The organism is Brevundimonas sp. TWP2-1 (genome assembly GCF_049897645.1).
Taxonomy (GTDB): domain Bacteria; phylum Pseudomonadota; class Alphaproteobacteria; order Caulobacterales; family Caulobacteraceae; genus Brevundimonas.
Map to the genome: position 1 here is coordinate 163401 of NZ_JAFCWR010000001.1, position 109799 is coordinate 273199.

The following is a 109799-nucleotide window of genomic DNA, read 5'->3' on the forward strand; positions in this document are numbered from 1 at the left end:
GAGCCCCATCACCGGCGGCGACGGCAATGTCGAGTTTCTGTTGTGGGCGAAGAAGCCGGGCTAAACGTCAAATCGCGCGAAGGCCGCTAGCCCCTCAACAGCGCGCTCAATTCGCGCGGAGCGCGATAGCCCTCAAACACGGGCTCAAGTAGCGCGAAGCGCGATAGCCCCTCAAAAAATGAGAAACCGCCGAAGGATTGATCCTCCGGCGGCTCCCGTCACGTCGTCGATCGACAGGGGGGCTGAAAATTAATCGACGACGCGATATCGGCCGTACTGGTCGGGGCAGGTGCGGACATAGCGGGTGTCCGTGCGACCATCGGGCAGACGGACCTGGCTTTCGGCCAGACGGCATCCGTCTGAATTCTGATAGGATTCGACCGGACGCGAGCGGTCGTCATAATAGCCGCCACGGTCGTAGGCGTAATCGCCGCGACGGTCTTCGTAACTATAGCCCTGATCGCCGGTGTAGCGATCGTCGTAGTAGCTGGGCTGGCTGTAGCCCTGGGCGTAGTAGCCGTTGGAGCCATAGCTGCTCTGGTAGCTGCGGCAGGCGTCCGAGCTGGATCGGCCGACCTGCGACCCGACCACGGCGCCGAGGACGCCGCCCAGGATGCTGCCTTCGGTGCGCCGACCACGCGCGGCCAGCTGCGATCCGATGACGGCGCCCGCGCCGCCGCCGATCACTGCGCCGGCGCCGGTGCGACCCTGGCGTTCACGCGCGCAGGGGTCGTAGGACTGCTGATAGCCGCGCCCGTAGTTGTAGGACGGGGCATACGAGCCGGTGCCGTAGTTCTGGCTGTAGCCGTTGCCGTAATAGATTTGCGCCGACGCCGTGAGCGGGGCGGCGGTGACGCCGAGCGCCAGGGCGGCGACGGCGGCGAGCGATGTTTTGGTGAGACGCATTTTCCAAACCTCTGAGGACCGAGCGGTTTCCGTCAATCGTTAACGGCAAAGCCTCGTGTCTCGTTGCAGAGAGATTTACGACCGCGAAGCTGAACGGCAATTGATCGGTTCGTTCATCTTCGTTCATGTTCGACTCGCCCGCGATTACGTCCGCAAAACGCCGCGTGGGTTGAGCGGCGGGGTACGCACGGCTAGAAGCCCGCCGATGGACATCTTCACGATCGACCGCGTCGGCGGCCAGGGCGACGGCGTCGCCCAGACGCCGTTGGGGCCGGTCTTCGCCGGCCTGACTCTGCCCGGCGAAACGGTGCGCGGCGTGGTCGTGGACGGCCGGTTGGAGCAGGTCGATATCGTCACCCCTAGCCCCGACCGGATCGCACCGGTGTCGCCGCAGTATGGCGACTGCGGCGGGTGTTCGCTTCAGCACTGGTCAGAGGGACCGTATCTGGACTGGAAGCGCGAGCAGGTTCGGCTGACGCTGGCGCGCGAGGGGATCGAGACCGAGATCGAGGCGACGGTGGCGACGCCGCCTGGAAGCCGTCGTCGTGTCGCCCTGCACGCCCGCCGGACCCAGGATGGGCGGGTGGTCCTGGGGTTCAAGGCGCGGCGGTCATGGCGGCTCGTCGAGGTGCGGGCCTGTCCCGTCGCCGATCCCCGGATCGTGGCGGCCATTCCGGCGCTTGCCGAGTTGGCCGCGGCCTTCTTCGAACATCCGAAATCCGCGCCGACCCTGCATGTCACCTGGACCCTGTCGGGGCTGGACGTCGATGTGACGGGGGTCGAGCGGCGCTCGGGCGGCGGGCTGTCGGCCGACGCCCAGTGGAAGGCCATCCAAGCGGCGCATCGGGCCGATCTGGCGCGGCTCAGCCTGGCGGGCGACACCCTGGTCATGGCGCGCCAGCCCAAGGTGGCGTTCGGCCCGGCGACGGTCTCCCTGCCGGCCGGCGGTTTTCTACAAGCCGTGCCCCAGGCGGAAGACGCAATGACCGCCCGCGCGGTAGCGGCGGTGAAGGGGGCCAGGAAGATCGCCGACCTGTTTTGCGGCGCGGGCGCCTTCACCTTCCCATTGGCGACGGTAGCGCCGGTGATCGCGGCGGACGCGTCCAAGCCAGGCATCGCCGCGCTGAAGGCCGCCGTCGGTTCGGCCAAGGGCCTGAAGGCTATCACCGCCGAGGCGCGCGACCTGTTCCGCCGGCCGCTCAATCCGTATGATCTCAAAGGGTGCGACGCCATCGTGTTCGATCCGCCGCGCGCCGGGGCCATCGACCAGACGACCCAGATCGCGGATACGAAGGCCTCGGTCGTCGTCGGGGTGTCGTGCAATCCCCAGACCTTCGCCCGCGACGCCCGCGTGTTGATCGACGCCGGGTTTCGGCTGGAGACGGTGACGCCGATCGACCAGTTCCTGTGGTCGTCGCATGTCGAACTGGTGGGGGTGTTCAGGCGATGACCATGGACGATCAGCATGACGAAGACGGCGGCGGTTTCGACGCCGAGGACTGGACACGGCTGAAGCCGTTCGTCGGCGCCGTGGCGACCCTGGACGACGTCCAGGCGCGCCGGGCCGTTTTCGCCTTGGCCGAGACGGACGACCCGCGCCCGATCGTCATGGACCTGCCCCAGCCCGTGATCTGGTGGGAGGAGGACGGCGAGCAGGCGGCGGTGGCCGTGCAGGCCGAAAGCCACCTCGGCCCTGACGGCGAGGAGATGGAAATCCTTGGCCTTATCCTGCCGGACGGCGAGGGGGCGGTGGCCCTGATGGAGGATGTCGATCTGGTCGATGATACCGATCCGACCTGGCGCGACCTGGTCACCCGCGCCATCGACCCGTCGGCGGCGGACAATTAACTCAGCGCTGCGGCGACGCGGGCGACGAAGTCCGGCTGAGCCGGGATGTCGCCATGGTCCGCGCGGGGGAACACCAGACGCTCGACATCGACGCCGCGCGTCTCAAGGTCCTGAGCCAGTTTTCGGCTGAGCGCGGGCGGCAGGGTCTCGTCGCGACCGGCTTCCAGCACCACGACCTTGCCCGGATAGCCGTCCAACGTCGCCGGCACGTCCACGGTCGCCAGGGCATCGGCCAACTGGACGCGGACCAGAGGCCGCCACAGGCCGATCATCTCGTTCACGGCGTCGCGGGCGGTGGGCGTCGTCGCCTCAAGCACAAGGGAGTCGGCGCGTATGACGCGCGCGGCCTCAGCGCAGATCGGGCCGCCCAGGGAATGCCCCCACGCGATCAGTTTGCGGCTCTCGGCGTCGGCCTGTGCGCGAGCGGTCGCCGCGATGATCTCGCCTGCGGACCTGTAGGTCGCGAAGTTCGCCTGTCCAGGCGTGTCGCCCGAGCCGGGATAGTCGAACATCAACACATCGCCGAATGGCGCGAGTTCGGTCGCCACCTGCGCGCCGCTGATGCCGCGCCGGAAGAGATTGCCGCCGCAGTAGAGGATCAGCGGTGCGTCTGTGCGACCTGTCCGCACCCGCGTGGCGGCGACCGCGCCTCCGGGATATTGCAGGGACAGGGTTTCGGCCCCGGGAATGGCGCGACCGGGCGTTAGGTCGATCTTCTCGGCCTTCACGCGCGCGTCAGGATAGAAGAACTGTCCCTCAGGCACGCTGACGGTCATGCAGCCGGGCAAGACGCTGGACAGGCACAGGGCGGCGACGGCCGCCGACAGACGCTTGATCATGAAATCCCCCAAGGATGCGGGACGCTAACCTGAAGGTGTAGGTTCAGGCAATCTTGTCGAGGGGCAGGTCGAAAAGATCCATCTGCGGCCGAGCGTCGGCGGGCACGCGGAACTGGGTTTCATCCAGCAGGCGGTGCGGCGTGTCGAGGCCGTAGCGTTTGACGGCGGCCTTGAACCGCGCGCCGATCAGTTCGGCCACCGGGCCGGTGCCCTTCATGCGCTGCGACCAGTCGGCGTCGTAGTCCTTGCCGCCGCGCGTCTGGCGGATCAGGGACATGACGCGAGCCGCACGATCCGGCCGGGCGTCGGCCAGCCATTCGCGGAACAGGTCCTTGATCTCCAGCGGCAGACGCAGGGTGACATACATGGCCCGCGTCGCCCCAGCCTTGGCGGCGGCTTCGAGGATGGATTCCAGTTCGTGGTCGTTGAGGCCGGGGATGACGGGCGCGAACCCGACGCCGACGGGACAGCCCGCATCCGCCAGGCGGCTTATGGCCTCCAGCCGTTTCGCCGGGGTCGAGGCGCGGGGCTCCATCGCGCGGGCCAGACCCCGATCCAGCGTGGTGATGGAGACGAAGGCCGACGCCAGCCCCGCCTTTCCCATAGGGCCCAGGATGTCGGCGTCGCGCCCGATCAGAACCGACTTGGTGATGATGCTGAAGGGGTGGTTGAAGCGTTGCATGACCTCCAAGATTGAGCGCGTCGATTTCAGATCGCGCTCGACCGGCTGATAGGGGTCGGTGTTGCCGCCTATGTGGATGCGTTTGCACCGGTATCGTGGTGCGAGGAACGCCTGTTCCAGCAGACTTGCGGCCTGGGGCTTGAAGAAGATCCGGCTCTCGAAATCCAGGCCCGGGGATAGGCCCATCCAGGCATGGGACGGACGGGCGTAACAGTAGATGCAGCCATGTTCGCAACCTTTGTAAGGGTTGATGGAGCGGTCGAATCCGATGTCCGGGCTGTCGTTCCGGGCGATGATGGTGCGGGCGTGCTCCGGGGTGAGGGTGGTGCGCAGCGGCGCGGCCTCGGCGTCGTCGCGCGTCCAGCCGTCGTCGAACGACTGATGCTGTTCAGGCTCGTAGCGGCCGGTCGCATTCGAACGCGCCCCTCTTCCCTTGGCGGTTTCCATGGGAAGGACGATGCGACATCATGGGGAACAAAGCAAGAACATTTGTTCTCGCTTGTGATCACTTCAGTCGGGGCCGATGACCATGCAGGTGACCCGACGTTCGGCCAGGGCCTCGCAGGCGGTCTTGGCGCCGGCTTCTGTCAGGCCGACGAAGCGCGAACGATACCAGTCGCCGGCCGTCTGGACATTGCGTTCGGCCGTGGCGAACTGGGTGCGGAAACGGCGGTTCAATTCGGTCAGCCAGTCGCTGGCCACCTTCTCGTCGCGGAAGGCGCCGACTTGAACGGCCCAGCGTCCGGCGGGCGTGCGGGCGGCGGCGCGGGCCGGCTCTCGCGCCGGGGGCGGGGTCGTGCGACGCGGTGTGGTCGAGGGCGCAACGGCCGCGCTGGACGGCGCGCCGTTCAGTGAGGCTGTGACATTGTGGGGCGCGCGGGCGTTCGGAGAAGAGGCTGCGGCCTGGCCGATGGCCTGTGCGGTTGCGGCGGTGCGCTGGCTGGCGGCGCGTTCCGACGGGGCAGGCGCGACGCGGGTCGGCAGGGCGGCGGGCGGCGGGGCTGCCGTATAGGCGACGGCAGTGGATTCGGCGCCGATCCCGTCCTCGTCGTCATTGACCGAGGCGTAGGCGATCGGAGCGTCGGCCGAAACGCTGCCGACGCCGAAGCCGCGCTGTTCGAAGAAGGTCTGGGCGATCTGTATCCGCTCGCCCTGGGCGCGACGGCGCTCGACCTCGAAGCCGGTGTCCATCAGTTCGGCGACGTGGGCGTTGCGGCTGGCGGTCGAACGGCCGCCCAGCACGATGGTGATCAGTCGGCGTCCGTCGCGCACGGCCGAGGCCGCGAGGTTGTAGCCCGAGGCGTTGGTATAGCCGGTCTTCATGCCGTCATAGCCGCGCCCGGTGGGAAGCAGGCCGTTGGTGTTGCGATAGTTGCGACCATTATAGGCCCAGTCATGCAGGCCGAAGTAGCTGTAATACTGTGGGAAATCACGCATGATTGCGCGCGCCAGGATGGCCTGGTCGCGCGCCGAAGTGATCTGGCGCGCATCGGGCAGGCCGTTGGCGGTGAAATAGCGGGTTTGGGTCATGCCCAGCTGTTCCGCCTTCAGGGTCATCATATTGGTAAAACGGGCTTCCGACCCGCCGATGTGCTCGCCGATGGCCAGGGCCATGTCGTTGGCGGACCGCACGGCCGTAGCGCGCATGGCGTCGTCCAGGGTGATGGTCTGGCCGGCGGCGAGGCCCAACTTGGACGGGGGTTGCGAGGCGGCGCGCGGCGAGATCGTCAGCACGTCGTTCACGTTCGCCTTGCCCTGAGAGAGGGCCTCGAACGCCAGATACAGGGTCATCATCTTGGTCAGGGACGCGGGATAGCGGCGGCTGTCGGCGTTGCGCGCGAACAGGACCTCGCCGGTGGCGGCGTCGATGACGATGGCGGCGTAGCGGCTGTTCTCCTGAGACTGGGCCTCGATCGGCCGGACATTCGCGCCCAGGACCAGCGAAAGCGCGAGAACGGCGAACAGGCCACGGCGGAGAAAAGCGATCATGGGCGGGACAACCCTCGGTGAACAGGGTGTGACAGGCCCCCCGGCCGTCACGAAGAAAGAGCTAGCATAGGAGGCGCGGGTTTCATGGTGGTTAACCGCTCGTCAACGGGAATTTGACCCGACGACCAAGGTTATCGCCGATAATATGCTGCATTGCACAATAAGCTTGAAAAACCTTCGCACTTGCAGCATAAGCAGGGCCTGCGAGGACCAGCCTCGCCTGAAATTTTCCGCCCAGCGCCCGTCACCTCGGGCCACATCACCGGAGAGACGACCATGGCCGACGCCACCGAAAATGTGAAGAAGACCGCCGATCAAGTCACCGCCGCCGCGGCTTCGGCCGGCGCCAAGGTCAAGGCTCAGGCCGAGACCATGCAGGCTGCCGGCACCCAGGCCTTCCGTGAAGGCATCGAGAAATCGACCGCCTCGCTGGCCGAGCTGAACGCTCATAGCAAGAAGAACCTGGACGCCATGGTCGAGTCGGCTGCCGTCGCCCAGAAGGGCGCCGAGGCCCTGTCGCAACAGGCGCTGGGCTTCGCCAAGTCGTCCTGGGAAGACGGCGTCGCCGCCTCCAAGGAATTGTCGACGGCCCGCTCGGTGCAGGAGTTCTTCGAGCTGCAGACCGCCTGGGCCAAGAAGTCGATGGAGCGCTATGTCGCCGAATTGACCAAGACGAACGAGATCATGACCGCCACGGTCAAGGACAGCATCAAGCCGATCAACGAGCGCGTCACCGCCTCGGTCGAAACCTTCCAGGCCGCCCGCTAAACACGGCGTCCTCTACGGATCGAGAAGGCCCCGGAGTTCGCTCCGGGGCTTTTTTACGTTTTGGATCCGTCGTTTGCTCTTCACGCAATCCGTGACTGGACGCCGCTTCAATTCAGGCCATCATTCCCTATCTGTTGAAGACAAGACGACTCCCCGATTACGGAATACGAATGCCCATACAAAGGCCCGGTGATACCGGGGGCGGTCAAGGCACCGCCACCGTCACCGAAACAAAGCCGAAGCTTCAGAAGCCCTCGCTCTATCGGGTGCTGATCCTGAACGACGATTATTCGCCGATGGAATTCGTCGTCTATGTGCTGGAGCGGTTCTTCCAGAAGAGCCGCGAAGAGGCCACCCGCATCATGCTGCATGTGCATCAGCATGGCGTGGGCGTCTGCGGCGTCTTCACCTACGAGGTCGCCGAGACCAAGGTCGCGCAGGTCATCGAGACCGCGCGCCGCCACCAGCACCCTCTGCAATGCACGATGGAAAAGGACTGAGAGGAACCTCCCGATGCCTTCATTTTCCCGTCCTCTCGAAGAAACCCTGCACCGCGCGGTGGGATACGCCAATGCGCGCAGGCACGAATATGCGACGCTTGAGCACTTGCTGCTTGCGCTGATCGACGATCCCGACGCGACCGGCGTGATGCAGGCCTGCAACGTCGATCTGACGGCGTTGAAAGCGGCGCTGACCCTGTATGTGGACAACGATCTCGCCGCCCTGGCCACGGCCGACGGCGAGGACGCCAAGCCGACCGCCGGCTTCCAGCGCGTCATCCAGCGCGCCGTGATCCACGTCCAGTCGTCCGGCCGCGAAGAAGTGTCCGGCGCCAATGTGCTGGTCGCCATCTTCTCCGAACGCGAAAGCCACGCCGCCTACTTCCTGCAAGAGCAGGACATGACGCGCTACGACGCTGTCAACTTCATCGCTCATGGGATCGCCAAGAAGGCGGGCGCCACCGAGGCCCGTCCCGCCAAGGGTTCTTCGCCCGAGGAGGCCGAGGACGCCTCGGCCGTCAAGTCGGGCGGCGAGGCGCTGGAAGCCTATTGCGTGGACCTCAACGAGAAGTCGCGCCAGGGCAAGGTCGATCCGCTGATCGGTCGCCAGGCCGAGGTGGATCGTTCGATCCAGATCCTGTGCCGGCGGACCAAGAACAATCCGCTGCTGGTCGGCGACCCCGGCGTCGGCAAGACCGCCATCGCCGAAGGTCTGGCCCGCAAGATCGTCAACGGCGAAGTGCCCGACGTCCTCAAGGACGCCACCATCTATTCGCTCGACATGGGCGCGCTGCTGGCCGGCACCCGCTATCGCGGCGACTTCGAGGAACGCCTGAAGCAGGTGGTCAAGGAGCTGGAGAACCACGAGAACGCGGTCCTCTTCATCGACGAGATCCATACGGTTATCGGCGCCGGCGCGACCTCGGGCGGGGCCATGGACGCCTCCAACCTGCTGAAGCCGGCCCTGGCGTCGGGCTCGCTGCGTTGCATGGGGTCGACGACCTATAAGGAATATCGCCAGCACTTCGAGAAGGACCGCGCCCTGGTGCGTCGCTTCCAGAAGATCGACGTCAACGAGCCGACGGTCGAGGACACGGTGAAGATCCTGAAGGGTCTGAAGACCTACTACGAGCAGCACCATAAGGTCCGCTACACCGACAGCGCCATCCGCACCGCGGTCGAGCTGTCGGCTCGCTACATGACCGACCGGAAACTGCCGGATAAGGCGATCGACGTGATCGATGAGGCGGGCGCCGGCCAGATGCTGTTGGTGGAATCCAAGCGCAAGAAGGTCATCGGCCAGAAGGAGGTCGAGGCCGTCATCGCCAAGATGGCCCGCATCCCGGCCAAGTCGGTGTCCAAGTCCGACACCGAGAGCCTGCGCGAACTGGAAGTCGATCTGAAGCGTGCGGTGTTCGGTCAGGAACAGGCCATCGAACAGGTCTCGGCGGCGATGAAGCTGGCGCGGGCGGGTCTGCGCGATCCGAACAAGCCCATCGGCAGCTTCCTGTTCAGCGGTCCGACCGGCGTCGGCAAGACCGAGGTCGCCAAGCAACTCGCCGCCACCTTGGGCATCGAGATGCAGCGGTTCGACATGTCGGAATATATGGAGCGTCACACCGTCAGCCGGCTGATCGGGGCCCCTCCGGGCTATGTCGGCCATGACCAGGGCGGGCTTCTGACCGACGCCGTCGATCAGCACCCGCACTCGGTGGTGCTGCTGGACGAGATCGAGAAGGCGCACCCGGATGTCTACAACATCCTGCTGCAGGTGATGGACAACGGCATGCTGACGGATGCGGTCGGCAAGAAGGTGGATTTCAGGAACGTCATCCTGATCATGACCACCAACGCTGGGGCCGCCGACAACGCCCGCGCCTCCATCGGCTTCGGCCGGGGCAAGGTCGAGGGCGAGGACGACAAGGCCATCCAACGCCTGTTCGCGCCGGAGTTCAGGAACCGTCTGGACGCCATCGTGGCCTTCAAGCCGCTGCAGGCCGACACGATCCGCTCGGTGGTGACCAAGTTCATCCTTCAGCTGGAAGCCCAACTGGCGGACCGCAACATCACCATCGAACTGACCGACGAAGCCGCCGACTGGCTGGCCAAGAACGGCTTCGACGAACTGTATGGCGCGCGTCCTCTGGCGCGGGTCATCCAGGACTCGATCAAGAAGCCGCTGGCCGACGACATCCTGTTCGGACGTCTGACGCGCGGCGGACACGTCAAGGTCCAGCTGAAGGACGGCAAGATCGACTTCGACATCGCAAGCGCCAACGCGCCCGCGAAGGCCGAGGAAGAAGAGACGGCCTGATCCTCAAAGGGTCGAAGGCGGAAGGCCCGGCTGGAAACAGCCGGGCCTTTTTCTATGTGGCCTTGTAGGGCGACATGTCCTCGGTCATCGCCGCCATCTCGGCCTGCATCGCCGGGCGTTCGCCGTCCAGATAGCGGGCGACGGGATCGCGCAGGGCCGGGTCGGCGATGAAGTGGGCGGAATAGACGGGGGAGGGCAGGTAGCCGCGCGCGATCTTGTGGTCGCCCTGGGCGCCGGCCTCGACGCGAGACAGGCCGCGCGAGATCGCGAACTGGATCGCCTGATAATAGCAGAGCTCGAAATGCAGGAAGGGCACGTCTTCCAGCGTGCCCCATTGGCGGCCGTACAGGGCGTCGCGGCCGATGAAGTTCAGGGCGCCGGCGATGGGCGTCTGGTCCCTAAACGCCATGACCAGGGCGATCCGGTCGGCCATGGTTGCGCCGACGCGGCTGAAGAAGTCGCGCGTCAGATAGGGCTGTCCCCATTTGCGCGAGCCAGTGTCCATATAGAAGGCGAAGAAGGCGTCCCAGTGCGCCTCGGTGATCTCGGCGCCGGTCAGGACGCGGATGTCCAGATCGGCCTGGGCGTCGCGGCGCTCGCGCTTGATCGTCTTGCGGCGGTTGGCCGACAGGGCGGCGAGGAAATCGTCGAAGGTCTGATAGCCGCTGTTGCGCCAGATGAACTGGATGTCCTGCCGCGGCAGCAGGCCCGCCTCGGCCATGGCCGACCATTCCGGCTCGGTCGGAAAGTTGACGTGCAGGGACGAGACGCCTAGCCGCTCGACCAAGGTCACCGCCCCCTGGATCAGGGCCTGGCGCACCGTAGCGGCGTCGGTTTCGGGATGGTTCAGGAAGCGCGGCCCGGTCGCGGGCGTGAAGGGCACGGCGCCCAGCAGCTTGGGATAATAGCGACCGCCCGCCCGTTCATAGGCGTCGGCCCAACTGTGGTCGAAGACATATTCGCCCTGGCTGTTGCCCTTCAGATAGAGGGGCATGACGCCCAGGACGGCGTTGTCGTCACCCCGCAGGGCCAGATGACGCGGGGCCCAGCCTTGCCGCGGCGCGGCGCTGCCCGAGGCCTCGCAGGCGTGCAGGAAGTCATAGGAGACGAAGGGATCGCCGGTGGACCGCGCGCACGCGTCCCAGGCCTCGCGGCCGATGTCGGCGATCCCTTCGTGAACCGAGATCTGAAAGATCAGCGGATCTCCACGATCGCATCGATCTCGACGGCGAAGCCGAGCGGCAGCTTATAGACGCCGACGGCCGAACGGGCGTGCTTGCCCGCGTCGCCGAAGACCTCGACCATCAGGTCCGAGCAGCCGTTGATCACGGCGGGAATGGCGATGAAGTCGGGACCGGCCTGAACGAAGCCGCCCAGTTTGACGATGCGGACCACCCGGTCCAAATCGCCGTCGCAGGCGGCCTTGATCTGGGCGATCAGGTTCAGACCGCACAAGCGGGCGGCCTCCGTGGCCTGTTCCGGCGTCACGTCCACGCCGACCGTGCCCTTGATCCCGCCCGAGGCGTCGTTCGACAGCTGTCCCGAGATGGTGACCTGATTGACCGAGCGGACATAGGAGACATAGCTTGCCACCGGCTTGGCGGGTTCCGGCAGGGTGAGGCCGAGTTCGGCGATGCGGGCTTCGATGCTCATGGGGGCTCCTTTTATCTGGGCGCGGTTTAGCGCGCGGCAAGGGCGGCGTCACGTCCGTCGCGCGGCTTTAAAGGTTCGCCAACCGCGCCGTGTCATTGTGCCGATCATGGATATGCACCTGACCCCCGACGTCGCCGTCTTCCATGCCGTGCTGGCGCGGCTGTCTCCCGGCGACCGGGCGCGCGTGGACGCCACCGCAGCACCGGCCGCGCTGAAGGCCGCCGAGGCCGCGCCGCACTGGGATTTCGAAATGCCGGCCAAGGCGGTGGACGCCCTGCTGGGCGCTGAGGCTTCGGACGACGTGCGGCGGGGTCTGGTCGCGGCCTGGGCGCTGCAACTGCCCGATCGCGCGGCGGCGATGCGTCTGCCGGCCGAGGTGATGGCCCTCTATCCCTACTGGATCGAACAGTTGGCGGCGTTTCTGGACAAGGCCGAGGGCGATTATGTCTTCGACCACTGGTCCAAGGATGTGCGCTTCACCCTGGCGCTCAGCGTGCCGGGCGCCAAGAGCCAGGTGATCGACCTCAGCTCGCCCGTCGGGCCGGGCCAGATCGTCAAACACGTCCGCGACGGCTGGGGCATCAACCCCCTGTTCCGGTATCTGGCGACGGGCGCCAAGCGCGAGCCGTGGCTGGAGGTGCACACCGAAAGCCGTTGGCTGCGGGGCTTCAACGAGGACGGCTGGAACGAGGCCTGGGCCACGGCGGCGGAGCTGTGCCGCGCACGGCCGGAACTGGCGGGCATGATCGGCTCCAGCTGGTTCTATGACCCGCCTCTGACCGAGATCAGCCCGCGCCTGGCCCACCTGCGGCTCAACCCGCTGAACGGCGGCGCCTTCATGGTCCATCAGGGACCGGCGCCGATCCACACCGAACGGGCGGCGACGGCCTCGGCGTCGAGGAAGGCACTGATCGACAGCGGGGAATACACCGCGCGGTCGTGGCTGATGATCTGGCCGCGCAAGGAACTGATCGCCTGGGCGGATCGGCGCAAGGCTGCCGCTTGACCCATCTCCGTCATCCTCGGGCTTGACCCGAGGATCGGATGCGGATCGGGTTGTGCATCACCCTTGACGCAATGCTGCAGAACGCTCGGCCCTCGGGTCAAGCCCGAGGGTGACGAGGTCTATTGGGTCGCCACCCGCCAGGCCGCCGCGACCGGCTGGATGTCGAGATCGGCCGCCTTGGCCAGGCGGATCAGGCGGTCGATGTCCTCGGTACGACAGCCGTAGGGCGTCGGCGCATCGCTGACGTCATGGCCATAGGCGATCAGCCAGCCCTTGGACGCTGCCGTTTCAGCCACCAGCTGTTCCAGATCGTAACCGGGCAGACGACGGCTCTCCAGCCCGATGGCCTGCAGCAGGTTGCGATCGGCGCGGCCGACGTTGATCCCGTCGCGCACCCCGCGCCCGCACAGGAAGCGTTTGTCGATGATCGCCTTGGACCCCAAGGCGCAGTCGCCGAAGGGATAGGCGAAGGTCTGCATCTGATACCCATCCAGCCGCTCGGCCACCCAGGCGGCGTTGCGGGCCAGGCTGGCGTCCAGCTCTGCCGGCGACAGGGTCAGGGTCGAGACATGTTCATAGGTGTGGCAGCCGACCTCGTGTCCGGCCTCATGCAGCGCCTGCAGGTGCTCCACCTCGAACTGCGGCAGGTCCAGATTGCGACCGCCCGCCAGGCCGCCGCAGACATAATAGGTCGCCTTGACCCCGTGCTCGGCCAGGATCGGCCCGGCCTCGGTCCAGGCCGATGCCGGGATGTCGTCGAACGACAGGCTGAGAATGCCGCGCGCGGGCTGGATCGTCTCGGCGCGGACGTCGAGATAGCGGCCGGCGCGGCGGCGCATCTTGTCGATGAAGGCGTTCATTCTGCCCTTATGAGGGATCAGGCTTAAGGGCGGGTTTCAGACCGTGACGGGCTGGGCGGTCAGGCCGCGCACGCCGAAGACGCGACGATAGCGTTCGATCTCGGCCGGATCGCCGACCGCCTTGGCCGGATTGTCCGACAATTTGACGGCGGGCCGGCCCCCGGCCTCGACCACCTTGCAGACCAGGGAGATGGGCTCCAGTTCCGGCGCGAAGGCCGGCGAGCAGTCGCGGAAATCGTTAGTCAGATTGGTACCCCAGCCGAAGCTGAGGCGGGCGCGGCCGTGGAAATGGGCGTGGGCGGCTTCGATGCCGTCGATGTCCATGCCGTCCGAGAAGATCAGCAGCTTCTCCTTCGGGTCGCGGCCGTGGGCGCGCCACCAGTCGATCAGCCGTTCGCCCGCCACGATCGGCGGGGCTGAATCGGGCCGGAAGCCGGTCCAGTCCGCGACCCAGTCGGGCGCCTGATCCAGAAAGGCCTCGGTGCCGAAGGCGTCGGGCAGGACGATCAGCAGATTGCCCGCATAATGCCTGCGCCACTCGTCCAGCACGGCATAGGGAACCTGGGCCAGCGCCGCATCGTCGGACGCCAGCGCCGCCATGACCATAGGCAGTTCGTGCCCATTGGTGCCGATGGCTTTCAGGTCGTTCTCCATCGCATGCAGCACATTGGACGTGCCGATGAAGGACGACCCCAGCCCTTCCTTCAGCGCCTGAATGCACCAGCGCTGCCACAGGAAGCCGTGCCGCCGCCGCGTGCCGAAGTCCGACAGGGCCAGATCGGGCAAGGCGCGCAACCGCTCGACCTTGGACCACAGCCGGGTCTTGGCGCGCGAATAGAGGATGTCGAGCTCGAAACGGCCCAACCGCCTCATGCCGACGCGGCAACGCAACTCGTTCAGGATCGCCAGCGCCGGGATTTCCCACAGCGTCACCTCGGCCCAGCCGCCCGAGAAGGTCAGCACATACTGCCCGTCCTGAACCGACAGGTCGTAGTCGGGCAGGCGATAGTCGGTCAGCCAGGCGATGAAGTCGGGCCGGAAGATCTGCTTCACGCCATAGAAGCTGTTGCCCGCCAGCCAGACGAGTTCCTTGTTGGTGAAACGCAGGGTGCGGGCGTGATCCAGTTGCTCACGCAGGGCGTTGATGTCGATCTCGTCCGCCAGGCGCACGCGGGTCGTGCGGTTGATGACCTGAAAGACGACCGGCACGTCGCGATGCTCGCGCCAGATCATCTGAAGCATCAGCAGCTTGTAGAAGTCGGTATCCAGCAGGCTGCGGACGATTGGGTCCAGGCGAAAGCCGTGGTCGTAGGCGCGTTTGGCGAGATCCATGGCGCTTCCTACGGCTTCAGCGCGCGCCCCGCCACCACGGCGTCCTTGCCGAACTTTTCGCGCAGCTTGTCGATGGCGCGTTCGGTCTTCAGCGTGCGGGTCTCGGAAGTCTGGAACAGGCCGATGGGCGCATCCTCGGCGTCCTGCACGTCGGCCATGCCGATGCCGATCAGCCGATAGGACGGGCCCAGTTCGGGCTTCAGCAGGTCGCGGCCGGCGGCGAACAGGGCGCGCGCCGTCTGGACCGGGTCGGGCAGGGTGATGCGGCGGGTGATGATCTTGAAGTCCGAACGACGCAGTTTCAGCACAAGAACCCGGCTGGCGACGCCGTCGCGGCGCGCCTTTGACGCCAGCTTCTCGCACAGGGGCCACAGCTCGGCCTCCAGCGCCTCGGGCGAGGTCAGGTCTTCGTTGAAGGTGGTCTCGGCGCTCATCCCCTTGCGGTCGCGTTCGGGGTTCACGGCGCGGGCGTCGCGGGCGTGGGCCAGCTCGTGCAGGCGCAGGCCCGATTCGCCGTAACGTTTGACCAGATCGCGTACGTCCGCCCGGGCCAGATCGCCGATGGTCGAATAGCCGTCGCTGCGCAAAGCCTTGCCGAACACCGGGCCGACGCCGGGCAGGGTGGTGACGAGACGCGGCGCCAACAGAGCCTGGGCGTTTGCGGCCCCTACGACGGAGAATCCGCGCGGCTTGTCCATCTCCGACGCCATCTTGGCCAGGAAGCGGTTCGGGGCCAGGCCGATGGAGACGGTCAGGCCGGTCTCCTCCTCGATCTGCTTCTGGAACCGGATCAGCTGAAACGCCGGCGGCCCGCCGTTCAGCCGCTCGGTGCCCGACAGATCGACCCAGGCCTCGTCCAAGGACAGCGGCTGGATCAAGGGCGTCAGCTTGCCCAACGCTCCCAGAATGCGCTGTGATTCAAAGACGTATTTGGTGAAATCGGGCCTAATGACTACCGCCTCGGGGCAGGCCTCCAGCGCCTTGAACATCGGCATTGCCGAGCCGACGCCGTACTGGCGCGCGACATAGCAGGCGGTGGAGACCACGCCGCGCTTGCCGCCGCCGACGATGACCGGCTTGTCGCGCAGCTCCGGCCGGTCGCGCTTCTCCACCGAGGCGTAGAAGGCGTCGCAGTCCATGTGGGCGATGGACAGCTGGTCCAGTTCGGCGTCTGCGACCACGCGTCGCGACCCGCACGCCGGACAGCGGCGCTCGGGCGGCCCGGCGGGATCGGCGCCGGTCCACAGGCAGTCGCGACAGATGGCCTTGATGGCCACGCTTAAGGTCTCCGTAAGGTTGGCTTCACCCCAACTTAAGACTGGGCGCCTACGAATGCGACCAACGAGGCGTCCCGCGTTCAGGGTCGCGCAGGTCAGGTGATGATGTCCAAGAAAGTCCTCATCGTCGAGGATAACGAGCTGAACATGAAGCTTTTTCATGATCTGCTCGATTCCCAGGGCTACGAGACGCTGCAAACCCGTGAAGGGTTGCAGGCGTTGGCCCTGGCGCGCGCCCATCATCCCGATCTGATTTTGATGGATATTCAGCTGCCTGAAATCTCGGGCCTGGAAGTCACGAAGTGGCTGAAGGACGATGAGGAACTAAGCCACATCCCCGTCATCGCCGTGACCGCCTTCGCCATGAAGGGCGACGAGGAGCGGATCCGCCAAGGCGGGTGCGAGGCCTATATCTCCAAGCCGATCTCGGTGATGCATTTCCTCGAAACCATCCGGCAGCACCTCGGATGAGCGCCCGGATCCTCGTCGTCGATGACGTGGACGTGAACGTCCGCCTGCTCGAAGCCAAGCTGACCATCGAATATTACGACGTCCTCAGCTGCAATGACGGCGCGACGGCCCTGGCCATCGCCGCCGAACATCAGCCGGACCTGATCCTGCTGGACGTCATGATGCCGGGCATGGACGGGTTCGAGACCTGTCGCCGGCTGAAGGCCCAAGCCGAGACGCGTCATATCCCTGTCGTACTGGTCACCGCGCTGGACGGCCGCCAGGACCGCATTCGGGGGCTGGAAGCCGGCGCTGACGACTTCCTGACCAAGCCCATCGACGACGTGATCCTGTTCGCGCGGGTCAAGTCGCTGACCCGGCTGAAGCACGTCATGGACGAACTGCGCGAGCGCGAGGAAAGCGGTCGGCGCCTGGGCGTCGATTCGGACAAAGCCGCGCGGCTTCGCAGCGAGGGCGGGCGGGTTCTGATCGTCGATGACGATATGCGCCAGGCCGAGAAGATGGCGGCCGAGCTGAGCGGCGAACACCGCGTCACCATCGAATCCGATCCCGAGGCGGCTCTGGTCGCGGCCAAGGGCGCGCTGGACCTGATCATCGTCAATGTCGCCGCCGCCGGTTTCGACGGCCTGCGGATCGTAGCCCAGGCCAAGTCGGGTGACGCACGCCGCGCGCCGATCCTGGCGGTGGTGGAGCCGGCCGAACGGCCGCGCATGGTCAAGGCGCTGGAACTAGGCGCCGCCGACATCCTGCCGCGTCCCATCGACACCGAGGAGCTGTCGGCGCGAGTCCGCACCCAGATCCGACGCAAACGCTATACCGACTTCCTGCGCCAGAAGCTGGACAGCAGCATGGAGATGGCCGTCACCGACGCCCTGACCGGCCTGCACAATCGTCGCTACATGACCAGCCAGCTACAGGCGTTGGTCGGACGCGCAGCCCAGGGCGGAGCCCAGGTCGCGGCGCTGGTGCTGGACATCGACCACTTCAAGTCGGTCAACGACAGCTTCGGCCATGACGCCGGGGACGAGGTCCTGGTCGAGTTCGCCGTGCGCCTGGCCACCAACGTCCGCGCCGTCGATCTGCCGTGCCGGATGGGCGGGGAGGAGTTCGTGGTCGTCATGCCGGGCGCCAGCCTGGAAGACGCCGGCCGCGTCGCCGAACGGATTCGCCGTGATGTCGCCTCCGCCCCATTCCGGGTCATGGGCGGCAAGGAACAGATCACCATCACCATCTCGATCGGCGTGTCCGCCACGACCGGCGACGGCGACACGCCGGAGGGCCTGCTGAAACGTGCCGACGAAGGCGTCTATGAGGCCAAGGCCGCCGGCCGCAACAAGGTCATCGCCAAGGCGGCCTGACCGACCCCTAGACAACGAAAAACGCCCGGCTGGAGACCAGCCGGGCGTCTTCAGTTTCTCAGCCGATCAAGTAGTTACTTGATCTTGCCTTCCTTGAACTCGACGTGCTTGCGCACGACGGGGTCGTATTTCTTGACGACCATTTTCTCGGTCATGGTGCGGGCGTTCTTCTTGGTGACATAGAAGAAGCCGGTGTCGGCCGTGGAGTTCAGGCGGATCTTGATGGAAGCCGGTTTGGCCATCGGAATTACCTCTGCGACGGCGAAAGCCGCTTAAAATAAGAGGCGCGGAACATACTCAGGATCGCTCCAAAGTCAACGGGCGCGATGCCACGTTGATGCGGTCGGATGCACATATAGTGTGACCGTATGAAAATCGCATCCTTGCTGGCCGCTGCGGCCCTGGTTTCCCTGTCGTCCGCCGGCGTCGCGGCGGCGTCTCCCGCTTCGGCCCCCGTTCTGAGCCAGAACGATTTCCTGGCGCGGCTGAACGCCCTGTGCGGCCAGCGATTCGAAGGCCGGGTCGTCACGACCGACGCCGCCGACGCCACGTTCGCCAGCGAGCGGCTGATCATGCACGTCCGCGACTGTTCGGCGGACGAGGTGCGCATTCCGTTCGCGGTGGGCGAGGATCGGTCGCGCACCTGGGTCGTGACGAAGACGGACACAGGGCTGCGGCTGAAACACGATCACCGGCATGAGGACGGCACGACCGACGTCCTGCACTGGTATGGCGGCGACACGGCCAACGCGGGCACGGCCGAGCGGCAGGAGTTTCCAGTCGACGCCGAATCGATCGCCCTGTTCAACGCCAACGACGCGGCGGTCTCGACCACCAATGTCTGGGCGATGGAGGTTCATCCCGACCGGATGTTCGCCTATGAACTGCGCCGCCCCAACCGCCATTTCCGCGTCGAGTTCGATCTGACGAAGCCGGTCGCCGACTAAGAATCAGACGACGCGCCAGGTTTGAAGCGGCCGCACGGTGGCGCAGGCGGGGCCGCCGTCCTTGGCGCGGCCGGGCAGGGCGACCTCCAGCAAGCGCCCCTCGCACGCCTGAACCAGCAGATCGGCGGGGATGTCATGGATGTCGATCTTGGCGCGTCGGCTCCATTCGCTGGCGTGCTGGCCCGCAGACGCGCCGATGGCGATATAGACGAACCGCCGCGCCGGCCCCTCGCGCCGCACGAATGTCCCGGTCAGTCTCCCGTCGTCGGACAGGGTGACGGGCACGTCGAAGCTGATCGGGCCGTCGCCGGCGATGCGCGGCTCGACCGGCATATTGGCCTTGTCCTGCAGGCTGTAGGCGACGCCCGCGACGGGGGCGGCGATGGTCAGGCGCAGGGTGATCGTCGATCCGGCCATGTTAGTCCCTGTGTTCGACCGTGTGACGGCCCCGCACCATCCGCACGAAAGGCAGGGGACGGTTCGGGTGTTCCAATCGCTCCGCCAACTCTCCCAGCACGAAACGGGTGATGGCGGGCAGGTCCAGGCTGCGCGCCTCGTCCAGCGGCAGCCAGGCGATCTCGTCCAGTTCGCCAGAGCCTGCGGTCGGGTCCGGGCTCAGCAGAGCCTCGGCCGGCGCCATGAAGAAGCGGGCATCGAAGCGCCGCGTGCGACCCGGAGGCGTGATGGCGCGGGCGATGTAGGACAGGACCGACAGATCGGGCAGGGCGCCCGCCTGACGATACTCGCGCCACGGTCCGGCGACTGAGGCGCTCGGCGCGGACCGCCCCAGGATCAGCCCGGTCTCCTCGAAAGTCTCGCGCACCGCTGTCAGCGCCAGGGCGCGCGCCCGGCGGGCCGTCAGTTCGCCTTCCAACCGCCGCACGACATCGGGCGGCAGGTCGCCTGTCGCAGCGGCGGTAAAGTCGCTCCGGTCGATCCGCCCGCCTGGAAACACCCATTTCGACGCCATGAACACATGCCCTGGCGCCCGTCTTCCCATCAGCACCTGGGGCTGCGACCCGCCTCGCGTCAGGATCAGGGTCGCCGCATCCTTGGGTCGCTGCGCGCCGCCGACGCGCGGGGCGTCGGCCAAGTCCTGTGTGGCGTCGAAGGGCTGATCTTTCATTCCGCTCATCCCGGCGAAAGCTTGGACCCAGTGCTTTCGTTCGCACAGGCGGTCGGGGTTGGCGTCCGAGCCTCGCGACAAGCGCTCTTCGCCCAAAGAACTGGGTCCCGGCTTTCGCCGGGATGAGCGGATGTTTTTGTCACTTCCGCTTGCCCTTGCGCACACCCTTCAGCCCGCCTGAGGGCCTGCCGCCCTTTGCTGGCTTGGGACCGCCTGGGCGACCCTTGCCGCGCATCGGCGGGCCGTCGCCGCCGCGTCCTCGGACGCCGTAGCGCGGGGCGGGGGCGTTGGGATCGCGCGGCTCCGGCTCGCTGAGCATTTCGAACACCAGGCCGCCTGTGACGGGGGTGGCCTCCATCAGCTTGACCTCGACCTTGCGGCCCAGGGTGAACCGCTTGCCTGTGCGTTCGCCGACCAGGGCGTGGGCGCGGTCGTCGTGGGCGAAATATTCGCTGCCCAAGGTCGAGACTGGGACCAGGCCGTCCGCGCCCGTCTCGTCCAGCCGGATGAACAGGCCGAAGCGGGTCACGCCGGTGATGCGGCCGGTGAAGGTCGCCCCGACGTGCTCCTCCAGATAGGCGGCGATATAGCGGTCCATGGCGTCGCGTTCGGCGGCCATCGACCGGCGCTCGGTCATGGTCACGCCCTCGGCGATGGCGGGCAGTTCGGCGATTTCGCGATCCGTCAGCCCGTCCTTGCCGAGGTTCAGCGCCCGGATCAGGCCGCGGTGGACGATCAGGTCGGAATAGCGCCGGATCGGCGAGGTGAAGTGGGCGTAGCGGTCTAGGTTCAGGCCGAAGTGGCCGATGTTCTCGGGGCTGTAGATCGCCTGCATCTGGCTGCGCAGCACGACCTCGTTGACCACGTCGGCGTGTTCGGTGTCGCGGGTTTCGTCCAGCAGCTTGTTGAACCGCTTCGTCGTGCCCGGCTCGCCCTTGTTCCACGGCTTGCCGATGGTGGAGAGGAAGTCGGCCAGGTTGAAGATCTTCTCCTGGCTGGGCGTGTCGTGGATGCGGTAGATCAGCGGGGTCTTCTTCTGCTCCAGCGTTTCGGCGGCGCAGACGTTGGCCTGGATCATCATCTCCTCGATCAGGCGGTGCGCCTCCAGCGAGGCGCGCTTCTCGATGGAGGCGATGCCACCGTCGGGGGCCATGCGGATGCGGCGCTCGGCGGATTCGATCTGCAGCGGGCTGCGCTTCAGCCGGCCCTTCAGCATGGCGTGGTAAGCGTTCCACAGCGGATAGAGGATGGCCTCCATGATCGGGCCGGTGGCGTCGTCCGTTTGCCCGTCGATGGCGGCCTGGGCCTGTTCGTAGCTGAGCTTGGCGTGCGACCGCATCAGGCCGCGTACGAACTTGTGGCCGGTCTTTCGGCCGTCCTTGTCGAAGACCATCCGCACAGCCAGGCAGGCGCGGTTCTCGCCCTCCTTCAGGCTGCACAGACCGTTCGACAGCACCTCCGGCAGCATCGGTTCGACGCGGTCGGGGAAGTAGGTCGAGTTGCCCTTGTCGCGCGCCTCGCGGTCCAGATGGGTTCCGGGGCGGACATAGGCGGCGACGTCGGCGATGGCGACCCAGACGATCCAGCCGTTCGGGTTCTTCGGATCGTCGTCGCGCGCCGCATAGACGGCGTCGTCGTGGTCGCGCGCGTCGGCGGGGTCGATGGTGATGAAGGGGACCTCGCGCAGGTCCTCGCGCCCCTTCAGCGTCGGCAGGGCCTGATCCTTGGCCTCGCGCTCGACCGCCTCGGAGAAGCCGGTCGGGACGCCGTGGGCGTGGATGGCGATCAGGGAGGCGGCGCGGGGGTCATCCTCCTTGCCGATATGTTCCAGGATCTTGCCGCGCTTGGGACCGAACCGCTGCTCGCCCTTTTCTATGGCGGCCAGGACCAGATCGCCGTCACGCAGGTCGCCGGACTGGGCCTGGGGCACCAGCAGCACGTCCTTGGAACGACGATCGACGGGCTCGACGCGGGTCTCGCGCGCCGACTTGCGGATCACGCCCAGGACGCGGTTCGTACCCACATCCAGCTTCTTGATCAGCCGGGCTTCCCAGCCGTCCGCGCCGCGCTGGAACTTGACCAGCACCCGGTCGCCCAGGCCCGGCGCAGGCCCCGGTTTGGACTTGTCGGGCATCAGGATGGCGCGGGGCGCATCGGCGCTGGCCTCGACCAGACGGACATACAGTTCGCCGTCGCCGTCGCGTTCGATCACGTCGGCGACGCCGACGGGGGGCAGGGCGCCGGCCTCGGAGAAGCCCTTGCGACCGCGCTTGCCCAGCCGGCCTTCTTCTTCAAGTTCGCGGATCATTTCGCGCAGGGCCCGGCGGTCGCCGCCCTTCAGTCCGAAATGGCGTGCGATATCGGTCTTCTCGGCCGATCCGGCCTCGCGCAGGAAGGCGAGGAGGGTGTCTTTGTCGGGCAGGCCGGCGGGCGGCCTCTTGGATGAATTGGTCATTATGTCTTTCGTAGCGCGGAACCACGCCTTTGGGTAAATCTTGGGGGGTCAAATCTTGCGTGAGTTGACCGAGTGAATGCGGGGCTTCAGCTTCCGCCGTCCCCGAATGGAGTCTTCGATGTCCCTGCATGCCCCCGCCCTGAGCGCGACCGTGAAGTCGCCGCTGGATCTGATCGGCAAGACGCCGATGGTGGAGGTGACGAAGATCGACACCGGCAAGTGCCGCCTGCTGCTCAAGCTGGAGTCCCAGAATCCCGGCGGCTCGATCAAGGATCGGATCGCGGTCGAGATGCTGGATGCGGCCGAGAAGGAAGGCTGGCTGAAGGAAGGCGGCACCATCGTTGAGGCGACGGCGGGCAATACGGGCCTGGCGCTGACCCTGGTCGGCCGGGCGCGGGGCTATAAGGTGCTGCTGGTCATTCCGGACAAGATGTCGAAGGAAAAGATCCAGCATCTCAGGGCCATGGGCGCCGATGTTCGCCTGACCCGTTCGGACGTGCCGCACGGACACCCCGAATATTACACCGACATGGCCGAGCGTCTGTCCCAGGCGATCCCCGGCGCCTATTACGTCAACCAGTTCGCCAACCAGTCGAACGCCGACGCCCACGTGAAGACGACGGGGCCGGAGATCTGGGAGCAGACGGGGGGGGATATCGACGCCTTCGTCGCCGGCATCGGCTCGGGCGGCACGATCACCGGCGTGGCGCGCTACCTCAAGAGCGTGGGTTCGAAGGCCCAGATCGTCCTGGCCGATCCAGTCGGATCGACCCTGGCCGGCATCGTCAACGACGGCGTGCCGGGGCCGGACGGCAGCTACACAGTCGAGGGGATCGGCCAGAACTTCGTGCCCGACACGGCGGACATGACCCTGATCGACAAGGCCTATTCGATCCCGGACGCAGAGGCGATCGCCACCGCGCGCGAACTGCTGCTGAAGGAAGGCATCCTCGCCGGCTCATCGTCGGGCACGCTTATCGCCTCGGCCCTGCGCTGGTGCCGGGAACAGACGGAAGCCAAGACCTGCGTCACCTTCGTCTGCGATACGGGGGCCAAGTATCTGTCCAAGGTCTACAACGACGCCTGGCTGGCGGACCAGGGCCTGGGCGAGCGCGAGCTGCACGGCGACCTGTCGGACCTGATCAACCGCAAATACGAGAAAGGCGACGTGGTCGTGGCCGGACCGGGCGACACCCTGGACACCGCCTTCAAGCGGATGAAGGGCGCCGACGTGTCCCAGTTGCCGATCATCGAGGACGGCCGCTTGGTCGGCATCCTGGATGAGAGCGACCTGATCCAGGTGATGAACACCGACGAGATCACCCGCAAGGAACGGTTCGCCAAGCCGGTGGCCTCGGCCATGACGCGCGATCTGGACACGCTTCAGGTCAAGGAGCCGCTGGACGCCCTGATCCCTGTCTTCGACCGTGACCGTGTGGCCATCGTGCTGGACGGCGAAAAGTTCGTCGGCCTGATCACCCGCACCGACCTGATCAACCACCTCAGCCTGAACCGGTAAGAACGATGGCCGACAAGAAGAACAGCCAAGGGTTTTCCACCCGCGCCATCCATGCCGGCCAGCATCCCGACCCGACCACGGGCGCGGTGATGACGCCGATCTACGCGACCTCGACCTACGCCCAGGAAAGCCCGGGCGTGAACAAGGGCTATGAGTATGCGCGGGGCAAGAACCCGACGCGCGAGGCGTTCGAGGCCTGTATCGCCGACCTGGAGGGCGGGACGCACGGGTTCGGCTTCGGCTCGGGCATGGCGGCGACTTCGACGGCGCTGGAGCTGCTGGACGCGGGTGATCATGTCGTTACGGGCGACGACCTGTACGGCGGCTCGTGGCGGCTGTTCGAGCGGGTGCGCCGGCGCACCATGGGGCTGGACTTCGCCTATGTGGACCTGAGCGACATTGCAGCGGTCGAGGCGGCGATCACGCCCAAGACCAAGATGCTGTGGGTCGAGACCCCGACCAACCCGCTGATGAAGCTGGCGGACATCGCCGCCCTGTCCAAGGTGGCCAAGGCGCATGGCCTGCTGCTGATCGTGGACAACACCTTCGCCACCCCCTTCTGCCAGCAGCCGCTGAGTCTGGGGGCGGATGTGGTGATGCACTCGGCGACCAAATACCTGAACGGCCATTCGGACATCATCGGCGGGGTGCTGGTGACGGCCGATCCCGATCTGGCGACGCGGATCAAGTTCCTGCAGAACTCGGTCGGCGGGATCATGGGGCCGTTCGACGCCTTCCTGGCCAACCGGGGGCTGAAGACCCTGGCGTTGCGGATGAAGGCGCACTGCGAGAACGCCCTGACCGTCGCGCGCTGGCTGGAGACCCGCAAGGGTGTGGCCAAGGTCATCTATCCCGGCCTGATCGCCCACCCGCAGCACGAGCTGGCCGCGCGCCAGATGAGCGGCGGCTACGGCGGGATGGTGACGGTGGTGCTGGAGGGCGACCTGGAGCGCACGAAGCGCGTGCTGGAGCGGGTCGAGGTCTTCACCCTGGCGGAGTCGCTGGGCGGGGTCGAGAGCCTGGTGAACCACCCGGCGATCATGACCCACGCGAGCGTGCCCAAGGACGTCCGCGAGGCGGGCGGCGTGACCGACAACCTGATCCGGCTATCGGTCGGGGTCGAGAACGTCGAGGACCTGATCGCGGATCTGGATCAGGCCCTGGGCTGATCTCAGCTGGAGGGTAGGGCGGTCTGGTGGCCGGTGACGGGCGGCAGCTTCTTCTTGGGAGCGACGCGTTTCACCGGCGCCTTGGCGGCCTTGGGCAGGGCGGCGCGGCGGGCGATCTCGGTGTCTATCACAGGCAGGATGTCAGCGGCGGCCATCACTTGAGTGGAGGCGCCGGTTTCGGCCAGGCGCGTGGCGTTGGCGCGCAGGCTGTTGAGGTCGGCGTCGGTCATCGTCGGGATTTTTTCGGCGAGGGTCGTCATGGGTCACGTCCTGATGGAACGGGCTTCAGGGCCGGCGCGCGAGGCGCCAGCCCTTCAGCTGATTGAAGGCGATCTCGACCACGACGCGGTCGCCCAGCATGGATAGGCCTTTAGGCGAACCGAGCGAGGGCAGGACCGAGACGACGTGGCCGTTGTCCAGGCGGACCTTGCGGCCGCCCAGAGGCAGGTGCTTCGTCACGACGCCATCAAAAGCGATGGCGTGCGTGTTGAGAAGCGTGTCCTACTCTGCCGCCGTAAGGCGACCAGCGGATTCCTTGCCGGAGCGCGAGTCACGTTCGATTTCGTAGGAAATCTTCTGGCCTTCGTTCAGCGAACCAACGCTCGAAGTTTCGACGGCCGAGGCGTGGACGAAGACGTCCTTGCCGCCATCATCGGGAGCGATGAAGCCGTAGCCTTTGGTGGGGTTGTACCATTTTACAGTGCCGGTAGCCATTTGGAGACCTCCGTCTGGCGTTGACCGCAGGGAGGGATCCCTGGTCGGCCTGTCGGGTCTGAATGGGATCGGCTTTTGGACCTCGGTGCGTGATGCAAAGGGAGCAGCGGCGTTACGCAGAGAGATCGACAGCCCCTATATGGGCCCGCGACGCCGTTTGTGCAAGGCGCGGGGCTCAGAAGGCGTAGGCGACCTTGGCGACCAAGGCGTCTTCGTACTGTTCGCCGAAGGTGTGGGCGTTGGTGTCGTAGTAGCGCAGGTCCAGCTCAATCGCGTCCGTCAGGGCGTAGGTCGCACCGGCGTTCCAGCCCGTGTAGTCGGGCGCGTTGTCCTGCTCGCGCCGGCCCAGCGCGACCGTGCCGTTCAGACGATTGGTGAAGTCCCAGCCCACCCGGCCCTCGATCCAGGTGAAGGCTTCGGTCGAGCCGGCTGCGTCCGGCGAATACTGGATCTGCAGGCGCGCGCTGGCCGGGCCGATGGAGCGGCTGGCGTTGCCGGTGAACTCCCAGGCGTCCTCGTCGTAACCCGCCTCGGCGTCCAGGCGGTTCTTGTAGGCGACGTTGAAGTCGAAGCTGTAGCCGAACGCCTCAGGCTGATAGCCGGCGACGAACTCGGCCTCCACGTTGGAACCGCCCGACTGGATCGTCTCGAAGCCGGGGCCGACATAGAACAGGCCGTCCGCGCTTTCCCACGTCGCCGAGCCGAAGGCGTAGCCGTCGTTGCCGGACTTGGACGCGTTCTTGGAACGGTTGTCCGTCCCGGCGCCCAGTTCGAACGACCAGGCGTCGCGAGCGGACGGCGCCTGTGCGGATTGGGCTGCTGCTGGGGTAGCGACAGCGGCGGCCAAGGCGGCGGCGGCCAAGGCAGTGGCGGAAAGGGCGGCGAGAACGGTCGTGCGGATCATGGCGGCTCCAACGCGCGAGATGCGGATTGGCGCCGCCTTTAGCGTGCTCCGGTCTTGATGGCGAATTCATCCGTGGCCTGAGCGAACTCTTGTCGCAGGCGGGCGACCAGATCGGCGGTCGGCAGGACGTCGTGGATGGCCCCCGCGCCCTGGCCGGCGGACCAGACGGTCTTCCAGGCCTTGGCCTCGTCGCCCATGTCCAGCTTGTGCTCGGGCAGGTGTTTGGGATCGATCCCGTTCTCAATCAACGACTTGCTCATGAAGTTGGCCGGAATGCCCGACACGGCCGGGGTGTGGACGATGTCGGTCGCGCCGCTGTCGATGACCATCTGCTTATAGGCGTCGGCGGCCATGGCCTCGGTCGTGTTGATGAAGCGGGTGCCCATATAGGCGAAATCGGCGCCCAGCATCAGCGCCGCCGCGACATCTTGTCCGGTCGAAAGGGCGCCGGACAGGATGATGGTTCCCTTGAAGAAGCTGCGGACCTCGTTGACCAAAGCAAAGGGGTTGATGATCCCCGCATGACCGCCCGCGCCGTTGGCGACCAGGATCAGGCCGTCGACGCCCGCCTCCGCCGCCTTTCGGGCGTGGCGGATGTTGGCGATGTCGTGGAAGACCTGACCGCCATAACCGTGAACCGCATCCACCACGTCGCGCACGGCGCCCAGCGAGGTGATGATCAACGGCACCTTCTCCTCGACCGACACCATCATGTCGGCCATCAGCCGGGGGTTTGTCGGGTGGACGATGTGATTGACGCCGAAAGCGGCGGCGTCAGGCTTCAGCCGTCCCTTGATCTCGTGAATCCAGTCGCGATAGCCCTCGGTCGTGCGCTGGTTCAGCGACGGAAAGGTGCCGATGACGCCCGCATTACAGGCCTCGACCACCAGATCCGGCCCGGAGACCAGGAACATGGGCGCCGAGATGATCGGCAGGATCAGACCTTTTTGCAGCGAAGCGGGAATGGCCACGGGCGTCTCCTGGGTTTTGTTTCGCTACGCTTAGCGGGCTGTCGCGGGGGAAGGCAATCGTCAGCGCGGCGGTGCGTTGAACGGCACCCCGACCGTGAAGGTCCTGTCTTCGTCGCTCGGGCCGAGCGTCGCCGGATTCAGACGGCCGCGTCGCACGACCTGGATACCGGCCTGCCCGAAGCCGAGGTTCGGCGGTGTTTCCTCGACGACGCTGCAAGAGGTCGGAACCCCGGCTGCTGTCGCAGTGCAACGGACGTCCACCCGACCGCTGATGCGCCTGCGCAGAGCTTCGGGAGGAAAGTCGGCGGGCATTGGCCGGGGTTGGACGGACCATTGCATGGTCTGCGCGGCTTCGGCTTGTGGAGGGGCAGCGGGCGAGGTCTGCGATGGTAGGACGACCATGAGAGCGGCGAGGATGGAAAGGGTCATTGCTGGATCCAGGCGAGATTTCAGTCTCGGCAGCGAAAAACAGAGTCTCAATCGTCTCAAATCGGGGGGTGACATTGCACGTGTACGGGGAAATGGAGTGCAAAATGCAATGAAGTGCAATTGGGCGGCGGTGTTGGTCTCCGAAAAAACAGTCCAGGTCAGTCCAAGTTTTTCGGCCTTCTAGTTGAAACCGCCCATCATACGGGCGCTTGCGGGGACGGTCGGTCGATTGACGCTGCTGGTCATCAGGCCGTTGAAACGGCGAAAGAAGTTCTCGCGAAATAGGGTGGATGTCGCCCCTTAACCCTCCCCCGTCGGGGGAGGGGAACCGCGAAGCGGTGGAGGGGGCCGATCGCGCACCTGTCGGTGAATATGATCCACCACCGCCGCCATCTCGCCCAGCACATCCCGCGCCGCGATCCGAACGACGGTGATCCCGCGCGCATTCAGCCATTCGGTTCGGCGCCTGTCGTGTTCGACGGCGTTGGGCTGTGCATGGCTGTTGCCGTCCACCTCGACCGCCAGACGGGCGTTCTCGCAATAGAAGTCCAGGATGTAGGGGCCGATGGGGTGCTGGCGGCGAAAGCGAATTCCGTCGAGGCGGCGGCCTCGAATCTGCTGCCATAGCAGCATCTCGGGCAGGGTCATTTCACGGCGCAACTCGCGGGCGCGGGCGACGGTAGACTTGGGTGCATAGGTCGTTTGCGTTCTCGACCGTGTGTGCGGCCGGCCCCCTCCACCGCTTCGCGGTCCCCCTCCCCCGATGGGGGAGGATTTTCAAGCCGGTCGCAAGCGCCTAAATGCCCCGCATGACCCATTACACCGACAACCTCAGCCAGCTCGGCGCCCAGACCGCTGCCCCGACCAGCCCCGAGACGGCCGTGCTGGAGCGGGTGCCGAACCCGCATGCGGGTACGCTGTATCTGGCCCGGTTCACGGCGCCCGAGTTCACCAGCCTGTGCCCGGTGACGGGCCAGCCGGACTTCGCCCATATCGTCATCGACTATGCGCCGGGCGAGTGGTTGGTCGAGTCCAAGAGCCTGAAATTGTACCTGACCAGTTTCCGCAACCACGGCGCCTTCCACGAGGACTGCACCGTCGCCATCGGCCGGCGCCTGGCGGACCTGCTGGCGCCGAAGTGGCTGAGGATCGGGGGCTATTGGTATCCGCGCGGCGGCATCCCCATCGACGTCTTCTGGCAGACCGGAGCGCCGCCCGAGGGGCTGTGGCTGCCGGATCAGGGCGTGCCGACGTATCGCGGGCGGGGTTAGAAGCTTGCCAGTATTCAGATCTGACTGTCAGAGGTCTCCGTGCATTACCGTAATAATTAATCTGAAAAGAGGGTAGCCTACGCCTATCAAGAATGTCATGCATGATGATATTGTAAGATACGCGGCCCATCGTCTAGATTGTTCAGCTTTCTTGTCTTCGCTTTCGACAATTTTTTCGTCCACATTTTCAGGCTGCTTCAGATTTTCCCAGGTGTTGTTGGCTTCTGAATATCGCCAGCTATTCTCGTCATGCCTCCAGGCGGATCCGATGAAGCCAAAAGCTGCGAAAGCTGCCGTGACGCCGAGCAAGAATAGCCACATCGATGGAATGAGTTGGTAAAGAAGTATTGTGTTGTCCTTCGGTGCGGAGAGCGTTGCATACCCTAGAAGGGCGGCTCCATTACCTATGCCCAAGGTTCCGAGCCAACGCTTTGCCGCATCATTGGCGTGTGAAGCGGCGTTAGCTATTTCTGTTTCATAAAGTTTGGCCAGCTTTTCTTCAGCGTTCATATCGACCCCTACTAATTACATGGTGCGAAAATTCGCTTACGGCGAAAGCTTTTTAGCCACAACCTGTATGCAATGCGGAAGCCTATCTGATGGGGAGAAGGAATGACCCACCGCCTCCCCCTCGAAGCCTGGGGCCGCCGTCTTCTCACGCGCGCTGAGACCTGGGCCGACCAGTCCCGCCCGCGTCGCTACGCCTACGAATTCCTCTGGTTCGGGCTGAAACAGGGGTGGGCGTGTCTGTTCGGGGGGCTGATGCTGGGCTTGATCCTGGGGACCTTCCTGTTCTGGCCGGAAGGGGCGCCGGTGTCGCGCTACGACTTTCTGGCGGTCGGGGCGGTGCTGATCCAGGCGGCCATGCTGGCGTTCCGGCTGGAGAGCTGGGAGGAGGCGCGGGTGATCTTCCTGTTCCATGTGGCGGGGACGATCATGGAACTGTTCAAGACGGCGCACGGGTCATGGGGCTATCCCGAGGACAGCCTGTTGCGCATCGGCGCGGTGCCGCTGTTCTCGGGCTTCATGTATGCGGCGGTGGGCAGCTATATCGCGCGGGTGCAGCGCATCTTCCATATCCGGGTGCGGGGGTATCCGCCGCTGTGGACGACCTGGGTGCTGGCGGCGGCGATCTATGTGAATTTCTTCGCCCATCACTGGCTGCCGGACGTGCGGATCGCGCTGTTCGCGGCGACCGTGCTGCTGTTCGGGCGGGGGTGGTTCCATTTCACGGCGGACCGGCGCGGGCGGTCGATGCCGCTGCTGCTGGGATACGGGCTGGTGGCCCTGTTCATCTGGTTCGCCGAGAACCTGGGCACGCTGGGGCGGGCCTGGGTCTACCCGGGGCAGGAGGCGGGGTGGGAGATGGTGTCCCTGGCCAAGCTGGGCAGTTGGTTCCTGCTGATGATCATATCCGTGGTGCTAGTGTCCCTGGTCCACCGGCCGGAGGAAGAGCCGTCAGGCGGTGTGGGCCAGGGGCTGGGTCGCGCGGGGCCATGAGACGGGCGACAGGGCCTCGACCGCCGGCTTGGCCAGCAGATAGCCCTGCATCAGGGTGACGCCCAGGTCGCGCAGGACGTCGTGTTCGGCCAGGGTCTCGACCCCTTCGCAGACCGGCTCGACGCCCAGGTCACGCAGCATGTTCAGGGTGTTGCGCACGATGGTGCGCTTGACCGGGTCGGTGTCGATGTCGCGGATCAGGGCCATGTCCAGCTTGACGATGTCCGGCTGGAACAGGGTCAGCAGGCCCAGGCCCGCATAGCCGGCGCCAAAGTCGTCGATGGCGGTCTTGAACCCCATGGCCCGATAGGAGCGCAGGATGTTCAGGATGTGGGCGGCGTCCATCGCCTCGCTCTCGGTGAACTCGAAGATGATCCGGTTCAGCGGGAAGTTGGTGCGCATCGCCGCCGCCAGGGTGGCGCGGATGCAGGCGCGCGGCTCATAGACCGCATTGGGCAGGAAGTTGATCGACAGGTTGGCGCCGTCGGCCGTCATGTCCAGACCGGCCGCCAGGTCGATGGCGGTGGTCCGGCAGACCTGATCGAAGGCGTAGCGGTTGTCGGGCGAGACCTGCGACAGAACATGGCCGGCGCCTTGGCCGTCCTTGCCGCGCACCAGGGCCTCGTAGGCGAAGACGGTCTGGTTCGCGACATCGACGATGGGCTGAAACGCCATGGTGATCGGCAGGTCGAACCCGGCCCCATCTTTACAACCCACACAGGACATCGGCCCAAACGTCTCCAGTTAAGGGTCTGATGTTAGGGAGGAAAGATTAAGGATCTCCACTGCTCCGCTTACGGCAGGCGTGTGACCTTGGCGGCCATGTCGGGGCGGGGGCGTTCCAGAGGCGGCTCTGTCAGGGTTCCGATATGGATGAAGCCGGCGACGGTTTCGCCTTCGGCGACGCCGAACAGGGCGGCAGCCTGGGGATCGTAGCTGTACCAGTCGGTGATCCAGCTGGAGGAATAGCCGAGGCCTGACGCGGCATGTTCCAGGTTCATGCACACCGCCCCGGCCGACAGCTGCTGCTCCCAGATCGGCTTGGCATTGGGAATGGGGGTGGAGACGACCAGGATGGTGAGCGGCGCGGCCGTCAGCTTGGCCAAGACCACCTGATCCTTGGCCGGTCGGTTGTGCAATTCGGCCAGCACCGCCAGCCGCTCGGCGATTTCGGCGCGCGATTGCGGCCCCATGACCACGAACCGCCAGGGGAACAGCTTGCCGTGGTCGGGGGTGCGGGCGCCCAGGGTCAGGATCTGCTCCAGCTCCGCCTCGGACGGGCCGGGCGCGACCAGGGCCTGGGCCGGGGCCGAACGGCGCGTCGCCAGCCGGTCGAGAAAGGCCTGTGATGGAACGGGCAGGGGCAGGGGTTCGTTGAGCGCGACCATGCCGTCTAGCTAGGCTTTCATCCGCGTCTTCGCCATAGGTGGACAATGAGCAATTCCGACGAACCGAAATGGGCTGAGGGCCTGTCCAAGCCGCCCGCGTGGCGCAGCGACGGGACCGAGACCGTGTTCGACAGCCCTTGGATGACCCTGACCCAACATCCGGCGACGGCGCCGACGGGGCATGCTGCCGACTATGCCGTGGTCCGGTTCAAGAATGTCGGAACCGGCGTCCTGCCGGTGCATGACGACGGCACGGTGACCCTGGTGGGTCAGCAGCGGTTCGCCCTGGCCAACTATTCGTGGGAGATGCCCGAGGGGGGCGCGCCGCTGGACGAGGATCCGTTCGACGGAATCCGGCGCGAGCTGGCCGAGGAGGCGGGGCTGAAAGCCGAGCACTGGCTGCCAGCGCTGACGGTCGAGATGTCGAACTCCATCACCGACGAGATCGGCATGACCTGGATCGCCTGGGGCCTGAGTCCTACGCCCATTGCGCCGGACCCGACCGAGATAATCGCCGTGGTGCGTGTGCCGTTCTTGGATCTGCTGGACGAGATCGGGCGCGGGACGGTGCGCGACAGTTTGACGGTGGCGACGGCCTATAAGGCCTATCATATGGCCCACAACGGCGAACTGCCCCAGGCGCTGGCGCAGGCCATGCTGGGGCGCGTATGATGAGTGCGAAGGAGCCGGTCATGGCCAAGCTTGAAGTCGTCGCGGAGACCGAAACCGACAGCGTGTGGCGCCAGCTGCGCGCCTCGGCCGAGGCCGCCTCGCGCGAAGAACCGCAATTGGGCTCGCAGATGAACGCCGTCATCCTGTCGCACGACGACCTCGCCGGCGCGCTCAGCTTCCAGATCGCGCGCAAGCTGGCGGACGGTGAGATGAGCGCCATGTCGGTGCGCGAGGTCTGCCTGTCGGCGTTCAAGGCGGATGCGGCCATGGTCGAGGCGGCCGAGGCTGATCTTCAGGCCGTGGCCGAGCGCGACCCGGCGATCCGCAACCTGTTGCAGCCCTTCCTGTATTTCAAAGGCTTCCAGGCTTTGCAGGGCTGGCGCGTGGCGCACTGGCTGTGGGGGCAGGGGCGCGAGACACTGGCCTTCCACTTCCAGAGCCGAATCTCCGAACTGTTCCAGTTGGACATCCATCCGGCCGCGCAACTGGGCAAGGGGCTGTTCCTGGACCACGGCACCGGCATCGTCATCGGCGAGACGGCGGTGGTCGGCGACGACGTATCCATGTTGCACAACGTAACCCTGGGCGGGACGGGCGCCGAGCGCGGCGACCGCCACCCCAAGATCGGCAAGGGCGTCCTGTTGGGCGCCGGGGCCAAGGTGCTGGGCAATATCCACGTCGGCGACTACGCCAAGGTCGCCTCGGGCTCGGTGGTGCTGAAGGACGTGCCGTCGGGTTGCACCGTGGCGGGGGTGCCGGCGCGTCTGGTCAACTGCCCGACCAACGCCGAACCGGCCAGGACGATGGATCACACCCTGGCCGAGGTCGTCTACGACTTCGTCATCTGAGCCGTCGCCTCACAACGCGATCCTGAGTGACGCGCGCACGCTGCGGGGGGCGCCGGGGAAGATCCACAGGGCGCTGTAGGAGCTGGCGGCGTATCGCTCGTCGAACAGGTTGTCGACCTCGATCCGGGCCGTGACCTGGGGCGTCAGGCCGTAGTCCAGCGCCGCCTTGGCCTTCCAATAGGCGGGCAGGCGCACGGGATTGAGTGTCAGGGCGCCGGCCCGATCCCCGACATAGGCGGCGCCGGCCATAACCGACCAGGTCGTACCGTGCGCTGTGGCGAAGCGGCCGATGGCGAACAGCGAGCCGGAATGTTCGGGCACGTTCAGCACGGCGTCTGTGGCGAAGGCGCTGTCGTCGGCCGTGGCGTCGGTCCAGCCGTAGTTGGCCACCACCTGCCAGGCGTCGTCGATGCGCAGCGACCCGTCCAGCTCGATCCCGCGCGTCGTCAGCTTGCCGACCGGGGCCAGGTAGTTGGGGTCGACCGGGTCGGTGGTCAGGATGTTCGACTTCTCGATATCGAAGACGGTGGCCGCCAGATCCAACCCGTCCCAGGCGCCGGCCAGGCCGATCTCGTAACCCTTGCCGTCTTCGGGGGCGAAGCCCAAACCATCGCGACCTGTCCCTGAGTTCAGCACGAAGGACTGGCCATAGCTGGCGTGGGCGGTCAGGTTGTCGGTCAGTCGATAGCGGGCGGCGAACCGGTATTTTAGCGGCGTATCGCTGGCCTCGCCGACGGCGCCGGTGCGGTTGTTGCGGATGGTCTGGTCGTAGTCGTCGAACCGCAGCCCGGCCAGCAGGCTGAGACGGTCGTTCACCTCCCACAAATCCTGGGCATACAGGGTGACGACCTCGCGGGTTTCCAGATTGTCGGTGAAGGGCAGGGGCGTCGGCGGCGTCACCGCGCCATAGACGGGGTTGAAGACGTCGATCGGATAGGGATTGGCTGCGCTCGGATTAATACGCAGCCACTTCTCGCCATAGGTCAGCTGATAAGCCTTCACGCCGAAGCCGAGGTTGTGGACGCCCAGCCCCATCTCGACCACGCCGTTCAGCTCCAGCCTGGCCGACAGGTCCTCGACGGTGAAGTCGCGGCCCCGGCGTTGGCGCCACAGCTGGTCGCCGACCAGGCGGGACTGGTCGCTGGACAGGCCCTTCAGCGAGCCGCCGCGCCAGGCGATGCCGCCGTTCACGCTCCAGCCGTCGTTGATCCGGTATTCGCCGGTGATCTGGTGCCGTTCGTTGCGGAACCGGGTCACGCCGTCGCCCGGCTCGCCGTAATAGTTCGATTCCGGCAGGGCCAGCGCGTCGCCATCGATCGCCGGCATCCCCCGGTCGAACAGGGTGGTGAAGGTCGTGAACTCGCCCACATAGGTCAGGCGCAGGTCGTCGTTGGGCCGCCAGGTCAGGGACGGGGCGATCACCGTGCGGTCCAGGCCGACATGGTCGCGCCAGCCGGTGCTGGTCTCGCCCGCGACCACCAGCCGTCCGGCCAGGGTGTCGCTGATGGGGCCCGTCAGGTCCAGTTCGCCGCGCCTCAAACCGAACGAGCCGACCGTGGCGGTGAAGGCGGCGCCGGTCGCGAAGCGCGGAGTCTTGGACACGATGTTGATGCGTCCCGCCGGGTCGATGTCGCCGAACAGGGCGCCGGACGGCCCTTTAAGCACCTCGATCCGTTCGGCCGTGGCCGGGTCGCGGGGCGGGGCCATGCCCCGGTTGGCCAGGAAGCCATCGACGTAATATTCCGCGCCGCCGTCGGGCGTGCCCAGGAAGCCGCGAATGGCGAAGTTGTCCATCACCCCGCCGCGATTGTTCTGCTGGCTGACGCCGCTGACCAGCTCCAAAGCGTCGGCCAGGCGGGTCGCGCCCACAGCCTTGATCAGGTCGTTCTCGATGGAGCGGCTGGACGGCGACATCGCCTCCGTCACCGGCCCGGCGCCCAGGGTCAGGTCGCGCGGCGCCTGACGCCGGCCCAGGACCACGATCTCGCCCACCGTCTGGGGTTCGGCCGCCTCAACGGGGGCGGGGGCGGGGGCGTTGGCGGCGACCAGCAGGCACGCGCAGGCGCAGCTCATGAGGAGGGACAAGGCAGACTCCGTTTGTAACGTTATACTATATCGGCTATCCGCTCCGGCATGACGATGTCAACCACTGCAACACCTGTTCCCGCCTTCGCCTCTTCGACCGCCGCCGCCGCAGTCCGTTCGGTCGGTCGGATCCGATCCGTCGACGCCCTGCGCGGGCTGGTGATCCTGCTGATGCTGGTCGATCACGCCCGCGAGTCGTTCTTCATCCACGCTCAGGTCTCGGACCCGATGAACCTGGAGACGACCTCGCCCGCCCTGTTCTTCACGCGGCTGTCGGCCCATCTGTGTGCGCCCATCTTCCTGGCGCTGACGGGGGTGGGAGCGTGGCTGTATGGGAACAAGCAGGCCCAGGGCGCAAACGGGGCCAGGTCGGCGTCCGACTTCCTTTGGAAGCGCGGCTTGTTTCTTGTGGTTCTGGAACTGACGGTCGTCGGTTTCGGCTGGAGCTTCTCGTTCACGCCGCAGATCATCTATCTGCAGGTCATCTGGGCCATCGGCCTGTCGATGATCGCGCTTGCTGCCCTGGTGCATCTGCCGCGTCCGGCGCTGATCGTCGTGGGACTGGTGATCGTGCTGGGACACAATCTGCTGCATCCCATTACCGTCGCGGCGGGCCAACCGGGCCATGTGATCTGGGCGGTGCTGCACGATCGCAGTCTGATGGACCTGCCATGGGGCGGGCAGGTGCGAACCTCCTATCCGCTGCTGCCGTGGATCGGGGTGGCGGCGCTGGGTTACGCCATCGGGCCATGGTTCGTGGGCGAGCAGAGGACGCGGCTGCAGCGGCTGGTGCTGACGGGCCTGTGCGCGCTGGCGCTGTTCGTCGTGCTGAGGGCGATCAATGTCTACGGCGATCCGACGCCCTGGGCCGTGCAGGCGACGCCGATCCAGACGGTGATGAGCGTTCTGAACCTGACCAAATATCCGCCGTCGGCTGACTTCCTGCTGCTGACGCTGGGTGTCGGGGCTCTGATCCTGGCGGGGTTGGAGAAGGCGCCGGATCGGCTGGTCGGTTTGTTGGCCGTCTTCGGCGCGGCGCCGTTGTTCTTCTACATCCTGCACATCTATGCGCTGCACCTGTTGAATCTGGCGGCCTTGACCGCCTTCGGTCCCAATCAGGGCGATGGGTTCGCCGTGCCGGGCGTGGCCTGGCTATGGGGGCTGGCGGCCGTTCTCGCCGTGCCCTGCTGGTTCGCCTGCCGTTGGTTCGGCGGGGTCAAGCGGCGCAGTTCGCAATGGTGGATGCGTTACCTCTGAAACGGGGAAAATGCGCATCGCCGGTTTCCCTGAACCGCCGATGTCTCTAGGGTCCGCCGCCAACATTCAGACCATGAGGCCCCCCGTGAAAGACACCGACCTGAAGCGCATCGAGGCCCACCTCAAGCGCACCTTCAACACTGGCGGCATCATCCTGAAGGCCCGCCCGAAACAGAACGACTCGGCCGAAGTCTATGTCGGCGACGAGTTCATCGGCATCGTCTTTGAGGACGAGGACGAGGAAGGCTCGTTCATGTTCGAAATGGCGATCCTGGCCGAAGACCTGCCGGAATAGGCTTTCGTTCCAAGACGTGATCGCCCGGCCTCGACCGACGCGGGGCGATCACGGCACGACCGGCTTTCAGGCGGACGGGGTTTCGTACATCTTCGCCGCTCTGCCCTCGCGTGCGGTGGACAAGAGGCGCTAGTGGCCATCCACCGGCGTCGGCGCCTCGAACATTGGCAGGTCACGCAGATAGGTTTGCAAGATTGTGGCCTTGCGCGACCGACACTTGGTCGCTCACGCTGACCTTTCAAGAATCCTTGTTTGAGGTTCCCATGCCCGTGAAAACCGTCGCCGAGTTCGTCGCCGCCTACAAGGAGAAGGACGTCAGCACCGAAGCCTTCGAACTGGAGAACCAGTATCTGCTGGAGGTGCGGCTGAACGGGTCGGTCTGGGCCAAGTCCGGGGCCATGGTGGCGCGGACGGGACAGGTGAAGTTCACGCGCCAGGGCCTGATGGAGCAGGGCCTAGGCAATCTGCTGAAGAAGGCGGTCAGCGGCGAGGGCATGGTGCTGATGAAGGTGGAGGGGCAGGGGCGCGTCTATCTGGCCGACACGGGCAAGAAGATCACCCTGCTGCGCCTCGACAACGAGACCATCTTCGTCAACGGCAACGACGTGCTGGCGCTGGAAAACGGCGTCAGCAACCAGATCACCATGATGAAGCGCGTCGCGGGCATGATGTCCGGCGGCCTGTTCAATGTGAAGCTGAGCGGCAGCGGCATCGTCGCCATCACCTCACACTATGATCCACTGATCCTCAAGGTCAGCGCGGCGACCGGCCCCGTGTTCACCGACCCGAACGCCACCGTGGCCTGGTCGGGAAGCCTGTCGCCGGAGATCGCCACAGACATCTCGTTCAAGACCCTGGTGGGCCGTGGCTCGGGCGAGAGCATCCAGATGAAGTTCGCCGGCGAGGGCTGGGTCGTGGTCCAGCCCTATGAGGAAACCTATATGCAGGCCGCCAGCAACTGACAGCGGCGCGGGCGGGGCGCGTGTCGCCCCGCCCGCAGCTTCGCACTGCCGACGGCAGCGATCGTTACCCGAGGCGCTCCAGCCCGTAGAGCGCCTCGACGATGTCTTCGGCCTTCTGCTGCACCAGTTGCTGGGCGTCGCGGACCCCGCGGTTGTAGAAGGCGCCGCCTATCTCCTTGCCGATGAAGTCCAGCAGCATCTCGGCGGGTAGCTGACCCAGTTCCTGATCCAGCTCGCGGGCGAAATAGTCGCGCAGCTTGCCGGTCGCGGCGGCGCGTTCGTCCTTGGAGAATTCGATGGGTTTCAACCGGCGACCTCGGCCAGGGCTTCCTCCGCCGCGACCCATGCGGCCTCGGCCGTCGCGAGGTCGGCTTCGGTCTTGGCGCGGGCGCGGGTCAGGCCCTCCAGGGCTTTCGGATTGTTGACCGAGGCGGTCGCCATGTCGTCGTCGATGCGGGCGATCTCGGCGGTCAGGCGGGTCATGTTTTCCTCCGCCTTCTTGACCGCGTGACGCAGGGTCGAGGGCGAAGGGCCTGATTTCTTGTCGTTCTTGCGGTTCTTGTTGTTCTGAGCGGGGGCGGCGAGAGCCGCCGCCGCCTCTTCCTTCTTGATCTGGCTGGGCTTGGATATGGCGGCCTTGGCGCGGTCGAGGACGAACTTGGCGTAGTCCTCCATGTCGCCGTCATAAGGCTTCACCGTGCCGTCGGCGGCCAGCCACAGACGGTCCGCGACCATCTCCATCAGCGAGCGGTCGTGGGTGATCAGGATGACGGCGCCGGTATAGTCGTTCAGCGCATCCAGCAAGGCTCGGCGACTGTCGATGTCCAGGTGGTTGGTCGGTTCGTCGAGGATCAGGACGTGGGGCGCATCCATGGCCACCATGTTCAGCAGCAGGCGGGCGCGTTCGCCGCCGGACAGGCTGTCGACCGTGGTCTCCTGCTTCTCATAGCCCAGGCCGAACTGGGCCAGTTTGGAGCGGCGGGCGCTTTCGGGCGCGTCCGGCATGGCGCGGCGGATGATCTCCAGCGGCGTGTCGGTGGGATCCATCGCCTCGATCTGATGCTGGTGGAACCAGCCCACGCGCATCTTCTTGTCGCGGTGCAGTTCGCCCTCGGAGACGTTCAGGGCGCCGGCGATCATCTTGGCGAAGGTGGACTTGCCCGCGCCGTTGACGCCCAGCAGGCCGATCCGGTCGTCCAGGTCCATCCGCAGGTTCAGATTGCGCAGGATCGGCTTTCCGGTGTCGTAACCCACATTGGCCCGTTCCAGCCGGATCAGCGGCGGCGCCAGCGGGCGCGGCGGCGAGGGCAGGGTGAAGGGGGCGACACGCTCTTCGATGGTGGTGGCCACCGGCTGCATCTTCTCCAGCCGCTTCATGCGCGACTGGGCCTGGGCGGCCTTGGAGGCCTTGGCCTTGAACCGGTCCACGAAGGATTGAAGGTGGGCGCGTTCGGCGTCCTGCTTGGCCTTGGCCGACAGTTGCAGGCGCGCCTTCTCGGCGCGGGCCTTTTCGAAGGCGTCGTAGTTACCGGTGTAGAGGGTCAGGGTGTGGTTCGCGAGGTGCAGGATATGGGTGCAGACCTCGTTCAGCATCTCCCGGTCGTGGGAGATGATCAGGGCGGTGTGCGGGTATTTCTTCAGCCGCGCCTCAAGCCACAGGGCGCCTTCCAGGTCGAGGTAGTTGGTCGGTTCGTCGAGCAGCAGCATGTCCGGCTCGGCGAACAGGGCGGCGGCCAGGGCGACGCGCATGCGCCAGCCGCCCGAGAACTCGGACATCGGCCGGGCCTGGTTCTCCTGGTCGAAGCCCAGGCCGACCAGGATTTCGGCGGCGCGCGCAGGCGCGGCGTCGGCGTCGATCTCGATCAGGCGGGCCCAGATCTCGCCCATCTCCTCGGGGGGCGCAGTCTCCAGCCGGCCCAGCAGGGTGTGGCGTTCGACGTCGGCTTCCAGGATGGTGTCGATGACGCTGACCGGCGTCGCCGGGTGTTCCTGATCGACCGAGCCGATGCGGGCGGTCTTGGGCAGGCTGATCTCGTCGCCGGCGGCGTGAAGCTCGCCCAGGATCAGTTTGAACAGGGTGGACTTGCCGATGCCGTTGCGGCCGACCAGACCGACCTTGGCGCCGGGCGGCAGGCTGACGGAGGCGTCCACGAGGAATTTGCGGCCCCAGGCGTTGAAGGTCAGGTCGGTGATCTGGAGCATTGCGACGAAGGTTCTTCGATTGAGCGACATCCCTCAATCGGCAAGTCTGCGTGCGACGTGCGTCAGGGATGCAAAAGGGACAGTTGGAAACTCGGGAGGTCGTCGCTATAAGCCCGCGACACTCAATCTCCCAACAAGAAGTCACTTTCCATGACCGAACGCACCTTCTCGATCATCAAGCCCGACGCCACGCGCCGCAACCTGACCGGCGCGATCAACGCCGTGATCGAAGGCGCCGGCCTGCGCATTGTCGCCCAGCGCCGCGTCAAGCTGACGACCGAGCAAGCCCAGAAATTCTATGAAGTCCACGCCGAACGCCCGTTCTACGGCGAGCTGGTCGAGCAGATGACCGCCGAGCCGGTCGTCGTTCAGGTGCTGGAAGGCGACAACGCCGTCGCCGCCTATCGTGAAGTCATGGGCGCCACCAACCCCAAGGACGCCGCTGACGGCACGATCCGCAAGCAGTTCGCCCTGTCGATCGGCGAGAACTCGGTCCACGGTTCGGACAGCCAGGACAACGCCAAGATCGAGATCGCCCAGTTCTTCACCGACGACCAGATCGTAGGCTAAGCGCATCGCGCTCAAGTCGCGAGGGACCGCGTCCCGAGCGTAGCGCAAAGAGGATCCGTCCTCTTCAGATAGCGTGACTATATAGGCCCGCGTCCGGAACCGGACGCGGGCCTTGTCGTTTGAGCTTCATCGATTCATCCCTCTCCCGGAGAAGACCCATGAAGACCATGATCAAACTGGCCCCCGTCATCGGCGTTGTCGCCCTGCTGGCCGCCTGCGGTCAGACGATGGAACAACGCGCCGCTACGGGCGCCCTGGGCGGCGCCGTCGCCGGTCAAGTCGTCGGCGGCAACACGGGTTCGACCGTGGCCGGCGCCGCCATCGGTGCTGTCGCCGGTGCGGCGACCACGCCCCGCTAAATCCAGGGCGAAAGCTCAGGATGACAAAAAGGCCCGGAGCGTTCGCTCCGGGCCTTTTCTGCGTCTTGAGACCGGCCGCTTACCAGATGCGGGCTCGGGCCTCGGGGGCGATATATTCCTTCTGGTCCGGCGACACGCCGAAGGCCGCGTACCAGGCGTCGATGTTGCGCGGCGAGGTGGCGGCGCGCACCGAACCGGGCGAGTGCGGATCGGTGGTCAACTGTTCCTTCAGCGCCGCCTCGCGCGACTTCTCACGCCAGACCTGGGCCCAGCCCAGGAAGACGCGCTGATCGCCCGACAGGCCGTCGATCACCGGGGCCGGCTGGCCGTTCAGCGACTTGTGGTAGGCGTCCAGCGCAAGCAACAACCCGCCCAGGTCGGCGATGTTTTCGCCCATGGTCAGGTCGCCGTTGACGCGGACGCCGGGCAGGGGCTCCAACGAGTTGTAGATGTCGCCCAGCACCTTGGCGCGCGCCTCGAAGCGGGCGGCGTCTTCCGGCGTCCACCAGTCGCGCAGCACGCCGTCGCCGTCGGACTTGCGGCCCTGGTCGTCGAAACCGTGGGTGATCTCGTGGCCGATGACCGCGCCGATGCCGCCGTAGTTGACGGCCGGGTCCGCGTTCGGATCGAAGAAGGGCGCCTGCAGGATGGCGGCCGGGAAGACGATCTCGTTGCGCGGCGGGTTGTAATAGGCGTTCACCGTTTGGGGTGTCATGCCCCATTCCAGAGGATCGACCGGCTGGCCGATCTTGCCGCGCTTGTAGGCCCACTCGAAGGCCGAGGAGCGTTCGACGTTGCCGTAGAGGTCGTCGGCAGTCAGCTCCAGCCCGTCATAGGACCGCCACTTGTCGGGATAGCCGATCTTCACCCCGAACTTGGACATCTTGTAGAGGGCCTGTTCGCGCGTGGGTTCGCTCATCCAGTCCAGGGTCTTCAGCCGCTCGGTCATGGCCGCCCGGATATTGCCGACCAGGGTCTCCATCTGGGCCTTGGACGAGGCGGGGAAGTGCAGTCGGACGTATTCCTGGGCCAGGACCTCGCCCAGCTGACCGTCGACCAGGGCCACGCCCCGGTTCCAGCGCGGACGGTTTTCGGGCTGACCGCGCAGGGTCTTGCCGCGGAAGTCGAAGCGGGCGTCAACGAAGGCCTTGGACAGATAGGGGCTGGCCTGATCGACCACGTTGAACGCCTGCCAGGCCTTCAGCGTCTCGATGGGGGTGTCGGCGAACACCTGGGCGATGCTGGGGATGGCGGTGTTTTCCATCAGCACCAGGGTGTCGACGTCCGACACCTGGGCGCCGGCCAAGAAGCCGGACCAGTCGAAGCCGGGCGCCAGGGTCGCCAGGTCCGCGACCTTGGTGGGGTTGTAGAGCTTGTCGATCTGGCGACGCTCGACCGTCGTCCACTGCTTGTCCGCGACCTTGGTCTCGAAGGCCAGGATGTCGGCGGCGGTCTTGGCCGGGTCGGTCCAGCCGATGGCGGTCAGGGTGGTGGTCAGATAGGCGAGGTAGGCCTCGCGCTGGGCGGCGAAGTCGGGCTTCAGATAGTAGTCGCGGTCCGGCAGGCCCAGCGAGCCCTGACCCAGATAGGCCGAGTTCAGGTCGGGCTTCTGCAGGTCCTCGAACACGTCGATGCCGAACAGGGAGGCGCCGAAGCCGGAGTGGCTTTCGCCCATCAGGCGGGACATGCCGGCGTGGTCGCTCACGGCCTTGACGGCTGCGAGGTCGGCGGCCAGCGGCGTGGCGGCCAACTGCTCGATCTTCGCCTCGTCCATGAAGCTGGCATACAGGGCGCCGACCTTCTGGGCGTTGGCGTTGGTCGGGTTGGCGGCGCTGGTCTCGATGATCGACTTCAACTGGGCCTGGGCGGTCTCATACAGGACGTCGAACGGGCCGAAGCGGGCCTTGTCGGCCGGGATTTCCGTCGTGCGCAGATATGCGCCGTTGGCGTATTCATTGAAGTCGTCCCCCGGCTTTACGCTGGTGTCGCGGCCGGCGAGGTCGAAGCCCCAGGGGGTAATGCCTGGCGCGCCATGTGAATGACCTTGTGCCGAATGGTCCTGGGCCGAGGCCGCGCCGCCGGTCAGTGCGACGACGATACAGGCCGAGCAGGCGGCCATCAGACGAATGCGATTCATGGAAGACTGGGTCCCGATTTTGATCGGCGGCACCATCGCGCCGGTGCGGCGGTCTGTCGCATGACGTTTTTGTAATCTTCGGGCCGTCAGCGCCGTTCCCGACCCAAGCAGAAGTTGCCCAGCACCTGCGGATAGAGCGTGTGCTCCGCCGTCTTGACCCGTTCGGCCAAGGCTTCCGGCGTGTCGCCCTGGACGATCGGTACGCGGGCCTGGCCCAGGATCGGGCCTTCATCCACGCCTTCGGTGACGAGGTGAACGGTGCAGCCGGCCTCGGCGTCGCCGGCGGCGATGGCGCGGGCGTGGGTGTCGAGGCCGGGATACAGCGGCAGCAGGCTGGGGTGGATGTTCAGCATCCGCTCGCGCCAGCCGCCGACCAGCCAGGGCGTCAGCACGCGCATGTATCCGGCCAGGGCCACGACCTCGACCCCGGCGGCGCGCAGCGCCTCGTCCACGACGCGCTCGTGGGCCTCGCGATCCTTGCCGAACGGCTTGTGCGGGATGGCGACCGTCGCGACCCCCTTGGCCGCCGCGATGGCCAAACCAACCGCGCCCTCGACGTTCGACAGGACCAACGCGACCTCATAGCCGCTGTCCGGCGTCTGACCCGCGTCGATGAGGGCGGCCATGTTCGAGCCTGCCCCGGAGATCAGGACGGCCACGCGGGTCTTGGGCGCGGGCATCACTCGGCGGGCGGCGTTGCGGGCGCGGGCGCTTCGAACGAACCCGGCGCGCCGGGGAAGACTACGGGGCTTTCATAGCCGTCGGCGGACAGGGCGGAGACGCCGAAGAACCAGTCGTCGATGACGATGTTGGGCAGGACCAGGGTCGTCGCATCCGCAGGCACCGCGCGGCTGAAGGTCCATTGCGGGGCCGTGGTCGCGCGCCACCAGACACGGTAGCCGGCGGCGCCGGGCACGGCGGTCCAGGCGATGGTCGTGTCCGGCTTGACCGCGCCCTCGATCGTCACGCCGGTCGGGGTGGCGGGGGCTGAGGCCAGGGCGGCCATCGTCACCGTGTTCAGCCGCGCCACCTGGCCCAGATAGGCGAAATCGACGCCATCGATGGTGTCGCCGTAGTGGATGCCGTTCTCGACCCGCAGGTCCTGATGCTGGCGATCATAGTTCTCGGCGCCCTCGCTGATGCGCACGGCGGGGAAGCCGGCCTTGAGCATCTCGACCTGGTCGCCGCCACGGCCGTAACGGTCGGTGCGATCGATCATCTCGACGTCGAAGTTGGCCAGATAGCGGTCGGCGATCCCGTCCACGAACCGGGCCAGGTTGCGCGACGAGGAATCGACCTCTCCTCCGTTATAGCGACGGCGTTCGGCCTGTTCCGGGGTCTCGACCGTCTTTGTGCCTTCGGAGAAGACGCGGACGCGGGTGGTGTCGCGCACGCCGTTCTGGCCTTCGGAGTTGCCGATGATGTCGTTGTTCAGATTGGCCTCCACCTTCCAGCCCTGGGCTACGGCGTAGTTGGCCAGAATCTTGCCGCCCAGCAGGCCCTGCTCCTCGCCCGACAGGACGGCGTAGACCAGGGTGGCGGCGAACTTGTGCTTGGACAGGACGCGGGCGGCTTCCAGCACGGCGGCCACGCCCGAGGCGTCGTCGTTGGCGCCGGGCGCGTCGGAAGTGAAGTCCATCACATCGGTGACGCGGCTGTCGATATGGCCCGAGATGATGATGACCCGGTCGGGATCGGTCGTGCCCCGCTGGATGGCCAGCACATCGACCACTTCAGTCGGCGTCGGCACGCGGCGGCCGGTGACGGTGTCGGCGGGCAGGGCGATGGTCAGGCAGCCGCCGCACTCGGCGGCCATGGCGCGAAACTGGCGCTCGGTCCAGCGGCGGGCGGCGCCGATGCCGCGCGTGTCCGACCGGGTTTCCGACAGGGTATGGCGCGTGCCGAACCCGACCAGGGCCTCGATGTCGGCGCGCATACGGTCAGGCCGGATGTCGGCGGCGACGCCGTGCAGCAGGGGCTGCTCTACTGCGGCGGGCGTCTGGGCCTGCGCCGCCCCCGTCGTCAGGGCCAGGGTGAGGACGGCGACGGAGGCGAGCAGGGCGGTGCGCATGGGGATCAGGCCTGTTCCAACTGTCCGCAGACGAAGGCGACTTCGCCCGCGTTGAGCAGGGCGGCGAGAACCGGCTCGGCATTTTCGGGCGAGACGATCAGCATAAAGCCGACGCCACAGTTGAAGGTGCGGCGCATCTCGTGGTCGCTGATGCCGCCGGTCTCGGCCAGCCACTGGAAGACGGCGGGCATGGGCCAGGCGTCCCAGTCGAACGACGCCTGCAGGCCCTCGGCGATGCAGCGGGGCGGGTTTTCGATCAGGCCGCCGCCAGTGATGTGGGCCGCGCCCTTGATCAGGCCTGCCTTCATCAGCGGCAGGACCGGCTTCACATAGATGCGGGTCGGTTCCATCAGGGCCTGGGCTAGCGAACGGTCCTTGGCGAAGGGGGCGTCGTCGCCCCAGGCCAGGCCGGACTTCTCGACCACCTTGCGCACCAGCGAATAGCCGTTCGAGTGCGGACCGGTGGAGGCCAGGCCGATGATGATGTCGCCGGCCGCCTGGCGATCCAGATAGGGCAGGGCGTGGCCACGCTCGACCGCGCCCAGGCTGAAGCCGGCCAAGTCATAGTCGCCGTCGGTGTACATGCCCGGCATTTCGGCGGTCTCGCCGCCGACAAGGGCGCAGCCGGCCTGGCGGCAGCCCTCGGCGATGCCGGCGACGACGCGGCGTGCGGCGTCGATCTCCAGACGACCGGTGGCGTAATAGTCGAGGAACAGCAGGGGTTCGGCGCCCTGAGCCAACAGGTCGTTGACGCACATGGCGACCAGGTCGATCCCGACGCCGTCATGACGGCCGGTCTCTATGGCGATCTTCAGCTTTGTGCCGACGCCGTCGGTGGTGGTGACGATCAGCGGATCCTCGAACCCGGCGGCCTTGAGGTCGAACAGGGCGCCGAATCCGCCCAGCGACGGCTCAGATCCGGGGCGCGCCGTCGATTTCGCCAGCGGCTTGATATGTTCGACCAGCAGTTCGCCGGCGTCGATGTCCACGCCCGCATCGGCGTAGGTCAGGCCGTTTTCGAGAGGCTTTTGGGTGTCGCTCATGAGATCTCGGGCCTGAATCGGGGCGGAAATGCAGCGCGGCTCTTGCCACAGGTAGGATGCGGGGGGCTATAGCATCGGAATGACGCCGATCACCACCACCGAGGCGCTGGCCGAATTCTGCGCCCGCGTAGCCACAGCCCCCTTCATCACGGTCGATACCGAATTCATGCGGGAAACGACCTACTGGCCCAGGCTGTGCCTGATCCAGGCGGCCACGGCCGAACACGCCGCGATCATCGATCCGATGGCGGAAGGGCTGGATCTTGAGCCCTTCCTGGCGCTGCTGCGCGACGAGAAGATCATCAAGGTCTTCCACGCCTGTCGCCAGGATGTCGAAATCTTCGTGCGCCTGGGGGCCATGCCCAAGCCGATGTTCGACACCCAGGTCGCCGCCATGGCCGCCGGGTTCGGCGAACAGGTGGCCTATGATTCGCTGGTGCGGCAGATGCTGCGCATCGAGGTGGACAAGGGCAGCCGGTTCACCGACTGGGGCCGTCGCCCGTTGTCGGACAGCCAGCTGATCTATGCCCTGGGCGACGTGACCCACCTGGCGGCCCTGTATCCCAAGCTGCGCGATCGGCTCAGCAAGGAAGGGCGGCTGGATTGGGTGATGTCGGAGATGGAGAGTCTGGTCGATCCGGCGCTCTACGACACCAATCCCGAAAACGCCTGGAAGCGGCTGAAACCCAAGAAGTTCTCGGCCAAATATATGGCGGCCTTCAAGGCCGTCGCCGTGTGGCGCGAGCGTGCGGCGCAGGAGCGGGACCAGCCGCGCGGCCGTATTCTGAAAGACGAGGGGATCGACGAGATCGCCCAGCAGACGCCGACGGATGTCGAGGCCTTCAACCGTCTGCGGTCGGTGCCGAAGGGCTTCGGCGGGTCGCGCCTGGGCCTGGAACTGGCCGAGGAGCTGAAGCGCGTTCTGGCCGATCCCGAATCGCACGCCCCCGACATGGAGCGCCCAGCGCACCGCCAACCGGCCCCGCCGTCCGTGGTCGAACTGCTGAAGGTGCTGCTGAAGGCCAAGAGCGACAACGCCGGCGTGGCGTCAAAGCTGATCGCCACCGTGTCCGACCTGGAAAAGATCGCCATCAGCGACGACGCCGATGTGGATGCGATGAAGGGCTGGCGCCGCCAGTTGTTCGGCGAAGACGCGCTGAAGCTGAAACGCGGCGAGATCGCCCTGGTGCTGAACGGCGCGCGGGTCGAGATCGTCGAGATCGAGTAGGGACGTCGTCCCCTCCCCACATCGTGGGGAGGGGGACCGCGAAGCGGTGGAGGGGCTTTTGAAGGCCCACAGGCGCCTGTGATGCGGTGCAGAACCCCTCCGTCACGGCGCTGAAGATGCGCCGCGCCACCTCCCCATTTCATGGGGAGGAGACGGTAGGGCGCTAGATTTTCAATCCCAGATCCATCGCCTCCGCCAGGGCCTTGGCGCGCTTCTTGGTCTGTTCGCCCAGCAGAACGTCGGCGTAGCCTTCGGTCGCCGTAAGGCGCAGGTCGCCGCCCTTCACCTTGGCCGTCGCATTGGCCAGCAGTTGCGGCGAACGGCCCGACAGGTCGCAGGCCAGGCGGATGGCCAGGCCGATGGCGCGGGCGCGTTTAGCGGCGTCGCCGCTCAGCAGTCGCTCGATGATCTCGGGCTGGGGCGTGGCCGGGCCGCCGCCGTAGCGGGCGTTCAGGGCGCTGGCCAGGAAGGCGCGCTCGACGTGGCTGATGCCCGCGACCGGCGCGCGCAGCACCTGGTCGAACACCAGTTCCAGCCGGTGGTCGGGATGCAGCCGGGCGCCCAGGTCCGCCAGGCGGCAGGCGGCGGCGACCAGGACCGCGTCGCGTTCCTCGCCGAACACGGCGGGCAAGGCGGCGACGATCTCGGAAATCCAGCCGTTCAGCGCGCCGGGCAGGGCCGGGGCCACGCCCTGTCGTCCGCCCAAGGCCCTGCAGCCGGCCAGCAGCGGATCGGCCGTGCGCGTCGCCTCGTCCAGCGTCTCGAACAACAGGCCCTCGCGCACGCCCCAGGCCGACATCTCGATCGACTTCAGGTCCAGATGCTGGATCAGCCCTTCCAGCACCAGTCCGGCATAGGGCAGGGTCTCGGCCCGTTTCTTGGACACGCCGGGCAGTTTCGCCAGGCTTGCGACCGACTGCTGGGCGACCAGCCGCGCGGTCTCCAGCGCGTCGTCGGCCGACATCTGATACTGATGCACCACCCTCAGCGGATAGGCTTTCAGCGTCATCTGCACCTGGGCCAGGGTGCGCCAGGCGCCGCCGACGGCATAGAGGCGGTCGCTCTGGAACTGGGCCGCGACGGGTTTCAACGCCTGGTCGATCCGGGCCTTGATGCGCTCGGCGTCGAACCCCTTGCCGTCGGCTAAAGCGAACGGCCCCAGCGGCAGGGTCAGGCCGTGCTCGACCCCGTTTCCGTTCAGTCGAGTCAGCTCCAGGCTGGCCCCGCCCATGTCGGCCGAGACGCCGTGCGCCAGGGGGGCGCCGGCCAGCACGCCCATGGCGGCGTATTTCGCTTCTTCCTCTCCGCTCAGGACGCGGATGTTCAGACCGGTCTCGGCGGCGACACGTTGGCAGAACTCCGGCCCGTCGATGGCTTCGCGGACTGCGGCGGTGGCGGCGATCAGGGTCGCATCCGGCCGCACGCCTTCCAGCACGGCGGCGAAGCGGCGCAACGCCGTCATCGCCATGACCACGCCCTCGGGCGACAGCTTGCGCGTCGTCGGCAGGTCGCGGCCCAGGCCGGCCAGCACCTTCTCGTTGAAGACGGTCCAGATCGCCCGGCCCTCCAGCCGGTACAGAACCAGCCGCACCGAGTTGGAACCGATGTCGATCGCGGCGATGTCGCGGTCGGTAAGCGTGATGTCGGGCATCAGCGGCCGGGACGCTCGTAACGCAGGACGGCAGGCAGGCTCTTGGCCTTGCGGCCTCGGCCCGACAGGCTGGGATTGGTCATGAAATATTTGTGGGCCGAGAAAGGCCGCTCCGGGTCCGCTGGGGTGACGCGTGTATAGCGCCCTTCCGCGTCCAGAACCCAGCTTTGCGCATCATCCTTCAGATTGGCGACCATGATCTGGTCCAGCACCTGGTCGTGAACGGTGGCGTTGCGGATCGGCGTCATCAGCTCGACCCGGCGATCCAGGTTGCGCGTCATCCAGTCGGCCGAGGAGATGAAGACCTTGGCCTTGTCGTGCGGCAGGTCCTTGCCGTTGGCGAAACAGACGATGCGGCTGTGTTCCAGGAACCGCCCGACGATGGACTTGACCCGAATGTTTTCCGACAGGCCCGTCACGCCGGGCCGCAGGCAGCAGATGCCGCGCACGACCAGATCGATGCGCACGCCCCACTGGCTGGCGCGGTACAGGGCGTCGATGATCTCGACATCCACGAGCGAGTTCAGCTTGACCCAGATGGCGGCGGGCTTGCCCATGGCGGCGGCCGACATCTCCTTGCCGATCAGGTCGATCAGCGTGGATTTCATGTTCAGCGGCGAGACGACCACGGTCTCCAGATGGTCCGGCGTGGCGTAGCCGGTGATGTAGTTGAACACCTTGGTCGCATCACGCCCCAAGACTGGATCGCAGGAGAAAAGCGACAGGTCGGTGTAAACCTTGGCCGTGACCGGGTGATAGTTGCCGGTGCCGAAGTGGCAGTATGTCTTCAGCGCCTCGCCCTCGCGCCGCACGACGACGCTCAGCTTGGCGTGGGTCTTGTATTCGACGAAGCCGAAGACGACGTGGACGCCGGCCCGTTCCATCGCCCGCGCCCAGCGCAGGTTGGCCTCCTCGTCGAACCGCGCCTTCAGCTCGACCAGGGCCGTGACGTTCTTGCCGTTTTCGGCCGCCTCGATCAGGGCGGCGACGATGGGGCTGTCCTTGGAGGTGCGGTACAGCGTCTGTTTGATGGCGATGACGTTGGGATCGCGCGCCGCCTGACGCAGGAACTGCACCACCACGTCGAAGCTCTCGAACGGGTGGTGGATCAGCAGATCCTTTTCGCGAATGGCCGCGAAGACGTCGCCGCCGTTGTCGCGCACCCGCTCGGGATATCGCGGCTCATAGCCCTTGAACTTCAGGTCCGGGTGGCCGCCGCCGATCAGGTCCGACAGCTGGGCCAGGCCCAGCATGCCGTCCACCAGCACCACGTCCTGGGGCGCGGCCTCCAGCTCGCCGACGATGAAGTCGCGCAGGTCGGCGGGCATGGACGCCTCGATCTTGACCCGCACGACCGAGCCCAGGCGACGCTGTTTCAGCGCCTCCTCGAACTCCAGCACCAGGTCCTCGGCCTCTTCCTCGATCTCGATGTCCGAATCGCGGATCAGGCGCAGCACGCCCTTTTCCTGAACCTCGCAGCCGGGGAACAGGTGGTCGATGAACAGCAGAAGCATGTTCTCCAGGGTGATGAACCGCTTGTGCCCCGGCGTGGACCGGCCGTCGGTGGGCAGTTGCCAGAACCGCTGAACCTGGGTCGGCACCGGCACCAGGGCGTAGAAGGTCTTCGTCTCGCCCTTGCGCTTCAGCTTCAGCGCCAGCGAGAAGCCCAGGTTGGGCAGGAAGGGGAAGGGGTGCGCCGGGTCGATCGCCAGGGGCGTCAGCACCGCGAATAGCTGGTTCAGAAACTCGGGCTCCAGCCGATCACGCTCTGTCTTGGTGATCTTCTGGCGATCGACCACCTCGATCCCGGCCGTGGTCAGTTCCTTTTTCAACTGACGCCAGCGCAATTGCTGCTCGGCCATCAGCTCGCCGGCGGCGATATTGATCTGCTCCAGCTGTTCGGCGGGCGTCAGGCCGTCGGCGGACAGGACGCGCACCCGCTCGCGCAACTGGCCCTTCAGGCCGGCGACGCGCGTCATGAAGAACTCGTCCAGGTTATTGGCCGAGATCGACAGGAACCGCAGCCGCTCCAGCAGCGGGTGGTTGGGGTTGGCCGCCTCTTCCAGCACGCGCTCGTTGAACGCCAGCCACGAGATCTCCCGATTGAAGAACCGGGTCGGCGAGGCCATCAGCTCTTCGCTCAGCGCCAGTTGAGGGGCGCGAGAGGCGGGAACTTCCTCGCCTCGGGTGTCGTCGTGGATGGCGGCGTCGGTCATGACCCGGTTCTCGCCCGCGTCTGTGACGGCCGCAAGCGGGTGCGTAGAAAATGTCGCGCCTTAGTCGGCGGCGTCCATCGCATCCAGCACCTGGCGTGCAAGGACGCGGGTGACCGGGCGGTGCAGGGCGTCCAGCCGTTCGACCACGGCCGCAGCGGTCTCGGCCGACCGATCCAGACGGCGCACCAGATAGTCGATCACGTCGTCGGCCGGTGTGATGCTGCGCTCGGCGAAGCGGGCGCGCAGGATGGCCGACAGGACGGCGTCGTCGGGCGCCGCGATGGAGACGGCGCGCACGGCGTCCAGGCGCGAACGCAGGTCGGGCAGATCCACCGACCACTGACGCGGCGCCGACCGCGACACCAGGAGCAGGGCGCCTCCGCCCGAGTTGGCCAGGTTGATCAGGTGAAACAGGCTTTCGTCGTCCGCATCGGCCGCCCGGTCCAGCAGCACGGGCCGGCCTTCCAGCTCCAGGGGATCGATCAGGGCGGCCTCGGCGCCGTTCAGCGGCACGGCCCCGACCCGTTCGGCCCAGTCGGCGGCGAGGCGGCTCTTGCCCGATCCCGCCGGCCCATGCAGGGCCAGCACCGCCCCCGCGCCGTCGGGCCATCGCGCCAGCACGCGCACCGCCTCGGCGTTGCTGTCCGAGGTCACAAAGGCCTCGCCCACGACATGACGCTCCAGCGGCAGACGCAGCTGTTCGGCGGTCGGACGGGGCAGGGCGCTCAGCGCGGTCATGACCCCGTCTTAGCAGAGGCCAGGATTAATCGCGTCAGGCCCGCTCTGTTGGTTCCGGGGAGGGAACCTCGCGCCTGTGGATGGAATCAGGCGAATTCGGCCAGGGCGGGGTTCAACTTGCCCGCCTTGAACTCGGTGACCTGATAGTCGGCCAGGCCGTGAACCTGGAACGGATCGGCCTTCAGCAGGGCCTCCAGTTCCTCTTTCGTGCCACCGCTGCGCACCACCAGGATGCCGCCCGTGCGCGGAACCATCGGTCCGGCGGCGATGATCAGGCCGCTGGCTACATGCTGATCCAGCCACTCGCGATGCTCAACCGTCTTGGCCTCGATGGCTTCGATCGGCTGGGTGTAGGTGATGGTAACGATGAACATGGCGGCCTCGGGTGGGACAGGAGCGCCAGATATCATGCGTGGCGACAGGCTTTGCAACGGCTGAAACCTTGACTTTCCGGGGCGATGATGCGCCCTACGCCGCTTCGATTTCGGGCGCCGAAGGCGTCAGATTCCACCGCCAAAGTCTCCAGACGGTCTGTTCCATGCACGCCTATCGTTCCCATACCTGCGGCGCCCTGCGCGCCTCCGATGCCGGTTCCGCCGTTCGCCTGTCCGGCTGGGTGCACAGGAAGCGCGATCACGGCGGCCTGCTGTTTATCGATCTGCGCGACCACTATGGCCTGACTCAGCTGGTGCTGCACCCGGAGACGCCGGGCTTCGCCGCCGTCGAGCGTCTGCGCGCCGAGAGCGTGATCAAGATCGACGGCGAAGTGGTCGCCCGCGAGGCCGGAGTGGTGAACCCGAACCTGCCGACCGGCGAAGTCGAGGTCCGCGTCCAGGGCGTCGAGGTCCTGTCGGAAGCCGCCGAACTGCCGATGCCGGTCTTCGGCGACCAGGAGTATCCTGAGGACATCCGCCTCGCCAACCGCTTCCTCGACCTGCGTCGCGAGCGTCTGCACAAGAACATCGTCCTGCGCTCCAGGGTCATCTCCTCTATCCGCCAGCGCATGGTCGCCCAGGGCTTCCTGGAGTACCAGACCCCGATCCTGACCGCCTCGTCGCCGGAAGGCGCGCGCGACTTCCTGGTGCCGTCGCGTCTGCACCCCGGCAAGTTCTACGCGCTGCCGCAGGCGCCTCAGCAGTTCAAGCAGCTGCTGATGGTCTCGGGCTTCGACCGCTATTTCCAGATCGCCCCCTGCTTCCGTGACGAGGACCTGCGCGCCGACCGTTCGCTGGAATTCTACCAGCTCGACGTCGAGATGAGCTTCGTGACCCAGGAAGACGTCTTCGCCGCCATCGAACCGCTGATGCACGGCGTGTTCGAGGAGTTCGGCGAGGGCAAGCCGGTGTCGCCCATCGACGGCGTCCACACCTTCACCAACGATTTCGGCGAGACGTTCGAGCACAAGGGCTTCGAGCGCCTGACCTACGCCCAGTCGATGGCCTGGTATGGGTCGGACAAGCCGGACCTGCGCAACCCGATCAAGATGCAGGTGGTGTCCGACCACTTCCGCGACGGCGGCTTCGGCCTGTTCGCCAAGATCCTGGGTGCGGACGAGAAGAACGCCGTCTGGGCCATCCCGGCGCCGACCGGCGGTTCGCGCGCCTTCTGCGACCGCATGAACTCCTGGGCACAGGGCGAGGGCCAGCCCGGCCTGGGCTATATCTTCTGGTCTGACGACCAGGGCGCCTGGGGCGGCCCCATCGCCAAGAACCTGGGCCAGGAGCCGACCGAGGCCCTGATGTCGTCGCTGGGCCTGGGCAAGGGCGACGCCGCCTTCTTCACCGCGGGCCTGCCGTCGGTCTTCGCCAAGTTCGCCGGCCTGGCCCGCACCCGCGTGGGCACCGAGCTGAAGCTGATCGACGAGAACCAGTTCAAGTTCTGCTGGATCGTCGACTTCCCCATGTTCGAATGGTCGGAGGAAGAGAAGAAGGTCGATTTCAGCCACAACCCGTTCTCGATGCCGCAGGGCGGAATGGAGGCGCTGGAGACCCAGGATCCGCTGACTATCCGCGCCTTCCAATACGACATCGTCTGCAACGGCTATGAGCTTTGCTCGGGCGCGATCCGGAACCACAAGGCCGAGATCATGCTGAAGGCCTTTGAGATCGCCGGCTACGACGCCTCGGTGGTCGAGGAGCAGTTCGGCGGCATGCTGAACGCCTTCCGCTACGGCGCGCCGCCGCACGGCGGCCTGGCCCCCGGCATCGACCGGATCGTCATGCTGCTGGCCGGCGAAACCGCCATCCGCGAGGTCATCGCCTTCCCGCTGAACCAGCAGGGCGAAGACCTGCTGATGAACGCCCCGACCGAGGCCGAGGAGCGTCAGCTCAAGGACGTCCACATCCGCACGGCCCTGCCGATCAAGGTCTGATCGGGCCGACATCGCCAGATACGACAAAGGGGACGCCGCGAGGTGTCCCCTTTTTCCATTCACGCGCCGTTCGCGTCCAAGGCGAGCGGGGTTGTCTGCAACCGCAAACCGAAGTCTACGTTCGAAACGGACGTTAACTTTTCGGTAACCAAATGCGACGCGCTATCCGCCTGGGTCTTTTCATCGGCACCGTTCTGGGCATGAGCGCCTGCGCGACCCAGTATGACGCCGACGGTCGGACGGTTTCGGGGGGCTATGGTTCGGTCGATGCGGGACGGGCGGGCTGAGGCTCAAAGGAAAACGTAGCGCTGGACGCGATCCTGCCCTAATGTAGCGATGCGGACGCCGGATGTTGCGCCGCGTCGGTCCCCACACCCCCCTAGATGTTACTCATCGCTATTGTCGTCGTTCTGCTCCTCGTGGTGCTTAACGGCTTGTTCGCCATGACTGAATTGGCGGTCGTCTCCTCGCGGAAATCCAAACTCCAGGCGAGGGCGGAACGGGGAGACCGGGGGGCCAGGGCGGCGTTGAAGCTGTCCGAAGAACCGACTCAGTTCCTGTCCGCCGTTCAGGTCGGCATCACCCTTATCGGCATTCTGGCGGGCGCCTATGGTCAGGCGACCATCGCGGGCGAGCTGGATCGTATTCTGGAAGTCAGTTTCCCGGCGCTGGCGCGATACACCGAAGTCTTCGCCACGGCCCTGGTGGTCGTGTGCATCACCTATGTGTCGCTGATCGTCGGCGAACTGGTGCCCAAACGGATCGCTCTGATCTTCCCGGAAGCGGTGGCGTCCAAGATGGCGGGGCCGATCTCCAAGATGGCGATCGTGCTGAAGCCGTTCGTGCTGCTGCTGACCGCCTCGACCTCGGGCATTCTCAAGCTGCTGGGCGTCAAGGACCGCGATGGTTCGGACGTGACCCAGGAAGAGGTGGCGACCATCCTGGCGGAAGGCACCTCGGCCGGTCTGATCGAGCCCGAAGAACAGGTGATGATCGAGGAAATCCTGCGCCTGGGCGACCGCGCTGTGCGGGTGGCCATGACGCCGCGCCACGACGTCTTCTGGATCGCGCTGGACGATCCCGAGGAAATCCTGCGCGAAGAGATTCGCACCTGCCCCTATTCGCGGATCGTGGTGGCGCGTGAGAGCGACGTCGATAATCCGCTGGGCGTGGTCCACAAGAAGGACCTGCTGGACAGCCTGCTTACGCACGGCAAGTTCGACATCGAGCCTCTGGTCGCGGAACCGGCCTTCATCCCGCAATCGACCTCGGTGCTGAAGGCGCTTGAGATCCTGAAGGGGTCCAAGGTCCACATGGCCTTCATCGTCGACGAATACGGCGCCTTCGAAGGCGTGGTGACGGCGACCGACATCCTGGAAATGATCGCCGGCGACTTCAACGAGGGTCACGACGAGGAACAGGCCTGGATCCATCAGCGCGCCGACGGCAGCTGGCTGGTCGATGGTCAGACGCACCTGGACGAACTGGCCGACAAGCTGGGCGAGGATTTCGGCGATCACGAGGGCTACCACACCGTCGCCGGCCTGATTCTGCACCAGCTGTCGCGCGTGCCGGACGAGGGCGAAGTGGTCCAGGTCGGCCGATTCGAGGTCGAGGTCGTCGACATGGACGACCGCCGCATCGACAAGCTGATCTTCAAGGAACTGATCCAGGCTCAGGAAGAGCGGGACGCCATCGCCGCGCATCAGGAAGACTAGGTGGAAGTGTCATATCGCCCTTGAAATGCAGGGCGGTGTCGGGCATACGCCCCCCTCTGGCGAACGCACGGACCTGAGGGTTCGAGCGGTTGTCTAGGAGTTTAGCTCAGCTGGTAGAGCACCGGTCTCCAAAACCGGGGGTCGTGGGTTCGAGTCCCCCAACTCCTGCCAATCCCCCCTGTCGCTTCCGGATGGGACTTCCCATCTGGGGCGACAGGAACAATTGTGTGAAGAGCAACTGATGGCCAAGGCCAAAACTCCCGGCAAGCGGCCTCAGGGCAGCGCAAAGCCCCAGATGGGCGCCAAGCCCCAGGCGGCCGGCGCCGCCGCCATCACGGTCGATTCGCCCGAGCCCAAGAAGCCCCGCACCAGCCCCGGCCAGTTCTTCAGCCAGGTTCGCGCCGAGGGCCGCAAGATCGTCTGGCCCAGCCGCAAGGAGACCTGGATCACCTCGGTGATGGTCTTCATCATGGTGATCATCGCCGCGATCTTCTTCTGGATCGTGGACACCGGCCTGGGCTTCGCCTTCCGCTACATCATCGCTCTCGGATCCTGAGAAAGACGCGCCCATGACCGATGCAGCGCCCGCAAAGCCCGCCAATCCGCGCCACAAGTGGTATATCGTCAACGCCTACTCGAACTTCGAGAAGAAGGTAGCGGAGCAACTGCGCGACCAGGCCAAGCAGCAGGGCCTGGAAGACGCCTTCTCCGAAATCCTGGTTCCGACCGAGGACGTCGTCGAGATCCGTCGCGGTCGCAAGGTGAATTCGGAACGCAAGTTCTTCCCCGGCTATGTGCTGGTGAAGATGGAAATGACCGACCAAGCCTATCACCTGGTCAAGAACACCCCGAAGGTCACCGGCTTCCTGGGCGCCGCGGGCGGCACCAAGCCCCTGCCGGTCTCGGAACGTGAAGTTCAGAACATCATCGGTCAGGTGGAAGAGGGCGTCGAACGTCCGAAGCCCACCATCCGCTTCGACATCGGCGAGAAGGTCAAGGTCATCGACGGCCCCTTCGCCAGCTTCGACGGTTCGGTCGAAAGCGTGGACGAAGAACACGCCCGCCTGCGCGTCGCCGTCTCCATCTTCGGTCGCGCCACGCCGGTCGAGCTGGAATACGCCCAGGTGGAGAAGGTTTCGGGCTGAAGCCTGCGCACCTCACAGATTTGAAGCCGCGTCCGAAAGGGCGCGGCTTTTTCGTTTCGGCGTCGCAAGGACGCCAGCCCGTTTGCCTTTCCAGCCCCCCTCTGTTACACGCGCGCCTTCGCTCGGCGGGCCTCGGCTCGTGGGGCGGCAAATCCGTGGGAGGCAGCCATGCCGCACCACGGCTCACCGGCCCTGCGTTCGTTCGTCGGGTCATTCATAGGAGAGACCAATGGCCAAGAAGATTCTCGGCTATATCAAGCTGCAAGTGCCGGCCGGTTCGGCCACGCCTTCGCCCCCGATCGGCCCGGCTCTGGGTCAACGCGGTGTGAACATCATGGGCTTCTGCAAGGAGTTCAACGCGCGCACCGAGAAGGAAGCCAAGGGCACCCCGCTTCCGACCGTGATCACAGTCTATCAGGACAAGTCGTTCACCTTCCTGACCAAGACGCCGCCGGCGACCTGGTACCTGAAGCAGGCCACGGGCCTGAAGTCGGGCTCCAAGCTGGTCGGTCGCGAGACGGCCGGTACGGTCAAGGTTTCGCAACTGCGCGAGATCGCTGAAAAGAAGATGAAAGATCTGAACGCGAACGACCTCGACGCCGCGACCAAGATCATCGAAGGCTCCGCCCGCGCGATGGGCCTCGAAGTGGTGGAGGGCTAAACCATGGCCAAGCAAACCAAGGCTCAAAAAGCCCGCACAGGCGTCAGCCAAGACCTGCTGCCTTTCTCCGACGCCATCAAGCTGGCCAAGGAAAACGCCAAGTCGAAGTTCGACGAATCCCTTGAGATCGCCGTCAACCTGGGCGTCGATCCCCGTCACGCCGACCAACAGGTCCGTGGCGTGGTGAACCTGCCGTCGGGCACCGGCCGTGACGTTCGCGTCGCCGTCTTCGCCAAGGACGCCAAGGCCGCCGAAGCCACCGCGGCCGGCGCCGAACACGTCGGCGCCGAAGATCTGTACGAGAAGATCGCCGGCGGCTTCATGGAGTTCGACCGCGTGATCGCGTCGCCGGACATGATGGCCCTGGTCGGCCGTCTGGGTAAGGTGCTGGGCCCGCGCGGCCTGATGCCGAACCCGAAGGTCGGCACCGTGACCCCGAACGTGGCTCAGGCCGTCAAGGACGCCAAGGGCGGCGCCGTCGAGTTCCGCGTCGAGAAGGCGGGCATCGTCCACGCCGGCATCGGCAAGGTCTCGTTCACTCAGGACGCCCTGGAAGCCAACGTGAAGGCCATCGTGGACGCCCTGGTGCGTTCCAAGCCGTCGGGCGCCAAGGGCACCTATGTGAAGCGCATCAGCCTGTCTTCGACGATGGGCCCAGGCATCAAGGTCGACCCGTCCTCGCTGGGCGCCTAAGCCTCGATACAACCAAGACGGAAGAACGGCGGGGAGCGATCCCCGCCGTTTTTTCTTGCCCGAAGGTCGTCTCTGCAATCAGGATGAGCACCTACCTGGGGGATGACATGAAACAACTGATCGGCGGCCTGTGCATGGCCTTGACGCTGCTGGCTGCGCCGGTGGCAATGGCAGAAACTACCGATGTTTCGGCCGAAAAACTGGCGCTGGCCAACAAATTCATCGCGCTGATTCAAGGGGAACAGATGGGCGCGGCATTGGGTCAGATGACGGCGATGATGATGCCGCAATCCGACACCATGTCGGCGGAGCAGGCAGCCGAGTTTCGTGAGGTCATGTCGGAAGCGACCGCGAGCATGTTGCCACGGATGTTCGAGGCAGTGGCGCCGATCTATGCCGACATTTTCACGCTGGAAGAGTTGGAAGCCCTCGTCGATTTCTACCAGAGCGATGTCGGCCGCTCGATGATGAGCAAGAGCTATGAGGCGGCGCCCCGGATCGCGACGGCGATCCAGGGGGTCATGCCCGAGCTGATGGCCGATTTGGGAGACCAGCTCTGCAACCGTTTCGAATGCACGCCTGAACAGAGGCGCGAGGTTAAGGCCGCCATGGCTAGAGCGAGCCGTGGCCAGGCGGCGCAATAGTCCTTAATAGGCTGCCGTAAAGCGCGCGCGGCAGTGCTGGGGGTTTTCCAGTTCGTCCACCATGGCGATGGCGTAGTCGGCAAAGCCGATCTTGCTGTCGCCCTTGTCGTCCACGACCAGTTGGTCGGTTCCGGTCCGGAAATGGCCCAGGCGGGGCGTTTCCTCGATCACGGCGGCGGGTGAGAAGAAGGTCCAGTCGATCTCCGTCTCGTGGCGCAGGGCGTCCAGGAAGACGATGCCGCCCTGTGCGAAGGGCTTCCACTCCTCGGGAAACTCGGGCGTGTCGATCAGGCGGACGCCGGGGGCGACCTCCAGGCTGGCGGCGCCGCCGGTGATCAGCAGGCGAGGGATGCCGGCGGTCTTGAGCGCGTTCAGCAGGGTCTCGGCCGGCACGTCGAAGTGCAGGGCGCTGATCACGGCGTCCGAACCCTTGATCAGGTCGGCCAGTGCGGCGGCGTCCGAGGCGTCGCCCGCGACGGGCGTAACGCCGTCGGCGGCGGGGATGGCCTCGGGTTTGCGGGCGATGGCGGTGACGGCATGGCCGCGCGCGGCGAGTTCCCTTGTGATTTCTGAGCCGGCGCGACCGCTGGCGCCGAGGACTGCGACTTTCATGGAAGGCTCCTTTGGGTATCCAATGGATACCAGGTGCGCTATGGGATGCGGCCATGCAAGACGGCACCTTTCACACACCTGGTCACCCCCCAGAAACCTGGACCCGCGGCGACGTGTTCGCGGCGAACTGTCCGACGCGGCAGTTGCTGGACCGGATCGCGGACAAGTGGAGCACTCTGATCCTGATCGTGCTGGGCGAGGGGCCGATCCGGTTCAATGCGCTGAAGCACCGGGTCGATGGCGTGTCGCAGAAGATGCTGAGCCAGACGCTGAAGTCGCTGGAGCGGGACGGTCTGGTGTCGCGATCCGTCGTGGCGACCGTGCCGGTGTCCGTAACCTATGCGGTGACGCCGCTGGGCTGCACCCTGATGGCGGCGATGCAGTCGATGATCGACTGGGCCGAGACCCAGATGCCCCAGGTCGCGGCGGCTCAGGCGGCCTACGATCAGCGGTCATCCGACGCCCACTGATTTTATTATCGCGTGCGGCGAACGGCCACGCTCGACCTGCGTTCCTGTCGCGACCTTGAAGGGGGCGATATGTTCGGACTGGGAAGATTGATGGGCGACAAGGCTAATGTGGGCCTTGGCTCGGGTGGGAGCGATCCGTGGAAGGGGCGGCTGGCGTTCGGCGCCATCGTGCTGGTCTCGGCCTATTTCGCGGTCCAACTGATCGTGACCCTGCAGACGCTGTGGCTGCTGATTTTCGGGGCCATTGTGGTCGCCGTGGTTCTTCGCGCTCTGGCCGATCCCCTGGTGCGCTGGCTGAAGGCGCCGGATCCGCTGGCGGTGTTTTTGTCGCTGGTGATCGTGGTCGCCGTGCTGGCGGGGATATTGACCCTTTTCGGTGCGCAGATCACCGAGCAGGTCGTGGCTCTGTCGGCCGTCGTGCCCCAGGGTTGGGACCAGGTGCAGTCCTGGATCCAGGCCCAGCCCTACGCCGCCCAACTGTTCGAGCAACTGCAGGGGTTGGGTGACCGGGCTGGCCAGGCGTTGCAGGTGGCGCAGAAGTTCGCGCTTGGCTTCGCCTCGGGTGTGACGACGCTGGTCTTGGTGATCGTCGCCGGCGTGTTCCTGGCCATCGAACCTGCCAAGTCGCGCGAGGGTCTGCTGTCGATGGTGCCGATGGACCGTCGAGCCCGTCTGCGCGAGGTGCTGAACAGCTGCGGCAAGGCGTTGAAGGGCTGGCTGAAGGCGCAACTGTTCTCGATGGTGCTGGTCGGTACGCTGACGGGCGTGGGTCTGGCGATCATTGGCGTTCCCTCGGCCCTGGGTCTGGGGCTGCTGACGGGCCTGGCGCAGTTCGTGCCCATCGTCGGACCCATCGTCTCGACCGTTCCGGCGGTTCTGGTGGGGGCGACCCAAGGGTGGGAGACCGCCCTGATGACGCTTGCCCTCTATGTCGTGGTGTCCCAGCTGGAGAGCAACTTCATCACGCCTATGGTGCAGAAGAACGTGGCCAACCTGCCGGTTGTGCTGGGCATCTTCGCTGTGGTGGGCATCGGCACCCTGTTTGGGCCGCTGGGCGTACTGTTCGCCACGCCGCTGGCGCTGGTGCTGCACACCTTGATCACGATGCTGTATCGTCAGGATGTGCTGGGAGATCCCGATGCGAAGGCGCCCGGCGAAAAATAGGACGCCTGCGTCAGTTCGCTTGACGCAGGCGGCGCGATCACCTTTGGAACGCGCTGATCCTTTCGCTGGTGCAAAACGTCGCATGGCCTGTCTCAAGACCCGATCCTCTCGGAACCGCGCCTGATGGCGTCGGGCGTCAAACGCACCTCGCGATCCGAAACCCGTCAGGTCGCGGCCCTGCCGTGGCGGCTGACGGACGAAGGTCGTCAGATCCTGATGATCACCTCACGCGAGACCCGCCGCTGGGTCATCCCCAAGGGTGGTCGGATGGTCGGCAAGACCGATCCCGAGGCGGCGGCCCAGGAGGCCATGGAGGAAGCCGGGGTGCGCGGCGAGATGGACCAGACCTCCATCGGCGTCTTCCGCTACGCCAAGGGTCTGAAGGATGGAGGCGTGCGCCAGTGCGTGGTCTCTGTTTATCCGCTTCAAGTGCTGGTCCAGCTGGGCGCCTGGCCCGAGGCGCACCAGCGCGAGCGGCGCTGGATGAGCCTGAGCGAAGCGGCGGACCTGGTTCACGAACCCGACCTGGCCGCCCTGATCCGCGACTTCGACGCCACGCCCCTGGAAGATTGAACGACCTCAGTCGTCCAGTTCGGGATACCGGCGGAAGATGCCGTCCTCGTTGAAAGCGATGCGCCGCGGGCTGGCCAGATAGGCGGCGATGCGGGGCAGGGCGGCGACACGGTCGCGGACGGCGACCAGGTGCGGCGTCGTCTTCAGGACACGCGCCGACGCCTTGGGAAAGGCGTAGGTCAGGCCTTCGACGACTTGGAAGAGCGACAGGTCGGCATAGGTCAGGCGGTCGCCGACCATCCAAGCCGAGCCTTGCGGGTTTCGGCTCAACACCTGTTCGCCCCAGCCCAGGAACTTGGCGATCCGTTCCTTGCGAAAGCCCTCGGCGCGGCGGGCGGCCTCGGGTTTCTGGTCGTCGTAATAGGCCATCAGATCGACGGGGTGGTGGGTGTCGTGTGCCTCTGCGACCAGGTCGGCGAAAGTCAGCTGGATCTGGTTCAGCCAGGCGCGGTCGCTGTCGCCGTTCGGGCTGAGGCCCAGTTGCGGACCCAGCCAGGCCAGGATGGCCGCGACCTGCCCGACGGGGCGGTCGCCCAGGCGCACGAAGGGCGGGGCGAAGGGCGGCGTGGCGGCGTCCTTCATCAGCCTCATCATCGCCTTTCCGTCATCCTGGCGCGAGACATCGACATAGTCGGCGCCGGCCGCCTCCAGCGCCAGACGGACGAACTCGCCCCGTCCCTGGATGGTCGGCCAATAGTAGAGTTCATACGCCATGCGATCCGCGCCTTGATTTCCGTGATCCGTCCCTGTAAGAGCGCCGCTTCCCGTCACAGGTTCATTCCTTTGACGGTCCTGTCCGAGAACTTCGGGGCGTGGGGGTCACCCAGGCCATAACTGTCAGAGAGCCCTCTGACGCCGTGGGGAGATGGGGACGCGACCCTTACGCTGTCAGCCCGCATTCCGGGACGGACGCCGTCAGACGCATCCTTCGGACAATACGACCGGCTTGAACGCTTTGCAGCGATGCACGGCGCTTTGGCCAATCCGTCGTCGGGAATAAGCCCGGCGGCGAATACCAAGACTGGAGACCGCAATGGACCGCGCTCAAAAAGCCGAGTCGATCGAAACGCTCAAGGGCGTATTCGCCGACGCCGGCTCCGTGGTCGTGACCCAAAACCTGGGTCTGACCGTTGCGGAAATGGAAGATCTGCGTGGTCGTCTTCGTAAAGAAGGCGGCGCGTTCAAGGTGGTCAAGAACCGCCTGGCGCTGAAGGCGCTCGAAGCCGAAGAAGGCAGCGAATTCCACGGCCTGTTCAAGGGTCCCGTGGGCATCGCCTATTCCGAGAACCCCGGTACGGCCGCCAAGGTCGCCACCGAGTTCGCCAAGGCCAATGATCGCTTCAAGATCATCGGCGGCTTCATGGGCGACACCGTCGTCGACCAGAAGGGCGTGGAAGTTCTTTCCAAGCTCCCGACGCTCGACGAAGTCCGCAGCCAACTCATCGGCCTGCTCAACGCGCCTGCGACTCGTATCGCTGGCGTGCTGCAAGCACCCGCCGGTCAGCTGGCTCGCGTGTTCAACGCCTACGCCACCAAGGAAGCCGCGTAAGCGGCCCAGCCTTTCATCTCTGCATCACTCTCTAAAACCAATCCTCCGAAGGAACACTGACAATGGCTGACCTCGCCAAGATCGTCGAAGACCTGTCCGCTCTGACCGTTCTCGAAGCCGCTGAACTGTCGAAGCTGCTTGAAGAAAAGTGGGGCGTCAGCGCCGCTGCTCCCGTCGCCATGGCTGCTCCGGCTGCCGGTGGCGGCGCTCCGGCTGAAGCTGCCGAAGAGCAAACCGAATTCACCGTCGTCCTGCTGGACGGTGGCGACAAGAAGATCAACGTGATCAAGGAAGTCCGTGGCGTGCGTTCGGACCTGGGTCTGAAGGAAGCCAAGGACCTGGTCGAAGGCGCTCCGCAGAACGTCGTCGAGAACGTCTCCAAGCAGAACGCCGACGAAGTCGCCAAGAAGCTGACGGAAGCCGGCGCCAAGGTCCAGATCAAGTAAGATCTGACTTTCGGCATTTGCTGAATATCGGAAAGGCCCGGCGGGAAACCGCCGGGTCTTTTTGTTTGCTGGGCCTACCGCGCTTCGCGCTACTTGAGGCCGATTTGCTGCCATCCTCGCGCGGAGGTGTGTCGGGCGCTCAGTTTTGCGGTCGGGTGCGTGAGGCGAAGAAGGCCCAGAGGGCGTCGTTGTCGGCGACCCAGCTGTGGCCGCCGCCGGCGGTGATGCGGCCCACCACGTCCGCGCCGTCGCGGCAGGCGGCGTAGCCTTCCTCATAGACCTTGTCGGCGAGCCAGCGGGTGTCGCGCACCTGGGTGCAGCCGTTCAACTGGGCCCAGCGCTGTTCGGCGGCGTGCATGGTGTAATGCCAATAGCCCGCGCCCTCGCCCTGGATCGGATTGGTCGTGTCCGCGTCGCCGGCGAAGGCGATGACCGGCATGGGGCGCGAGGGACGGCAGGTGGCGGGATCGGGCTCTTCCGGTCGGTCCTTACGCGGATTTCCGGCGCGCAGGCCCACGACAGGCGCAATGGCGGCGAAGCGGTCGGCGGCGACGCATCCCAGCCAGGACGTCATCCGTCCGCCGCCCGACAGACCCGTGGCATAGACGCGGCTGTCATCGATGCAGCCCTGATCCGCGAGCACCCGGATGGCGGTCGTCAGATAGGCGACGTCGTCGGCGTCGCTGGGGCCGGGAACCGCGCCGGTGATGGTCGGGACGCCGGGAATGTTCCAGACGAAGCCCCGCTCGACCGGGATCCCGGCGTCGGGCGCCGCGACGATGAAGCCGTGCCTGTCCGCCGCCTCCGCCAGGCGAGACGAGGCCAGCATCTTCTCGCCCGTGCCGCCGCTGCCGTGCAGCAGGAAGACCAGGGGCGCGGGCGTGTTCGGATCGAAGCCGGCGGGCAGGTGGAGCAGCATCGAGCGGCCGGTCCGGCCGATGGCGACGGCCTGGGTTGCGCCCGCTTGCCCGACGCCGCAGGGCGCCGGAGATGAGGCCTGAGCCGCCTGGGTAAAGGCCATTACGCCCAGCAGGGCCGCGATCATGCCGATCCAACGCTTCATGCGGTTCGTTCCTCGTGAAGAGAGCTGGCAGGGTGGGTGTTTTTCCATGCAGAGGCCAGCCTTGAGGCGCAGCGTGCGGCTTCCCATCTGTGGACACCCCAAGAGACGGAGCCTTCCTTATGAACATCCTGCTGGTGCTGACATCGCACGATCAACTCGGCGACACGGGCAAGAAGACCGGCTTCTGGCTGGAAGAGCTGGCGGCCCCCTATTACGCGCTGAAGGATGCGGGCGCGCAGGTCGTGCTGGCCTCGCCCAAGGGCGGACAGCCGCCGCTGGATCCCAAGAGCGACGACGCGGACGCCCAGACCGACGACACGCGCCGCTTCAAGGCAGACGCCGAAGCGCAAGCCGCCTTGGCCTCGACCGTCGTTCTGTCCTCGGTGAAGGCCGATGATTTCGACGCCGTCTTCTATCCCGGCGGTCACGGGCCGCTGTGGGACCTGGCCAATGACGCGGATTCCATCGCCCTGATCGAGGATTTCGCCAAGGCCGACAAGCCGACTGGCTTCGTCTGTCATGCACCGGGCGTGCTGAAGTCGGTGACCGGCGCAGACGGCAAGCCGCTGGTCAACGGCCGCAAGGTGACGGGCTTCACCAACTCTGAAGAGGATGCGGTGGGTCTGACGGACGTGGTGCCGTTCCTGGTCGAGAACGTGCTGATCGCCAATGGCGGCGACTATTCCAAGGGGCCGGATTGGGGGTCGTATGTGCAGACCGACGGAAAGCTGGTGACCGGCCAGAACCCGGGGTCGTCGCGTGAAGCGGCCGAGGCGCTGCTGGGGTTGTTGAAGGCGTAGCACGAAGGGGCTCCCAGTTTCGGGTAACACCACCTGTCGGTTGATCATCGGTCGATGAACCGCCGGCCGTCGTGGGCGCCGAAATCGTGGTCGCCAGTTCCGTGACCTGTCTGTAAGCGGTCCGCTGTTCCGCGAGACAAGCTCCTTTGATGAACAATCTGGCCAAGGCGCTTCTGGGCGACTACGTGGGCGCCATGCCGCTTCACATGATCAAACTGGGCGTCGGGGTGCCGGATGTCGAATGGCTGGAGGCCCGCGCCGACAAGGGCGGGCCTCTGGTGGTCCACACGCGGATGACGCCTAAACGCGCGCCGGAAATCGAGGACGGCGGCTCGCTGTACTGGGTGGTGAAGGGGACCATCGTCTGCCGCCAGCCCGTGCTCGACATCGCCACCCTGGGGGAGGGCAAGCAGAGCCGGTGTGAAATCACCCTGGCGCCCCAGGTGATCCGCACCGCCCCCATGGCGCGGCGGCCCTTCCAAGGCTGGCGCTATTTCGAGCCCAAGGACACGCCGGTCGACCTGACCGAGCTGGATGCAGGCGAGGCGCCAGAGGAGTTGGTGCGCCAGCTTCGCGAATTGGGCGCCTGGTAGGCTGAACCCACAGAGTTTTTGGGTGTTGACCGCGACGGGTCCGCGTGGCCTGTGCCGCCTCCGATGATCGCGCTCAGCCCCCAGACCCGTACCGCCTTCCGAGACCTGCTCAACCTGGCTTGGCCGGTGATCCTGTCGCGCCTGGGAATCATGACCATGGGCCTGACCGACGCCATCGTGGTCGGGCGGTTTTCGAGCCAGGAATTGGCCTTCCACTCCCTGGCCTGGGCGCCGACCTCGATCGTGGTGACGACGGCGGTCGGGCTGATGCTGGGCGTGCAAGTGATGACGGCGCGGATGCTGGGCGAGGGGCGTCGGCACGCCGTCGGCTCGGTGCTGCGTCGGGGCATGACCTATTCGCTTCAGATCGGCGTGGTCTCGATGATCGCCCTCATCGCCGTCGGCCCCTGGGGGCTGGGTCAGATGGGGCTGGACGACGGTCTGGCCGAGGGGGCGGGACCGGCTCTGGTCGTCTTCGCCCTGTCCATGCCCTTCTATCTGATCTCGGTGACGGGACAGTTCTTCCTGGAGGCCCTGGGGCGGCCAAAGCCCGGCATGGTCGCCATGTGGGTGGCGAATGGGGTCAATCTGGCGCTGAACATCGTGCTGGTTCCCGATCTGCTGGGCATCGGTTTCGACGGCGCCTTCGCCTCGGCCTGGGCGACGTTCGGGGCGCGAGCGGCGCTGGCGATCTTCCTGGTGGTCTATATCCTGCGCCTGCCCGAGGCGCGGGCTCTGGGTATCTTCGACAAGCCCGAGCGTGATCCCAAGGCGGCGCGCGAACAGGTCAAGGTCGGCCTGGGCGCCGGCGCATCCTATTTCATCGAGGTCGGGGCCTTTTCCGGCTTCACCTTCTTCGCCGGTCAGATCGGCACGGCGGAGACGGCCGCCTGGGCGGTGGTGCTGAATGTCTCGGCCATCGTCTTCATGCTGCCCATGGGCCTGTCGTCGGCGACGGCGGTTCTGGTGGGCCGCAGCTATGGCGCGGGCGACGGGCGAGGGGTGTTGAGGGCCGGTCTGGTGGGCTTGAGCGTCGTGACGGCAATGACCTTCATCGTCGCCCTGCTGGTCTGGCCCAGCGCGCATCTGATCGTGGGCGCCTACAATCGCGATCCGGTCCTGCTGGCCATCGCCGCCCCGGCTCTGGTGCTGGCGACCCTGTTCTTCGTCGCGGACGGAATCCAGGTGGTGGCGGCCCAGGCGAACCGCGCGGCGGGCGACGTCTGGTGGCCCACGATCATGCATTTCGTGGCCTATGGGGCGGTGATGATGCCGCTGGGCTGGGTGCTGGCGCACCGTATGGGCGTGGACGGTCTGGTCTGGGCCATCGTGATCGCCAGCCTGGCGTCTTCTGTCCTGCTGACCGGGCGGTTCGTCCGGGTGGCGCGGCGGCTGCCTTAGAATTCTCCCTCCCCTTCATGGGGAGGGGCGGCGAAGCGTAGCGCAGCCGGGGTGGGGAAGTTAGAACTCCGCCCAGGCCCCTTCGGGCCTGATCGCTGCGCGATCGTCCCTCCCCATGAAGGGGAGGGAGAGGTGACGGCGCGTTCGTCACTGTCTATATCCCTGCGCTTCCCCGAACTCCTGGACGATCATGGCCCGCATCCTCATCACCTCGGCGCTGCCCTACATCAACGGCATCAAGCACCTGGGGAATCTGGCGGGCTCGATGTTGCCGGCCGACGTCTGGGCGCGATTCAAGCGGGCCCAGGGGCATGAGGTGCTGTACATCTGCGCCACCGACGAGCACGGCACTCCGGCCGAGCTGGCCGCCGCCGCCGCCGGCCAGGACGTGCGGACCTATTGCGACGAGCAGCATGAGATCCAGAAGGCCGCCGGCCAGGCGTTCGGCCTGAGCTATGACTGGTTCGGCAGGTCGTCGAACCCGCAGAACCATCGCCTGACCCAGCATTTCGCCGAGGCCCTGGAGAAGAACGGCCTGATCGAGGAGCGGGTGGATCGGATGATCTATTCGATCGACGACGCCCGCTTCCTGCCCGACCGTTATGTCGAGGGCACCTGCCCCCACTGCGGCCATGTCGGCGCGCGCGGGGATCAGTGCGACAACTGCGGCCGGTTGCTGGACCCCACCGATCTCATCGACCCCTATTCGTCGGTGTCGGGGTCCAAGAACCTGGAGGTGCGCGACACCCGCCACCTCTATCTGTTGCAGACCAAGATCGAGCCCCAGATCCGCGCCTGGGTCGACGGCAAGACCGGCTGGCAGGTGCTGGCCAAGTCCATCGCCTACAAGCACCTGGACGAGGGGCTGATCGACCGGGGCATCACCCGCGATCTGGCCTGGGGCGTGCCGGTGCTGAAGGACGGCTTCCCCCGTCCGGGCATGGAGGACAAGGTCTTCTACGTCTGGTTCGATGCCCCCATCGAATATATCGCCGCGACGGAGGAATGGGCCGAAGCGACCGGCGGGTCGTGGCGCGACTGGTGGCGTCTGGACGAGGGGGCCGAGGACGTCCGCTATGTCCAGTTCATGGGCAAGGACAATGTGGCCTTCCACACTGTCAGTTTCCCGGCGACCATCATCGGCTCGGGCGAGCCGTGGAAGACGGTGGACCAGCTGAAGGCCTTCAACTGGCTGAACTGGTACGGCGGCAAATTCTCGACCAGCCAGAAGCGCGGCGTCTTCATGGACCAGGCGCTTGAACTGCTGCCGGCCGACTACTGGCGCTGGCGTTTGACGGCTTACGGCCCGGAACATGCGGATTCGGCCTTTACCTGGGAGGATTTCCAGGCCTCGACGAACAAGGACCTGGCCGATGTGCTGGGCAACTTCGTCAACCGGATCGTCAAATTCGCCGAGTCGAAGTTCGACGGCGTCGTGCCCGAAGGCGGCGAGGCCGGGCCTGTCGAGATCCAGCTGGAAGCCGACATCAAGGCGGGCATCGCCGAGGCGACCGAACAGTTCGAGGCCATGGAGTTCCGCAAGGCGGCCCAGGCCCTGCGCGCCGTCTGGGTGCTGGGCAACGAATATCTGCAGGTCGCCGCGCCCTGGACCGCGCTGAAGACCGACCGCGACCGCGCGGCGGTGGGCGTGCGGACGGGGCTGAATCTGGTGGCTCTGTTCGCCCGTCTGGCGGCGCCGGTCCTGCCGTTCTCGGCCGAGAAGATCGCGGCTTCGGTGGGATCAACCGACCTGAGCTGGCCGGGCGCGGACGAGAATGTGCTGAATAGTCTGGCCGTCGGTCAGGCTGTGGCGGCCCAGGGCGTGTTGTTCGCCAAGATCGAGGACGCCCAGGTGGCGGAATGGTCCGAACGCTTCGGCGGCGCGGACGCCTGATTGGGCGGGCGGGGATATGCGATGACGCCGACCTTGACGCTCTTGACCGACGAACGGCGCGCCGCGATTCGCGAGCGAATGGCGCGCACAGGCCGCACGCAGATCGACGGCATCTTGGCTTTGAACGACGCTCAGGGACTGTATGAGGCGGCGACGACCGCCGACTACAATGTCGTGACGCGGCGCGGGAAGGGGCATGTCGATCTGCCCGCCGCCTGGCTGGCGTCGCTATCGCCGGATCAGAAACAGGCCTTGGGGCAGGCGGTGCAGGCGTCGGCCCAGACCAACTTTCAGTATCTGTACGACAACCACCCCATCTACGACCTGGTCGAGGCGGGGCAGGCGGCGCCGGTGTGGTCCGACCTGCTGGCCTTCCTGAACGACGAGGCTTTCCTGAATCTGATGCGCGATGTGACCGGCGAGCCGCGCATCGCCCTGGCCGACGCGCAACTGACCCGATATCGCCCCGGACATTTCCTGACCGAGCATGACGATCATGCGGACGGCAAGAACCGCTTCTTCGCCTATGTGCTGAACCTGACGCCCGTCTGGCGGATCGAGTGGGGCGGCCTGCTGGCCTTCCACGGCGCCGACGGCAATGTGGCGGAGGCCTTCACCCCCCGCTTCAACACCCTGAACCTGTTGAAGGTGCCGACGCCCCATTCCGTGACCCAGGTCGCCCTGTCGGCGGCGGCGGACCGGATATCGGTTACGGGGTGGTTGAGGGGGCTCTGATCAAGCCTGTTCCGCGACGATCACAGGAAGGCCGGCGGCGTGCCAGGCCTGGATGCCGCCGGTCAGGTTGAACAGAGGCTGGCCGTTGGGGCCGGTCGGGCCGACGAAGGCGCAGACCTGGTGGCTCCGGCCGCCCTTCAGGCACTGGACGATGATCTTCCTGTCGGCCGGCAGGTCCAGCGCCTCCCAGGCGGCAGGCATCTGGCTGAGCGGGGCCAGGATGGCGCCGTCGATGCGCGCCGCGGCGAACTCGTCCGGTTCGCGCACATCGATCAGGACTGCCTCGCCGGATTGCAGCCAGGCGGCGGCCTCCTCGACCGCGACCGTGGCGACCGTCATACCGCGGGCGCCGCAGCCGGCGCCGTCGGTTCGGCGGGCGCCGGGGTCGGGCTGGTCTCGGTGCGCCTCTGGCCCAGGTGTTTGGCGGCTTCCTCGGGACTGATCTCGATAAAGGCCGGGGCCGAGGCGTTGAACTCGTCCATATGGCCGGTGCGGACCACCACCTGACGGGCGCCGTCCCAGATCATGTGGATGGCGACGTACAGAACCACGACCAGGCCGACATAGCCGATCCAGCGGTAGCGATGCAGCAGCTTGGCGATGAAGGTGGCGGCCAGACCCATCAGGGCGATCGACATAATCAGGCCGAAGACCATGATCCAGGGGTGGTCATGGGCGGCGCCGGCGACGGCCAGCACATTGTCCAGCGACATGGTCAGGTCGGCGATCATGATCTGAAGCAGGGCGGCGCCGAAGGACTTGCGCTTCAGGCCCAGCTCCTCGGGCGACGGCCCCTTGCCGTGCTCGATGCTCAGGGCCAGTTCGAGTTCTCTCTCGGCCTCGGCCTGGTCGTGGGTGCGCTGTTCCTGCAGTTCGCGCCACATCTTCCAGCAAACCCACAGCAGCAGAAGACCGCCGGCCAACAGCAGGCCGACCAGCGCCAAAAGTTGCACCGTGATCAGAGCAAAGCCGATGCGCATGACGACGGCGGCGGCCAGGCCGATCAGAATGGCCTTCTTGCGCTGTTCCTGGGGCAGGGCGGCGGCGGCCAGGCCCACGGCGACGGCGTTGTCGCCGGCCAGGACCAGATCCATCAGGAGGACCTGGCCCAGAGCGGCGGCCTGGCTGGCGAATTCGGGAGACGAGAAAAATTCCATTTCCGCTCTCTAACGCCGGTGCGACCTTCTGTCAGCCGCGTTGAGCGCGAGACGCCTCATAAAGCGCGACGGCGGCGGCATTGGAGACATTCAGGCTCTCGAACCCGCCCGGCATGGGGATCTTGGCCAGGACATCGCAATGCTCGGCGACCAGTCGGCGGATGCCGTCGCCCTCAGACCCCATCACCAGGACGGTGGGCTGACGATCCAGCGCCTCTTCCAAAGTCTGCTCGCCCGTCCCGTCCAGACCCACGGCGCGCCAGCCCAGGTCGGCCAGCCGTTCCAGGGCGCGCGACAGGTTTGTCACCCGGGCGTGGGGCAGGCGTTCGGTGGCGCCGACCGCCGCCTTGGCCAGGGCGCCGGCCAGGGCGGGGGCATGGCGGTCCTGGACGATGATTCCCCGCGCGCCGAAGGCCAGGGCCGAACGGAAGATGGCGCCGACGTTCTGCGGATCCGTCAGCTGGTCCAGCATGACGATGACGCCCTGGGCCGGATCGGCCAGCTCTTCCAGCGATACGCCTTCCAGCGGCTGGACCTTGAAGGCCAGGCCCTGGTGCACGGCGCCGGGGGGCAGCATCCGGGTCAGGGCCTGGACCTCGACAACCTCGATCTTGTGACCGTGGGCCAGTTTGCCCTCTTCGATCTCGGCGGCGCGCTCGGCCGTGGCCAGGAGGCGACCCGTGCCGCGACGCGCGGGATTCGCCAAAGCGGCCAGGACCGGGTGACGGCCCCACAGAAAATTATCGGCGTCCGACTTGTTCCGATCGGGCGCACGGGCCGGGCGGGGCGCATCGTCGCGCCCGCCAAACCCTTGCGGAGCGGGCTTTTGCCCCTTGTCGCGCGGCCCCTCAGGCCGGTTTCCGAAGACCGGTTTTTTACCGCTTCTACGGTCGTTGCGTTCTGTTTTCGACGACACTATAAGACGCCCTCCGATTTGGAGCCCCAAGGGCTTTCGGGTCTGGGCGCCCCCTCTATCCTAGAGGAGGCGACAAGCCGAAGGCTTTTGTTTCGTCCCGCTTCTTTATGGCGGAAACGAGGGGTCCGACGGTTCGACAAGGCGCGCTGGGGGAATGTCCCGAGTGGCAAAGGGGGGGGACTGTAAATCCCCTGCGTAAGCTTCGTAGGTTCGAGTCCTACTTCCCCCACCACGCGCCTTGACGGATACGACGGATCAGGACGACGGAGAGGAACCGGCTGCGGCGTTCCTTCGCGAACTTCCGCAGTCTCCGCGCGGGTATAGCACAATGGTAGTGCAGCAGCCTTCCAAGCTGAGGATGTCGGTTCGATCCCGTCTACCCGCTCCAGGTTTTTTGATCAGCATCGCGCCCCTCAACCCGGGCCATCAGGAGTTTGGCCATGGCCAAGGAAAAGTTCGAACGGAACAAGCCGCACTGCAACATCGGCACGATCGGCCACGTTGACCACGGCAAGACCACGCTGACGGCTGCGATCACGATGACGCTGGCCAAGGCCGGCGGCGCGAAGGCCATGGCCTATGCCGACATCGACGCAGCGCCGGAAGAAAAGGCCCGCGGCATCACGATCAACACCGCGCACGTGGAATATGAGACGGCCAACCGTCACTACGCCCACGTCGACTGCCCCGGCCACGCCGACTATGTGAAGAACATGATCACCGGCGCCGCGCAGATGGACGGCGCGATCCTGGTGGTGTCGGCTGCCGACGGCCCGATGCCGCAGACCCGCGAGCACATCCTGCTGGCCCGTCAGGTCGGCGTGCCGGCTCTGGTGGTCTTCATGAACAAGGTCGACCTGGTCGATGACGAAGAACTGCTGGAACTGGTCGAAATGGAAGTGCGCGAGCTGCTCTCGTCGTACCAGTTCCCGGGCGACGATATTCCGATCACCAAGGGTTCGGCCAAGGCCGCGACCGACGGCGTGAACCCGGAAATCGGCGAACAGCGCGTTCTGGCCCTGATGGAAACCGTCGACGCCTACATCCCGCAGCCGGAACGTCCGGTCGATCTGCCGTTCCTGATGCCGGTCGAAGACGTCTTCTCGATCTCGGGCCGCGGCACCGTGGTCACGGGTCGCGTCGAAAAGGGTATCGTCAAGGTCGGTGAAGAAGTCGAAATCGTCGGCATCCGTCCGGTCCAGAAGACGACCTGCACGGGCGTCGAAATGTTCCGCAAGCTGCTGGACCAGGGTCAAGCGGGTGACAACGTCGGCGTTCTGCTGCGCGGCACCAAGCGTGAAGACGTCGAGCGCGGCCAAGTGCTGTGCAAGCCGGGCTCCATCACCCCGCACACCAAGTTCCTGGCCGAAGCCTACATCCTGACCAAGGAAGAAGGCGGTCGTCACACGCCGTTCTTCACGAACTATCGCCCGCAGTTCTACTTCCGCACCACGGACGTGACCGGCATCGTTCACCTGAAGGAAGGCGTCGAGATGATCATGCCCGGCGACAACGCCGAACTGAACGTCGAACTGATCACCCCGATCGCCATGGACCAGGGCCTGCGCTTCGCCATCCGTGAAGGCGGCCGCACCGTCGGCGCCGGCGTCGTCGCCAAGATCGTCGAGTAGTAAGAGCGGCCTCAAGTCGCGAGCCTCCGCGAGGCGAGCATAGGCCGACCAAAAGAGTAAGCGTAACAGAGCGGCCCCCGGAGAGATCCGGGGGCCGTTTTGCTTTGTCCCGCTGGTCTTTCCCTTCTCCCATGGGGACAAGGTGGCTCGCAGAACCGGATGAGGGGGGTACGGTGCTGATCGCGTCGCACAGCGTAACCCCTCACCCTTTCGCGCAAGGCCGATCGCTGCGCTCTCGGGCGCTCAAGCCCTCTCCCTGTGGGAGAGGCAAGGGATGGGGAAGTTTGGAAAGCGGGGCGTCAGGGCTCAGAAACGGCTCTCGTCAACGCGCCGTTCAGTTTCCGGCGTTTACGAAGTTGCGCACGCGCGGAGGTGTCGGCGTGGCGGGCGTGCGGATGATGCGGATCGAGGTGTTGCGGCAGGCCTGGGCCGTCAGGCGGCCGGGCAAGCGGGTCGAGCCGTCGCCGCAGGCCTCGCTGATCTGGTCCTGGGTCAGGCCGCGCGCGTTCGACAGATCCGCGCCGCGAATGTCGGTGCGGCGCAGTGAGGCGTTCGAGAAGTCGGCGCGCGAGAAGCTCGCGCCGCTCAGTCGCGCGCCATCCAGGCTGGCGTTCGAGAAGTCCGCGTTCGAGAAGTCGCCGCCCGACAGGTTGGAGGCGTTGACCTCGGCGTTGGAGAAGTTGGCGCCGGCCGCGCGGACATTGGTGATCGTCGCCCCGAACAGTTCGCTGTTGGAGAAGTTGGTCCCCGCCAGGGTCGCGCCGTTGAAGTTCACCCCATGCATCTCGCCGCCCGAAAGGTCGGCGCGGGTCAGATTGGCGCGGACGAAGGACGACCCTTGCGCCTCTGCCCCGTTCAAGTGGGCGCCCGTGAAGTTCGCGGAGGTGAAGTTTGCGCCGACGATCTCGACGCCTGACAGATTGGCGCGGCTGAAGTCGCTGCCGGTGAAGTTGGAGCCCATCATCTCGGCGCCGCGCAGATTGGCTCCGACCAGGGTGGCGTTCATGAAGCTGGCGCCGGTGAAGGTCGCCCCGGTCAGATTGCGGCCCGACAGTTCGCAGCGATTGCACGATCCGCCCAGCGACACCGAACGGGCCACGTCGCGATCCTGCATCGACATCTCCACCCCGGCGAAGGCCGGCGAGGCGATGAGCGCCGCCCCCCAAGCCGTGCAGAGCGCCAGAAGCGCCAGCGAGGGTTTGACCCGGATATGTTCAGCGATCTGTTTCACGAGACCTGAATGCCCCGAAACCCCTGCCATACCTACTTAAATCGAGGTAACTTCATGAAATCCCGGCAAGGTCGGCGACCCTCAGCAGGCGGGAATGCGAAGCCCGCGCGGCAGGACGGTCGACTCGTCGCCGCACGCCTGGTTCAGCTGGCCCTGGGTCAGGCCGGTGGCCCGCGTCAGCTGGGCGCCCGACAGATTGGTCCCCGACAAGGTCGCGCCCGAGAAGCTTGCGCCCTCCAGATAGGCGCCGACGAAACTGGCGTTGGTCAGGTTGGCGCGCGAGAAGTTGGAGCCGGAGAAGACGCCGCCATAGGCCTCGACGTCGCGCATGTCGGTGTTGGAGAAGCGCGTGCGGTTCATGACGCTCAGGCTCAGATCCGCCTGACGCAGCCGCGAACCCGACAGGTTCAGGCCCCGCGCCTCTACGCCAGAGAAGTCGCCCTGGAACAGGTTGCATCCGGCGCAGGACGACCCGCGCTTCACGCTGGCGATCTGGCCCGCGTTCTGGGCCAGGGCGGGCGCGGCGACGGCCAGCAGGGCGGCGATCAGGCCGAGGGAAAGTGTGCGTTTCATGGACCGGGCTCCGACGTTCGATCGTCTTGCAGCAAACCCTAGGCCATAACCCTTAACCTAGCCCTGACCTCCGAAGCCGCGCGAAGTTGATCTAACCTTGGCTTTAAAAGCCATGCGCCGATAGGTGCTGCGATGAAGCCAATCGCTAGAACAGTTCGATCAGAGAAGGCGGGTCGAAGACGTGGCGAGCTATCTGAAACTGCGCCAGCCGCATTCGAAGCCGTACCGAACGCGAACAGCATGAATGAAAAGCTGACAAAATCGTTGAGGTCGCTGACCCACGTTCCATCTCTTGGATGCCCAAGCGTCAGGGTGACGTTCGCAACCAGAAAGGCGAAACCCAACAAGTAAGACCAGTCACGCGAGAGCCAGGGCCTCGTATCGAATGGGTAGAGTGCGATCCGATGGACGCCGTAGATCCAGCCCCATTGCAGAATTATAGCAAAGATAAAGAATGCTGCGCCCCAGGTTGTGGGAGCGCCATGATTCATCAACCCGACAAATATTCCCGCGATTGCAGTCAGCGATAGCCAGATTGGGCTGATGTTCGCTAACGCAGCCCACCATTTCGAATTCAAGGCGTGACTGCCTTCGGCTCGGCCCCGCAGGTGTCGCAGACCCAGGCGGCGCCGCGCTGCTGCAGGCTGAAGTCGCCGCAGGCGGGGCAGGCGACGGCTTCGCTATTGGCGACGTGGCGCGGCTCGGGCTCGGCCTTCTTGCCGAAGGGCAGGACGACCAGATTGTCGGGCGCCGATCCCCGCGCGAACCCCTTGGAGATGAACCGGGCGGCGGGCACGGCTTCGTTGGCGTCGGGCTTTCCATCACCCAGACCATCTGCATTCAGCTCGTCCGTCCCGGCGTTGGCCAGTTCGTCGCGGTCCAGATAGGAGACGCCCAGCTCGCGGAAGATATAGTCCAGGATCGAGGTCGCCGACTTGATGGAATCGTTGCCTGTGACGCGCCCGGCCGGCTCGAACCGGGTGAAGACGAAGGCGTCCACGAACTCATCCAGCGGCACGCCGTATTGCAGGCCTATGGAGATGGCGATGGCGAAATTGTTCATCAGGCTGCGGAAGGCGGCGCCTTCCTTGTGCATGTCGATGAATATTTCGCCCAGCTCGCCGTCTTCGTATTCGCCGGTGTGGATATAGACCTTGTGCCCTCCCACGGCGGCCTTCTGGATATAGCCCTTGCGCCGGTCGGGCAGTTTGCGGCGCGCCCGTTCCCGCTCGATCACGCGCTCGACCACCCGCTCGGTCGGGGCGGGACGAGGAGACTCGCGCACAGTCTCGGCCCGCGCCGCGTCGATGTTCGGCAATGACAACAGCGGACCGGCCGGCGGCGCGGCGCGGGCCAGGCGGATGGCGCGACGGCCGTCCAGCGCGCCCTGGCTCAGCAGCCGCGCGGCCTGGGCTGGCGTGGCGCGCCATTCCATCGGTTCGACCGCAATGTCAGCCAGGTCGCTGAACGGCTCGATGGCGCGACGCAGGTCCGCCACGGCCGCCGCCGGATCGGCCAGCAGGGCGGCGACGGACGCCGGCGCCTCGGGCCAATCGCTCAGGTCGCCATGACCGAAGACCCAGCGCGCCGCCGCCGTCTCGGCCTCTTCGGACACGCCCAGAAGGGTCAGTAACAGGCCGTCGCCGTCCTCGACGCCCAGCACGTCGCGGATGAAACCGGGGTCCAGCACCGGGGCGGCGAAGACCGTGTCGAAATCCTCGGCCCAGGCCAGGGCGTTCTCGATGGCGGCCAGTTCGATGTCGGTGAAGCCCAGCGCGCGCAGCGACGCATGATCGATACCCGGCGCCTCGACCAGGGTGCGCCGCCCGAACGTCCACCGCTCCGCCGCCTCGACGTCGCCGCCCGCCGCCGAGATCGCCGCCGCCAGGGCAGGGTGCAGCCGGTGACCGATCTCGCCGTCCGCCGTCTGGAACACATCGACCGCCGCGATCCGGCCCAGCCCCAGCCCCAGCCGCAGCCGCGCCTCAGCATCCTCGACGAACAGGCCGATGGCCGAATGCCGCCGCGCCTTGGGCGCGACCGCCAGGGCTTTCGACGCGACTGCGGCGATGGGATTGGCCAGCCCCTTCAGCACATCGCGCCGCGCGCCTTGAGTTTCGGCGGCGGCGCCCTTCAGGTCGTCCCAGTCGGGGCAGAGACCGCGCACGCTCGCCAACTCGGCCGAGGTCTGCGCCGCCGTCGCGGCGACCAGTCCCGCGAACGCCTGCGCCCGAGCCGTTCGATCATTGTCCGCCGCCAGGGCCCCCAGCAACCCGTCCAGCCCCAGGGCGATCACGCCCGGCGACGTCGCCTGAAGGTCCAGAGCCACCGTCAACAACCGCGTCAGGCCCGCCAGATCGGTCGCTGCGTCGCCGTCCAGCGCCAGCACGGCGCCCAGGTCGATCACGGCCCGACCCGTCGTCGCCGTCGCGGTTTCCGCATCGCGCGGGTCGAAGGCGACGATCAGCCCGCCGTCCAGCGCCGCTTCCGCCGCCAGCAGGGCTTCCGGCGCGCCCGCCGCGATCTGCGTCCGATCCGCCAGGGCGACCAGAGGCGCGCCCTCGATCGTCGGCTCCAGCGCCATGGCGGGCCGTTCGCCGTCGACGGCTCTCAGGATGTCGGCGTCGCTGGCGCCGCACCGTCGTGCCAGCGCCGCCGCCCGGCCCAGGGCCGGATTGCGCGAGGGGTCGCCGCAGTCGCTGCGCGGTCCTTCGCAACGGTCCACCGCATCGGCCACCCCCGCCAGGGCCTCGGCCAGGGCCTGCGCCGCCTGGGCGCCCAGGCGCGCGGCGGCCCGCTTGCCGCTGTGCGCCTTGATGCGCGCGCCCGCGCCTGGATCGTTCAGATCGACGACGCTGGCTGCAATCGGCCCCGATCCCGCCGGCGCCGCGAGGCCCAGCTTGAACGCCCCCGACAGTTCGGTGGCGAACACAGCGGACTCGGCCCGGTCGAACACGCCCTCCGTCACGCCGGTCGCGGCCAAACGCTCGACCCAGGCGTCCACGCCGCCGTTCAGCCAGTCGCCCGACATCGGCGTTGCGAATCCCGCCGCCTCGACCCAGTCCAGCCAGGCCTCGATCTGCGCATCGGACCAGCCGGCGGGGGCCAGCACCTGCTGCACGCTGGTCGGGCGTTCGACGGCGCGGGTCTCCATCGCGACTCGTTCGGCGCGAACGGCGAAGCCTGATTGAAAGCGCATGGCGGCGTCTCTCCGAAAGGTTCGCACCAGCCTAGGCGGTCGCGCGCCGCTTCGCCAATACATCTGGTGTGCTCAGGCCGTATTGCCCACAAGATATCGATTCAACTGGCCCCGCCTGAACGCTGGACGAAGAGCGCGCGGCTTTCTATGATCCGCGCCAGACGCCGCCTCCCTTTTCGGCGAACCCTTACGGTTGGATTGCACGACGTGTTGAGCAAGATTTTCGGCTGGTGGGAGGGCGCCACGATCGGCACCCGCTTCACCATCGCTAAGCGCGGTCGCTTCGTCGGCCAGGACGAGAACGGCAATCGTTATTTCGAGAGCCGCGACAACGTCAGCTACGACGGCCGCAAGCGTCGCTGGGTCATCTATGACGGCTATGCCGAAGCGTCCAAGGTCACGCCCGACTGGCACGGCTGGCTGCACTACACCTTCGACCTGCCCCCGACCGAGCAGCCGCTGCCGCGTCGCGTCTGGGAAAAGGATCACCTGCCCAATATGACCGGCACGCCCCTGGCCTGGCGTCCGCCCGGCTCGCTGGCCAACGAGGCCAAGCGCCCGGCTGCGACCGGCGACTATCAGGCCTGGACCCCCGAGTGAAAACGCGCCGCATCCTGTTGGGCGCGGCGGCCGTCGCGGGCGTGATGAGCGCCGGCGCGGTGACCGCCAGCGTGCTTCAGGACGCGCCGCGTGACGCCCGCCCGGTCCAGGATCCGATCGGCGACATCCTGCGCAATACGCCGGACCAGACTTCGGTGCCGACCGAGACCCCGCCTGCCGGCGCGCCTGCGCCGCGTTCGCCCGTCGCGGTGACGCCGCCGCCCGCCATCGTCATCGCCGAAGACGCCGCCGTCGAGGAGAAGGCCGAGGACGAGATCAAGGCCGAGCGGCCCGTCGCGACCAAGGCCATCGAACAGCCGGCGACTCCGGCCCGCCGCCAGCGTCGCAAGTTCGCGATCATCCAGGCCATCGACAAGGTCACGGCCGAGTCGATGAAGTTCGAGGTCGAGGTCGGCGGTCGCCCCGTACGCTTCAACCGCAACCTCATCTTCGCCGCCCGCGCTTGCGAGGTCACGACCCCGGACGAACTGACCGAAGACGCGATCGCCTATATGGACGTGTCGCTTCAGCCGCGCGGCCGCGAGACCGCGCCACGCCAGATCTTCCGCGGGTGGATGTTCGCCTCGTCGCCGTCCGTCAGCGGCGTCCAGAACCCCTATTACGACGCCTGGGTCGTGGGCTGTAAGAACTGACCGCCGCGAGGAGGCTGAAGATGGATCGCGATAAGCCGCTCAAGAAAAGCGAAACGGTCGAAATCCGACTGCCCCACGCGACCAAGACCGCCTTCATGGCCCGCTGCCGCGCCGAGGGCCGCACCGCCAGCGACGCCATTCGCCGCGTCATCGACGCCGAACTGAGCCAGACGTCTTCGACCCGACGTTCTCCCCGCCTGGCGCCCCGCCTGGGCTGGCGTCCGCTGCTGGCCGCCGCCGTCGCCGGCCTGGCCCTAGGCGCCGTCGCTGCGCCCTCCCTGGCCCAGTCTTCGCCGCCCAGCCGCGCCGCCTTCGACCGGATGGACCGCAACCACGACGGCGTCGTCAGCTTCGACGAATGCCGCGGTCGCTAAACACCACGTACCGCGCGCTAAACACCACCCCATTTTCCGTCACCCTCGGGCTCGTCCCGAGGGCCCACGGCGGATGCAGATGCGGTGGATCGGCATTCAGGCAGCGCGTTTCAACATCTAACGCCCGAGCGAGGGTTCAACAGTGGGCCCTCGGGACAAGCCCGAGGGTGACGGGGTGTGGGGAGACGACCTACCGAATCCTTACCAAAAACCGGTCCTACTGAAGGTTCAGCCAGGTCCAGGGCTTGAACAGGCTCGCGCCCGGCTTCCATGAGGCCAGCACGATCTCGGCCCGACCCATGATGTTCTCGGCGGGCAGCAGGCCGACCCCGACCTCGGCCGGCCAGCGGCTGTCCAGAGAGTTGTCGCGGTTGTCGCCCATCATCAGATACTGGCCCGGCGGCACGCGGTGCAGGGGCGTGTCGTCGCCGGGCAGGTCCGGCCCGCCGTCATAGGTCACATAGGTCCGCCCGTCGGCCAGGGTCTCGCGCACCTGCTGCACCCGGCGCTGTGGCGCGTCATGGTCGGCGACGACATCCAGCCGGGTCTGGCGCACCGCATCGCCGTTGACGAAGACCACCCCGTCGCGCACCTGAACCGTGTCGCCCGGCAGGCCCACGACCCGTTTGATCCACGTCTGTTTCGGATCGCGCGGCAGGCGGAACACCACGACGTCCCCGCGCCGAGGCTCGCGCCCCATCACCCGCCCCGGCGCCATGGGCGGGTCTAACGGCAGCGACGCTGTGCTCCAGCCATACGGATATTTCGACACGACGATATAGTCGCCCTTCACCAGCCCCGGCTCCATCGACGACGACGGAATGGTGAAGGGCTGGAACAGCAGGATGCGGAGCAGGGTCGCCAGGATCAGGGCGACGACCAGGGTCACGGCGATCTCTCGCACCTCGCGCAGGACTGTCGAGCGGGGCGGGGCCTTGGATAAGGCGGATGGGGTCTGGATCATGCCGCCATTGACGGCCAGACCCGCCGCCGACGCCAATCCGAACCTGTCGGGACAGGCCGAAAATCGTGTCCGGACAGATCAGGCGGAGCACATTATGCCGTGGCCAGAGCCACCGCCTCGACGCCGGTCATGGCCACGCGCAACGCCGCCTGATCCGGCCTGACCGACAGGGCGGGGGACAGCCGGTCCAGATAGGTCGCCTGCGGCGTCTCCACCGCGCCGAACTGGCTCAGGTGATCCGTCAGGAACTGCGCATCCAGCAGGGTCCAGCCGCCCTTCCTCAACCGCGCGACCAGATGCACCAGCGCGACCTTGGACGCATCCCGCTCGCGGCTGAACATGCTCTCGCCGAAGAAGGCCCCGCCCAGCGACACCCCATACAGCCCGCCCACCAGCCGCTCGTCCCGCCAGCATTCGATGGAGTGGACGAACCCCATGGCGAACAGGGCCGCATACAGCCGGCGGATCGGCCCGTTGATCCAGGTGTCCTCGCGATCCGGTCCCTGCGCCGCCGCACAGCCGTCCAGCACCGCCTCGAAGGCGGTATCGACCCTTACCTCGAACGGCTCGCCCCGCACGGTGCGACGCAGGCGGCTGGGGATGTGGAAGGCGTCCAGCGGAATGACGCCCCGCTGTTCCGGCTCGATAATGAAGACGCGCGGATCGTCGCGCGCCTCGGCCATCGGAAACACGCCCCGGGCGTAACAGGCCAGCAGGTCCTCGGGGCCGAAACCGCCGAAAGGCCCGCTGGCGCTGAAATCGGGATCTGTCAGGCGTCGCCCTTCTGACGGGCGGCCCACTTCTCCAGCCAGTGGATGTCATAGTCGCCGGACAGGATGTCGGGCTCCTGCAACAGCTTCTGGAACAGGGGGATGGTGGTATCGACGCCGCCGATGACGATCTCGTTCAGCGACCGCTTCATGCGCGCAATGACCTCTTCGCGGTCACGGCCGTGGACGATCAGCTTGCCGATCAGGCTGTCATAATAGGGCGGGATCGAATAGCCGGCGTAGATGGCGCTATCCAGACGCACGCCCAGGCCGCCGGGGGCGTGGAAGTCAGTGATCTTGCCCGGCGACGGGGTGAAGGTCTCCGGGTTTTCGGCGTTGATACGCACCTCGATGGCGTGGCCTTTGAACTCGATGTCCTCTTGCGTGAACGACAGCGGCAGGCCGGCGGCGATACGGACCTGTTCGCGCACCAGGTCGACGCCGGTGATCATTTCCGTAACCGGATGCTCGACTTGCAGGCGGGTGTTCATCTCGATGAAGAAGAACTCGCCATCCTCCCACAGGAACTCGATGGTGCCGACGCCCAGATAGCCGATGGCGGCGATGGCCTTGTTGACCGTCTCGCCGATCTGCTTGCGACCCTCGGCCGACAGGGCTGGCGAGGGGGCCTCTTCCAGCACCTTCTGGTGACGACGTTGCAGCGAGCAGTCGCGTTCGCCCAGGTGGACGACGTTGCCGTGGCTGTCGGCGATGACCTGGATCTCGATGTGGCGCGGCTTCTGGAGATAGCGCTCCATATAGACGGCGCCGTTGCCGAAGGCGGCCTTGGCCTCGGACTGGGCGGTCTGGACGGCCTCGACCAGGTCGTCAGCCGTCAGGGCCACCTTCATGCCGCGTCCGCCGCCGCCCGCCGCCGCCTTGACGATCAGGGGGAAGCCGATGGACTTGGACGCCTCGATGGCGGCTTCGATAGTCTCGACCTCGCCGTCCGAGCCGGGAACGCAGGGGATGCCGGCTTCCATCACCGTCTTCTTGGCGCTGATCTTGTCGCCCATGACCCGGATATGCTCGGGCTTGGGACCGATGAAGGTCATGCCGTGGGCTTCGACGATCTCGGCGAAGCGAGCATTTTCCGACAGGAAGCCGTAGCCGGGGTGGATCGCCTGGGCACCGGTGATCTCGGCCGCCGCGATGATCGACGGGATGTTCAGATACGACTTGGCGGCCGAGGCGGGGCCGATGCAGACGCTCTCGTCGGCCAGGCGCACCCACATGGCGCCGCGGTCGGCTTCGGAGTGCACGGCGACGGTGGAGATGCCCATCTCCTTGCACGCCCGATGGATGCGCAGCGCGATCTCGCCGCGGTTGGCGATCAGAACCTTGGTGAACATCAGGGCGCCTTAGGCTTCCAGCAGGACGAGCGGCTCGCCGAACTCGACCGGCTGGGCGTCGCCGACCAGGATATCGAGGACCACGCCGTCGCGCGGGGCCTGGATCGGGTTCATCGTCTTCATGGCCTCGACGATCAGCAGGGTCTGGCCCTTTTTGACCTTGTCGCCCGGCTGGCAGAAGACCGGCGCTTCGGGCGAGGCTTGCAGATAGACGGTGCCGACCATGGGCGACTTCACCTCTTCGCCGGATCGGGCGACGATGGTGGCGGGATCGGACGGCATGGAGGCCGGTGCGGCGACCGGGGCCGGCGCGGCGGCTGCGGCCGGCGCAGCGGCATATTGCACCGGCGCGGCGTTGACCGTGATCTCGCGGGCGACGCGGATGCGCAGGTCGCCGCGCTCGACCTCAACCTCGGTCAGGTCGGTCTCGTTCAGGATGTCGGCCAGCTGGCGAACCAGGGCGGCGTCGATTTCGGCGTGTTTCTTGTCATCGGCCATTGGATTTGCGCCTTGTCTTTCGTGGTCTTGAGTAAACGGGACGGGCGTCAGCCGCGTTCCCGAACCTTGGTGAGAGCCGCCTGGACGGCCAGTTCATAGCCTGCCGCGCCGAAGCCTGCGATGACGCCGGTCGCTGCGGAAGACACATAGGAGTGATGGCGAAACGCCTCGCGCGCCGCCGGATTGGACAGATGCAGCTCGATCACCGGGATCGACAGCGTCTTCAGCGCATCGTGCAGCGCCACCGACGTATGCCCATAGGCCGCCGGATTGATGATCAGGGCGTCCGCGCCTTCACGGGCTTCCTGAATCCAGTCCACCAGCACGCCTTCGTGGTTGGTCTGGCGGAACACGATCTGCACGTCGCCCGCCGCCTTGATGCAGCGCTGTTCGATGTCCGCCAGGGTGTCGCGGCCATAGATGTCCGGCTCCCGAACCCCGAGCAGGTTCAGATTGGGGCCGTTCAGCACATGAATGACGGGCGTTTCGGCCATGGTTTCCGGAATCGGGCGCTGCGTCGCAGCACAAGAGGGGCCTTTTAGCCGACGCAGGGCCTGGGTCAAACGGTCCCCGCATCGAACTTTACCCAAGGTCACGCCGCATTGGCGCGGATTTCGCAGCCAAGGCCGCATTCGTCCCCGGTCGGGACAGCCAGCGGGAGCGCAGACGATGCGCCAGGACGGCAAACTGATCCTTCGCACCGTCGTCGCCGCCTTTGCGGCCGTGGCGGTCGCCATCGGCGCCTTCCTGTTCGAGGCCGGCTGAGCGCCCGTCTGGCGAACCCGGCCTTAAGCATCTATCTCAGCCCCGACGCCGCCAGCGCCCGGAGACCAGACGCGTGCACCAGATCCATCTCAACGGCGAACCCCGCCAGGTCCAGGCCGCCACCATCCTGGCCCTGGTCGAAGAGTTGTCGCTGGACCCGCGCAAGGTCGCGGTCGAACGCAATCTTGAGATCGTCCCCAAGTCCCTGCACGCCGCCACCCCCGTGGCCGCGGGCGACCGCATCGAACTGGTCCAGTTCGTCGGCGGCGGTTGATCGCGATCAAATCCCGCTACGACGGCTTTCCCTGACGCCTTGGGGGGACTAGGTCAGATCCATGACCGATACAGCCAACGAAACCTGGTCCGTCGCCGGCCGCACCTTCAACTCGCGTCTGATCGTCGGCACCGGCAAATACGCCGACTACGCCCAGAACGCCGCCGCCGCCGAGGCTGCGGGCGCCGAGATCGTGACCGTGGCCGTGCGCCGCGTGAACCTGACCGATCCGAACCAGCCGATGCTGGTGGACTATGTGAAGCCCGACCGGTTCACCTTTCTGCCCAACACCGCCGGCTGTTTCACCGGCGAGGATGCGGTGCGCACCCTGCGCCTGGCGCGCGAGGCAGGGGGATGGAGCCTGGTCAAGCTGGAGGTGCTGTCCAACACCGCCCACCTGTATCCCGACATGATCGAGACGCTGCGGGCGCTGGACCTGCTGATCAAGGACGGGTTCGACGTCATGGTCTATTGCACTGACGACGTCGTGATGGCCAAACGGCTGGAAGACGCCGGCGCCGCCGCCATCATGCCCGCCGCCGCGCCCATCGGCTCGGGGCTCGGTATCCAGAACCCCATCAACGTCCGCCTGATCGTCGAACAGGCCAAGGTGCCGGTGCTGATCGACGCCGGCGTCGGCACGGCCTCGGACGCGACCTTGGCGATGGAACTGGGCTGCGACGCCGTCCTGATGAATACCGCCATCGCCGGCGCCAAGGACCCCATCCGCATGGCCCGCGCCATGAAACACGCCGTCATCGCCGGACGCGACGCCTATCTGGCCGGACGGATGCCGAAGCGGATGTACGCGGACCCGTCGTCGCCGCTGGCCGGACTGATCTGACGACTGGGAGCGTTGAAGAAGCCCTGAAGTCCCACAGGCGCCTCTCCCTCCCCTTCATGGGGAGGGACGATCGCGCAGCGATCAGGGTGGGGCCGTAAGGGCGGGCGCAGGGCTTCACACGCCCCCACCCCGGCTGCGCTCCCCTTCGCCGCCCCTCCCCATGAAGGGGGGGAGAAACGCGCTCAGCCATCACAATGACGCTGGTCCATTCGTAGCGAATCCAATCGCTTGCGGGTTTATGTCCCCCTTCTCCCATCCCCCCTCCGAAACGCGCGTATTCTAATCCCGTCCCGTCGCCCGGAGGGCTCGCTTGGCCTGCGACCTTGCGGCGGCGGGAGCGTATGGAACGGGAGCGGGTCTGGAACGGCCCGTGCTGACATCGACTCATGGAGCGGTGTCAGAGGGTCGAGGGGGATACTCGATCGCACTCGGGACGGGGTTCGCAGACCCCGCCGACCCGTCGCAGGCTTATGGGGTTAGGCGATAAGACCGCCACCGCTCGACGCCCCGAGCTTGCAGGCCAACCAACCGCGCGGAGCGTCATACCCTTCGTCGAAACGGTAATCTCTAATCACACTCCGGGCGAAGGCCCGGCGCTCCGCCCAGTCCTCCAAACTTCGCAGCGAAGGCGCGAAGACGATAGCCCCTGTCCGGAGAACCGCATGGCCCGCCCAAAACCTCGTCGTCCCAAGCCCGGTCGCGGCCTGCCGCCGCCCCACAAACAGACGCCGGAAGAAAAGGCCGAGATCGAGCGCCTCCTCGCGGAAATCGAAATCCAGCACATCCGTCTGGATGCCATCCTGGTCGAGAAGCATGCGGAGGCAGCCGAACGCGCGCGCATCAGGGCGCTCAATGGCCATCCGCCAGTCGAGCGTGCCGTGCTTCGACCCGGAGAATTCCGTGTCGGGGATCTCTTTCGTTAGTCGTCCAGCAAGGCCTGCAGCAGCGGATGGGCCAGCACCGGCGCGGCGAGACGCACCACCGCCTGCGGGTCTTCCAGCCGAACGGCCGCCGTGGCGTCGGCGACGATGAAGTCGGCGTGTGTTCGCGACGGTTCGGTCAGGCGCTCGTGGCCCGGACGCACGGTGGCCAGATATTGCGCCACGACCGAATCCGCCGACCGCCCCCGCTCGGTCTGGTCGCGCAGCAGGCGGCGGATGAAGCGGATGTCGGACGGGGTGTCCACGAACACCCGGATGTCGAACAGGGCGGTCAGGTCGGGGGTGCACAGAACATGGGTGCCCTCGACGATCACCACCTCGGCCGCCGCGATCGGTTCGCCGCCCGGCTCGCGCCCGTGATGGATGAAGGAATAGACCGGCGCCGTCACCGCGCGCCCAGCCTTCAGCTCTTTCAAATCCGCGATCATCAGGTCGTGATCGCGCGCCGCCACGTCGTCGAAGTCGAAGGTCGCGGCGTCGAAGCCGGGCAGGGAGGCGGCGTCGCGGTAATAGCTGTCCTCGCGCACCAGCACGGCCGCACCGTCCGGCAGGGCCGAAACCAGGGCCTCGGCCAGGGTGCTCTTGCCGGAGCCGGAGCCCCCCGTGATCGCGATCAATATGGTCATGGGTGGTCTTCTAGTGCGGTCGCGCGGCCGACGCCACGGGGGACGATCCGTCGCGCGGCGGCTGACGTTACGTCACGTTGCTTATCGCCGATCACCGATGTTAGCGTCCGCTCAAGCGTCGCATCCAATCAGACGCAACCAAGGAACAGGAAACGATATGCTGGGCTTGATGCAGGACTGGCCGCTGACGGTCGACAAGATCATCGACCACGCCAAGAACTGGCATGGCGACCGCGAGGTGGTGACCCGCTCGGTCGAGGGCCCCATCGTCCGCACGACCTATGCCCATATCCACGAACGCGCCAAACGCGTGTCCAGCGCCCTGAAGGCCTGGGGGATCAAGCCGGGCGACCGCGTCGCCACCCTGGCCTGGAACACCGCCAACCATATCGAGGCCTGGTACGGCATCATGGGCATCGGCGGGGTGTGCCACACCCTGAACCCCCGCCTGTTCCCGGAACAACTGATCTACATCATCAACCACGCCGAAGACCGGATCATCTTCGTCGATCTGACCTTCGTGCCGCTGCTGGAAGCCATCCTGCCGCACATCCCCAAGGTCGAGCGCGTCGTCATCATGACCGACGCCGCCCACATGCCGCAGACCAAGCTGCCCAAGGCCGTGGCCTATGAGGACGCCATCGCCGGTCAGTCGACCGACGTCGTCTGGGGCGACTTCGAGGAAAACACCGCCTGCGGCCTCTGCTACACCTCGGGCACGACGGGCCATCCCAAGGGGGTGCTGTATTCGCACCGCTCCAACTTCCTGCACACCTTCATGGGGCTTCAGGCCACCGTCATGGGCGCCACGCCCAAGGAGGTGATCCTGCCGGTCGTGCCGATGTTCCACGCCAACGCCTGGGGCATCGCCTTCGCCGGCCCCGCCGCCGGGACCAAACTGGTCATGCCGGGCGCAAAAATGGACGGTCAGTCGATCTATGAACTGATCGAACAGGAAGGCGTCACCTTCTCGGCCGCCGTGCCCACCGTCTGGCAGGGGCTGTTCGCCCATATGAAACAGCACGGCCTGGGCTTCTCGACCCTGAAGCGCGTGCTGATCGGCGGCTCGGCCTGCCCCGAAAGCCTGATCCGCGGCTTCCAGGACGATTTCGGCGTCGAGGTCACCCATGCCTGGGGCATGACCGAAACCTCGCCCATCGGCACCATCGCCAACCTGCCGCCCGAGATCCTGCGTCTGCCGTATGACGAGCAGATGAAATACCGCCTGAAACAGGGCACGCCGCCGCTGGGCATCGAACTGAAGCTGAAGGACGAGGCCGGGGCCGAACTGCCGCACGACGGCGCCACCTTCGGCCGCCTGATGGTCAAGGGACCGACCATCAGCAACACCTACTTCAAGGAAGAAGGCTCGATCCTGGACGACGAAGGCTTCTTCGACACCGGCGACGTGGCGACGGTGGACGAGAGGGGCTTCATGCAGATCACCGACCGCGCCAAGGACGTGATCAAGTCGGGCGGCGAGTGGATCAGCTCCATCGAGATCGAGAACATCGCCATCGGCCATCCCAAGGTCGAGATCGCCGCCGTCATCGGCGCCGCCCACGCCAAATGGGACGAGCGGCCGGTCCTGATCCTCAAGCTCAAGCCAGACCATGCGCTGGACAAGCAGGAACATCTCGACTTCCTGCAGGGCAAGATCGCCAAATGGTGGATGCCGGACGACGTGGTCGCCGTAGAGGACATACCGCTGGGCGCCACGGGCAAGATCGACAAGAAGCTTCTGCGCGAGCGGATGAAGGACTACCGTCTGCCTGCCGTCGTCTGACCGAACCGGAGCCTGAATGCCGACCAGAAAGCCTGTCCCCGCCGTCCTGCCGTGGTTGACGGCGCTTGCGGCGGCGCCGGTGGTGCTGATCGTGGCGGCCGTCGCGGCGACGCGATTCGGCGGCGTCGATCTGTCTGTCAGCTACGACCTGCTGACCTGGACGGTGGCGCGCATCCTGGCCTGGATCGGTCTGGCGGGCGCCCTGGCGGCGGCGGTGCTGGCGCTGCGCGACTTGAAGGGCAGGGGGATCTACGCCCTGGCCGCCCTGGTCCTGGCCGGCGCGACGGTGGGCGGTTTCGTCTTGCGTCAGGGCCAGGACGCCGCGCCGAACCCGCGTGACTTGACCACCCATGTCGAGGAACCGCCGGCCTTCTCGCGCGCCGCCCAGCATCGCGGATCGACGCCCCAGACCTGTCCTGACCTGAACGCCATCCCGACCCAGGTCCTGGCCCAGCAGGCGACCTCGGCTTTGGTCGACGCCGGTTTTGTGATCACCCGCGCCACCACCTTCCAGGTCGAGGCCGTCCATGAGGGCGCGTGGTTCGGCTTCGTCACCGACGCCGTCGTGCGCATCCGCCCCGGCCGCACCGACATCCGCGTCGCCGCCCGCGACGCCCGCCCCGACGGCGGCGCCACCTGCCGTCTTGCAACCAAGATCGCCCGGAACCTGGAGGCTGAACGCTAGACCAGACGAAAGCGAGCCGTCAGACCGGGCTCGACATCGCTGACGGCCGCTCCATCCTCGACCAGCTTGATCAGATGGGCCAGCACCGACAGCGACGCCGCCGGCCATAGCCGCTGATCGACGGCGGCGTACAGAACCGGCACCATCTCGGCGACCGTCCGATCCCCCGCCGCCAGCCTCCGAACGATCTGCGCCTCCCGCTCCAGCCGATGGGCGCGATACGCCTCCAGAAACGGCCGCACCTCAGTCACCGGCGCCCCGTGCGTCGGCCACAGTACGTCGAACTCCCGCGCGATGACCGCGTCCAGACTGGTCAGATACTGGCGCATATTCCCATCGGGCGGCGCCACGACCGTCGTCGACCAGCCCATCACATGATCGCCGCAGAACAGGGCGTTCTCCTCGCGCAGGACGAAGGCCATGTGATTTGACGCATGACCCGGCGTGAGCATCGCCTCGATCGTCCAGCAGTCGCCTTCGATCGCTTCGCCTCCCGTCAGCACGACATCGGGCGCAAACTCGGCATCGTGATCCTCGTCCAGGGCGCCCGACGCATGCGTCTCTCGCACCGGAGGCCGGGCCGCCAGAACCCGCGCCCCCGTCGCCTCAGCGAACGGCCTCGCCAGCGGCGCATGATCCCGATGCGTATGCGTCACAAGCACATGGCTGACCCGCCGTCCCTCGACCGCCGCCATCAACGCCGCCAGATGCGCCTGATCCAGCGGCCCCGGATCGATCACCGCGACCTCGGCCCCCGCGCCAGGCCGCCCGACGATATAGGTCCCCGTCCCGGTGAAGGTGAACGGCCCCGGATTGTCGGCGATCACGCGCTGGATCAACGGCGAGACCTGATTGCGCCGCCCATAGGCGAAGTCGAACGCCCGGACGAAGGGGATCATCTCGACGGCTCCGTGTGGCGCAGAGCTTGCGTTAACGCCTCGGTAATCATGCTTGGAGCGCCCGCCATGGCCCGTTCGATCGCCTTCGCTGTATCAAATCGGCTCCCGCTCGTCGCGACCGTCTTCCTCTGTCTCGCCGCGGTGCAACTGATCGCCGCCTCCTGCACCCCCGAACCCGCGCCCTATGCGGCGCGGGCAGTGATCGAGCGCTGAACGCGACTATTCGCGGCGGACACGGAAGGGCGGATCGTTCGCCACCTTCATCATATAGCTTCCAAGCGCCGCCCGACGCACGGTCACCGGATATTGCCGGTTGGCCGAGAAAAGCACCTCCACCCCATCAGTCTTTCGCCACGTCGACCCGTCATCCAGCATGATCGACCATTCGCCCCTGCCAAGATTCCTGGCCGAGGTCATAGTGGCGGAGATGGATTCCAGGTTGTCCGCCCGACCCGAATTCTCAAACGGGTTCAGCGCCGAGACGTTGAAGCCGAACAACCGGCGCTGATTCTGCTCGACGTCCTGCCGACTGACGACGGCGACCTCTCCAGCTGCCGCCAATCGGGTTGCGGCGGCGTCGAAGCACGCCAATCTCGCAACATCGGCCTCGATCTGGCGGCAGCGAGTGACCGTCCCGATCAGGTCGTTTCCGGTGGTCGCGTTATTTTGTCGCGCGTCCGCATGTCCGGCGACCAAACTCGCCGCAATTGCTGACATGATTGCGAGTTTTGATCCGGTTGTCAGGCTAATGTGGGTCATTATGTTCTCGTGAAATTAGTGTGTCGTCCAAGTATATCATTAGAAATCAAGGCGCGTCCGGTGTCTCTGTGGCGACTGTGGTGTGTCGTCTTTGCGACAGGCGTGTCTCCAATGTGTTCAAGCGTCGCCTTCTCGCTGGACTTAGCAGGGTCGTTGGTATGCTCTCCCGTCCAACCGATCGCGTGGTCGGCAAACGGCTATTGATTGAGCGGTTCGTTTCTTAACGACTTTGGCTCTTCCCGGGAGAACAAGCCTTGAACACCAACAGATATCGTCGCGGCCTTCTGGCGACCACGATCATCGGCGGCGCCGCTCTGGCAATGGCCGCTACGCCCTCGTTCGCACAGTCGACTGACGACCAAGCGACCGACGTAGGCGAGATCGTCGTCACCGGTTCGCGCATCGCGCGTCAGGACTATCGTTCGACCAGCCCGATCGTCACTGTCACCGCCCAGGATTTCCAGGCGACCGGCGCCGTCACCATCGACAGCCTGATCAACGACCTGCCTCAGTTCACGCCGTCGATCTCCTCCACCTCGAACAACCCGTCGAATGGTGGCCAGGCTAACATCAACCTGCGCAACCTGGGTTCCAACCGTACGCTGGTCCTGATGAACGGCCGTCGCGTCGTTCCGTCGAACTCGGACGGTTCGGTGGACGTCAACCTGATCCCGACCGCCCTGATCAAAAACATCGAAGTCATCTCGGGCGGCGCCTCGGCGGCCTATGGTTCGGACGCACTGGCCGGCGTCGCCAACTTCATCCTCGACGAGAACTTTTCGGGCGTTCAGGTCGATGCTCAATACGGCGAGACCGACCGTAGCGACGGAAAGACCGAAAGCTACTCGGTCACCGTTGGCGGCAACTTCGACGACGACCGCGGCAACATGGTGCTGTCGCTGGGGCGCTCGACCCGGGATGTCATCTTCAACGCCGCTCGTGAGTTCTCCGCTATCTCGGGTCCCTCGGGCACCTCGCCGCTGGGTTCGACGATCTTTGACGGTAATAATCTGCCCAGCCTGGCAGCAGTTCGCGCCTATTTCGGCAATGCGACCTTGTCTAACACTGGCGCCTTCGGCTTCAATGACGACAACTCGCTATTCTCGTATACAGGCAAGTTGAACGTCAAGAATCCGGCTGGTGCTGGAAACGAATACACGGCTCCAGGCGCTGACTATACGTTCAACACCGGTCCGCTGAACTACTTGCAGCTGCCGCTTGAGCGCTACAACGTCTACGGCGGCGGTCGTTACAAGATCAACGAAAACGCCGAAGTCTATGCGAATGCATTGTTCACACAGTACATCGCCGACACCGAACTGGCCGCCAGCCCGGCAGCGAGCGGCACCGGATTCCGCGTTCCCGCGACCAACCCGTTCATCACTGCTGATCTGCGGGGCCTGCTGAACACGCGCGCCAACCCGAACGGTTCGTTCCTGCTCAACAAGCGTTTCACCTCGCTGGGCGGCCGTCACTCGACGGAAGAGTACAACATCTACCAAATCACGACGGGCGTCCGTGGTCAGGTTCCGCAAAGCAGCTGGACCTATGACGTCTACGGTTCGTATGGTCGCGTTTCGAATACGACCACGCAGACGGGCAACGTGTCGCGCTCTTCGGTTCAGCGCCTGCTGGACGCGGCGGACGGCGGCGCCAGCCTTTGCGCAGGCGGCTTCGATCCGTTCGGCGTGACGACCCTGTCGGCCGAGTGCAACAGCTACATCGGTCGCTCGGCTCGCAACTCCACTGTCACGGAACAGCGCGTCATCGAAGCCTCGCTGCAAGGCAAGGCGTTTGATCTGCCGGCCGGTGAAGTTCGCGTCGCTCTTGGTGCTCAGTATCGCCAGGATGACTTCGCATTCGGCGCCGATTCCTCGCTCGCACAACAGAACGCTGTGACGCCTCACCTTGGCGCCAACGGCCTGCCGGATGGCGGCAATGTCGGCGGTTCGGAAATCGCTGGCTTCAACCCGACGCCTTCGTTGAGCGGCGGCACGAACTCGAAGGAACTGTTCATCGAAGCCCTGGTGCCGCTGCTTGCGGACCTGCCCTTCATCGAGCAACTGGATCTGAACCTCGGCTATCGCTACGCCGACTACAGCACAGCCGGCGGCACCCAAGCCTACCGTGCGGAACTGGACTGGACCGTCGCCGGCGGCCTGCGCGCTCGTGGTGGTTACAGCCGCTCAGTTCGTGCGCCTTCGATCGGCGAGCTGTTTGCGACCGCCAGCACGGACTTCCCGAACATCGGCGCGCCTTCGGCGGCCGGTACGGGCGGCGACCCCTGCGACATCCGCAGCAGCTTCCGTCAAGGTTCGAATGCCGCTGCAGTGCGGGCGCTCTGCCTGGCTCAAGGCGTTTCGTCTCAGGCAATCGATCAGTATACTTATTCGAACAACCAGGTCGAAAGCCGCACAGGCGGTAACCCGGACCTGTTCGAAGAAACCTCGGACAGCTGGTCTGCCGGTCTGGTGTATCAGTCGCAGTTCGCTTCGCCCTGGCTTTCGGGCTTCTCGGCTTCGATCGACTACTACAATATCGAGATCACTGATGCGATCGGGTCCATCGGTGCGCCGGACTCGCTGGCGGGCTGTTTCAACGTCACGGGTGAAAACCCCACGTTCGACGCATCCAACAGCTACTGCCAGCTGTTCCGCCGTGATCCGCTCTCGGGCAACATCGTCGGCGCGATCGAAAACCAGGCCAACCTCGGCATGATCAAAACGTCGGGTATCGACTTCCAGGCTGACTGGGCATTCAACATCGCCGACATCGGTGGTGGTGATTGGGGCCGTCTGAAGTTCAACACGGTCATCAGCTGGCTTGAGAACTATGAAGACAACGTCGTCGAAGGCGGCGTCTTCACCGACCGTACCGGCACCATCGACAGCTCGTTCGGAGAAACCTTCCCCGAATGGAAAGCTCTGAGTTCGGTGACTTGGGCCAGCGGTCCGTTCTCGGTCGGCGCGCGCTGGCGCCGGGTCGGCGAAGTCACGGTGATCAACACCACCGAAGTTCTGCCTTCGATCGACTACTTCGACCTGAACGGTTCGTGGGCCGTCAACGACACGGTCGCCCTGCGCGCCGGCGTCAACAACCTGACCGACGAACAACCCAACGTCTTCGTCCCGGGCGTTCAGGCCAACACCGACCCGTCGACCTATGACGTGCTGGGTCGCCGCTACTATGTCGGTCTGACCGCCAAGTTCTAAGGCCGGTCAACGACACGAGACTGAGGCGGCGGAGCAACGCTCCGCCGCCTTTTTCGTTTAAGCGCCGCCGTAGAAAAACCATCGGCGTGGGCGAGCGTTGATGATCGTCGCCGTTCGCGGCGCTCCTGAAGGAAGACCATGCTCAAACTCCTCGTTCCCGGTATCTCGGCCCTGTCGCTGCTGGCCGCAGGCTCTGTCGTCGCCCAAACCCAAGACGGCCCGATCGTCACGGGCAATCGTTCGGGCGAGACCGCCGACGCGCTGAAGACCCGCGAGGCCATCGCCTATGCACGGCCGCTGCCGCGGGGCGCGCCCAACGCCGACTATCCGCTGGTGGCCTGGTGCGATGCGCTGGTGACGGGGCATGCCGATCTAGGCGACACGCTGCCGACCAAGGCGCCCGAGGATGTGGAACTGGTGCGTCTGGGCCGCTTGGAAGCTCAGGATTTCCGCAGCGCTCTGGTCGTCGCGACGCCGCGTCAGTCAGCAGCGTCCAAGGCCGAGGCAGAACAGGCCGTGGCCGGGGTCAAGGCCCAGTGGGCGACGCTAATGAGCAACCCCGACGCCGAAGCGCGCAGCCAATCTTTCGGCCTGTTCTTCGGTCTGCCCGGTCGTTGCGAACATGCCGCACGGCGTATCCGCAACAATGTCACGACGCCGCCCGCCACGCTGGAAAGCGTCGGCATCAACTAGGCGGGATCGCGCGACCTATCTGACAAACACGGCGGCTTGAGCTTCGGCTCAGGCCGCCGTTTCGCGTTTGGCGGCATAGGGATCGTAGTTGAGGATGGGCGCCAGCCAGCGTTCGGCCGTCGCCACGTTCCAGCCCTTGCGACGGGCGTAGTCCTCGACCTGATCCAGATCGATCTTGCCGACGCCGAAATAGTGGCTGCCCGGATGGCCGAAATAGAGGCCCGAGACCGAGGCCGGGGGCGTCATCGCATAGCTTTCGGTCAGGGCCATGCCGGCGTTGTCCTCGGCCTGTAACAGGCGGAACAGCGTCGCCTTTTCCGTGTGGTCGGGCTGGGCCGGATAGCCGGGGGCGGGTCGGATGCCCTGATACTGTTCGGTGATCAGGTCGTCGATCCCGGTCGCCTCGTCGGCGGCGTAACCCCACAGTTGGGTCCGGACTTCCTTGTGCAGCCGCTCGGCGAAGGCCTCGGCCAGGCGGTCGGCGAGCGACGTGGCCAGGATAGACGAATAGTCGTCGCCGGCGTCCTTGAACCGTTTGGCGACTTCCAGCTCACCATGACCGGCGGTGACGGCGAAGGCGCCGATATAGTCCTCGCCCTCTTCGGCGATGAAGTCGGATAGGGCCAGGTTGGGCTTGCCGTTCGACTTCTTGATCTGCTGGCGCAGGGTGTGGAAGCGGGCGATCTCGGCGTCCCGGCTTTCGTCGGCGAAGACGATGACGTCGTCGCCCTCGGCGCGGGCGGGCCAGAAGCCGACCACGCCCTTGGCCGTGAACCACTTCTCGTCGATGATCCGCTTCAGCATGAGCTTGGCGTCCTCGAACAGGTCGCGCGCAGCCTCGCCGACGATCTCATCTTCGAGGATTAGCGGATAGCGGCCGATCAGCTCCCAGCTGGCGAAGAAGGGGGTCCAGTCGATGTGGTCGGCCAGGTCCTTCAGGTCCCAGGCGTCGAAGGCCTTCACGCCGATGAAGGACGGCTTGCCGGGCAGGGGCTGGGTCGGATCGATGCGGAAGCGGTTCTCGCGCGCCTGGGCCAGGGTGGCGCGGGCCTTCACCTCTTGACCGCGGGCGTATTGCTCGCGGATGCGGATATATTCGTCGCGGGTGGCCGCCTCGTTCTTGGCCCGGTCGGTCTTGGACAGCAGGCCGGAAACCACGCCGACGGCGCGGCTGGCGTCGACGACATAGGTGGTCGAACCCCGGCGATAGGCGGGCTCGATCTTGACCGCCGTATGGGTGCGGCTGGTGGTGGCGCCGCCAATCAGCAGGGGGATGTCGAAGCCGCGCCGCTCCATCTCGGCGCCGACGAAGACCATCTCGTCCAGCGACGGGGTGATCAGGCCGGACAGGCCGATGATATCGACGTTGTGCTCGAGGGCGGCGTCCAGGATGCGGTCGGCCGGGACCATGACGCCCAGGTCGATGACCTCATAGTTGTTACATTGAAGGACGACGCCGACGATGTTCTTGCCGATGTCGTGGACGTCGCCCTTGACCGTGGCCATCAGGATCCGGCCGGCCTGTTCGCGCGGCTTGCCCGCCTTCTCGGCCTCCATGAAGGGCTCCAGCCAGGCGACGGCCTGTTTCATCACGCGGGCGGACTTCACCACCTGGGGCAGGAACATCTTGCCCGAGCCGAACAGGTCGCCGACCACGTTCATCCCGTCCATCAGCGGGCCTTCGATGACGTGCAGGGGGCGGTCGAAGGAGAGGCGGGCTTCTTCCGTGTCGGCGTCGATATATTCGGTGATGCCGTTGACCAGGGCGTGGGCGATACGGGCGGCGACAGGCTGGTCGCGCCATTTCAGATCGACGACGCGGGCGACGCCCTTGTCGCCCTTGTAGTTGGGGGCGATGTCGACAAGGCGTTCGGTGTTCGAGACGTTCGTCCGCTGCGGACGGTTCAGGATCACGTCCTCGACCGCCTCGCGCAGGGTCGGGTCGATGTCGTCATAGACCGGCAGGTCGCCGGCGTTGACGATGCCCATGTCCATGCCCGCCTGGATGGCGTGGTACAGGAAGACGCTGTGGATCGCCCGGCGCACCGGCTCGTTGCCGCGGAAGCTGAACGAGACGTTCGACACCCCGCCCGAGATCCGCGCGTAGGGCAGGGTCGCTTTGATGACCTTTACCGCCTCGATGAAGTCGACGGCGTAGTTGTCGTGTTCCTCGATCCCCGTCGCCACGGCGAAGATATTGGGGTCGAAGATGATGTCCTCGGGCGGGAAGCCGACCTCGTTGACCAGGATATTATAGGCGCGGGTGCAAATCTCGATCTTGCGGGCGGCGGTGTCGGCCTGGCCCACCTCATCGAAGGCCATGACCACGACGGCGGCGCCATAGCGCAGGCATTTGATCGCATGGTCGCGGAAGGCCTGTTCGCCCTCCTTCATGCTGATGGAGTTGACGATGGGTTTGCCTTGGACGCACTTCAGGCCCGCCTCGATCACCTCCCATTTGGAGCTGTCGATCATCACCGGCACGCGGGCGATGTCGGGCTCGGCCGCGATCAGGTTCAGAAAGGTCCGCATGGCGACGACGCCGTCCAGCAGGCCCTCGTCCATATTGATGTCAATGATCTGGGCGCCGGCCTCGACCTGTTGCCGGGCGACGTCCAGGGCGGCCGAATAGTCGCCCTCGACCACCAGCTTGCGGAATTTGGCCGAGCCGGTGACGTTGGTTCTTTCACCGACGTTGATGAAGGTGGGGCGCATCAGGCAGACTCGACTACGAGGATAGGCAACCGGTTTCGCTGCCAAAGGCTTTTTTTGATCGACCGGGCGCGGCGCCATGACGTGATGGCTACAGCACTGGTCGTGACGGCTTTTTTGAAGCCCCGACTATCCAGGAATATCCAGGAGCGTGTCGGATAGCCTTTGGGACCGCTGACAGAGACGCCTCGGCCCGCAATGACCGCATCGCAAAGAGCGAGTGCCTCTTCGACGTCGCGATCATTTCTGAGCAGTTGGAAGTCCAGGCCTTGGCCGCAGCTCAGGCTTAGTTCGAAGCTACCGAGGCGCGCGTCCAGAAGAGACATGTCGCCGCCGTCCCCCATTCGGAGAAGAATATATTTCTTAGATTCGTGATCGATCGCGCAGGCTGGGCTGCTTGCCGCGAGTTTTCGGAGTTCGATACGCAACCGCTCGAACGCCTCAACCTCTGCGGTCTTGCTCACGCCACCATCTCGAACGGTTCCAGCCCCGACAGACGCAGAGCCACCGGCCGTTCCGGAATCGCGCGCGGCTTGAGCGGCGCGACCTCTTCGGCGACGTGCTTGATGTGGTCCGGCGTCGTGCCGCAGCAGCCGCCGACGATGTTGACCAGGCCGGAGGCGGCCCATTCCTCGATGAAGTGGGCGGTCTCGTGTGGTTCCTCGTCGTACTGGCCCATGGCGTTGGGCAGGCCGGCGTTGGGATAGGCGGCGACCAGGGTGTCGGCGACGCGGCTAAGCTCGGCGATGAAGGGGCGCATCAGGTCGGCGCCCAGGGCGCAGTTGAACCCGACGGCGAAGGGTTTGGCGTGGCGCACGCTGTTCCAGAAAGCCTCGGCGGTCTGGCCCGACAGGGTGCGGCCCGAGCGGTCGGTGATGGTGCCGCTGATCCATATGGGCAGGGCGTCCATGCCCTCGTCTTCCAGGTCCTTGATCGCCTTGATCGCGGCCTTGCAGTTCAGCGTGTCGGTGATGGTTTCGATCAGATACAGATCGACGCCGCCCTCGTTCAGCGCCTTCACCTGATGGCGATAGGCCTCATAAACCTGATCGAAGGTCACCAGCCGCGCGCCGGGGTCGTTCACGTCGGACGACATCGACAGCATCTTGTTCAGCGGGCCGATCGAACCGGCGGCGAAGCGCGGCTTGTGCGGCTCCTTTTCCGTCCAGCGGTCGGCGGCGGCGCGGGCCAGTTTGGCGCCTTCCAGATTGATGTCCCACACCGCCTGGGCGTCGAGGGCGTAGTCCTCCTGGGCGATGGTGGTGCCGGAGAAGGTGTTGGTCTCGCTGATATCTGCGCCCGCGCCGTAATATTGGTCGTGCAGGTCCAAGATGATGTCCGGGCGGGTGATGCAGAGGATGTCGTTGTTCCCCTTCATCTGGTGCTTCTCGTCATAGCCGTTGGCGGCGACGAAACGGTCGGCGCGGAAGTCGGCTTCGGACAGGCCGCGCCGCTGGATCATCACGCCCCAACTGCCGTCGAGGACCAGGATCCGTTCCTTGGCCGCCTGATGCAGGGCGGCGATGCGTTCGGCGCGGGTCATCGATTGGCTTCCTGACGTGCGAGGTTCGCCTCGAAAGCGGCTCTCAGTTCATGCGAGAGGGCGGGGAGGGCGCCTCGATCAACGAATGCGGCGGCGTCGCCAGCCTGCTGTCGCCGGCGACGTTCAAACAGATCCACCAGGCCCGGATGGTTCGCCAGCAAAATATCGACATGCATCCTGTCCAACCGGTCGAACGTGGAGCGGAAGTCCGACACGATTTGGGGATATTCCGTGTTGTCGACCAAGGTCGCCCCGGCCACGCTGGCGCTGCAGAAGAACAGGACCGTCAGGGTCTTATCCTGCTGCTCGACCGGCACGCTCCAGCTTGTGCATCCGGCGGTGTGACCGGGCGTGACGCGCGCCGTTAGGATCGTACCGCCCAACTCCACCGTATCGCCGTCTCGGACTACGCGATCGACGGTGATGGCCGAAAAACGTCCTTCGTAGTTGGCCAGACCGATATGGCGCCCACTCTCCAATGCCGGCTTATCACCCTCGCTGGCGACGACTTGGGCGCCGGTGGCGGCTTTCAGCGCGGCCATGCCGCCAGCGTGGTCGAAATGGGCGTGACTATTCAACAGCAATTTCACGTCAGCCGGATCGAAGCCGAGCTTACGGATCGACGCCAGGATCAGCGGCGCGCTTTCGGGCAGACCGCCGTCGATCAGAATATGGCCTTGCGGCGTCGTAATAAGGTAGGCCGAGACCCCTTCAACGCCGACATAGTTCACATTGCCGGCCACATTGAAGGGTTGGACCGGTCTGTTCCATTCGATCCGTTCCTCGGCGGTTTGGGCCGTAGCGGAAAGCGGCGAGTAAACAAGAGCGACGGCGAAGGCGGCGACCGAAAGCAACTTCATACGACGGCGCTCCTGGTTTCACGCACGCCCAGAACGCGGCAGATCGCATAGACCAGATCGGCGCGGTTCAGGGTGTAGAAGTGGAAGTCGGAGAAGCCCTCTTCCTGCAGACGCGCGCAGGTTTCGGCGGCGACCGAGGCGGCGAGCAAGCGTCGGGTTTCCGGGTCGTCGTCCAGCCCGTCGAAATGGGCCTTCAGCCAATCGGGGATGCTGGTCCCACAGGCGCTGCACATCCGGGTCAGGCCGGCGAAGTTGGACACAGGCATGACGCCAGGGATCAGGGGAATGGTCACCCCCGCCGCCCGCACCCTGTCGCGGAAACGCAGGAAGGCGTCGATGTCGAAGAAGAACTGGCTGACGGCGCGGGTGGCGCCGGCATCGACCTTGGCCTTCAGCACCTCGATGTCGTGGTCGATGGAGGGGCTCTCGGGGTGGCGTTCTGGGTAGGCGCCGACGGTGACGTCGAAGCCACCGGCGCGGCTGATGGCCTGGGTCAGTTCGGTGGCGTTGGCGTAGCCGTCTGAGCGAGGTTGATAGACGCCGCCGATGCCGGAACCGCCCGGCGGATCGCCGCGCAGGGCGACGATGTGATCGACGCCGATGGTCTTGTAGCCCGCGATGACCTCATCAACTTCTTCGCGGCTGGCCTCGACGCAGGTCAGGTGGGCGGCAGGGCGAAGCGAGGTCTCGGTGATGATGCGCTGGACTGTGCGGTGGGTCCGCTCACGCGTCGAGCCCCCGGCGCCGTAGGTGACCGAAACGAAGGCGGGGTTCAGCGGCTCCAGGCGTCGGATCGCCTTCCACAGATTGGCCTCTGCCTCGTCGGTCTTGGGCGGGAAGAACTCGAACGAGACGCGCACGTCGTCGCGGTTGGACCCGGCGCGAGCGACAGGGCCCAGGGGCGACAGCAGCAGGGCGCGAGCGTCAGCTAAGGAAGCCATCAGGCGGTCTTTCTGTCCTGGACGCGGCGTTCCGCCGTCCAGATGGTCACGGTCAGGCCCTCGGCGTCGTGCGGCAGGGCGATGGGGGCGGAGGGCGTCAGGCCGCCGTCCAGCAGCCAGCCGTTGATCTCGCTGTCAGCGAAACCCAGGCGGCGATGCTGATGCGCTTCCCGCATATGTTCGAAGTCGTGGGGAGCGAAGTCGATGATGACCAGGCGGCCGTTCGGGCTGACCAGGCGGGCGGCCTCGGCGACGGCGGCGGACGGGTCGGACAGGTAGTGCAGCACCTGATGCACGATCACCAGATCGGCGCTGGCCGCGGGCAGGCGGGTGGCGAATATGTCGCCGTGGCGCAGCTCGACCTTGTCCAGCCCGGCCTTGGTGACATTGGTGCGGGCGATGTTCAGCATGTTCTGGCTGAGGTCCAGCCCGACCGACATCTTGGCCTTTTTGCCGAACAGGGTCAGCATCCGACCCGAGCCGGTGCCAAGATCGACGACGCGTTCGAACGGGCCGGGGCCGACGGCCTTTTCCAGGGCGGCTTCGACGGCGGTCTCGCTGACGTAGAGCGAGCGCAGGCGATCCCACTGGGGCGCGATCTGTTCGAAATAGCTGACGGCGGCTTCCTCGCGGTCCTTGCGAACCTCGTCGAGGCGGCGGTGATCGGCCTCGCCTGCATCGTCAGCCAGAATGTCGAGCACCGTGTCGATCAGGCGGCGTGCCTGGGCGTCGTGCGACAGGCGATAATAGACGCGGGCGCCGTCCGGGAAGCGTTCGATCAGCCCGGCGTCTGTCATCAGCTTCAGATGGCGCGACACGCGCGGCTGGCTCTGGTCCAGGATGCGCGACATCTCCATGACCGAAAGCTCTTCGCCGGCCAGCAGCGACAGGATGCGCAGGCGGGTGGGTTCTCCGGCCGCGCGCAGGGCTTCGACAGTCTGATCAGCGGACAGGCTCATATGTTCATATAAAGATATCCTTATATGATTTGGCAAGCGAAATCGCTTCCTTGACGGGGCCGCGACGGGAATAGTTCGTGCGTGCGTTCAAGAGTTCGAAGCCCTTTTGGAGCAGTCCCATGCGTCGCCTGTTGATCACCGCTTTCGCTCTCGCCGCCGCCGGTCCGGCACTGGCCCAGAGCGACTTCCCTGAACCGCCGACGCCCCAGATGTCGGGTCCGCCCATGGGGGGACAGATGGGCGGGATGCGGCCGCCGGAACGCGAGAACCTGGCGCAGATGCAGGCGCGGATGACCCAGATGTTCGACCGGCTGGACGCCAATGATGACGATCTGGTCGATGCAAACGAACTGGCCAATGCGCGTGGCGGTCGGATGCTGACGCGGATGGATGCGGACGCGGACGGCCGGGTGACGCGCGACGAGTTCAACATCGGCGTCGACGCCCAGTTCAAGACGCTGGACAGGAACGGCGACGGCGTCGTGACGGCGGACGAACGCCCGCAGCGCCCACGCTGAAGTCAGGCCGCGGGCGTCTTCAGCGGTTCACCCGCGAAATGCGCCTGAAGGTTCTGCATCAACAACATCAGCATGCCCTGCACCCCGGCGGTCGTGGCCCCGGCGGTGTGGGGCGTCAGTACGACGTTGGGCACGTCGGCCCAGCGGTTCGGGTCGGTCGGCTCCTCGATGAAGACATCAAGCGCAGCCTGGCCCAGGCTTCCTGATTTCAGGGCGGCGATCAGGGCGTCTTCGTCCACGACCTGGCCGCGCGAGACATTGACCAGCAGGCCGTCAGGGCCCAGCGCGTCGAGGATGTCGCGCGAGATCAGGCCCTGGTTGGTCTCGTCGGCCTTGCAGGCGACCACGAGGATGTCGCTGGCTTTGGCCAAGGCGAGCAGGCTGTCGGCGCGCGGCCATTCGGCGTCGTGCGGGCGCGGTCCCCACCAACTGACCGCCATACGGAAGGCTTCGGCGCGGTCGGCGACGGCCTTGCCGATATGGCCCAGACCGACGATGCCCAGTTTCTGGCCGCCGAGGGAGGCGGTGATGGTGCGGGTCTCGGCGGTCCAGCCGCCGGAACGGACTTGGCGATCGCCCGAGGCGATCTGGCGACGGGCGGCCAGGATCAGACCCAGGGCGTGATCGGCGACATCCTCGTGATTGACGCCGGGGGCATGGGTGACAGCCAGATCGCGCTCACGGCACCAGTCGATGTCGATGCCGTCATAGCCCGAGGTAAAACAGGCCAGCAGGTCGAGGTTGGGCAGGCGTTCGATCAGCGCCTTGTCCAGCGCAGCCTCGCCCGCGACGATCATGACGCGGATGTCGTGGGCGGCCTCGATCGGCGGGCCTTCCCAGAAGCGATAGACGTCGTAGGCGCTCTCCAGAAACCCCGAGAGCGGGGCGAGATGCCGCTGCATGATGAGAACGGCGGGGCGTTGGGTCATGCAGCGGCTCCTCTTTTCAGGTCAGGCGATCAGCGCCCGAACTTCTGGTGCTGGATGCGCTTGGGAATGATGCTGTCGGCGCCCAGGCGGCGCATCTTGTCCTGTTCATAGGCTTCGAAGTTCCCCTCGAACCATTCCACATGGCCGTCGCCTTCGAAGGCGAGGATGTGGGTGGCCAGACGGTCAAGGAACCAGCGGTCGTGGGAGATGACCACGGCGCAGCCCGCGAAACCCTCAAGAGCCTCTTCGAGGTTCTGCAGGGTTTCGATGTCCAGGTCGTTGGTCGGTTCGTCGAGCAGGATCAGGTTGCCGCCCGAGGCCAGGGTCTTGGCCAGGTGGACGCGGTTACGCTCACCGCCGGACAGTTGGCCGACCTTCTTCTGCTGGTCGCCGCCCTTGAAGTTGAAGCTGCCGACATAGGCGCGGGTGTTGATTTCGCGCTTGCCTACCATCATCACTTCGGTGCCGCCCGAGATGGCCTGCCAGATGGTCTCGTCCGGCTTCAGATCGTCGCGCGACTGATCGACATAGGCCAGCTTGACCGTTTCGCCGACCTTGACGGTGCCGCCGTCAGGGGTTTCCTGGCCGGTGATCAGCTTGAACATGGTCGACTTGCCGGCGCCGTTGGGGCCGATGACGCCGACGATGCCGTTGGGCGGCAGCTTGAAGGTCAGGTTGTCGAACAGGGTCTTGTCGCCATAGGACTTCTTCAGGCCCTCGACTTCCAGCACGACATTGCCCAGGCGCGGGCCAGGCGGGATCTGGATGTGGGCGTGGGTCTGGGCGCCGCGCATCGATTCCTGCTCGTCGACCATCCGCTCGTAGGCGGCCAGACGGGCCTTGGACTTGGCCTGGCGGGCCTTGGCGCCGGAGCGCACCCAGTCCAGTTCGCGGCTGAGGGCGCGCTGGCGGGCTTCGGATTCCGAGTTTTCCTGAATGACGCGCTTGGTCTTGGCTTCAAGCCACGAGGAGTAGTTGCCCTCGTGCGGGTGGCCCTTGCCGCGGTCCAGTTCCAGCGTCCACTTGGTGACCAGATCCAGGAAGTAACGGTCGTGGGTCACCAGGATGACGCAGCCGGGGAAGTTTTCCAGGTGGTGCTGCAGCCAGGCGACGGATTCGGCGTCCAGGTGGTTGGTCGGTTCGTCGAGTAGCAGCATGTCGGGCTTGCTCAGCAGCAGGCGGGCCAGGGCCACGCGACGCTTTTCACCGCCGGACAGGTTGGCCGTCTCCCAATCGTCGGGCGGGCAGCGCAGGGCGCCCATGGCCATTTCGATGCGGCTATCGATGTCCCAGACGTCGCCGGCGTCGATCTTCTCCTGGAGGGCGGTCATCTCCTCCATCAATTCGTCGGTGTAGTTCTCGGCCATTTCAGTGGCGATGGCGTTGAAGCGGTTGACCCACTGCTTCTCTTCACACCAAGCCTCGACGTTCTCGCGAACGTTCAGGCTGTCATCCAGCTTGGGCTCTTGTTCCAAGTAGCCGCGCTTGATGCCGTCGGCGGCGCGCGCCTCGCCGGTGAACTCGGTGTCCAGGCCGGCCATGATCTTCAGCAGGGTGGATTTACCCGAGCCGTTGACGCCCACGACACCGATCTTGGCGTCGTTGTAGAAGCTGAGCCAGATGTTCTCGAAGATCTTTCGGCCGCCGGGGAAGGTCTTGGTCAGACCCTGCATCTGGAAAATATATTGCTGCGCCATGAGGTGCGGTGCGCCCTTCGGGTTCGTCTGATTGGGGAGTTGGGCCGGATGTAGCGATCCTGACGCCCGAGAGCAAATAAGGCGAAAGCCGAACGCACCAAACGATGCCGCGCTAATTGAGCGCCTTCAGCAGGGCCGCGTGGAAGCGGTCGGGATCCTGGGTTTGGGGCGCGTGGCCCAAGTCGGGGAAGGCTACCAGGGTCGCGTCGGGAATGGCCTCGGCGGTGCGGCGGCCAAGGGCAGGATACTGGCCGAGACGGGCCTGGATCTCGGGCGAGGCGCGGTTGGCGCCGGGGGCGGTGCGATCCGTGCCCCCGATGATCAATGTGGTCGGGGCGGCGATGCGGGCGAACTCATGCGCGATCGGCTGGGTGAAGATCATGTCCGAGGTAAGGGCCTGGTTCCAGGCGACGGCGTCGCCGCCCGGTCCGGCGTACATGCCCGCCAGCATGGCGACGGGTTCGTCGTATTCGGGTCGCCACTGGCCGTCGTAATAGACCTTCTGCTGATAGGCCTTGATGCTGTCGAAGGTGGTGCGGCGCTCGTTGGCGTAGGCGGCATCCAGCGGGGCGTAGGGGACGCCCTCGGCCTGCCAGTCTTCCAAGCCGATGGGGTTGACTAGAACCAGGCGCTCGACGGCGTCGGAATGCTGGATGGCGAACCGGGCCGCCAGCATGCCGCCCATGGAATGACCGACGATGACGGCGCGGTCGATGTTCAGGCTGTCGAGCAGGCCCTTGGTGTTGGTCGCCAGTTGCGGGAGGCTGAACTGATAGGCGGCGGGCTTTGAGGCCTTGCAGAAGCCGATCTGGTCGATGGCGATGACGCGGAAACCGGCCTCGGCCAGGACGCGGATGGTGGGCGCCCAGGTGGCGGAGCAGAAGTTCTTGCCGTGCAGCAGGACCGCCGTGCGGCCGTTGGCGGGGCCGGTCGGGGCCACGTCCATATAGGTCATTTCCAGCGGCTGGCGCTGGGACTCGAACGCAAAGGTCTGGACGGGGAAGGGGTAGTCGTAGCCCTCCAGACGGGGGCCGTAGGTCGGCCGGTCCTGGGTCGGGGCCTGTGCCTGATCTTGGGCTGACGCGGTCGTGGCCGCGAGGAGAAGGGCGAGTGAGGCGGGGAGGAGGGTGCGGATCATGATGGGGCCAACGGTACAGGCTGGACCGGCGTTCCGCCCCGCGACCCGTTGTCCGGTCAGCCCGCCGGCTTGACCTCAAGCAGTTCGACCGAGAAGCGCAGGGTCGAGTTGGGCGGCAGTTCGCCGCCGCCGACCCAGCGCGAGCCGTAGCCGAGCGAGGCGGGGATGACGAACTCGTAGATCTCGCCGACGCGCATCAGGGCGACGCCCTCGGTCCAGCCCTTGATGACGCGGTTCAGGGGAAACTCGGCCGGCTCGTTGCGGGAATAGGAGCTGTCGAACTCGCGCCCGTCGATGAAGGTGCCGCGATAGTGGACCTTGACCGTGTCGGAGCCGGAGGGCTGGGCGCCCTCGGGGTGGGCCTTGCCGACGCGGCGGTACTGCAGGCCGCTGGCGGTGGTGGTCCAGCCGCGCCGGGCGCCGTTCCAGGCGAGATAGGCGGTGTTGCCGGCGTCCCAGGCTTCCTGCGGGGTCTGGGAGGTCTGGCCCGCGACGGCGGCGGCCGCACGGGCGGCGGCCGAGGCGGTCTCGGCGTAGGTGACGGGTTCGCCGCGCGTGGCGCAGGCGGACAGGGCGAGGAGGGCGAGTAGGGGCAGGGCGGTGCGTGTCATATGGCGACGCTAGTTGACGCAGATGTCGGCGGCAACGGGATTGGACGGCGGGAATGAAAAGGTTCCGTGGGGCCTTTATTTCGTCGCGAATGCGCGTATATGTGCGCGCTCCGCAACACTCCATATGAGTCTGCGCGCAAGCGCCGAGGCCCGGTCCGTCGCCCTCCGACCGTGCGAAGGCGCGGCTCCTTCCCCAGGGAGCCGGTACATTTCAGGCGTCCTGGTCCGGCAGCGGGCCGAGGGTGGACGCCGAAACCCTGGCTGCGGACGCGGAAACGCGCGCCGTGGCTGCTGCATTTCACGCACGACTTTCCCGGGTCGTGCGTCATGGGAAACACTGAATGACTGACGTCGCCCACGATCTCGCCATCAACGGTCAGATCGCTTCCGCCACCTCGTTCACCGGCAAGAAGCGCATCCGCAAATCCTTCGGGCGTATCCCCGAAGCGGTGGCGATGCCCAACCTGATCGAGGTCCAGCGCGCTTCCTACGAACAGTTCCTGCAGCGTGAGGTCCGTCCGGGCGTCCGCAAGGAGCAGGGCATCGAGGCGGTCTTCAAGTCGGTGTTCCCGATCAAGGACTTCAACGAACGCGCCATCCTTGAATACGTCTCGTACGAGTTCGAAGAGCCGAAATACGACGTCGAGGAGTGCATCCAGCGCGACATGACCTATGCCGCGCCGCTGAAGGTCAAGCTGCGCCTGATCGTGTTCGAGACCGACGAGGAAACGGGAGCCCGTTCGGTCAAGGACATCAAGGAGCAGGACGTCTACATGGGCGACATCCCGCTCATGACGGACAAGGGCACCTTCATCGTCAACGGCACCGAGCGCGTGATCGTCTCGCAGATGCACCGTTCGCCGGGCGTCTTCTTCGACCACGACAAGGGCAAGACGCACAGCTCGGGCAAGCTGCTGTTTGCCGCCCGCGTGATCCCGTACCGCGGTTCGTGGCTCGACTTCGAGTTCGACGCCAAGGACGTGGTCTATGTCCGCATCGACCGCCGCCGCAAGCTGCCGGCCACGACCTTCCTGATGGGTCTGGGCATGGACGGCGAAGAAATCCTGAAGACCTTCTACGAGACCGTGCCTTACGAGAAGCGCGGCGAGGGCTGGGTCACGCCGTACAAGGCCGAGCGCTGGCGCGGTGTGAAGCCGGAGTTCGACCTGGTCGACGCCGACACCGGCGAAGTGATCGCCCAGGCCGGCCAGAAGATCAGCGCGCGCGCCGCCAAGAAGCTGGGCGACACCACGACCTCGCTGTCGCTGGCCGCAGACGCCCTGGTCACCAAGTACCTGGCCAATGACGCCGTCAACTTCGAGACCGGCGAGATCTTCGCCGAGGCCGGCGACGAGTTGGACGCCCCGACCATCGATGTGCTGGAGCAAAACGGCTTCACCACCATCGAGGTGCTGGACATCGACCAC

Annotated in this window: 115 protein-coding genes and 3 tRNA genes (2 of these 118 cut by a window edge); 57 read left to right on the forward strand and 61 right to left on the reverse strand. The window is 66.0% G+C overall.

The features are described from left to right. A protein-coding gene (locus tag ACP7BH_RS00855) for a TlyA family RNA methyltransferase (protein WP_425984473.1) crosses the window boundary here: on the forward strand, positions 1-64 show its end. Its footprint begins 662 nt before the window's first position; only the last 64 of its 726 coding nucleotides appear in the window; its start codon lies beyond the left edge, outside the window; it ends in the stop codon at positions 62-64. Positions 65-249: 185 nt separating this feature from the next. On the opposite strand, the gene ACP7BH_RS00860 is transcribed toward ACP7BH_RS00855, so the two are convergent. Further along, positions 250-906: a glycine zipper 2TM domain-containing protein gene (locus ACP7BH_RS00860; RefSeq protein WP_425984471.1), complete on the reverse strand. Its 657-nt coding sequence runs from the start codon at positions 904-906 to the stop codon at positions 250-252. 205 nt (positions 907-1111) lie between these two features. Here ACP7BH_RS00860 and ACP7BH_RS00865 point away from each other — a divergent pair, with 205 nt between their 5' ends. Both ACP7BH_RS00865 and ACP7BH_RS00870 read left to right on the forward strand, forming a co-directional pair. Continuing rightward, on the forward strand, positions 1112-2356 hold the full coding sequence (locus tag ACP7BH_RS00865; RefSeq protein ID WP_425984469.1) for a class I SAM-dependent RNA methyltransferase: 1245 nt from the start codon (positions 1112-1114) through the stop codon (positions 2354-2356). Between the two features lie 2 nt (positions 2357-2358). Further along, on the forward strand, positions 2359-2754 hold the full coding sequence (locus ACP7BH_RS00870; protein WP_425984467.1) for a hypothetical protein: 396 nt from the start codon (positions 2359-2361) through the stop codon (positions 2752-2754). Here ACP7BH_RS00870 and ACP7BH_RS00875 read toward each other — a convergent pair. From ACP7BH_RS00875 to ACP7BH_RS00885, 3 genes are all read right to left on the reverse strand, one after another. Then, on the reverse strand, positions 2751-3593 hold the full coding sequence (locus ACP7BH_RS00875) for an alpha/beta hydrolase family protein (RefSeq protein ID WP_425984465.1): 843 nt from the start codon (positions 3591-3593) through the stop codon (positions 2751-2753). The two genes, ACP7BH_RS00870 and ACP7BH_RS00875, sit on opposite strands and share 4 nt — an antisense overlap. A gap of 43 nt (positions 3594-3636) precedes the next feature. Then, entirely contained in the window at positions 3637-4722 is a 1086-nt protein-coding gene (locus tag ACP7BH_RS00880) for a PA0069 family radical SAM protein (RefSeq protein WP_425984463.1), read from the reverse strand. A 63-nt stretch (positions 4723-4785) separates the two neighbouring features. Then, entirely contained in the window at positions 4786-6264 is a 1479-nt protein-coding gene (locus ACP7BH_RS00885; protein WP_425984462.1) for a serine hydrolase, read from the reverse strand. A 276-nt stretch (positions 6265-6540) separates the two neighbouring features. Between ACP7BH_RS00885 and ACP7BH_RS00890 the strand changes: the two genes are divergently transcribed. From ACP7BH_RS00890 to clpA, 3 genes are all read left to right on the forward strand, one after another. Further along, the gene (locus ACP7BH_RS00890; RefSeq protein ID WP_425984460.1) at positions 6541-7032 is read left to right on the forward strand and encodes a phasin family protein; all 492 of its coding nucleotides are present in this window, start codon (positions 6541-6543) and stop codon (positions 7030-7032) included. A 170-nt stretch (positions 7033-7202) separates the two neighbouring features. Next, positions 7203-7532 (forward strand): ATP-dependent Clp protease adapter ClpS, encoded by a 330-nt coding sequence (clpS, locus tag ACP7BH_RS00895; RefSeq protein ID WP_346495895.1) that lies wholly within the window; start codon positions 7203-7205, stop codon positions 7530-7532. A 13-nt stretch (positions 7533-7545) separates the two neighbouring features. Next, positions 7546-9846, forward strand: a complete 2301-nt coding sequence (gene clpA, locus ACP7BH_RS00900; RefSeq protein ID WP_425984458.1) for an ATP-dependent Clp protease ATP-binding subunit ClpA — start codon at positions 7546-7548, stop codon at positions 9844-9846. Positions 9847-9898: 52 nt separating this feature from the next. Here clpA and ACP7BH_RS00905 read toward each other — a convergent pair whose 3' ends face one another. Beyond that, the gene (locus tag ACP7BH_RS00905; protein WP_425984829.1) at positions 9899-11044 is read right to left on the reverse strand and encodes a GNAT family N-acetyltransferase; all 1146 of its coding nucleotides are present in this window, start codon (positions 11042-11044) and stop codon (positions 9899-9901) included. Next, on the reverse strand, positions 11041-11499 hold the full coding sequence (locus ACP7BH_RS00910) for a RidA family protein (protein WP_425984456.1): 459 nt from the start codon (positions 11497-11499) through the stop codon (positions 11041-11043). Before ACP7BH_RS00910 ends, ACP7BH_RS00905 begins: the two co-directional genes overlap by 4 nt. A gap of 112 nt (positions 11500-11611) precedes the next feature. Between ACP7BH_RS00910 and ACP7BH_RS00915 the strand changes: the two genes are divergently transcribed. Beyond that, on the forward strand, positions 11612-12505 hold the full coding sequence (locus ACP7BH_RS00915) for a hypothetical protein (RefSeq protein ID WP_425984454.1): 894 nt from the start codon (positions 11612-11614) through the stop codon (positions 12503-12505). Between the two features lie 119 nt (positions 12506-12624). Here ACP7BH_RS00915 and ACP7BH_RS00920 read toward each other — a convergent pair whose 3' ends face one another. The 3 genes from ACP7BH_RS00920 to ACP7BH_RS00930 are packed head-to-tail and all read right to left on the reverse strand — an operon-like array spanning position 12625 to position 15974. After that, positions 12625-13365 carry a polysaccharide deacetylase family protein gene (locus ACP7BH_RS00920; RefSeq protein ID WP_425984452.1) on the reverse strand — a complete coding sequence of 247 codons (741 nt, stop codon included), beginning with the start codon at positions 13363-13365 and terminating at the stop codon, positions 12625-12627. Between the two features lie 36 nt (positions 13366-13401). Continuing rightward, positions 13402-14697 (reverse strand): nicotinate phosphoribosyltransferase, encoded by a 1296-nt coding sequence (pncB, locus tag ACP7BH_RS00925; protein WP_425984450.1) that lies wholly within the window; start codon positions 14695-14697, stop codon positions 13402-13404. Positions 14698-14705: 8 nt separating this feature from the next. Continuing rightward, the gene (locus ACP7BH_RS00930; protein WP_425984448.1) at positions 14706-15974 is read right to left on the reverse strand and encodes a DNA polymerase IV; all 1269 of its coding nucleotides are present in this window, start codon (positions 15972-15974) and stop codon (positions 14706-14708) included. Between the two features lie 105 nt (positions 15975-16079). Here ACP7BH_RS00930 and ACP7BH_RS00935 point away from each other — a divergent pair, with 105 nt between their 5' ends. After that, entirely contained in the window at positions 16080-16445 is a 366-nt protein-coding gene (locus tag ACP7BH_RS00935; protein ID WP_167762544.1) for a response regulator, read from the forward strand. Continuing rightward, complete coding sequence (locus ACP7BH_RS00940) at positions 16442-17803, forward strand: PleD family two-component system response regulator (protein WP_425984446.1); 1362 nt, start codon at positions 16442-16444, stop codon at positions 17801-17803. Before ACP7BH_RS00935 ends, ACP7BH_RS00940 begins: the two co-directional genes overlap by 4 nt. Positions 17804-17877: 74 nt before the next feature. Here ACP7BH_RS00940 and rpmG read toward each other — a convergent pair whose 3' ends face one another. After that, the gene (gene rpmG / locus ACP7BH_RS00945; protein WP_003164451.1) at positions 17878-18045 is read right to left on the reverse strand and encodes a 50S ribosomal protein L33; all 168 of its coding nucleotides are present in this window, start codon (positions 18043-18045) and stop codon (positions 17878-17880) included. A 126-nt stretch (positions 18046-18171) separates the two neighbouring features. On the opposite strand from rpmG, the gene ACP7BH_RS00950 reads away from it, so the two are divergent. After that, the gene (locus ACP7BH_RS00950; protein ID WP_425984444.1) at positions 18172-18750 is read left to right on the forward strand and encodes a hypothetical protein; all 579 of its coding nucleotides are present in this window, start codon (positions 18172-18174) and stop codon (positions 18748-18750) included. Positions 18751-18753: 3 nt separating this feature from the next. On the opposite strand, the gene ACP7BH_RS00955 is transcribed toward ACP7BH_RS00950, so the two are convergent. The 3 genes from ACP7BH_RS00955 to rnr all read right to left on the reverse strand — a co-directional run bounded on the left by ACP7BH_RS00955 (position 18754) and on the right by rnr (position 22331). After that, entirely contained in the window at positions 18754-19167 is a 414-nt protein-coding gene (locus ACP7BH_RS00955; protein WP_425984442.1) for a DUF5990 family protein, read from the reverse strand. 1 nt (position 19168) lies between these two features. Then, the gene (locus ACP7BH_RS00960; protein WP_425984440.1) at positions 19169-19876 is read right to left on the reverse strand and encodes an NUDIX hydrolase; all 708 of its coding nucleotides are present in this window, start codon (positions 19874-19876) and stop codon (positions 19169-19171) included. A 139-nt stretch (positions 19877-20015) separates the two neighbouring features. Beyond that, positions 20016-22331 carry a ribonuclease R gene (gene rnr / locus ACP7BH_RS00965; RefSeq protein WP_425984438.1) on the reverse strand — a complete coding sequence of 772 codons (2316 nt, stop codon included), beginning with the start codon at positions 22329-22331 and terminating at the stop codon, positions 20016-20018. Between the two features lie 118 nt (positions 22332-22449). Between rnr and ACP7BH_RS00970 the strand changes: the two genes are divergently transcribed. Continuing rightward, the gene (locus tag ACP7BH_RS00970) at positions 22450-23850 is read left to right on the forward strand and encodes a pyridoxal-phosphate dependent enzyme (RefSeq protein ID WP_425984436.1); all 1401 of its coding nucleotides are present in this window, start codon (positions 22450-22452) and stop codon (positions 23848-23850) included. Positions 23851-23855: 5 nt separating this feature from the next. After that, entirely contained in the window at positions 23856-25019 is a 1164-nt protein-coding gene (locus ACP7BH_RS00975; RefSeq protein WP_425984434.1) for a cystathionine gamma-synthase, read from the forward strand. A 2-nt stretch (positions 25020-25021) separates the two neighbouring features. Here ACP7BH_RS00975 and ACP7BH_RS00980 read toward each other — a convergent pair whose 3' ends face one another. The 7 genes from ACP7BH_RS00980 to ACP7BH_RS01010 all read right to left on the reverse strand — a co-directional run bounded on the left by ACP7BH_RS00980 (position 25022) and on the right by ACP7BH_RS01010 (position 28685). After that, positions 25022-25279, reverse strand: a complete 258-nt coding sequence (locus tag ACP7BH_RS00980; protein WP_425984432.1) for a hypothetical protein — start codon at positions 25277-25279, stop codon at positions 25022-25024. Positions 25280-25304: 25 nt separating this feature from the next. Continuing rightward, positions 25305-25478 carry a hypothetical protein gene (locus tag ACP7BH_RS00985; protein ID WP_425984430.1) on the reverse strand — a complete coding sequence of 58 codons (174 nt, stop codon included), beginning with the start codon at positions 25476-25478 and terminating at the stop codon, positions 25305-25307. Between the two features lie 42 nt (positions 25479-25520). Beyond that, entirely contained in the window at positions 25521-25733 is a 213-nt protein-coding gene (locus ACP7BH_RS00990; RefSeq protein WP_008260450.1) for a cold-shock protein, read from the reverse strand. 175 nt (positions 25734-25908) lie between these two features. Further along, positions 25909-26637, reverse strand: coding sequence for a TorF family putative porin (locus ACP7BH_RS00995; RefSeq protein WP_425984429.1), 729 nt, complete (start codon positions 26635-26637; stop codon positions 25909-25911). A gap of 38 nt (positions 26638-26675) precedes the next feature. Next, complete coding sequence (locus ACP7BH_RS01000; RefSeq protein WP_425984427.1) at positions 26676-27608, reverse strand: NAD(P)H-dependent flavin oxidoreductase; 933 nt, start codon at positions 27606-27608, stop codon at positions 26676-26678. A 60-nt stretch (positions 27609-27668) separates the two neighbouring features. After that, positions 27669-28037: a TonB family protein gene (locus tag ACP7BH_RS01005; RefSeq protein WP_425984425.1), complete on the reverse strand. Its 369-nt coding sequence runs from the start codon at positions 28035-28037 to the stop codon at positions 27669-27671. A gap of 300 nt (positions 28038-28337) precedes the next feature. Continuing rightward, complete coding sequence (locus ACP7BH_RS01010; RefSeq protein ID WP_425984423.1) at positions 28338-28685, reverse strand: endonuclease domain-containing protein; 348 nt, start codon at positions 28683-28685, stop codon at positions 28338-28340. Positions 28686-28846: 161 nt separating this feature from the next. Here ACP7BH_RS01010 and queF point away from each other — a divergent pair, with 161 nt between their 5' ends. Further along, positions 28847-29308 carry a preQ(1) synthase gene (queF, locus tag ACP7BH_RS01015; protein ID WP_425984421.1) on the forward strand — a complete coding sequence of 154 codons (462 nt, stop codon included), beginning with the start codon at positions 28847-28849 and terminating at the stop codon, positions 29306-29308. A 27-nt stretch (positions 29309-29335) separates the two neighbouring features. Here the strand turns inward: queF and ACP7BH_RS01020 are convergent, their stop codons facing one another. After that, positions 29336-29818: a hypothetical protein gene (locus ACP7BH_RS01020; protein WP_425984419.1), complete on the reverse strand. Its 483-nt coding sequence runs from the start codon at positions 29816-29818 to the stop codon at positions 29336-29338. A 102-nt stretch (positions 29819-29920) separates the two neighbouring features. On the opposite strand from ACP7BH_RS01020, the gene ACP7BH_RS01025 reads away from it, so the two are divergent. Further along, positions 29921-30808 (forward strand): DUF817 domain-containing protein, encoded by an 888-nt coding sequence (locus ACP7BH_RS01025; RefSeq protein ID WP_425984417.1) that lies wholly within the window; start codon positions 29921-29923, stop codon positions 30806-30808. Here the strand turns inward: ACP7BH_RS01025 and ACP7BH_RS01030 are convergent. Both ACP7BH_RS01030 and ACP7BH_RS01035 read right to left on the reverse strand, forming a co-directional pair. Then, positions 30767-31534, reverse strand: coding sequence for an EAL domain-containing protein (locus ACP7BH_RS01030; protein ID WP_425984415.1), 768 nt, complete (start codon positions 31532-31534; stop codon positions 30767-30769). The two genes, ACP7BH_RS01025 and ACP7BH_RS01030, sit on opposite strands and share 42 nt — an antisense overlap. A gap of 68 nt (positions 31535-31602) precedes the next feature. Next, complete coding sequence (locus tag ACP7BH_RS01035; protein ID WP_425984413.1) at positions 31603-32196, reverse strand: nitroreductase family protein; 594 nt, start codon at positions 32194-32196, stop codon at positions 31603-31605. 45 nt (positions 32197-32241) lie between these two features. Between ACP7BH_RS01035 and ACP7BH_RS01040 the strand changes: the two genes are divergently transcribed. Together ACP7BH_RS01040 and cysE are read left to right on the forward strand one after the other, a co-directional pair. Further along, positions 32242-32868 carry an NUDIX domain-containing protein gene (locus ACP7BH_RS01040; RefSeq protein WP_425984411.1) on the forward strand — a complete coding sequence of 209 codons (627 nt, stop codon included), beginning with the start codon at positions 32242-32244 and terminating at the stop codon, positions 32866-32868. 20 nt (positions 32869-32888) lie between these two features. Next, positions 32889-33716 carry a serine O-acetyltransferase gene (gene cysE, locus ACP7BH_RS01045; RefSeq protein WP_425984409.1) on the forward strand — a complete coding sequence of 276 codons (828 nt, stop codon included), beginning with the start codon at positions 32889-32891 and terminating at the stop codon, positions 33714-33716. Between the two features lie 9 nt (positions 33717-33725). Here cysE and ACP7BH_RS01050 read toward each other — a convergent pair whose 3' ends face one another. Continuing rightward, positions 33726-35801 (reverse strand): TonB-dependent receptor, encoded by a 2076-nt coding sequence (locus ACP7BH_RS01050; RefSeq protein WP_425984407.1) that lies wholly within the window; start codon positions 35799-35801, stop codon positions 33726-33728. Between the two features lie 48 nt (positions 35802-35849). On the opposite strand from ACP7BH_RS01050, the gene ACP7BH_RS01055 reads away from it, so the two are divergent. The 3 genes from ACP7BH_RS01055 to ACP7BH_RS01065 all read left to right on the forward strand — a co-directional run bounded on the left by ACP7BH_RS01055 (position 35850) and on the right by ACP7BH_RS01065 (position 38315). Beyond that, positions 35850-37058 carry a DUF1624 domain-containing protein gene (locus ACP7BH_RS01055; protein ID WP_425984405.1) on the forward strand — a complete coding sequence of 403 codons (1209 nt, stop codon included), beginning with the start codon at positions 35850-35852 and terminating at the stop codon, positions 37056-37058. A 73-nt stretch (positions 37059-37131) separates the two neighbouring features. After that, the gene (locus ACP7BH_RS01060) at positions 37132-37353 is read left to right on the forward strand and encodes a DUF3126 family protein (protein ID WP_426016308.1); all 222 of its coding nucleotides are present in this window, start codon (positions 37132-37134) and stop codon (positions 37351-37353) included. A 263-nt stretch (positions 37354-37616) separates the two neighbouring features. Continuing rightward, positions 37617-38315 (forward strand): AIM24 family protein, encoded by a 699-nt coding sequence (locus ACP7BH_RS01065; RefSeq protein WP_425984403.1) that lies wholly within the window; start codon positions 37617-37619, stop codon positions 38313-38315. Positions 38316-38379: 64 nt separating this feature from the next. Here ACP7BH_RS01065 and ACP7BH_RS01070 read toward each other — a convergent pair whose 3' ends face one another. Then, the gene (locus ACP7BH_RS01070; protein ID WP_425984401.1) at positions 38380-38622 is read right to left on the reverse strand and encodes a DUF2164 domain-containing protein; all 243 of its coding nucleotides are present in this window, start codon (positions 38620-38622) and stop codon (positions 38380-38382) included. Then, complete coding sequence (locus ACP7BH_RS01075; protein WP_425984399.1) at positions 38619-40517, reverse strand: ABC-F family ATP-binding cassette domain-containing protein; 1899 nt, start codon at positions 40515-40517, stop codon at positions 38619-38621. The genes ACP7BH_RS01070 and ACP7BH_RS01075 overlap by 4 nt, the downstream gene beginning before the upstream one ends. 150 nt (positions 40518-40667) lie before the next feature. Between ACP7BH_RS01075 and ndk the strand changes: the two genes are divergently transcribed. Together ndk and ACP7BH_RS01085 are read left to right on the forward strand one after the other, a co-directional pair. After that, the gene (gene ndk, locus ACP7BH_RS01080; protein WP_159844937.1) at positions 40668-41087 is read left to right on the forward strand and encodes a nucleoside-diphosphate kinase; all 420 of its coding nucleotides are present in this window, start codon (positions 40668-40670) and stop codon (positions 41085-41087) included. Between the two features lie 158 nt (positions 41088-41245). Next, entirely contained in the window at positions 41246-41446 is a 201-nt protein-coding gene (locus ACP7BH_RS01085) for a hypothetical protein (protein ID WP_135195296.1), read from the forward strand. Between the two features lie 79 nt (positions 41447-41525). Here ACP7BH_RS01085 and ACP7BH_RS01090 read toward each other — a convergent pair whose 3' ends face one another. From ACP7BH_RS01090 to purM, 4 genes are all read right to left on the reverse strand, one after another. Then, a complete protein-coding gene (locus tag ACP7BH_RS01090; protein ID WP_425984397.1) occupies positions 41526-43583 on the reverse strand; it encodes a M13 family metallopeptidase in 2058 nt (685 codons plus the stop codon). 86 nt (positions 43584-43669) lie between these two features. Beyond that, positions 43670-44263, reverse strand: coding sequence for a phosphoribosylglycinamide formyltransferase (gene purN / locus ACP7BH_RS01095; protein WP_425984395.1), 594 nt, complete (start codon positions 44261-44263; stop codon positions 43670-43672). Next, positions 44263-45654: a M20/M25/M40 family metallo-hydrolase gene (locus tag ACP7BH_RS01100; RefSeq protein WP_425984394.1), complete on the reverse strand. Its 1392-nt coding sequence runs from the start codon at positions 45652-45654 to the stop codon at positions 44263-44265. Before ACP7BH_RS01100 ends, purN begins: the two co-directional genes overlap by 1 nt. Before the next feature lie 5 nt (positions 45655-45659). Continuing rightward, positions 45660-46697 (reverse strand): phosphoribosylformylglycinamidine cyclo-ligase, encoded by a 1038-nt coding sequence (gene purM / locus ACP7BH_RS01105; protein WP_425984393.1) that lies wholly within the window; start codon positions 46695-46697, stop codon positions 45660-45662. A 79-nt stretch (positions 46698-46776) separates the two neighbouring features. Between purM and rnd the strand changes: the two genes are divergently transcribed. Further along, entirely contained in the window at positions 46777-47925 is a 1149-nt protein-coding gene (gene rnd, locus ACP7BH_RS01110) for a ribonuclease D (protein WP_425984391.1), read from the forward strand. Between the two features lie 163 nt (positions 47926-48088). On the opposite strand, the gene ACP7BH_RS01115 is transcribed toward rnd, so the two are convergent. From ACP7BH_RS01115 to ACP7BH_RS01130, 4 genes are all read right to left on the reverse strand, one after another. Further along, positions 48089-49576: a Ppx/GppA family phosphatase gene (locus tag ACP7BH_RS01115; protein WP_425984389.1), complete on the reverse strand. Its 1488-nt coding sequence runs from the start codon at positions 49574-49576 to the stop codon at positions 48089-48091. Further along, positions 49576-51792, reverse strand: a complete 2217-nt coding sequence (locus ACP7BH_RS01120; protein ID WP_409715442.1) for an RNA degradosome polyphosphate kinase — start codon at positions 51790-51792, stop codon at positions 49576-49578. The genes ACP7BH_RS01115 and ACP7BH_RS01120 overlap by 1 nt, the downstream gene beginning before the upstream one ends. Before the next feature lie 60 nt (positions 51793-51852). Next, positions 51853-52530, reverse strand: coding sequence for a chromosomal replication initiator DnaA (locus ACP7BH_RS01125; protein ID WP_425984387.1), 678 nt, complete (start codon positions 52528-52530; stop codon positions 51853-51855). Between the two features lie 86 nt (positions 52531-52616). After that, positions 52617-52904: a YciI family protein gene (locus ACP7BH_RS01130; RefSeq protein WP_425984385.1), complete on the reverse strand. Its 288-nt coding sequence runs from the start codon at positions 52902-52904 to the stop codon at positions 52617-52619. A 164-nt stretch (positions 52905-53068) separates the two neighbouring features. On the opposite strand from ACP7BH_RS01130, the gene aspS reads away from it, so the two are divergent. The 9 genes from aspS to ACP7BH_RS01175 all read left to right on the forward strand — a co-directional run bounded on the left by aspS (position 53069) and on the right by ACP7BH_RS01175 (position 59762). Further along, positions 53069-54901 carry an aspartate--tRNA ligase gene (gene aspS, locus ACP7BH_RS01135; protein WP_425984383.1) on the forward strand — a complete coding sequence of 611 codons (1833 nt, stop codon included), beginning with the start codon at positions 53069-53071 and terminating at the stop codon, positions 54899-54901. A gap of 152 nt (positions 54902-55053) precedes the next feature. Continuing rightward, positions 55054-55188 (forward strand): hypothetical protein, encoded by a 135-nt coding sequence (locus tag ACP7BH_RS01140; protein ID WP_425984381.1) that lies wholly within the window; start codon positions 55054-55056, stop codon positions 55186-55188. A 96-nt stretch (positions 55189-55284) separates the two neighbouring features. Continuing rightward, positions 55285-56619: a hemolysin family protein gene (locus tag ACP7BH_RS01145; protein ID WP_409715424.1), complete on the forward strand. Its 1335-nt coding sequence runs from the start codon at positions 55285-55287 to the stop codon at positions 56617-56619. A gap of 95 nt (positions 56620-56714) precedes the next feature. Continuing rightward, a tRNA-Trp gene (locus ACP7BH_RS01150) sits at positions 56715-56790 on the forward strand. 70 nt (positions 56791-56860) lie between these two features. Further along, the gene (gene secE, locus ACP7BH_RS01155) at positions 56861-57175 is read left to right on the forward strand and encodes a preprotein translocase subunit SecE (protein WP_135193055.1); all 315 of its coding nucleotides are present in this window, start codon (positions 56861-56863) and stop codon (positions 57173-57175) included. 13 nt (positions 57176-57188) lie between these two features. Next, the gene (nusG, locus tag ACP7BH_RS01160) at positions 57189-57764 is read left to right on the forward strand and encodes a transcription termination/antitermination protein NusG (protein ID WP_135193054.1); all 576 of its coding nucleotides are present in this window, start codon (positions 57189-57191) and stop codon (positions 57762-57764) included. 229 nt (positions 57765-57993) lie between these two features. Further along, positions 57994-58425: a 50S ribosomal protein L11 gene (rplK, locus tag ACP7BH_RS01165; protein ID WP_135193053.1), complete on the forward strand. Its 432-nt coding sequence runs from the start codon at positions 57994-57996 to the stop codon at positions 58423-58425. A 3-nt stretch (positions 58426-58428) separates the two neighbouring features. Further along, complete coding sequence (gene rplA, locus ACP7BH_RS01170) at positions 58429-59118, forward strand: 50S ribosomal protein L1 (protein WP_135193052.1); 690 nt, start codon at positions 58429-58431, stop codon at positions 59116-59118. 107 nt (positions 59119-59225) lie between these two features. Then, positions 59226-59762, forward strand: a complete 537-nt coding sequence (locus tag ACP7BH_RS01175) for a DUF2059 domain-containing protein (RefSeq protein WP_425984379.1) — start codon at positions 59226-59228, stop codon at positions 59760-59762. 3 nt (positions 59763-59765) lie between these two features. Here the strand turns inward: ACP7BH_RS01175 and ACP7BH_RS01180 are convergent, their stop codons facing one another. After that, on the reverse strand, positions 59766-60374 hold the full coding sequence (locus tag ACP7BH_RS01180; protein WP_425984377.1) for an NAD(P)-dependent oxidoreductase: 609 nt from the start codon (positions 60372-60374) through the stop codon (positions 59766-59768). Between the two features lie 53 nt (positions 60375-60427). On the opposite strand from ACP7BH_RS01180, the gene ACP7BH_RS01185 reads away from it, so the two are divergent. From ACP7BH_RS01185 to ACP7BH_RS01195, 3 genes are all read left to right on the forward strand, one after another. Continuing rightward, the gene (locus tag ACP7BH_RS01185) at positions 60428-60844 is read left to right on the forward strand and encodes a winged helix-turn-helix transcriptional regulator (protein ID WP_425984375.1); all 417 of its coding nucleotides are present in this window, start codon (positions 60428-60430) and stop codon (positions 60842-60844) included. Positions 60845-60934: 90 nt separating this feature from the next. Then, positions 60935-62008, forward strand: a complete 1074-nt coding sequence (locus tag ACP7BH_RS01190; RefSeq protein ID WP_425984373.1) for an AI-2E family transporter — start codon at positions 60935-60937, stop codon at positions 62006-62008. Between the two features lie 123 nt (positions 62009-62131). Continuing rightward, entirely contained in the window at positions 62132-62581 is a 450-nt protein-coding gene (locus tag ACP7BH_RS01195) for an NUDIX hydrolase (protein ID WP_425984371.1), read from the forward strand. 6 nt (positions 62582-62587) lie between these two features. Here ACP7BH_RS01195 and ACP7BH_RS01200 read toward each other — a convergent pair whose 3' ends face one another. Then, entirely contained in the window at positions 62588-63295 is a 708-nt protein-coding gene (locus tag ACP7BH_RS01200; protein WP_425984369.1) for a glutathione S-transferase, read from the reverse strand. Between the two features lie 319 nt (positions 63296-63614). Between ACP7BH_RS01200 and rplJ the strand changes: the two genes are divergently transcribed. Further along, on the forward strand, positions 63615-64130 hold the full coding sequence (gene rplJ, locus ACP7BH_RS01205; RefSeq protein WP_135193046.1) for a 50S ribosomal protein L10: 516 nt from the start codon (positions 63615-63617) through the stop codon (positions 64128-64130). 62 nt (positions 64131-64192) lie between these two features. Continuing rightward, entirely contained in the window at positions 64193-64576 is a 384-nt protein-coding gene (rplL, locus tag ACP7BH_RS01210; protein WP_135193045.1) for a 50S ribosomal protein L7/L12, read from the forward strand. Between the two features lie 139 nt (positions 64577-64715). Here the strand turns inward: rplL and ACP7BH_RS01215 are convergent, their stop codons facing one another. Next, positions 64716-65639 carry an alpha/beta hydrolase family esterase gene (locus tag ACP7BH_RS01215; RefSeq protein WP_425984367.1) on the reverse strand — a complete coding sequence of 308 codons (924 nt, stop codon included), beginning with the start codon at positions 65637-65639 and terminating at the stop codon, positions 64716-64718. A gap of 119 nt (positions 65640-65758) precedes the next feature. On the opposite strand from ACP7BH_RS01215, the gene ACP7BH_RS01220 reads away from it, so the two are divergent. The 5 genes from ACP7BH_RS01220 (at position 65759) to ACP7BH_RS01240 (ending at position 71062) form a co-directional block, all read left to right on the forward strand. Further along, positions 65759-66439: a type 1 glutamine amidotransferase domain-containing protein gene (locus tag ACP7BH_RS01220; RefSeq protein WP_425984365.1), complete on the forward strand. Its 681-nt coding sequence runs from the start codon at positions 65759-65761 to the stop codon at positions 66437-66439. Between the two features lie 194 nt (positions 66440-66633). Continuing rightward, positions 66634-67032, forward strand: a complete 399-nt coding sequence (locus ACP7BH_RS01225) for a DUF1489 family protein (protein WP_425984827.1) — start codon at positions 66634-66636, stop codon at positions 67030-67032. A gap of 63 nt (positions 67033-67095) precedes the next feature. Next, entirely contained in the window at positions 67096-68433 is a 1338-nt protein-coding gene (locus ACP7BH_RS01230) for an MATE family efflux transporter (protein ID WP_425984363.1), read from the forward strand. A 190-nt stretch (positions 68434-68623) separates the two neighbouring features. After that, a complete protein-coding gene (gene metG, locus ACP7BH_RS01235) occupies positions 68624-70327 on the forward strand; it encodes a methionine--tRNA ligase (protein ID WP_304937392.1) in 1704 nt (567 codons plus the stop codon). 21 nt (positions 70328-70348) lie between these two features. Then, positions 70349-71062, forward strand: coding sequence for a 2OG-Fe(II) oxygenase (locus tag ACP7BH_RS01240; protein WP_425984361.1), 714 nt, complete (start codon positions 70349-70351; stop codon positions 71060-71062). On the opposite strand, the gene ACP7BH_RS01245 is transcribed toward ACP7BH_RS01240, so the two are convergent. From ACP7BH_RS01245 to rlmB, 3 genes are read right to left on the reverse strand one after another with little or no spacing between them, the layout of a single operon-like run. Further along, the gene (locus ACP7BH_RS01245; protein WP_425984359.1) at positions 71063-71401 is read right to left on the reverse strand and encodes a rhodanese-like domain-containing protein; all 339 of its coding nucleotides are present in this window, start codon (positions 71399-71401) and stop codon (positions 71063-71065) included. It abuts the gene before it with no gap. Then, positions 71398-72219, reverse strand: a complete 822-nt coding sequence (locus ACP7BH_RS01250; RefSeq protein WP_425984357.1) for a YjbE family putative metal transport protein — start codon at positions 72217-72219, stop codon at positions 71398-71400. The genes ACP7BH_RS01245 and ACP7BH_RS01250 overlap by 4 nt, the downstream gene beginning before the upstream one ends. Before the next feature lie 31 nt (positions 72220-72250). After that, positions 72251-73135: a 23S rRNA (guanosine(2251)-2'-O)-methyltransferase RlmB gene (rlmB, locus tag ACP7BH_RS01255; RefSeq protein ID WP_425984355.1), complete on the reverse strand. Its 885-nt coding sequence runs from the start codon at positions 73133-73135 to the stop codon at positions 72251-72253. Positions 73136-73283: 148 nt separating this feature from the next. On the opposite strand from rlmB, the gene ACP7BH_RS01260 reads away from it, so the two are divergent. The 3 genes from ACP7BH_RS01260 (at position 73284) to tuf (ending at position 74766) form a co-directional block, all read left to right on the forward strand. After that, positions 73284-73367: transfer RNA gene (locus ACP7BH_RS01260), tRNA-Tyr, on the forward strand. 82 nt (positions 73368-73449) lie between these two features. Then, positions 73450-73523 (forward strand) — tRNA-Gly (locus ACP7BH_RS01265). 52 nt (positions 73524-73575) lie between these two features. Next, complete coding sequence (tuf, locus tag ACP7BH_RS01270) at positions 73576-74766, forward strand: elongation factor Tu (protein WP_135193056.1); 1191 nt, start codon at positions 73576-73578, stop codon at positions 74764-74766. A gap of 334 nt (positions 74767-75100) precedes the next feature. Here tuf and ACP7BH_RS01275 read toward each other — a convergent pair whose 3' ends face one another. From ACP7BH_RS01275 to ACP7BH_RS01285, 3 genes are all read right to left on the reverse strand, one after another. Further along, a complete protein-coding gene (locus tag ACP7BH_RS01275; RefSeq protein WP_425984353.1) occupies positions 75101-75997 on the reverse strand; it encodes a pentapeptide repeat-containing protein in 897 nt (298 codons plus the stop codon). A gap of 81 nt (positions 75998-76078) precedes the next feature. After that, a complete protein-coding gene (locus tag ACP7BH_RS01280; RefSeq protein WP_425984351.1) occupies positions 76079-76570 on the reverse strand; it encodes a pentapeptide repeat-containing protein in 492 nt (163 codons plus the stop codon). A gap of 574 nt (positions 76571-77144) precedes the next feature. Then, positions 77145-79769, reverse strand: a complete 2625-nt coding sequence (locus tag ACP7BH_RS01285) for a TSCPD domain-containing protein (protein ID WP_425984349.1) — start codon at positions 79767-79769, stop codon at positions 77145-77147. Between the two features lie 207 nt (positions 79770-79976). Between ACP7BH_RS01285 and ACP7BH_RS01290 the strand changes: the two genes are divergently transcribed. The 3 genes from ACP7BH_RS01290 to ACP7BH_RS01300 are packed head-to-tail and all read left to right on the forward strand — an operon-like array spanning position 79977 to position 81396. Further along, a complete protein-coding gene (locus tag ACP7BH_RS01290) occupies positions 79977-80369 on the forward strand; it encodes an NADH:ubiquinone oxidoreductase subunit NDUFA12 (RefSeq protein ID WP_159850705.1) in 393 nt (130 codons plus the stop codon). Beyond that, positions 80366-81022, forward strand: coding sequence for a DUF2155 domain-containing protein (locus ACP7BH_RS01295; protein WP_425984348.1), 657 nt, complete (start codon positions 80366-80368; stop codon positions 81020-81022). Before ACP7BH_RS01290 ends, ACP7BH_RS01295 begins: the two co-directional genes overlap by 4 nt. Positions 81023-81042: 20 nt before the next feature. Continuing rightward, entirely contained in the window at positions 81043-81396 is a 354-nt protein-coding gene (locus tag ACP7BH_RS01300) for an EF-hand domain-containing protein (RefSeq protein WP_425984346.1), read from the forward strand. Between the two features lie 217 nt (positions 81397-81613). Here the strand turns inward: ACP7BH_RS01300 and lepB are convergent, their stop codons facing one another. From lepB to aroQ, 5 genes are all read right to left on the reverse strand, one after another. Further along, on the reverse strand, positions 81614-82360 hold the full coding sequence (gene lepB / locus ACP7BH_RS01305; protein WP_425984344.1) for a signal peptidase I: 747 nt from the start codon (positions 82358-82360) through the stop codon (positions 81614-81616). A gap of 92 nt (positions 82361-82452) precedes the next feature. Continuing rightward, positions 82453-83133, reverse strand: a complete 681-nt coding sequence (gene aat / locus ACP7BH_RS01310; protein WP_425984825.1) for a leucyl/phenylalanyl-tRNA--protein transferase — start codon at positions 83131-83133, stop codon at positions 82453-82455. Beyond that, a complete protein-coding gene (gene accC / locus ACP7BH_RS01315) occupies positions 83130-84482 on the reverse strand; it encodes an acetyl-CoA carboxylase biotin carboxylase subunit (RefSeq protein ID WP_425984342.1) in 1353 nt (450 codons plus the stop codon). Before accC ends, aat begins: the two co-directional genes overlap by 4 nt. A 9-nt stretch (positions 84483-84491) precedes the next feature. Continuing rightward, positions 84492-84980, reverse strand: a complete 489-nt coding sequence (gene accB, locus ACP7BH_RS01320; protein WP_346496651.1) for an acetyl-CoA carboxylase biotin carboxyl carrier protein — start codon at positions 84978-84980, stop codon at positions 84492-84494. Between the two features lie 47 nt (positions 84981-85027). Further along, entirely contained in the window at positions 85028-85474 is a 447-nt protein-coding gene (aroQ, locus tag ACP7BH_RS01325) for a type II 3-dehydroquinate dehydratase (protein WP_425984340.1), read from the reverse strand. A gap of 344 nt (positions 85475-85818) precedes the next feature. Between aroQ and thiS the strand changes: the two genes are divergently transcribed. From thiS to ACP7BH_RS01340, 3 genes are all read left to right on the forward strand, one after another. Continuing rightward, complete coding sequence (gene thiS / locus ACP7BH_RS01330; RefSeq protein WP_112861800.1) at positions 85819-86019, forward strand: sulfur carrier protein ThiS; 201 nt, start codon at positions 85819-85821, stop codon at positions 86017-86019. 61 nt (positions 86020-86080) lie between these two features. Then, the gene (locus ACP7BH_RS01335; RefSeq protein ID WP_425984338.1) at positions 86081-86863 is read left to right on the forward strand and encodes a thiazole synthase; all 783 of its coding nucleotides are present in this window, start codon (positions 86081-86083) and stop codon (positions 86861-86863) included. A gap of 662 nt (positions 86864-87525) precedes the next feature. Then, positions 87526-87786 (forward strand): hypothetical protein, encoded by a 261-nt coding sequence (locus ACP7BH_RS01340; protein ID WP_425984336.1) that lies wholly within the window; start codon positions 87526-87528, stop codon positions 87784-87786. Here ACP7BH_RS01340 and udk read toward each other — a convergent pair. Beyond that, the gene (udk, locus tag ACP7BH_RS01345) at positions 87783-88430 is read right to left on the reverse strand and encodes a uridine kinase (RefSeq protein WP_425984334.1); all 648 of its coding nucleotides are present in this window, start codon (positions 88428-88430) and stop codon (positions 87783-87785) included. The genes ACP7BH_RS01340 and udk overlap by 4 nt on opposite strands. A gap of 157 nt (positions 88431-88587) precedes the next feature. Between udk and ACP7BH_RS01350 the strand changes: the two genes are divergently transcribed. Both ACP7BH_RS01350 and ACP7BH_RS01355 read left to right on the forward strand, forming a co-directional pair. Continuing rightward, complete coding sequence (locus tag ACP7BH_RS01350; protein ID WP_425984332.1) at positions 88588-90216, forward strand: long-chain-fatty-acid--CoA ligase; 1629 nt, start codon at positions 88588-88590, stop codon at positions 90214-90216. 16 nt (positions 90217-90232) lie between these two features. Beyond that, positions 90233-90901 (forward strand): DUF1499 domain-containing protein, encoded by a 669-nt coding sequence (locus tag ACP7BH_RS01355; protein ID WP_425984330.1) that lies wholly within the window; start codon positions 90233-90235, stop codon positions 90899-90901. Here the strand turns inward: ACP7BH_RS01355 and ACP7BH_RS01360 are convergent. After that, positions 90898-91800: an MBL fold metallo-hydrolase gene (locus ACP7BH_RS01360; protein WP_425984328.1), complete on the reverse strand. Its 903-nt coding sequence runs from the start codon at positions 91798-91800 to the stop codon at positions 90898-90900. The genes ACP7BH_RS01355 and ACP7BH_RS01360 overlap by 4 nt on opposite strands. 66 nt (positions 91801-91866) lie before the next feature. Here ACP7BH_RS01360 and ACP7BH_RS01365 point away from each other — a divergent pair, with 66 nt between their 5' ends. Continuing rightward, the gene (locus ACP7BH_RS01365) at positions 91867-92013 is read left to right on the forward strand and encodes a hypothetical protein (RefSeq protein WP_425984326.1); all 147 of its coding nucleotides are present in this window, start codon (positions 91867-91869) and stop codon (positions 92011-92013) included. 6 nt (positions 92014-92019) lie between these two features. On the opposite strand, the gene ACP7BH_RS01370 is transcribed toward ACP7BH_RS01365, so the two are convergent. Next, positions 92020-92559: a hypothetical protein gene (locus tag ACP7BH_RS01370; RefSeq protein WP_425984325.1), complete on the reverse strand. Its 540-nt coding sequence runs from the start codon at positions 92557-92559 to the stop codon at positions 92020-92022. Positions 92560-92813: 254 nt separating this feature from the next. On the opposite strand from ACP7BH_RS01370, the gene ACP7BH_RS01375 reads away from it, so the two are divergent. Together ACP7BH_RS01375 and ACP7BH_RS01380 are read left to right on the forward strand one after the other, a co-directional pair. Continuing rightward, positions 92814-95771 (forward strand): TonB-dependent receptor domain-containing protein, encoded by a 2958-nt coding sequence (locus ACP7BH_RS01375; RefSeq protein ID WP_425984323.1) that lies wholly within the window; start codon positions 92814-92816, stop codon positions 95769-95771. A 138-nt stretch (positions 95772-95909) separates the two neighbouring features. Beyond that, on the forward strand, positions 95910-96464 hold the full coding sequence (locus tag ACP7BH_RS01380) for a hypothetical protein (protein ID WP_425984321.1): 555 nt from the start codon (positions 95910-95912) through the stop codon (positions 96462-96464). A gap of 48 nt (positions 96465-96512) precedes the next feature. On the opposite strand, the gene metH is transcribed toward ACP7BH_RS01380, so the two are convergent. The 6 genes from metH to ACP7BH_RS01410 are packed head-to-tail and all read right to left on the reverse strand — an operon-like array spanning position 96513 to position 103479. Continuing rightward, positions 96513-99179, reverse strand: a complete 2667-nt coding sequence (gene metH / locus ACP7BH_RS01385) for a methionine synthase (RefSeq protein ID WP_425984319.1) — start codon at positions 99177-99179, stop codon at positions 96513-96515. Beyond that, the gene (locus ACP7BH_RS01390; protein ID WP_425984317.1) at positions 99179-99640 is read right to left on the reverse strand and encodes a hypothetical protein; all 462 of its coding nucleotides are present in this window, start codon (positions 99638-99640) and stop codon (positions 99179-99181) included. Before ACP7BH_RS01390 ends, metH begins: the two co-directional genes overlap by 1 nt. After that, positions 99637-100719 carry a homocysteine S-methyltransferase family protein gene (locus tag ACP7BH_RS01395; protein ID WP_425984315.1) on the reverse strand — a complete coding sequence of 361 codons (1083 nt, stop codon included), beginning with the start codon at positions 100717-100719 and terminating at the stop codon, positions 99637-99639. The genes ACP7BH_RS01390 and ACP7BH_RS01395 overlap by 4 nt, the downstream gene beginning before the upstream one ends. After that, on the reverse strand, positions 100716-101579 hold the full coding sequence (gene bla / locus ACP7BH_RS01400; protein ID WP_425984313.1) for a subclass B3 metallo-beta-lactamase: 864 nt from the start codon (positions 101577-101579) through the stop codon (positions 100716-100718). Before bla ends, ACP7BH_RS01395 begins: the two co-directional genes overlap by 4 nt. Beyond that, a complete protein-coding gene (metF, locus tag ACP7BH_RS01405) occupies positions 101576-102520 on the reverse strand; it encodes a methylenetetrahydrofolate reductase [NAD(P)H] (RefSeq protein ID WP_425984311.1) in 945 nt (314 codons plus the stop codon). The genes bla and metF overlap by 4 nt, the downstream gene beginning before the upstream one ends. Next, positions 102520-103479, reverse strand: a complete 960-nt coding sequence (locus ACP7BH_RS01410; RefSeq protein ID WP_425984309.1) for an ArsR/SmtB family transcription factor — start codon at positions 103477-103479, stop codon at positions 102520-102522. The genes metF and ACP7BH_RS01410 overlap by 1 nt, the downstream gene beginning before the upstream one ends. A gap of 119 nt (positions 103480-103598) precedes the next feature. On the opposite strand from ACP7BH_RS01410, the gene ACP7BH_RS01415 reads away from it, so the two are divergent. After that, a complete protein-coding gene (locus tag ACP7BH_RS01415) occupies positions 103599-103997 on the forward strand; it encodes a hypothetical protein (RefSeq protein ID WP_425984307.1) in 399 nt (132 codons plus the stop codon). A gap of 2 nt (positions 103998-103999) precedes the next feature. Here ACP7BH_RS01415 and ACP7BH_RS01420 read toward each other — a convergent pair whose 3' ends face one another. The 4 genes from ACP7BH_RS01420 to ACP7BH_RS01435 form a co-directional block, all read right to left on the reverse strand. Beyond that, a complete protein-coding gene (locus ACP7BH_RS01420; RefSeq protein WP_425984305.1) occupies positions 104000-104926 on the reverse strand; it encodes a 2-hydroxyacid dehydrogenase in 927 nt (308 codons plus the stop codon). 29 nt (positions 104927-104955) lie between these two features. After that, positions 104956-106623, reverse strand: a complete 1668-nt coding sequence (ettA, locus tag ACP7BH_RS01425; RefSeq protein WP_135195668.1) for an energy-dependent translational throttle protein EttA — start codon at positions 106621-106623, stop codon at positions 104956-104958. Positions 106624-106735: 112 nt separating this feature from the next. Beyond that, complete coding sequence (locus ACP7BH_RS01430; protein WP_425984303.1) at positions 106736-107761, reverse strand: alpha/beta fold hydrolase; 1026 nt, start codon at positions 107759-107761, stop codon at positions 106736-106738. Between the two features lie 56 nt (positions 107762-107817). Continuing rightward, the gene (locus tag ACP7BH_RS01435) at positions 107818-108372 is read right to left on the reverse strand and encodes an FKBP-type peptidyl-prolyl cis-trans isomerase (RefSeq protein ID WP_425984301.1); all 555 of its coding nucleotides are present in this window, start codon (positions 108370-108372) and stop codon (positions 107818-107820) included. A 341-nt stretch (positions 108373-108713) separates the two neighbouring features. Between ACP7BH_RS01435 and rpoB the strand changes: the two genes are divergently transcribed. Continuing rightward, positions 108714-109799, forward strand: partial view of a DNA-directed RNA polymerase subunit beta gene (gene rpoB, locus ACP7BH_RS01440; protein WP_425984299.1) — the start only. Its footprint extends 3030 nt past the window's final position; the window shows 1086 of its 4116 coding nt (coding positions 1-1086); its start codon is at positions 108714-108716; the stop codon falls past the right edge of the window.

Excerpts from the sequence above, each read along its gene's own strand:
- ACP7BH_RS00860 (WP_425984471.1), bottom strand. The coding sequence starts at position 906 with ATGCGTCTCACCAAAACATCGCTCGCCGCCGTCGCCGCCCTGGCGCTC.
- ACP7BH_RS00865 (WP_425984469.1), top strand. The coding sequence starts at position 1,112 with ATGGACATCTTCACGATCGACCGCGTCGGCGGCCAGGGCGACGGCGTC.
- ACP7BH_RS00870 (WP_425984467.1), top strand. The coding sequence starts at position 2,359 with ATGGACGATCAGCATGACGAAGACGGCGGCGGTTTCGACGCCGAGGAC.
- ACP7BH_RS00875 (WP_425984465.1), bottom strand. The coding sequence starts at position 3,593 with ATGATCAAGCGTCTGTCGGCGGCCGTCGCCGCCCTGTGCCTGTCCAGC.
- ACP7BH_RS00880 (WP_425984463.1), bottom strand. The coding sequence starts at position 4,722 with ATGGAAACCGCCAAGGGAAGAGGGGCGCGTTCGAATGCGACCGGCCGC.
- ACP7BH_RS00885 (WP_425984462.1), bottom strand. The coding sequence starts at position 6,264 with ATGATCGCTTTTCTCCGCCGTGGCCTGTTCGCCGTTCTCGCGCTTTCG.
- ACP7BH_RS00890 (WP_425984460.1), top strand. The coding sequence starts at position 6,541 with ATGGCCGACGCCACCGAAAATGTGAAGAAGACCGCCGATCAAGTCACC.
- clpS (WP_346495895.1), top strand. The coding sequence starts at position 7,203 with ATGCCCATACAAAGGCCCGGTGATACCGGGGGCGGTCAAGGCACCGCC.
- clpA (WP_425984458.1), top strand. The coding sequence starts at position 7,546 with ATGCCTTCATTTTCCCGTCCTCTCGAAGAAACCCTGCACCGCGCGGTG.
- ACP7BH_RS00910 (WP_425984456.1), bottom strand. The coding sequence starts at position 11,499 with ATGAGCATCGAAGCCCGCATCGCCGAACTCGGCCTCACCCTGCCGGAA.
- ACP7BH_RS00915 (WP_425984454.1), top strand. The coding sequence starts at position 11,612 with ATGCACCTGACCCCCGACGTCGCCGTCTTCCATGCCGTGCTGGCGCGG.
- ACP7BH_RS00920 (WP_425984452.1), bottom strand. The coding sequence starts at position 13,365 with ATGAACGCCTTCATCGACAAGATGCGCCGCCGCGCCGGCCGCTATCTC.
- pncB (WP_425984450.1), bottom strand. The coding sequence starts at position 14,697 with ATGGATCTCGCCAAACGCGCCTACGACCACGGCTTTCGCCTGGACCCA.
- ACP7BH_RS00935 (WP_167762544.1), top strand. The coding sequence starts at position 16,080 with ATGTCCAAGAAAGTCCTCATCGTCGAGGATAACGAGCTGAACATGAAG.
- ACP7BH_RS00940 (WP_425984446.1), top strand. The coding sequence starts at position 16,442 with ATGAGCGCCCGGATCCTCGTCGTCGATGACGTGGACGTGAACGTCCGC.
- rpmG (WP_003164451.1), bottom strand. The coding sequence starts at position 18,045 with ATGGCCAAACCGGCTTCCATCAAGATCCGCCTGAACTCCACGGCCGAC.
- ACP7BH_RS00950 (WP_425984444.1), top strand. The coding sequence starts at position 18,172 with ATGAAAATCGCATCCTTGCTGGCCGCTGCGGCCCTGGTTTCCCTGTCG.
- ACP7BH_RS00955 (WP_425984442.1), bottom strand. The coding sequence starts at position 19,167 with ATGGCCGGATCGACGATCACCCTGCGCCTGACCATCGCCGCCCCCGTC.
- ACP7BH_RS00960 (WP_425984440.1), bottom strand. The coding sequence starts at position 19,876 with ATGAAAGATCAGCCCTTCGACGCCACACAGGACTTGGCCGACGCCCCG.
- rnr (WP_425984438.1), bottom strand. The coding sequence starts at position 22,331 with ATGACCAATTCATCCAAGAGGCCGCCCGCCGGCCTGCCCGACAAAGAC.
- ACP7BH_RS00970 (WP_425984436.1), top strand. The coding sequence starts at position 22,450 with ATGTCCCTGCATGCCCCCGCCCTGAGCGCGACCGTGAAGTCGCCGCTG.
- ACP7BH_RS00975 (WP_425984434.1), top strand. The coding sequence starts at position 23,856 with ATGGCCGACAAGAAGAACAGCCAAGGGTTTTCCACCCGCGCCATCCAT.
- ACP7BH_RS00980 (WP_425984432.1), bottom strand. The coding sequence starts at position 25,279 with ATGACGACCCTCGCCGAAAAAATCCCGACGATGACCGACGCCGACCTC.
- ACP7BH_RS00990 (WP_008260450.1), bottom strand. The coding sequence starts at position 25,733 with ATGGCTACCGGCACTGTAAAATGGTACAACCCCACCAAAGGCTACGGC.
- ACP7BH_RS00995 (WP_425984429.1), bottom strand. The coding sequence starts at position 26,637 with ATGATCCGCACGACCGTTCTCGCCGCCCTTTCCGCCACTGCCTTGGCC.
- ACP7BH_RS01005 (WP_425984425.1), bottom strand. The coding sequence starts at position 28,037 with ATGACCCTTTCCATCCTCGCCGCTCTCATGGTCGTCCTACCATCGCAG.
- ACP7BH_RS01010 (WP_425984423.1), bottom strand. The coding sequence starts at position 28,685 with ATGACCCTGCCCGAGATGCTGCTATGGCAGCAGATTCGAGGCCGCCGC.
- queF (WP_425984421.1), top strand. The coding sequence starts at position 28,847 with ATGACCCATTACACCGACAACCTCAGCCAGCTCGGCGCCCAGACCGCT.
- ACP7BH_RS01020 (WP_425984419.1), bottom strand. The coding sequence starts at position 29,818 with ATGAACGCTGAAGAAAAGCTGGCCAAACTTTATGAAACAGAAATAGCT.
- ACP7BH_RS01025 (WP_425984417.1), top strand. The coding sequence starts at position 29,921 with ATGACCCACCGCCTCCCCCTCGAAGCCTGGGGCCGCCGTCTTCTCACG.
- ACP7BH_RS01030 (WP_425984415.1), bottom strand. The coding sequence starts at position 31,534 with ATGTCCTGTGTGGGTTGTAAAGATGGGGCCGGGTTCGACCTGCCGATC.
- ACP7BH_RS01035 (WP_425984413.1), bottom strand. The coding sequence starts at position 32,196 with ATGGTCGCGCTCAACGAACCCCTGCCCCTGCCCGTTCCATCACAGGCC.
- ACP7BH_RS01040 (WP_425984411.1), top strand. The coding sequence starts at position 32,242 with ATGAGCAATTCCGACGAACCGAAATGGGCTGAGGGCCTGTCCAAGCCG.
- cysE (WP_425984409.1), top strand. The coding sequence starts at position 32,889 with ATGGCCAAGCTTGAAGTCGTCGCGGAGACCGAAACCGACAGCGTGTGG.
- ACP7BH_RS01055 (WP_425984405.1), top strand. The coding sequence starts at position 35,850 with ATGACGATGTCAACCACTGCAACACCTGTTCCCGCCTTCGCCTCTTCG.
- ACP7BH_RS01060 (WP_426016308.1), top strand. The coding sequence starts at position 37,132 with ATGAGGCCCCCCGTGAAAGACACCGACCTGAAGCGCATCGAGGCCCAC.
- ACP7BH_RS01065 (WP_425984403.1), top strand. The coding sequence starts at position 37,617 with ATGCCCGTGAAAACCGTCGCCGAGTTCGTCGCCGCCTACAAGGAGAAG.
- ACP7BH_RS01075 (WP_425984399.1), bottom strand. The coding sequence starts at position 40,517 with ATGCTCCAGATCACCGACCTGACCTTCAACGCCTGGGGCCGCAAATTC.
- ndk (WP_159844937.1), top strand. The coding sequence starts at position 40,668 with ATGACCGAACGCACCTTCTCGATCATCAAGCCCGACGCCACGCGCCGC.
- ACP7BH_RS01085 (WP_135195296.1), top strand. The coding sequence starts at position 41,246 with ATGAAGACCATGATCAAACTGGCCCCCGTCATCGGCGTTGTCGCCCTG.
- ACP7BH_RS01090 (WP_425984397.1), bottom strand. The coding sequence starts at position 43,583 with ATGAATCGCATTCGTCTGATGGCCGCCTGCTCGGCCTGTATCGTCGTC.
- purN (WP_425984395.1), bottom strand. The coding sequence starts at position 44,263 with ATGCCCGCGCCCAAGACCCGCGTGGCCGTCCTGATCTCCGGGGCAGGC.
- ACP7BH_RS01100 (WP_425984394.1), bottom strand. The coding sequence starts at position 45,654 with ATGCGCACCGCCCTGCTCGCCTCCGTCGCCGTCCTCACCCTGGCCCTG.
- purM (WP_425984393.1), bottom strand. The coding sequence starts at position 46,697 with ATGAGCGACACCCAAAAGCCTCTCGAAAACGGCCTGACCTACGCCGAT.
- rnd (WP_425984391.1), top strand. The coding sequence starts at position 46,777 with ATGACGCCGATCACCACCACCGAGGCGCTGGCCGAATTCTGCGCCCGC.
- ACP7BH_RS01115 (WP_425984389.1), bottom strand. The coding sequence starts at position 49,576 with ATGCCCGACATCACGCTTACCGACCGCGACATCGCCGCGATCGACATC.
- ACP7BH_RS01120 (WP_409715442.1), bottom strand. The coding sequence starts at position 51,792 with ATGACCGACGCCGCCATCCACGACGACACCCGAGGCGAGGAAGTTCCC.
- ACP7BH_RS01125 (WP_425984387.1), bottom strand. The coding sequence starts at position 52,530 with ATGACCGCGCTGAGCGCCCTGCCCCGTCCGACCGCCGAACAGCTGCGT.
- ACP7BH_RS01130 (WP_425984385.1), bottom strand. The coding sequence starts at position 52,904 with ATGTTCATCGTTACCATCACCTACACCCAGCCGATCGAAGCCATCGAG.
- aspS (WP_425984383.1), top strand. The coding sequence starts at position 53,069 with ATGCACGCCTATCGTTCCCATACCTGCGGCGCCCTGCGCGCCTCCGAT.
- ACP7BH_RS01140 (WP_425984381.1), top strand. The coding sequence starts at position 55,054 with ATGCGACGCGCTATCCGCCTGGGTCTTTTCATCGGCACCGTTCTGGGC.
- ACP7BH_RS01145 (WP_409715424.1), top strand. The coding sequence starts at position 55,285 with ATGTTACTCATCGCTATTGTCGTCGTTCTGCTCCTCGTGGTGCTTAAC.
- secE (WP_135193055.1), top strand. The coding sequence starts at position 56,861 with ATGGCCAAGGCCAAAACTCCCGGCAAGCGGCCTCAGGGCAGCGCAAAG.
- nusG (WP_135193054.1), top strand. The coding sequence starts at position 57,189 with ATGACCGATGCAGCGCCCGCAAAGCCCGCCAATCCGCGCCACAAGTGG.
- rplK (WP_135193053.1), top strand. The coding sequence starts at position 57,994 with ATGGCCAAGAAGATTCTCGGCTATATCAAGCTGCAAGTGCCGGCCGGT.
- rplA (WP_135193052.1), top strand. The coding sequence starts at position 58,429 with ATGGCCAAGCAAACCAAGGCTCAAAAAGCCCGCACAGGCGTCAGCCAA.
- ACP7BH_RS01175 (WP_425984379.1), top strand. The coding sequence starts at position 59,226 with ATGAAACAACTGATCGGCGGCCTGTGCATGGCCTTGACGCTGCTGGCT.
- ACP7BH_RS01180 (WP_425984377.1), bottom strand. The coding sequence starts at position 60,374 with ATGAAAGTCGCAGTCCTCGGCGCCAGCGGTCGCGCCGGCTCAGAAATC.
- ACP7BH_RS01185 (WP_425984375.1), top strand. The coding sequence starts at position 60,428 with ATGCAAGACGGCACCTTTCACACACCTGGTCACCCCCCAGAAACCTGG.
- ACP7BH_RS01190 (WP_425984373.1), top strand. The coding sequence starts at position 60,935 with ATGGGCGACAAGGCTAATGTGGGCCTTGGCTCGGGTGGGAGCGATCCG.
- ACP7BH_RS01195 (WP_425984371.1), top strand. The coding sequence starts at position 62,132 with ATGGCGTCGGGCGTCAAACGCACCTCGCGATCCGAAACCCGTCAGGTC.
- ACP7BH_RS01200 (WP_425984369.1), bottom strand. The coding sequence starts at position 63,295 with ATGGCGTATGAACTCTACTATTGGCCGACCATCCAGGGACGGGGCGAG.
- rplJ (WP_135193046.1), top strand. The coding sequence starts at position 63,615 with ATGGACCGCGCTCAAAAAGCCGAGTCGATCGAAACGCTCAAGGGCGTA.
- rplL (WP_135193045.1), top strand. The coding sequence starts at position 64,193 with ATGGCTGACCTCGCCAAGATCGTCGAAGACCTGTCCGCTCTGACCGTT.
- ACP7BH_RS01215 (WP_425984367.1), bottom strand. The coding sequence starts at position 65,639 with ATGAAGCGTTGGATCGGCATGATCGCGGCCCTGCTGGGCGTAATGGCC.
- ACP7BH_RS01220 (WP_425984365.1), top strand. The coding sequence starts at position 65,759 with ATGAACATCCTGCTGGTGCTGACATCGCACGATCAACTCGGCGACACG.
- ACP7BH_RS01225 (WP_425984827.1), top strand. The coding sequence starts at position 66,634 with ATGCCGCTTCACATGATCAAACTGGGCGTCGGGGTGCCGGATGTCGAA.
- ACP7BH_RS01230 (WP_425984363.1), top strand. The coding sequence starts at position 67,096 with ATGATCGCGCTCAGCCCCCAGACCCGTACCGCCTTCCGAGACCTGCTC.
- metG (WP_304937392.1), top strand. The coding sequence starts at position 68,624 with ATGGCCCGCATCCTCATCACCTCGGCGCTGCCCTACATCAACGGCATC.
- ACP7BH_RS01240 (WP_425984361.1), top strand. The coding sequence starts at position 70,349 with ATGACGCCGACCTTGACGCTCTTGACCGACGAACGGCGCGCCGCGATT.
- ACP7BH_RS01245 (WP_425984359.1), bottom strand. The coding sequence starts at position 71,401 with ATGACGGTCGCCACGGTCGCGGTCGAGGAGGCCGCCGCCTGGCTGCAA.
- ACP7BH_RS01250 (WP_425984357.1), bottom strand. The coding sequence starts at position 72,219 with ATGGAATTTTTCTCGTCTCCCGAATTCGCCAGCCAGGCCGCCGCTCTG.
- tuf (WP_135193056.1), top strand. The coding sequence starts at position 73,576 with ATGGCCAAGGAAAAGTTCGAACGGAACAAGCCGCACTGCAACATCGGC.
- ACP7BH_RS01280 (WP_425984351.1), bottom strand. The coding sequence starts at position 76,570 with ATGAAACGCACACTTTCCCTCGGCCTGATCGCCGCCCTGCTGGCCGTC.
- ACP7BH_RS01285 (WP_425984349.1), bottom strand. The coding sequence starts at position 79,769 with ATGCGCTTTCAATCAGGCTTCGCCGTTCGCGCCGAACGAGTCGCGATG.
- ACP7BH_RS01300 (WP_425984346.1), top strand. The coding sequence starts at position 81,043 with ATGGATCGCGATAAGCCGCTCAAGAAAAGCGAAACGGTCGAAATCCGA.
- lepB (WP_425984344.1), bottom strand. The coding sequence starts at position 82,360 with ATGATCCAGACCCCATCCGCCTTATCCAAGGCCCCGCCCCGCTCGACA.
- accC (WP_425984342.1), bottom strand. The coding sequence starts at position 84,482 with ATGTTCACCAAGGTTCTGATCGCCAACCGCGGCGAGATCGCGCTGCGC.
- accB (WP_346496651.1), bottom strand. The coding sequence starts at position 84,980 with ATGGCCGATGACAAGAAACACGCCGAAATCGACGCCGCCCTGGTTCGC.
- aroQ (WP_425984340.1), bottom strand. The coding sequence starts at position 85,474 with ATGGCCGAAACGCCCGTCATTCATGTGCTGAACGGCCCCAATCTGAAC.
- ACP7BH_RS01335 (WP_425984338.1), top strand. The coding sequence starts at position 86,081 with ATGACCGATACAGCCAACGAAACCTGGTCCGTCGCCGGCCGCACCTTC.
- ACP7BH_RS01340 (WP_425984336.1), top strand. The coding sequence starts at position 87,526 with ATGGCCCGCCCAAAACCTCGTCGTCCCAAGCCCGGTCGCGGCCTGCCG.
- udk (WP_425984334.1), bottom strand. The coding sequence starts at position 88,430 with ATGACCATATTGATCGCGATCACGGGGGGCTCCGGCTCCGGCAAGAGC.
- ACP7BH_RS01350 (WP_425984332.1), top strand. The coding sequence starts at position 88,588 with ATGCTGGGCTTGATGCAGGACTGGCCGCTGACGGTCGACAAGATCATC.
- ACP7BH_RS01355 (WP_425984330.1), top strand. The coding sequence starts at position 90,233 with ATGCCGACCAGAAAGCCTGTCCCCGCCGTCCTGCCGTGGTTGACGGCG.
- ACP7BH_RS01360 (WP_425984328.1), bottom strand. The coding sequence starts at position 91,800 with ATGATCCCCTTCGTCCGGGCGTTCGACTTCGCCTATGGGCGGCGCAAT.
- ACP7BH_RS01365 (WP_425984326.1), top strand. The coding sequence starts at position 91,867 with ATGGCCCGTTCGATCGCCTTCGCTGTATCAAATCGGCTCCCGCTCGTC.
- ACP7BH_RS01370 (WP_425984325.1), bottom strand. The coding sequence starts at position 92,559 with ATGACCCACATTAGCCTGACAACCGGATCAAAACTCGCAATCATGTCA.
- ACP7BH_RS01380 (WP_425984321.1), top strand. The coding sequence starts at position 95,910 with ATGCTCAAACTCCTCGTTCCCGGTATCTCGGCCCTGTCGCTGCTGGCC.
- metH (WP_425984319.1), bottom strand. The coding sequence starts at position 99,179 with ATGCGCCCCACCTTCATCAACGTCGGTGAAAGAACCAACGTCACCGGC.
- ACP7BH_RS01395 (WP_425984315.1), bottom strand. The coding sequence starts at position 100,719 with ATGACCCGCGCCGAACGCATCGCCGCCCTGCATCAGGCGGCCAAGGAA.
- bla (WP_425984313.1), bottom strand. The coding sequence starts at position 101,579 with ATGAAGTTGCTTTCGGTCGCCGCCTTCGCCGTCGCTCTTGTTTACTCG.
- metF (WP_425984311.1), bottom strand. The coding sequence starts at position 102,520 with ATGGCTTCCTTAGCTGACGCTCGCGCCCTGCTGCTGTCGCCCCTGGGC.
- ACP7BH_RS01410 (WP_425984309.1), bottom strand. The coding sequence starts at position 103,479 with ATGAGCCTGTCCGCTGATCAGACTGTCGAAGCCCTGCGCGCGGCCGGA.
- ACP7BH_RS01415 (WP_425984307.1), top strand. The coding sequence starts at position 103,599 with ATGCGTCGCCTGTTGATCACCGCTTTCGCTCTCGCCGCCGCCGGTCCG.
- ACP7BH_RS01420 (WP_425984305.1), bottom strand. The coding sequence starts at position 104,926 with ATGACCCAACGCCCCGCCGTTCTCATCATGCAGCGGCATCTCGCCCCG.
- ettA (WP_135195668.1), bottom strand. The coding sequence starts at position 106,623 with ATGGCGCAGCAATATATTTTCCAGATGCAGGGTCTGACCAAGACCTTC.
- ACP7BH_RS01430 (WP_425984303.1), bottom strand. The coding sequence starts at position 107,761 with ATGATCCGCACCCTCCTCCCCGCCTCACTCGCCCTTCTCCTCGCGGCC.
- ACP7BH_RS01435 (WP_425984301.1), bottom strand. The coding sequence starts at position 108,372 with ATGACACGCACCGCCCTGCCCCTACTCGCCCTCCTCGCCCTGTCCGCC.